The following is a 115,343-nucleotide window of genomic DNA, read 5'->3' as shown; positions in this document are numbered from 1 at the left end:
GCCGCTTTATCAAGAATTTCTTGCTGTTTTTGCAGCAATTCTTGAAACCCCGTTGCATCCATGCGCCATCGCAATTCGGGGTTACGGCGCCAAGTCCCCGATCCGGAGCAGGGCGCATCGACTAGCACGCAATCAAATTTTCCGGCTTGACGTTTAACCCATTTACCTGCCTGCTCATCCAACACGCGTGTCTCAACATTATGGACGCCGGCGCGGCGTAACCGTTGAGGAGCATTTTTGAGGCGCCACGCTACAGTATCTGTCGCCAGAATCCGCCCTTTGTTTTGCATCATCGCTGCTAAGGCTAAGGTTTTGCCGCCGGCCCCTGCACAATAATCCCAGACCGCCATCCCAGGCTCAACCGCGCACACCATCGCTATTAATTGCGATCCTTCATCTTGGATTTCCAAGACGCCTTCTTGCAATAGCGGATGATGCTTTAAGGGTTGGCGTTCTTGGAGCCGAATTCCCCAGGGTGATAACAAAGTCGGCTCACAGCTATACCCTTCACGGCGCAACTTCGCTAGAGCTTTCTCGCGCCCGCTTTTCAGGATATTGACCCGGAGATCTAAGGGGGCTGTTACTTGTAAGCTTAACAATATCGCCCGATAATTATGGGGATTGTTGGCCTTCAAGAGGTTATATACCCAATCGGGGCAGGACAGTTGTGCTGCCTCTGATAAATCTTCACAATTAAATTCTTTGACCTGGCCTAACAGATCCTGTTCCGTGGGGGTCAAGCGCTTAGGAGCGTATTCTTCCCCTGAAAAAAGGTCTACCACTGAAAACTCAGGCTTAAATTTATGCAAATAAATAAGGATATGACGGCGTGCCTTTTGAATTGCATCATCACTTGGCGAGGCCCAGAAATGATGTAGAATGCCTTCAAGCAGCCAATAGGTGCGCATCACGCCATACACTAGTTCTGAAATCTCGCGCCGGTCGCCTGCCCCAATATAACGACGCTGACGCATATAACCATGCACAATAGCGTCTGCTGGCGCAGTGGAATGATAAATCTCAGCCATCAGTTCAATGGCTGCTTGAATACGGGCAGCGGGTTTCATTTAAGGAAATCCTTTAATATTAAAATTTTGTAATTGCAGCATAATGCGAAACCCAGTTTAGCTCAATGAATTTTAGGCGGAGTTGAGCGTCGACTAGGACGGTATGAATTTATGTGAAGACATTGGAATGGAGATGTTTCAATTATGCTTAGATATAAATAGGGTAACACCTACCCTTTAGATAATGGCTCCCTGTCTGCCGCCCACTTTTTAAGGTAGGAAGCTAAATCTCAAAAAGTCTTTAAGCTGCTATCCGCATCTTTGGGATAGTGCTAGCCTAGAATTCTATGGCCCTGTCATTTTCTTTGAGGAGGCTAATAGAGTCCCTTATAACGTAACATTTTACACTTTTATTGTGACCTGCTGGTAAGTCGGTTTCTTCTTGTAATAAAGTAACTTTATTGAAGAATGCCCTCTATCCCCAGCAGTAATTACTTCTAAAGGGCAGAGCGTCGCTTGCAAATCCCCTAAAGCAGCAGGTCGAGCAAAAGACCCAACTTCCTGGCTTTGGCACATAGCGAACAACAGATAGGTGGCACAAGCCAGTACGCAACTGGAAACACCTAAATTCCCATAAACAGATTTATTTTCTTGAATAATCATGGCAACCTTCCTTAGACTGAGCCTTAATTACAGAGTAACTTTGTCTCATTCGAGAAGCCCCAAAAAGGGGCTTCTTAGCTTCTATTAAAGCCATTGAATGAGGGGAATGGCTTTAATGCGCCTAAATTAACTGTAAAAATTTTGTTTTTCGATCGCATAAATATGCTTAAGAGGGATACATACGTAAACTTTACTTAAGTTAAAAAAGAAAAAAACGGCATGTATTTCCTTTTGAATTTAAGCGCATGCTCCGGTAAAGTTTTTTTGCAAGATATTTAATCTCAATACAATATGTAAATTATTAGACATGATAAATAATAAAGATGGGCCTGTAGACCATAAGTGTACAAAATATCTTGGCACAATAAATAATATCAAATTTAGTCAACGCGAAATAGATATTATTGCCTGCCTTTTAAACGGAAGAACTCCCAAGGGGATTGCTTCCCTTTTTTCAGTTTCACCCCGCACCATTGAAACTCATATCCGTAGCATTATGCTTAAGTCAGAATGCCATTCGCGCGAGGGACTGATAAACTTTATTGAGAAAACTCCCCAGGTTCCGAATTTAAGAAAGCATTATCTTCAGCTTCTAAAGGAAAATACATTTAAGCAATTTTTACAGCAGGCTGCCCGTTTTAATCCCCCAGAAACTTTTGCTCTCAAGCTTATCTTCCAGGATGATATTTCACAAAACCTATCTTTTGCCAAAACATTAGAAAAGCATTTAAGATTGGCAGGGCTAACTTTATCTCTCTTCCCTTACTCTCATGGTGAAAATAGCACGAGTACTGCGCCGAAAGAGGGCCTTTTTAAAAGCGGCTGCTTTTTAGTTATAAATAATGTAAAAAGTGGCCAGAGTGATATTTCTGAGAAACTTCAAAGCTTAGTTGAGAACATTTTACCTGATCACAGTGATGAAAGAGTGGAGGATGTCGTCTTTTTATTTCTAGAGCAAGGCGACAAAGAAGCGACTTTATCCTTTCTGGGGCAAGCTGAAGGCCTAAACTATCTAGATTTTAGTGAACCGGATCACTATCTTGATAACATTTTAGAAATCTTAAGAAGGGCAATAAAGCATCCTAAATTAGAACACTTAATAAGTGACTTTAAGCAACAATATACCTCTAACCAGCTGGATAATGAGGAGCTTTCCTTACCCAGCTTAGCTGTTGAAGAAAAAGTATCGCTATTAGAAAACAGCTTAGCAATTAATCGTTCCCTAAGTCTCTATAAGGTAGTGTTAGGAGGTGGCATATTTATTGCTCTCATTTTAGGAATGATCTGGCTAGAAAAGAAAGGAATGCAGACCATATTCCTCTCAACGCGTCAGTCTATTAGATCAGATTTATTTGTTCCCACCGATACGACTCTGCTTTCACGGCCAGAGCTTCTAGCTAAGATAGATCAATGCCTTAGACGAAAACAGTCGATCCGCGTCGTGGCGCTGGTGGGTATTGGCGGCTCAGGAAAAACGACTCTTGCGCGTCAATATGTTCGCAATTATCCGGCTTCAGTCGCCTGGGAGATTAATGCCGAAACTAAAGAAAATCTAGTTAATTCCTTTGAAAGCTTAGCGCATGCACTGTCCAAGTCGGATATAGAGAAAAAAGATTTAGCAGAGATCCAATCAATTAAAAACCGTGGGGAAAGAGAGCAACGACTATTGACGTTTGTCAAAGAAAAGTTAAGAGCTAAGGCTAATTGGATTCTAATCTATAATGATGCCAGTAATTTTAGCCAAATTCAGAATTATATTCCCCATGACCAGAACGTGTGGGGTGAAGGTAAAGTGATTATTACTACCCGCGATAGTAATATTAGTAATAATGGTTATATAGATAACACTGTTCAAGTCGGTGAACTAACGTCCAGCGAGAAATTAACTCTCTTTACGCAGATTACTCAAAAAGGATCTTTAAATAAGTTTCCGTCTAAACACAAACAAGAAGCCGAAAGCTTTTTAAGCCACTTACCATCTTTTCCCTTAGATATCTCAATTGCGGCATACTATCTAAAAATCTCACATGTCTCTTACAAGCAGTACCTGGATTATTTAAAAAATTATGATGATGACTTCGCTCTTATCCAGGAGAATATTCTCAAAGGGGCCAACAGCTATTCGCGCACCCGCTACAGCGTTATCGCAGTATCTTTAAAGAATATCCTTGCGACTGATAAAGACTTTGAAGAGCTTTTGTTATTTATCTCCCTTTTAAATGCTCAAGATATTCCACGCACCTTATTGGATGCTCATAAAGGCGAGGTTATTGTTGACAATTTTATCTATCACTTGAAAAAGTACTCTCTTTTAACCAACAGTCATTCTGGCGTTCTCTATTCCTTCCCGACCCTTTCCACTCATAAAAGCACTCAAGAAATCAGCTTAATGTACCTTATTAAAACGCTACATTTAGAACAAAAAAACTCTCATATCGAGGCGGTCGCAACCTCTCTTGAAAGATACCTGGAAACAATAACCTCGGAGGAAGATTTTTCAAAGATGAAACTTCTAGCCAGTCATTGTGAAGCCTTTTTGAGTCACCCCATCTTTATAAACCCGGCACAAAGAGCAGTTCTGCAGGGTAAGCTAGGAATTATTTATTTTCACTTAGGCGATTATATTAAATCTCATAAGATTTTAGAGGATAGTCGCCATAACTTAGCCGTCCATGCTTCTGACAATGATCCTCGGCTGCCCTCTATACTGACTCATCTGGGGATGGTTTATAGAAAATTTGGAAATTATGAAAAGGCTAAAAATTTGCTTGAAACAAGCATCCAACTTTATCATAAACATCTTCCTGACAATCACATCCAACTTGCTCAATCTTTAAGATATCTAGGAATGGTGCATAAAAGCTTAGGCAATTATGAGAAAGCTAAAGAACTGTTTGAACAAAGCCTTGTCCTTCATAAAACTCATTCTTCTGAGAACCATCGAGGGTTTGCTTGGTCCCTAGGCTCCTTAGGGGTAGTTTACCGAAAACTTGGTCAGTACGAGAAAGCAAGGGATTTGTTAGAGCAAAGTCTCGCTGTCTATCAGAAGAATTTCCCCAAGAACCATGGCGGTCAAGCTTGGACTTTGGCCCATTTAGGTCGAGTCTATATATGTTTGGGCGATTATGAAAAGGCCAAGACCTTATTTGAGCAAAGCTTGAAGATTTATAGGGCTCATCTATCTGAGAACAATGTGCGGATTTCCTGGGTCTTAGCCCCTTTGGGAATTGTTCACAGAGAACTGGGAAATTATGACAAAGCAAAAGAACTCCTTGAACAAAGTTTAGCAATTTATGGTAATCATCTCTCTGAAGACAATATCGCTCTCGCCTGGGCAACTGCACATTTGGGAGTGGTTTATAAAAGCTTAGGAGATTATGAGAAAGCTAAACTTCTACTTAAACGTAGCCTTAAGAACTATGAAAAGCATTATGGTAAAGATCATGTCGAAAATGCTCGTATTTTAATGGAACTCGGAAAAGTGTATTCCTTGGAAGGCGACATAGAGAAGGCGTTAGAGCTGGTTAACAAATCATTGAAATTATTTGCTCACAGCAACCATCCTGAAACTTATATAGCCTTGGAATGCTTGGCAGATCTATGCATAAAAAAACTAGCCCAAGCTCACGTTAAAAGTGATCCAAGACAAACAGCGGATTTAAAAGCAAAAGCCAATGACTGTCTTGACCAAGCAATCAAAATTGTAGAAGCTCATTTTCCTCCTAATTCATCCCATATCAAACGTATCCGATCTAAAATAGTTAAGAGTGAATAGCTTGCAGGAGCCGACCAAACAGGCGATACCGGTCTAAGAGCAGAAAAATGACTATCTGTTATAAATATTAAATTTTCTGCAGAGAGTCAGTTTATCTTTTTTAAACGCTGAATAGAAGTCTCAGCAATCTCTTGATAAAGCTTTAAAGCCATAACCTCATCTTTAGATACCAAGCCCCCTTCTTCATAATGGGAGGCCAATTCAATCTTAGCTCTTAAATAGCCATTCTGAGCGGCTTTTTTTAGCCATTTTAATGACTCTTGAGGTTTTTGATTGCGATGAAATAAATAACGGCTAACTTGATATTGAGAGGCGGCCACTCCACTTTCAGCCTCCATTAAGTACTGACTAAATGCCTTTGTGGTGCCAACTTCGTCTTCAAACTTAGCGAACTTATATCCTGCAATACCTCCTACACCAAGAAAAAGTGTAGCCTTTATAAGGCCTAATAAAATTTTCATGAGTCCTTTAATCATCCTTCAGATCTCCACAGCTTTATGGGGCTTAATTTAACTTTAACTCATCTTGCCCAGCGACTTAATCTTTCTCTATCAGCTCTAGTATATTTCAAGATATCTCCTTTCTAAGGTAAATCTTAGCCATAGCTCCCTCATTATGATATCCCAGGCGCTTATAAAAGTCATGGGTTCCCTCTGGGGCGCGCCTAACGCCTGACGTCAAATCAATAATTGCTGGTTCCCCTTGAAGTGCCAAAGACTCTAGATATTGCATAAGTTTCTGACCGATGCCTTGCTTGCGGTAATGGGTATCGACCACTAAAGCTTCTATATGGTAGCGTACCTTATCTTTGAGTAATAGATGAGACTTTGACCAGGCAATAAGGCCAACAATGCTTCCCTTCTCGTGGCACGCTATAGCAATTCCCTGTCCTCTTTGAGCCAAAAAGGTGGTTAAGCGCCGCTTGAGGTCCTGCTCCGTTACAGGATATCCGAGTTGGTTTAATAAGGGTAAGAGTTCATAGATGTTATCATTATCCCAAGGGCGTACTATAATTATAGCTGATCTCCAATATTAATAAAGGTTTTAATTATACCCAGTAACTCTGCGGCCGTATGGGCTATATAAGAGGTTTCAACATAAATCTGCTCATGATACCAGGGGAATCGGGTATGTCCGCCTCCCAAGAAAGCTATAGCCGGCATACCGGCAGCCTGAGCAGCTTTTAAACCCACGACACTGTCTTCAATAACTAAGCAATCAGAGGGAGGATATCCCATCTCTGCTGCCGCCAATAAAAATAAATCTGGCGCTGGCTTACCATTAGACACTTGCTCAGCTGTAAAAATGTGATTACTTTGGAAAAAGTGGCTCTGTTTTGTAAGGTCCAGCGATTTAAGCACCCGTGTTTTTGGACTGCTACTTGCTATACATTTTGCTGTTTGTTTAATCAGATCCTCATTCAACACCGAAGTCAACAAAGGGAACAATTCTTGTTCAAATGCTGTCATAATAATGGCTTGGATCTTCATCAGCACCTCATCGGGCACAAGAATTTCCGCCTGCTCCCAAATATGCTGCTGAATAGATTGAAAAGATTTTCCCGTAAAATTTTGAATATTATCTTCTGTTGTTACTGGATATCCATACTCGGTTAAAATTTTTGCTTCAATTCGGCTAGCAATCTCTTCGCTATCCACTAGAACACCATCACAATCAAAAATGATAAGGGAGACCATGACCATTTATCCTATCGATTATTAAATTTTTGAATCCTCCTTTACTAGTGAGGGTATCATAGCTGAGATCATATCAATAAAAAAGCTGAGACTGATCAATTTGCGGCCAGCTAACGCCGTTTTCACATTTTTTGAAAAACGATAAGAGCCTCTCTCTCTTTATCAAAATAAGATCTATCTGATTGTAAGGTAATAAAATTGTTAACTCCTTTACAAAAATTCCTGTAAGTTATTGAAATAAGATCTGTATCATAGTTCTCAGATCTAAATTAAGGATATAATGATTAATGGTGCCCCGCACCCGTAAGAATAATAAAGGTTCCTGAGCATGAATTCTTCTCGTTTTATGGCAAGCAGCATAATTAAGCGAGTTTACGCCGGTTTAAGCCGCATTTTTGGTATAAATGGTAGCATTACAATTAAAAAGGAAGTGCCTATCCAATGAGAACCGTTTTAAAGAAATTCCTTTTTGGGTTGTCAGTATGTTGGGCCACGTTAGCCTTTACTAAAGATCAATTAGTTTTACCCAAGCCAACTGGACACTATGCTGTTGGAACACGAGCCATTGAGTTAATGGATTGTTCTCGCACTTTATTGAGAAGCAAGAATAAGAAACGCTTAATGGTACAGGCGTTTTATCCTGTCCTTGCCCCAGCCCCAGGCAAGGGCCCCTACCCTTATATGCCTGCGACCCTTGAAGAGGGGGTTGTTGAAAACATTCAAGTTTTAGCTTGGGCTCAACCCGAGGCGCCCGCCTTGAGCTCCGCTAAATTTCCCATCATTATCTTTACCCCTGGTCGAGGGGCACAACGTCAACAATACACCATATTGCTTGAAGAATTAGCTTCACATGGCTATGTCGTCCTTGCTATTGATCAGCCTTACGTTGCTAACTTTGTAAAATTTCCTAACGGCGATAAAGTTGTACTTTCTTTAAAAGATGCGTGGTATGTCCTACATGATCGCGATTACCGATATGCCTATGACGATAAAGTCATTGAAGGGGCACTGGGAGATATCGACTATCTTATTAACCATTTAGACAAGTTAGAAGATGTCGGTCAGGCCTGTGATCACACCAATATTATTCTGATGGGCCATAGTCTCGGGGCCAATATTGCTCATATTGCTGGCTTCAAAGATGATCGAATAAATGCAGTCATTGATATTGATTCAAAGATTACCGAGCGAGAGGTTTTTGGTCATATTGGCGTTCCCCCCAATCCAGAGGCTAAGCCTGTTTTATTTATTCGAGGTGCTTTGCAATACCAAGAAGAGGTCGGCGACCAGCTGACAAAGGTTCAAAATGCGACGATCTGGTCACCGGCGGTTGAACATAGTGCTTTTTGCGATAATGCTTACTTTGCTAATAAGCTTCACAAATTTGGCACGAACGGAACAGCCAGTACAATACTTAGTTGGCTATTTAAAGAGGGCCCCTTCTGGCGCAGCATTGATACTCATTTAGGTGATAAAGATGCTGATGCTTGGTTTCATGAATATCGGGCCTACATCATCGACTGGCTCCTTAAGGCGAGACAACACATTATCACGAAGAAGATGCAGCAGATTCCTGTTGGTGATCAGTCCCATACAGAAGTCTATAACTTTATCAAAGATTTCCTTTTAAAACAGAAAAAGTGGTCCGCATCAGAGATTCAAAATCTGATCGACACTGAGCGGCGGCAAATAGCCAGCAGCGAGCCTTTTAAATCTTATACTGACACCACTTCTGAAGGGGAGATGAGTGGGCTTCTGAGAATTCTATGCCGATCAAATAAGTCGTGTCGCTGCTTAACACTCTATCAACGTGACGGCGTAGAAGTCGCCCATGGTGATGCTTCAGTGGCAAATGCGTCACCGTTTTTGCTGCAATTAAAACATACTCTGGACGAATGGATAAAGGATGAAATTAATCTTGGGACGCTTGGCTTAACGCCGACCACAAGACTAGGACGTACCGCCCGCATTGATACAAGTGGCAATGAACTCCAAGAAGTAATCCAGGCCATTTACTATAATAAGGAACGGGATTATGCTTATTTGGCAACCAAAGTAACAACAACACAAGATCAGATTATTGGTTATGTAAGATATATTTTCCAATAAGCAAAGCATTACGGAGCATAAAGATGCCACATGACTTGTCCCCTTCTCCTGATACTGTCTACCCGATTAACGGACTTAAGCGCACCTGCTTTCTGAAAAATATCGTAACCAACCCCCAAATTATTGTCGGGGATTACACTTATTATGATGATCCTGAAGACGTCCACAATTTTCACAAGAATGTTTTATATTTATTTGATTTTATACAAGACAAACTGATTATTGGTAAGTTCTGCCAAATTGCAGCTGGCGTCCGCTTTGTTATGAACGGGGCCAGCCATGCAATGGAGGGAGTGTCAACTTATCCTTTCAAAATTTTTGGCGGAGCTTGGGTAAACGCACCGTTAGATGCGCCCCATAAAGGCAATACAATTATCGGTAACGATGTATGGATTGGCAATTCAGCCACCTTTATGCCCGGTGTGAAAATTGGGGATGGAGCCATTATCGGAACCAATGCATTAGTTACCAAAGATGTCGAACCTTATACTATTGTTGGTGGCAATCCCGCACGTCCTATCCGCCCCAGATTTGATCCAGCGACCATTGAGTTTCTTCTTGAATTAAAATGGTGGGACTGGCCAATTGAAAAAATTTCGCAACATATTAATGCCTTAGCCACAGGGGATTTAGAACTCTTAAGAAAGGTCCATATTTAATGATGCAGCAAATTAGTGTTATGCATGATCAAATTTATTTGGTAGGACAGACCTGCCGAACCAATAACACCCAAGAAATGGAGCAAGCCACAGCTAAGATTGGTCCCCTGTTTAGTTCCTATTTTAGCCAAAACCTTGCCGACCAGATTTGCAACCGTAAGCATCCGGGCACTACTTATTGCGTTTACACCGAGTATGAAAGCGATATGGCAGGCAATTATACCGTGTTTATCGGTGAAGAAGTCACCACTTTAGATCAAATACCTTCGGGCTATGCCTCGTTAATCATTCCCTCTCAGCATTATAAAAAATTTACCACCCAAGCCGGAGAGATGCCCGCTGTATGTATCTCTGCTTGGCAGGAAATATGGCAAATGAGTCCGCAGGAGCTAGGCGGGCAGCGGGCGTATCAGGCGGACTTTGAAGTTTATGATCATCGCGCCCAAGATCCGTTCCATACTGTTCTCGATATCTACATCGGATTAAAGGGATAAAGAGAAAGTCTTATCGAAATAGTCAGCATCAACACCTTACTGGCAGGCGTAGGGATGCTTTATAATCTCTTCTTAGAAAGCTTGGCCTTAAGAATTATAGGATGTGCTCGGTACAAAGGGAGTATGTCAGTCCTTAAAAGGAAAAAAGGAATAATTTTACTGAGATTTAAACTAGTCAGCCCTAAATGTTATGGATTGCCTCTCAATGATGGAATGTAGATCAACTCTTTTCTCCGAAAGTCTGACATTCAGTTTCAGTAACTATCTACAACTTACCTATAAGAACTTTAGTTCATAAACGGGAGCCTAGATTAATGCTAGTATTTAATCCAGACTCCTGTTAGCTTTACCAACGTGTCCGATGGGTGGTCGGTCTGTTAGCCGGTTTATTATCCTGGGCTGCTTCTTCCATCGATTCACCGGCCCCTTTAACATCTTTACCAATTCCTTCGACGGTGTTACAACCGCTCAGAGGTAAACCAGCAAGAAGAACCATCAATAAAACTTTAGACATTTTCTGTCTCCTTATTTTAAATTTCTATTCAGTACTTTCAGTTAGAAAGCTTTTTTCTCAGAGGGTATACTTATATAAACGCTTAAGTGTTTACTCAGGCAAGTTTAATATTTTCAAAATATTATCGTTCCCATTGATATAGAAGCCCTATTGCTAATTGAGAGCCACACAATCGTAAAGCTTTAATTACTCTCATTCCCTGAAGTTTTAATACGCCTTCACAATCTCTACACTGTGGTTAATAAAGGGGGAGATAAGGAGATAAAATAGATTAAACACTCCACAACCCTATGGTTTTAGCAAATAAGATCATCTAACTTAGGTCGTAAATAAAGGAAAGCGAAAGGCCAACATCCCCTCTTACCGTTATCATATAGCTTCTGCTTTTGTAGCAACCATATGTTAAAATTATAAAATTTTAACACTGGGCGCAGCGATTGACACGCGTTATAAAGGGGACAAACACACAATATTAAAGGAGTAAAATAACAATGATATTGTTGGTCGTTTGTGATGGCGCACAAGCAAAATTGTTTAAGAAAGCAGCCCGTTTTGGAAGTTTGGAACATCTCAAATCTTTTAGTCATAGCCACGAATTAACTCATGAACATGGTCGGGATAAGCCAGGTCGAGGCTTTGGGTCAGCTGCGGATCACCATGCTTATGAGCCGGCAACAGACTGGCATGAATCGCAGAAGTTTGTATTTGCTCAAGAGATTTCTAGCTATATTATTGATCTCATCAATAACAAAACCATTTCCAAGATATATTTTATTTCCCCACCGAAGATAGCTCATGTGTTTAAAGAAGCTTTGAAAAATCATATGGACACTTTACATCGCAATAATCTTAATATTACTGAAATCCATAAGGATCTTATCCACGCCACTGTGGATGAGATTGATACAACGGTTATGAAAGAGGATGGCTGGAAATGATCAAAGCAATACCCCTCCAGGGGTATTCCTACTTTCCAATCGTTAAAATATTTTATTACAGAGTTTTGAAGGGCATAGATCCTCTTTTAGAAATCTTTGCCAATAAGATTCTGCTAAAATTTAACTAAAATGTTTCTCGATTCCTCCTAATTTGCTATAAGTTTTTAAGTTAAGCGTCCAACCTACTTACCATAAAAATTTACTTTTCTATATGGAGAAGAATATTTTTTCAATTCAAGGATAAGAGACTTAAACGCTTGAAAGCTTTTAAATTTTTGTTGAAAGATTTCTTATGAATAAGATTTATTTTAGTTTTCTTACATTTTACCACTATATTAAAGATAATATTTTTAAATATATATCTATATATGGGGGACTAAAGTTTTTTATATGCGCAATGCAATTTTATTCTTTACCTTTAATGCTGTACTTTCAGAAGCAATCCCTTGTCCGTTATCCTAAAGCAGAGCTAATGATTGATTTCATTTTAGCACATCAAGACCTTCATGCAACTTTCCATGCTATAGAAAGGTTATCAGTCATATCCGCTAAAACTTTGATGGATACTAATATCTACATGACAGTATGTTTGGCTATCCCCACCTTCTTTACTCTAAAGTTCTTTACAAGTGACTTTTGGGGAAAATATGCTAGATTTAGATTAAAAATTGGAATCATTAATTTATTCAAATTCTCAATTACATGGATTGTAGTATATTCTATGATAAATGCAATAATATACTTAGTTGTTCCAAGTGATTCCTTTTATTACCCATTAACATTGCTGAGTGAGATGATGGTGTTAATCATCATGATTCAAGATAGAGCTTTTGGATGTAGGCTTGTCAGGACGGTGCAGAGCAGTATGGCTGCAGCTTAAAACAAAAAAAGCCCGGTCCAGCCGGGCTTACTAATGGCATCTATATAAGGTTATTCACCTGGAGAAATGGCAGTTTCTGCCTCAATAATTTGTCCCTCTTCAAGTAAGATCTCTTCGCCTTCTAGATCCTCGCCCAGTTTATCACCGGGGATATGGCTGACAGAGACGACTCGCTCGCCATCGGCAATACGGAAAATCGTTACCCCTTGCGTGCGACGACCCGCAATTCTAACATCATGAATTGGACAGCGAATTAGCTTTCCAGCATTGGTAACTAGCATAATTTGATCCTGCTCTCTTACAGGGAAGGACGCAACAACACCACCGTTACGAGCATTGACGATAATGCTATCGATACCAACACCGCCACGCCCTGTGGTACGGTATTCGAAGGCGGAAGAACGCTTACCAAAGCCATTCTCGGTGAGGGTCAAAATAAACTGCTCAGCTTCTGCTAAGTCTTTAAAGCGTTCTGGAGACAAACTCCCCTCTGCGTCCTTGCCATCTGCATCCATTTCCTCTTCATCAAGTTGTCGTAATTTTGAGGCTTGTCGCAAATAGATATCACGTTCTTCGGTGGATACTTCCGCTTGGGCGAGAATTGTCATAGAGATAACGCTGTCACCCTCAGCTAGCTTGATGCCTCTGACGCCGGTTGAATCGCGTCCGACGAATACTCGTACTTCGTCGACATTAAAACGGATACATTTACCGGCCGATGTCGATAACATAACATCATCCTGTTCTGTGCAAAGCTTAACAGCGATTAATTCTTCGGATTCATCCAATTTCATCGCGATTTTACCATTCGAGCGGATATTCATGAAGTCACTGAGTTTATTGCGGCGCACACTGCCATGGGAAGTTGCAAACATAACATGCATATTTTCCCAATCTGCTCCTTCCTCAGGCAAGACCAAAACCGTTGAAATCTTCTCATCTTGGCTTAAAGGTAGTAGGTTAACCATTGGTCGCCCTTTGGAGGTCGGACTTCCTAACGGTAAGCGGTAAACTTTTAAGTTAAAAACTATCCCTTTAGTCGTGAAGAATAATACGGGATTGTGGGTATTCGCAACAAATAGGTCCTGAACGACATCCTCTTCTTTTGTCGTCATTCCAGAGCGTCCTTTACCGCCGCGGCGTTGAGCCCGATAGGTGCTCAAAGGCACCCGCTTAATATAGCCCTCCATACTAACCGTGACCACCATCTCTTCCCGTTGAATGAGATCTTCAACATCAACAGATGAATCTCCCTCCTCAATTTCTGTGCGTCGTGGTGATTTAAACTGCTCTTTAACAGCTAACATTTCGTCCCGCATAATCGATAATACCCGCGGACGATCGCCGAGAATATCCAAAAGATCCTTGATCTGTACCGCTAATTCATTCAGATCATTGGCGATCTTCTCACGCTCTAAGCCTGTTAAGCGATGGAGCCGTAGATCAAGAATTGCTTGTGCTTGAGCATCGGTTAAACGATAAGCATTTTGCCCCTCAACAAAGCTTCCCGGCTCATCGACAATCGCCAACAGCGGTGCCACAGCTTGGGCAGGCCAATCACGGCTCATCAGCTGCTCTTTAGCAATACTGCGATCTGACGCTTGACGAATGAGTTCAATAATAGGCTCAATATTCGCTACCGCAATTGCCAGACCGACAAAGAGATGCGCTTTCTCCCGGGCTTTAGCCAATTCAAACCGCGTCCGCCGTAAAATAACTTCCTCACGGAATTCCAAGAATGCCGTCAGAATTTGCTTGATTGACATCTGTTCGGGACGGCCATGGTTCAACGCCAGCATATTAACGCCAAAAGAAGTCTGAAGGGACGTAAAACGATATAACTGATTAAGAACTACATCTGCCACTGCATCTCGTTTCAATTCAATGACAACTCGTACCCCGTCTCGGTCCGATTCATCCCGCAGATCAGAGATCCCTTCAACAATTTTTTCTTTAACAATTTCAGCAATCCGCTCTACCAAGCGTGCCTTGTTAACCTGATAAGGGATTTCATCAATAATAATGGCTTCCTTTTCGCCCCGTACCGTCTCAGTATGAGTTTTACCCCGCATAACAATGGAGCCACGCCCGGTACGAAAAGCTTCTAAGATTCCGGCCCGTCCGACAATAATGCCCCCTGTCGGAAAGTCAGGCCCAGGCATATACTGCATCAGCTCTTCAACCTCTAGGGCAGGATTTTCAATTAATGCGCAGCAGGCATCAATGACTTCCCCTAAGTTATGAGGCGGAATGTTGGTAGCCATACCCACAGCAATTCCATTACCACCGTTAACCAAGATATTAGGGAACTTAGCGGGCAGGACTTTCGGTTCAACCGTTGAATCATCGTAGTTCGGTTGATAATCTACTGTATCCCGATCAATATCTTCTAATAATTCATGGGCGGCTCGACTGAGTCGGGCTTCTGTATAACGTTCTGCAGCGGCTGGATCGCCATCCATGGAACCAAAGTTTCCTTGACCATCAATTAAAGGAACCCGCAAACTGAAATCCTGGGCCATGCGCACCATGGCATCATAAATAGCCATGTTTCCATGAGGATGGTATTTACCCATCACATCACCAACCGTACGGGCTGACTTACGATAGGGTCGGTTGTACTCGTTGTTGGATTCTTTCATCGCATATAAAATACGACGATGCACAGGTTTTAGCCCATCTCGAACATCGGGTAAGGCGCGCGACACGATAACGCTCATAGCGTAATCGAGATAAGAGCGCTTCATTTCATCTTCAATGGCAACAGGCTTAATATCAGTCGCAAGCAAGGCATTTGTCATGGGTCGATTCCCTAAATGGTAATAGAAGCTTTATAGTCGTGTGATCAGAGCTAATTTAGAATGGGATATCATCATTCAGATCATCAAAGTCTTTCGAGCTGCTCGATGAAGGGAGACTGAAAGGGTCTTGCATTCCCCCGGACGATCCTAAAGGCGACGTATCAAAATCATTACCATAACTGCTTTCACCTCCGGCCTTATTATCCAGCAGGGTAAGCTCACCGCGATAACGTTGGATGACAACCTCAGTGGTATATTTTTCGATACCTTGCTGATCGGCCCACTTACGCGTTTGCAGGGAGCCTTCGACGTAAACTTGGCTGCCTTTCTTCAAATAACGTTCAGCAATTTCCCCGAGTTTTTCGTTAAAGATCACAACACGGTGCCACTCTGTCCGCTCTTTCTTTTCCCCACTCGATCGATCTTTCCACGCTTCACTGGTGGCCACAGACATTGTCACAATTTTAGCACCATCAGGGCTATTGCGGACTTCAGGGTCCTTTCCTAACCGTCCAACAAGAGTTACTTTATTTACGGAACCCGCCATCTTTAAACATCCTCGCTAAAACAAATACAGTTGTTATAGTTATACGAAAATATCACTGAAAAAGCTAGGGCTGTTCTATATAAGGCTTCCTTATCTATAATTTTGCTTTCTTAGTTCTATTTATTGGAACACAACCAAAGCTTCCGCCATTATCATTAAGCAGACCTAAAGAAAAAATCTTTTAAAATCAAAAGGTTAAATTGATTCTTGTTGGCCTTAGTTCTAAACTTACGGCAGGTCATTTTAGGGATTTATTATATGTAGCCGAGCGAGGGACGTCTAAACGATAGAGGCGGCCGTGTGAAAAATTCAATATTTTTAAATAATTGTGGGAGTTTACCTCGCCTCCCATGAGGAGAAGAAAGGTCACTTTTTTGCTGCAGCCCATTCTTATACGGCGCTAGATCTGCTTCTTAAAATATGACACAGTAGAAGAGTTTTAAGATCGCTTAATGGAGGACATGATGCCAACAACGCCCGAAATTCGCGTACTCTCTCATCACCAAACCGGTTTAGAGCTTTATTATAGTTATCCTGAAAACACTCAAGGACGCTTGCCTGCCGTTTTAATCTTCTCACCCTGGACCGGTCGGACTAGTTTTGCTGAGACCAAAGCGCAGTCACTGGCTGAAAAAGGCTATGTTGGAATTGCAGTGGATTTATATGGAGAAGGTAGAACAGGAAGCAGTAAAGAGGAATGCTCACGTCTGATGACACCCTTTATTCAGGATCGTCAATTTTTAAGAGATCGAATGGCTGCCATTCTTGCTCATCTTCAACAAGACGAGCGGATCAACTCTAGCAAGATTGTGGCAATAGGATATTGTTTCGGCGGGTTATGCGTTTTAGACGCAGTTCGTAATAATCTAGGCCTCTGCGCTGGGGTGAGTATTCATGGTTTATATGGACGACCAGACTATCAATTGCCGAAGACTTATACCAGCAAAGTCTTAACCTTACATGGATTTAAAGATCCGATGATCTCCCAAGCAGAGGTGCGGCTGCTTCAAGAAGAACTCCAAAATGCCGCGGTGGATTGGCAAATGATTACTTATGGCCAAGGTTACCATGCGTTCACTACCCCCGGCGCTAATGATCCAGACTTTGGCACCGTTTTTGATGCTTGTCTTGATGAACGCACTACTCTCTATGTGGATGCTTTCCTAAAAGAGGTCCTTGGGTGATCCCGCATTCCTTTCAGAGAGCCTTAGCCGCCAAACAAGAGACCAAAACTTGGCGGCAATTATCCAGCCAGCAGCAAACACTGTTAGATTTTACTAGTAATGATTATCTTAATCTCTCCCAGCATCCTCTTGTCATCCAAGCAGCTATCGAAGCAATCACAGTGCAGGGAACAAGTTCGACAGGGGCGCGACTGTTAAGTGGGAATTCTGCCGCTCATGAAGCGTTGGAAGTCGATCTCGCTCATCTCAAAAACCAGGAAGCTGCCTTAATTTTTAATACAGGCTTTCAGGCTAACTTAACCATCTTAGGGACCATATTAAATGCTCAGCATCACAATGCTTTGCCCATCGTTTTCTCTGATCGCCTCAACCATGCAAGCATGCACCAAGGATGCCAATTAGCGGGAGTAAGACAGTATCGTTATCAGCATCTCGATTATGATCATTTACAGCATCTAATCAAGAAATATGCCAAGCCAGGCCATCCCCATTTCATTTTAACTGAATCCATTTTCAGCATGGACGGCGACGCTGCTGATTTAGCGACTCTCTGTGATCTTGCGGAGAGCATCCAGGCTTATATCTATGTGGATGAAGCCCATGCCACCGGCGTTGTGGGCCAGAATGGCTGTGGCTTAACAAGTGCTTATGCTGAGCGATTGTTTGCAGTCATGGGAACATTTAGTAAAGCTTTGGGGGGCTTTGGTGCTTATGTGACCGGCAGTCAGACCCTAAAGGATTTTCTTATTAATTTTGCTCCAGGGTTTATCTATTCGACAGCCCTGCCGCCAGCCACTATTGCCGCCAATCACCAGGCTTTAAAGCTCCTTCCAATACTTAGCCATGAGCGGCAACACTTAGAGGAGTTAAGCGCTTACGCTCGCTGTAACTTAGCTCGGCTCGGATTTAACACCGGGCACTCCACCACTCATATTATTCCTATTATTCTCGACGACATTGAGCACACGCAGCGGCTTTACCAGCATCTGCTTGATCATAACATTCGGGTCTCTTGCATCCGCCCGCCGACAGTCCCGCCTCATAGCAGTCGGTTACGGCTAGCCCTGCAAGCCCATCATCAAAAGGATAATATTGATAAACTTTGTGAAGTTTTGACAAAGCAATCTATAGCTTAAGCTGTGGCCATACCCGTTCGAGGGCTTGATCTAGGTCATCCATAGAAATTATCTTACCGAGCTTGTGGAAGGAGGTAACGCCAAACTGCGGCAAGCCACAGGGAACAATTCCCGAAAAGTGATCAAGATTAGGGTTCACATTAATTGCTAAACCATGATAGGTAATCCATTTTGAGACACGTACCCCAATGGCAGCAATTTTTTCCTCGCCATTGGGGGTGGCCACCCAGATCCCCACCCGACCTTGCCGTTGCAGCCCTTCAATGCCAAACTCGGCTAATGTTAAGATAATCCAACGCTCCAGCATTGCTACATACCGACGTATATCAGGCAAACGACGGTTAAGATCGAGCATAACATAAGCGATGCGTTGACCGGGACCATGATAAGTAAACTGCCCACCACGGCCGGTTGCGTAAACAGGAAAGCGATTAGGTTGCACCAAATCTTCAGGGCGAGCACTCGTCCCTGAGGTGTAGAGAGGGGGATGTTCTAACAGCCAAATGCATTCCTCCCCACCTTGGTGAATGGCCTTCACTTGACGTTCCATAGCTGTGAGCGCTTCAGGATAAGGTACGAATTGATCTGCTTTAATCCAGGTAACCATGCAATTCTCCTTGATCACGCAGCTCAGCCCCATACGTCGCCGCCATCTGTTTAAGCTGATCCCATGCCGGTGCTTTTAGGTCAAAATAGACCTGCTTTAGTCCTGCCGCCAAAGCTCTTAGGGCTAATCCCACATCCTGATGAGCGGGAACTGCAAACTCTAATGCAAGGGCAGGATAGGTTGCCCGCATATAAGCGAATCCTTCAAGGTAATAAGGTAGGCCATAGTTATGGATCATAATTGGACACGCAATAATCAGGGTATCCTGGTCGAGCTTAGGCACAGGATGAAAGCATGAAATCATCAACTTGTTTTTTATCATTAACTGACCTCGAGTCTATCTCATAACAGGGATGGTGTTTAAGATCTACCATATACTTTTCAGCCACATCTCTCAATAGACGCCGCATTGGGCTCCTCTTATAAGCGAGCTTAACAGTCGCTTTAATTTTTTGATGGCTCCTCATTTTCTTTCTGTTTTTTTTAAGGACATCGGCTACCATAGTCATAGAGTTTAAACAGCCTTGCCTCAGAGGGTGGAATGAAACGCTTGCTAGTCTCAGTTGCTATTGTACTGTTAGCTGCTATCTGGTCAGCAGCTTTTGGTTATTTAAGCTTAACTATACAGGACTGGAATGAAGCCATCAGCTTGCTTTGCATCGGCAGCATAACCGTTATTGGTCTTGTTTATTGGATCCGTGTCTTTTATCAAAATCGTAAGCTGTTATCCCGCTATCGCCATCTCCATGGGGCTGTTAGCGCTTTAGCCCCTAATATTGAATCAGTTACCTTTAATAATGAGGGCAAGGTTATATGGTCGACTCATCCAAATGCTTATCCTAACCAGCTGGAATTCGTTCGTAAACTTTTCAATCGCGCCGCAGATCCGGCAGATGCTGAAAAATTAAAAGAAATGATTGATCAAAAGCAGCGCGGTGAGTTGCTTTTCCATAGCGGTGGTAATGGTTTAGGAATGGACCAACGCTGGTACCTGTTTACCTTATGTCCTTTTGAAAAGAGCAGCTTTGTCACCATATTACGCGATGTGACCCTCCATTTTGACTCTTACTATCAATTACGCCACCAATTCGAGCAATTACAGTTATTTGTTGATCAAGCTCCCTTTGGGATTTTTTACATCAGCAAACAAGGCACGATTTTAGGGGTCAACCAGACGCTGTGCCAATGGTTAGAAATGCCCCGCGAGGAAATCATTGGGCGGCTGGCCAGCGACCTGATTAAAGATGCTGAATCGAGCCGGGGCATGGTCCGCGTTTTCAATAAATTTGGCCCTGCCTTCAAAGCATTACTTTTTAAGCCTGAAGACGACACACAAACCAAAAATCGTCCATCTATTTTATGTCGCTTAGATAATGTTGCTGGTCTGTCTGCCCCTGAAATAATTCAGGACAGCACTTATTTAGATGCGGCTATTGCTGCGGTTATGGTCAACCAATATGGCGATATAACTTCTTGCAATCCTGCTTTTTCGACCATGCTCGGAGAACTTACACCGCGCGGAAGATTTTCTGACCTGGTTGCAACTTCACAACGTTCCGAAGTTGAGCAACATTTAAAGAAGGCTTTTGATCAACGCCTCCTGACGTCTCCTTTTGAAGTACGCTTTGATGGCGACCGTCTGCAAACAACAGCTTATCCTTCTCGCCCCTTTAGTAAGGGTGGAGCAGCAGAAGTTATGCTACAATTTATTGATATCTCTGAACAAAAACGTCTACAAGACCAATTCATCCAATCCCAAAAAATGCAAGCAGTCGGACAGTTAGCAGGGGGAATAGCGCACGACTTTAATAACTTGCTGACAGCAATGATCGGCTATTGTGATTTACTTCTACAGCGTTATTTGCCTAATGATCCTTCTTACAACGATGTTATTCAGATCAAGCAAAATGCTAACCGGGCTGCCAACCTTGTCCGCCAACTTCTTGCTTTTTCTCGCCAACAGACCCTGCAACCAAAGGTTGTCAATATTACCGATAATCTGGGAGAAATTTCTACTTTACTGCGACGCCTTATCGGTGCTGGGATCGAATTAAAGATGATCCATGCCCGTGATCTTTGGTTTGTCAAAGCAGACGTGGGCCAATTAGAACAAGTGATCATTAACTTGGTGGTAAATGCACGCGATGCGATGAAGTCGGGAGGAACGTTAACTTTAAGAACCGCTAACGTAACTTTTCCAAAACAGATGCGTTATGGTCATGATGTCATTCCCAAAGGAGACTATATAGCCATTGAAGTAATTGACACTGGCACAGGCATTGCCCCCGAACATATGGAATATATCTTTGAGCCCTTCTTTTCCACCAAAGAGGTGGGCGAAGGCACAGGGCTGGGACTGTCAACTGTATATGGTATTGTTAAACAAACCGGCGGTTTCGTCCAAGTAGAAAGTATCCTGGGCAAAGGAACAACTTTTAAAATTCTACTCCCCCGTTATACTGGCCCCATAGAAATAGAGTCCACTAAGGCTGAGCATAATATTCAGGATCTAACCGGAAGGGGGCGAGTGTTGTTAGTGGAAGATGAAGATGCTGTACGAATGTTCAGCGCCCGAGCTTTAAGGGAAAAAGGTTATACCGTGCTTGAAGCCAATAACGGTGAAGCAGCACTGGCCATGGTTGTACGAGGTGAAGAATTTGATATCCTTATTACCGATGTGGTCATGCCTAAGATGGATGGTCCGACCTTAAATAAGCGCATTCGTGATATTTATCCAACCGCCAAAACAATTTTTATTTCGGGTTACACGGAAGACACTTTCCGGAAAAACTTGGATGATGACGCGGATATTCATTTCTTACCCAAACCTTACACTTTAAAGGATTTAGCCTCCAAGGTTAAAGAAGTGCTAGCGGTTGAATAAGACTTTTTAAGCTTAACTTCTTTCCTATTGTAAATGCAGCATCGTTTAAACATAGACAACTTGGTCAAATTTTTCTAGAATTGCAAGAAATGCTTTTAGGTACTGAGATTATATGTTCACGAAGATGGGGCGACCTTGGGTCCTTTATACGCTGTTGCTAGCCTTAATAATTCCTCCTTACCTTGTGCTGTTTAAACTTGACGCTGCTTTTACTCCCTTATCTGCGATTACTCAGCCGGATTCCTTCAATGCTCATCGAAATCCGGGGACTCCTATTGTGCTCATTTCTTACGCCGATGGAGACGCAGTTTTTTATAAGAATCAGAATTCTTTGAGCATGAGTGCCGCCGACAAGGGATTCAATCGCATCTATAAATACACCCGAAGCGATATCGATGACGACTTTTATCAGAAGAATAAAGCTATTTTGCATCACAAAAAAGGGGCTGGGTATTGGCTGTGGAAGCCATACTTCATTTTGAAAACCCTGAAAGAGCTCCCCGACGATGCAGTGATTATCTATGCCGATTCAGGTCTTATCTTTAGAAAACCCATTGATACCATCCTCCAGAGGATGGAAAATCATGATATTCTTGTCTTGTCTCAAGGACGCTCTACCCCCTTAAGAAAGCATCTTAAGAAAGAGGCCTATCAAATGTTCGATTTCCCTGTAACGGAATCGATTCTCAATGCTGAAAATGTTTGGGGTTTCTTTATTGTCGTCAAGAATACCCCTAAAACCCGCGCTTTTATCCAACGCTGGCTTGATGTCTGCCAAAAAGCTGAAGCTATAACAGACGAACCTTTAGATCGGGCTCTTCAAGATCCCCTTTTTGAGTATCATCAACATGATCAGTCGCTATTAAGCCCGCTTGTTGCCCAATCCCCTGACGATATTCTGATTGTCCGGCGTGATGAATTACGGAAACAATTTGGCGTTTATAACTTTCATCGTCATGCAGAGGAAGAATTAACATCACCCTTATGGATCCAAGCTGGCAGCCCCAATTTTATTTCCAAAATGTGGTGGAACAATTACCTGTTCCAAGCCATTCGCAAAGCATTTTGTAAACAGTAAAAAATAACAATATTTGTCACATAATCTCCTGTGCATAAGGCGCCAAGTGTGCGATAATTCATTAAAGTTTAAAACTTGACAGTGAAGAAGGAGAATAATATGTCAACAGCTGATAAAGGAAAGGCTCTCGACGCAGCTCTGTCACAAATTGAGCGCGCCTTCGGTAAAGGGTCCGTTATGCGCCTTGGCCAACGTGAAACCGTTGAAATTGAAGCTCTCTCTTCGGGATCATTAGGACTGGATATTGCACTCGGAATTGGCGGGTTTCCACGCGGCCGTATTATTGAAATTTATGGACCGGAATCCTCGGGTAAAACGACTCTAGCTCTGCATGCCGTAGCGGAAGCGCAAAAAGTCGGCGGCACCTGTGCTTTCGTCGATGCTGAACATGCGCTCGATCCGTCTTATGCTCGTAAGTTGGGAGTTAATATTGATAACCTGATTATTTCTCAGCCTGACACCGGTGAGCAAGCATTGGAAATTGCTGACACGTTAGTTCGCAGTGGCGCCATCGATGTTCTCATTGTTGACTCTGTCGCGGCTCTGGTTCCAAAAGCAGAACTGGAAGGGGACATGGGTGACTCCCATATGGGTCTTCAAGCTCGCTTGATGAGCCAAGCTCTGCGTAAATTGGCCGGGTCGATCAACAAAACCAATTGTATGGTGATCTTTATCAACCAGATCCGCCAAAAGATAGGCGTTATGTTTGGTAATCCTGAAACCACCACCGGCGGAAATGCTTTAAAGTTTTACGCCTCTGTCCGGCTTGACATTCGCCGTATTGGTTCGATTAAAGATAAAGATCAGGTAACGGGTAATCAGACCCGCGTCAAAGTGGTCAAGAATAAGATGGCCCCTCCCTTCAAAGTCGTCGATTTTGATATTATGTATGGTGAAGGTGTCTCAAAAACCGGAGAGCTTATTGATCTGGGTGTTTCCGCGGGCGTGGTTGAAAAAGCTGGCTCGTGGTACTCCATGGGATCTCAAAGAATTGGCCAAGGTAAAGAAGCTGCTCGCCAGTTCCTCAGGGATAACCCCGATATTGCCAATCAGATTGAAACGGCAATCCGTAATAATGCGGGCCTATTATCGGATAATATGATGCGCGGCTCTGAGTCGAACTCAGAAGACGAGGCTGACGCTGCGTAAGGAGATAAGGAGGCTAATAAAAGCCTCCTTTTTGATTTTCTTGACTTTTGAGCAATTATTGTTCATTAATATAAAATACGTGGGCCTGTAGTTCAGTTGGTTAGAACCCTCCGCTCATAACGGAGTTGTCGCAGGTTCGAGTCCTGCCGGGCCCACCATCTGTTGATCCCCCTTTTCTAGCTTTTCAAATTTCTCAGCTAATCGTTTAAATACCCGTCTTTTCTCACTATTAAATCCATTACGGTCAATGTCTGAAGGGCCTGTATATGTATGAAATTGCTTAGACCTTTCTTTATGCAGTTCAACCGGTAACATAACGATAGAACTCTTTCGGTTTTTTTGGCCCACATGATGCATTTCATAGGGAATCGGTTGCCCGGTCTTAAGATTGACTAATAGCGGAGCCTTTCCTTTTCTTAGCTTTGTAAGATTTTCCTTACGTCGTGGTGTCCCTTTAGGGCTAATCCCCTTTAAGAGATAATAAGTATTAGTCCCTACTTTTATGGGGGAATGATAAGCCCCTGGCACCAGAGAGTCTAGAAAGACAGCCGTATGCTCGGCATGAGTTTGCGGAGCTGTGGTTTCTAAAGCCTCCACCCACTTTGCATGATGTAGAATGCGTGCTGAAGTTGGTGTAAGTGATACTGGCATCTCACTAACCCCAGTCGCGGCTAGTGCATCTTTTTGAGCTATTATTTCTCCTTCCCAGCTATTTTCTCTAAGAGATTGCCCTATTAAAAAAGACTCGATACTCTCAAAAGATTCATCTGTAAGTAAAGATAGCGGTTGCATCTGTGATACAGAAGATGTAATATTCCTAAAAATTGCTTCATTTTCATTTAAACTTTCCACAGATTTTGCTGCAAAGTTACAGAAAATGAATGCAAAAACACATGGATAAGCGACATGCTTAGCCATAGCTGCCTCCATTATTATTATAGTTCTTCAAGCTTTTGATATGGGGGCAGTCTTAGTCCTTTTCAAGACCCAGTTATAGTTTTTATTAATTAATTGGGAACTTATTACTTTTTACTAGAGAAAAAATACAGTTCTATCTAAGGTTAGCCTTTATTCTATATTTTTTAAGTAAAATTTATAATAAAGGGTTTAAAAAGGTAAAATTAAGTAATTAAGACAGCTGTCATTTAAGATACCGAAAAGCGGGTGCAGAATGCCTACTTTTTAAGTCATTAATAGAAATCCATAATATACCAATCTATTTATAAGCAATCTTAGTAGAGAGAAAAATATCCCTCAAAGATACTTGTATTACTTTAATTTATCTCCATATTAGTGAGGCATAGATGATTCAACCTAATGGGGGAAACGAAGAATGTTTAAAAGTAAGTGTTTAATGGTAGCCTTATTGACAACCGGGATTGGGTGTACGATGGACCAAGAGACAAAAGAATTAATCTCTGGCACCTCCGCCATTGCTGAAGAATACCATCCATGGCCCCATACCTATCCGGGTATGAGCAAAGATTATCCCCCTCATCCCCTGCGTGTTAGCGCTGAATTTGTGGACCATAAATTTCCTGATCATATTAAAGAAATGATTATTGTGGATCTGGCCCGTGGCCAAGAGACAATCGTTGGTACTCTTACCCCTTTTTCTAGGAGAGATGGGGCACGTTGGAGTATTAATGAGGACTATCGCCATGGGTACGAATACGTACAACTCGCCTATAAAGTTCTAACTGCCGGTTATTCTCCTCTATACCCTATCCCAGCAAAAGGAGGCGGTACAAGGGAAATAATGACTCTGACAGGGGAAACACAAGTTATCCAATATAATCCTTTTAAAATCCCTACCGTGTATACAACAGGGCACTATCTTCCAAACATTCGCCTTTCTTTTCAAGGTAACTTAGCTTCCCCTTATAATTTGCGTGCGTCCGCCCTTGTGGGTAAACTGACACCTATGAATATAGCTCCTCGCTCTTTTAGCGGCAGAACTGTCAATAAAGAGGGCCACGTTATAGAAGGGTGCCCTGAAAATGATCCAGAAATTTTTAAGACTTTAGCCGTAAGAGCCACCTTAGTAACCGATGATTATGGTAATCTTAAACAACTTACCCCGTATCAAAGGGATACCATTGAAGAAATAGCAAGGGACATGGCTGATTACTATATCAAAGCAAAAAGCAAATACGGGGTAGAGATAGATCTAGATAAATTAGGACAATCTTTCTCGCAGCGCGGCCATTATCGGAGCAATTTAATTGTGCCCGTTGTAACAAAGTTGAAGCAAGTCTTGGCTAACAGTGGAGACCATGGCGTAAGTTCTCTTCTTACGGGTCTTAATTCCCACTTAAATAGTTCTGAGTAAATCTTTCCTGGCAAAGCTTTATCAGCAGCTTTGTCAGGTTCTCTTTTCATAAATTCGCTAAGGTTAAACTTTATCATTCGAGGGTGATAAAGTAGCTACCCTTTGACCAACCATTCGTGAATATTCCAAATTACTTGCTTGTTAGCTGCGTTTAAGGCGGCGGCAATAGTATCTGCGCTTATATGAGTTAAGTAATAATGAGCACTGAACAGTTTGCTCGCGACTTCATTGCGAGTGCTGAGATCAATTAATTGAACAAAGTATTCAATTTCTGCCCGCGGCGTAGTGGTTTGGTCGACATCAAACTTTCGAATATCAATTTTTAAGGCATGGTCGGGAACAATACCGTCACTATTACGGACCACGGCCCGATAAACATGCAGATTTTGTAAAGAATAAGACACTGCTTCCTGCACAACTAACGGTAAGCGGTCAGACCATTCCATATCAGCATAATAATCAATTTGCTGGAACGCCGGAATAACTGCAACCCGTTGTGAGTCCAGCTTGATAGAGGCTGTCGGTACATCCACAATTAACTGCCGCGCTATTTTAGGCCGGTCTTCTGTCGCCTCCCAATAAGATAATGTATAGCGTTTGGGGGCCTCACCGGGGATAGGGATCAAAGGACCACACGCCGTTAAAAACACACAGGATCCAAGTAAAAGTTTACAAAGCTGTGCTTTCATCGGGCCGGTACTCCTTGTTTAGGATCATTATAAAAAAATCGAGAAGGTGATCGCTCAAGAGATTCAGTAATACGCCGGATAGCCGCCAATGATTCGCGGCCTTCGATCATAAAACGTGAAAATGAATTTAATCCCGAGGTGGTAAATTCTCTTAAGCCACCCCGATTTTCTTTCATAAGTTCGGTAAATTCCTTGCTCATAAATTGAATCTCCGTAAGGGTTGCATTTAGTGTTGCAATAGCTTTGGTAAGCTCAAGTAAGAAAGCATCTTTATCGTGTCCATCGTCAGGCTTAAAATAGGTGGTAATCTCTTCTATGTTCTTCATGGTTTTACTAAAAGCTTCACGATTTTCATCATTAAAAACGCCGCGAATATCTGTGATCAAATAGTCCATTTTTTGTAACATATCAGGCAAGGTCGCAGAGACTTGTTCATACAGAGATGATTTTGAAGGGATAACAGGGATACGCGTGTGACTTATATCAATTAATCGCCGGCTTGTGGTAGTACCTCCATTAATCTGGATATAAGAGATACCTGTTAAGCCATGACTTTCTAAAGTCGCAATCATATCTTCTTTAATGATCGCTGTTTTATCAATATCAACGGTTACAATAATCTGTTCAACATTCTTGGGGTCAATTTTAATTGTGGAAACTTTACCAATTGGAACTCCTCTATATTGGACTGCTCCTCCCACCTTAAGGCCAGAAACAGAACCTTTATAATAAATATGGTAAGGCCGGGTCGACTCCCCAAATCCAAATTGGTGCAGCCACAATATGAATAAAATCATGGCCAAGAATCCTCCCACCACGAACATTCCTACGCGCACATAGTTTACTTGTGTTTCCATTTCATCCTCTAGCGAAAATAACGTTCACCACGCGGCCCATGAAAGTAACTTTTTATCCATGGATGATCAATTCTTATAATCTCAGCAAGGGAACCTATTAAAACTTGACGATCAACCAAGACTGCGATTCGATCACAAATTCGCACTAAACTGTCTAAGTCATGGGTAATCATGATAATGGTCATGCGCAAGTCACGTTGCACCTCACGGATTAATTCATCAAAGCCAGCGGCACTAATGGGGTCGAGTCCTGAAGTCGGTTCATCCAGAAAGACAATAGGGGGATCTAAAGCAAGGGCGCGAGCTAACGCCGCCCGCTTAATCATTCCTCCCGATAGCTCTGCCGGCGACTTAAAGGCGGCATCTAAAGGCAAGCCAACTGTTTCAATTTTTATCATGGCTAGATTTCGGGCCAGCTCAAAGGGGAGTTTTGCCACTTCTCGAAGCGGGGCCATAACATTTTCAACAACACTCATGGAGCTTAATAAGGCTCCATGTTGAAATAAGACTCCCAGATGGCTTTGATTAAAGCCCCCAGGCACATTATAGACAATCTTACCCTTTTGAGGAGGTTGTAGGCCGGTCATAAAGCGCATTAAAACTGACTTGCCTGATCCTGAACCGCCCACAATACCTAAGACTTCACCTTCGTTCACACTCAGATTAAGATTTTGATGAATTATCTGAGAACCGAACTGGGTAGATAAATTCTTAACTTCAATAATCGGTGCCATAATTACCAATCCATTGCCGTAAAGAATAGCGACATAATGGCATCACAAATTATAACCATAAAAATTGATTCAACCACCGCGCGCGTGGTCATAATTCCGACACTTTCAGCACTGGACTTAACTTGCATCCCCCGGTAACACCCAATAATAGCAATAACTATTGCAAATAGAGGCGCTTTACTCATACCCGTCCAAAAAGAGGTGGTGCTGACTGCTGCTTGAAACGAGCTCCAGAACTCAGAATAGGACAGCCCGACATAAGAGCGCACCACGATCATTCCTCCAATTCCTCCCCCCAAGATAGACAGTAAGACCAACAATGGTAATGAGATCACCATTGCCAATACTCGGGGAATTACTAATACATGAAACGGATTAAGTCCCATCATGCGGATAGCATCAATTTCTTGGTTCAAGGCCATTGTTCCAATTTGCGCTGCAAAGGAGCTTCCCGATCGCCCCGCCACCACAATTGATGTCAGTAGCACTGAAATCTCTCGCAACAGTGAGACGGCCAAGAAATCAACCGTAAAACTTGAAGCTCCAAAGCGAGCTAATTGGTTGACCCCTTGAAATGCCAAAACAGCCCCAATAAGTAAGGAAATAAGGCTAATAATTGGAATAGCTTTAATTCCCACCGTATCAACAAAGTGAGCAATTGTCGCCCAGCGCAAGCCGTATTTACGGATAACCGTAACATATATATGAGTTAGGGTTTGCCCTAAAAACTCAATAATTTTTCTCGTAGTCTCCGCAGTCTCTATAGCGGCTTTACCGATTTCTTCAAGAATTGCTTTTGCGCCAGAAGATTTTTCTTCAGCTGGGAAGTCGAAGGATTTATCGAGCCACCGCTTTATTGGGGATGGTAAGTGCTCACTTAAATCCCTATCAATATTGAGGGCCTTTAAGAATTTTGCAATGACCCAAGCGCCAGCACTATCATGACTGAAACCATCTTCAAAGCAGATCTTGACGGCTAGAGGAGCGGAGATACGTTCTTGTAGCTGAGAGAGACTGTCAAGCCCACCTCTCAAGCTTAAGGTTTGCCAAGCCCCTGAAAATACAAGCGTTTGCTGCTCATCTTGTGTAATGAGCTGCACCTGAGGTTGTAAATGAGACTGCTTATTTTTTATCAATTAATCTCCAGATTAATCTATGATTCTTAAGGAAAATTATTGCATAATATATTATAATAAGCTATATAGCATAGTAAGATTATTTATTTTATCAGGTCACGATTATGAAAAAAGACATTCATCCTTCTTATCACACAATCAATGTTGTCATGACAGATGGAACAAAATTTACCACTCGCTCTACTATGGGTAAAGAAGGCGACACCCTTCAGCTTGATATTGATCCCAAGTCCCATCCAGCATGGACCGGTGCTTCAGCTCGTCTTATTGATACCGCTGGACAAATCAGTAAATTTACAAAGCGTTTTGGTAGCTTTAGCGCTAAAAAATAAGCTTTCAATTAGCTTAGTTAAGAGGCTCTCCTATGAGAGCCTTTTTTATTAGCTCGATAAACCCCCGCCCCTAAACATAGGCCCAACAAAATCCACGGCAGTGCCCATAGCGCCAAAGTGGCTCCCCTTAAAGGCGGTGTTATAAGAATCCGTTCGCCATAACGGTTGGTAAACCATTCTATAATCTGCTGATCGGTAAAGCCATGCACAATTTGCTCACGAATGACCTGGCGCAATAATATAGCTTCTTCGATTGGTGAATCATTTAAAGACTGCCCTTCACAAGTCGGACATAGCAATTGTGATCCTAATAATTGCGCTCTCTTTTCTAGAGCCGGCGACGCTAGCTGTTCATGAACTTCCAAGGCATGGGTTCTAACCAACAATACCATTACCATCAGCAGGATCAATCTTGTCATTACTTCTCCTTTGAGCGCCCGAGCGACATTAGCCCCGCGAGGCCAATGGCCACAAACCCTAACCACATTAAATTAATCCACGGTTTGTACGCAAATCGAAACCCCCACGCATCATCTTGATAATGATCTCCCATGGATACATAGTAATGATTAAGACCAGAGGAATAAATGGATGTTTCTTGATGAATAATCCCCTGCGTCCAATAAAACCGTTTCTGAGGCATGAGCACCGTTTTTTGATTCAATGTAAAGAAAGCCGTTTGTCCCATATAATTCTCGGCTTTAATGCCGCTAATACTTGCTAAAGAAAAATTTCTTCCTTGCATTTCTATAGATTGTCCCGGTTTTAGGGCAATCAATTTCTCCTCTTCAAAGGCCAAACATAACACCATTCCTAAGACCGCAACCCCAACCCCTAAATGGGCTAGCAGCATCGGAGCCTTTCGCCAAGACCAGCGTTGCGCTTTTATCCCCAACAGCAGGCTACTGATCAACCAGACACTCGCTCCATAACTTAAAAGCAGCAGTAAACGTGTCTGATTAAATTTGTACCCCAAGATTAGGACGGCCATGGTGGCTATTAACAGAGGAGAAAGAGAGGCTTGTTTATCAATTCCCGAGACGGTCATCCACGGCTGCAAAGCCATCAACGCCAAGGTGGGGAGCATAATTGGAACAACAGTAGCGTTGAAATAAGGGGCTCCCACCGTTAATTGAATATCAAAAACTTGTAAGAGAAGCGGATATAAGGTGCCAAAAGCGATGGTGAAAGCAGAAAAGCACAACAAGAATATTCCTAACTTCAGGGCGGTGATCAGATTAATCCCTTGCTGCTTTAAGCTTGGGCTATTAGTATGTAAGCTCAATAAGCGTCGACCCAAGGGAAACAACACCACTCCACAGACAAGGAGCAAGAATATCCCGCGCTCAGGGCCAACAGCAAAACTGTGGACCGAAGTTACTAGACCTGAACGGATGATAAATAAGCCTAACAGACAAGAAGCAAACACTGCAAAACTTAGCCATTTTACGACGCCCAGTGATAATCGCCCTTGTCGTGCTAAATAATAACTGTGAAAGCTAGCTGTTTGAAGTAACCAAGGTACTAAAGCAGCATTTTCCACTGGATCCCAAAACCACCAACCGCCCCAGCCCAGTTCATAGTAAGCCCAGAAACTTCCCAACATAATACCTATGCCTAAAAACGCCCAAGAGAAGCGCGTCCACAACAGCCAACGCTTATCAGTTTCATGAAGGCTCATCAAGACCACAGGCACCAAAGAACTGACCATTCCTAAATATAAAACCGGAGGATGAATTGCTAATAAGGGATCCTGCAACAGTGGATTTAAATCACGGCCTTCCAAGGGTGGCACCAGAACTGCCGTAAACGGATTACAGGCAAAAATCATAAACAATAATATTGCCAACGCCACATAGGCAATAAACGATAACCCTTGGGGCAAGCGTCGAAAAGCGGTACCTCCTACGCCCAGCATTAACAGCAACCATAACAGCATCGACCCTTCATGATTGCCCCAAACGCCAGAAAGCTTATATAACCAGGGTTTTTGGGTATGAGAATGCAGCACGACATTAACAAAAGAGAAATCGGAGGTCAGATGAGCAAACACAAGCCAAGCAAACGCCCCCAAACTTATTATTGCCGTTGCTCCATAAAGAAGCCGTTTATATTGAGGAGATAACACCGTTATACCAGCCATCAAAGCTGCAATATACAGCAATCCTTGCCCAATATAGGGCGACCATGACACCGGCATTATCTTTGTCCTCTAAGACTACAGTTGAGCTCAGCTTAGCAAAAAATATTAAGGTATGCGATGCAATATGAATATTATAAGTGTCTGCATCGGGAAAAGATGAAATATCAATAAGGCTCTATGTTTTAAGTTTATGACTTTTAAATAAGATAACCGCTAAAGTGGAGGTCAATATGGCTCGTAAATGCCTTCCACTATATACAGGGTAATTTCATGGCTTAGCTTAATTTCAAGCTAAGCCATTGCTTAAGCCTTAAGAGCATAAGGCAAAGTTTGTTAGTTACCTATAATGCTCTTAGAGAAGTTTTATCTGAGAGCTTGTGCTACATCAGGCTGATTCAAAAGTTTTTTGATAAAGTTGGTTACGGCTTCATCAAAGCTTTCTGCAGTATTTCGACAAGCATCAACCGCAATGTATGCTGTACCATACTGGGTAGTGGTATTGACAGTAAACGATTTCTTACTATCGATGATGACGTTTCCATCAATATACCATTCCCCAGCTAAGGTATCAAAATTGACCCTTGTTAAAGCAATTTCAAGCGTATGTCCTACATGGGGAGAATCTGATAATTTATCCATGCTTATCAACGTTTTATGTAAAGCATCATTGATATACTGAGAGTAAGTCATTTTTTGGGGCAAGTAGATCGGCCCTACAGCGCGACACATAATGCTGTGAGCATCATTTTCTGGCATTTTGACTGATTTAATGTATACCTTTTGCATAGTACTGTGCGGGATATCATATTTAATGCTCGAATCAAGACGATAAGCACGAATATTGTTTGAGCTACAGCCACTCAACAGAGAAATAGCGACAATGGCCCAAATAGATTTCACTTTTATACCCATAATATTTCCTTAAATGTTAATAAATTTCTTTACAGATAGAAATCCCTAAGGATCTTATATACCCGTAAAGCTTTTTGCAATATTTCCTATGAAACTGTAGGTTGAAATTCAATAAAATAAGCAAGAAAAATTAAAGTAAAATTTTACCTTGATTTTTTACAAAGTTACTAGCGTTTTCCAAGAAAAGTTGACTAGATAAAGGATAGATCTCTATCGCAGAAGATTTATTTCTTACAGTTTATTTAGGCTATAATAATATAATGCTAGAGAGCAAATAGACGCTGCTCCACAATTATGCTACAGATAAGACATCGACTCTTAAGGAGAAGCATAATGACACGACTGTATATTGCCGCGGATCACGGCGGTTTCCACTTAAAGCAAGCATTGATTTCCTACTTGGTTAACTATGACGTGGTGGACTTAGGTACAGAGTCTGAGGAGTCGGTTGATTATCCACTTTATAGCGACAAAATTGCCGCTTGTTTAAAACAAGATGCTGAGGCCTTAGGTATTTTGATTTGTGGGACAGGCTTGGGCGTCTGCATGGCTGTTAATCGTCACCGTCACATCCGTGCAGCCCGGTGTAGTACAGGGTTGGATGCTGAGTTGGCTCGGCGCCATAACAATGCTAATGTCCTGTGTTTGGGAGGGCGTGTCATCGGCGTAGAACTAGCCAAGCACATTGTGAATCATTTTCTAAATTCAGCCTTTGAGGGGGGACGCCATCAAAGACGCGTTAATACATTTAGTACACCCGCATGTTAGTTTCAGCGTTATGGCGGTTAGGCCGCTTTGATAAGCCGATTGGAATTGTGCTGATTTTGTTTCCCTGTTGGTGGGGCCTGGCCTATATCCAAGGTTTTGCCATTGACCCTAAACTAATGCTGCTCTTTGCGCTGGGAGCTACAGTCATGCGTGCTGCCGGCTGCATCATCAATGACTATTGTGATATTGATATTGATCAGAAGGTTCAACGGACCCAGAACCGCCCCTTAGCCACGGGTGAAGTGACTCTTAAGCAGGCTCTGTTATTTTTTGTTGCCCTGTGTGGCGTGGGTTTAGCGGTATTGCTGCAGTTTCCGCCGCGATGCTGGGGGATCGGCGCGATCGCAACTGTGCTGTTTATGATTTATCCAAAGGCTAAACGCTTTACCCATTACCCGCAAATCTTTCTGGGGCTCGCTTTCAATATCGGCTTTCCTATGGCTGTAGCTCTGTTTACAGCGAATTGGTATCATCCGGGCGTGGTGGCCGCTTATGCGGCGGGGATCTGCTGGACTGTTGCTTATGATACTGTTTATGCCTTTCAAGACATTGAGGATGATCGCCATCTTAATATTGGATCCACAGCGTTGAGGTTTGGCAGCCAGGCCCGTGCCATCCTTGTAGGATTGTATGGGATGATGGTCCTGCTCTTATGCTTAGCCTGTTACTTGGCCCATTCTAGCTTACTTGCGTATGCTTTCTTCAGCGGTGCCGGCAGCTTGGCAATTTATAAACTTAAAGGGGTAAACTTCACAGATCCTCAAGCGTGTCGTGAATTTTTTGTTGCCAATCAGTGGGTCGGCTTATTAATTTTTATCGGATTTCTACTCAGATAGAATAGGAAACTATCATGAAGTGCATTGTCTGGTTTCGCAAAGATTTACGCTTAACTGATAATCCGGCTCTCCAGGAAGCGGTTCGTTTAAAGGCGCAAATTATTCCAATTTTTATTCTTGAAAATTCTGGGCCTTGGCAACCGGGCGGCGCGAGCCGTTGGTGGTTACATCACAGTTTACACCAGCTAAACTCTGCACTTAATAATTCCATGCATTTTTATCAGGGCGACCCTCTCCCTATTCTCTTAGAATTGATAAAACAGACGCAGGCTACCGCTGTCGTGTGGAATCGGCGTTATGGTCCGGAAGAAATAGCTGTAGACACACGGATAAAAACTGAGCTGGAAGCGCGTGGTATTGGCGTTAAGTCTTTTAATAGTCATTTGCTGTTTGAACCGTGGGAAATTCAAAACAACCAAGGTAAATTCTTCCAGGTTTTTACGCCTTTCTGGAAAAAGTGCTTAGCCCGAGCCCGCATTGAGCCTCCCCTGCCAATTCCCGCTAACATGCAACTTATGAGTGGAGCAACATTTGACCTTAAAAAGTTAGGCTTGCTGCCGACTAAACCCGATTGGGCCAGCGGTTTGAGACAGACATGGACTCCCGGGGAAGTAGGAGCGCAACAAAAATTAGCCAACTTTATCAGCCGCATTGCTGGCTACAAACAAAATCGCAATTACCCAGCCCAGCAAGCCACCTCCCTGTTATCCCCTCATTTGGCATGGGGAGAGATTAGTGTACGGCAGTTATGGCACGCTATTCACACTCAAATTCGTTTGTATCCTGTGCTAGAGCAAGATGCTCTCAATTTTTTGTCGGAGATAGGATGGCGCGAATTCTCCTATCATCTTTTGTATCATGTGCCAACCTTACCCACCCATCCCTTGCGCCAACAGTTTGCCAATTTTCCCTGGCAGCAAGATGAAAATGCCCTGAGAAAATGGTCTCAAGGGCAAACCGGCTATCCAATCATTGATGCGGGCATGCGCGAGCTTTGGCATACAGGCTATATGCATAATCGTGTCCGCATGATTGTGGCCTCCTTCTTAGTCAAAGACTTATTGTTGTCGTGGCAACAAGGTGAAGCTTGGTTTTGGGATACGCTCGTCGATGCTGATCTTGCCAACAACAGTGCCAGTTGGCAGTGGGTTGCTGGCTGTGGTGCCGATGCTGCGCCTTACTTTCGTGTTTTTAATCCTGTGCTTCAAGGAGAAAAGTTTGATCCGGAAGGAGAATATGTTAAGCGTTGGGTGCCGGAATTAGACTTATTGTCTGCAGATTATATCCATAAACCTTGGCAAGCCAGTGCCATAAAATTGAAGGGAGCTGGTATTGAGCTGGGGGTAACCTATCCATTTCCTATGGTTGACCATGAGAAAGCACGCCATCGGGCTCTTGAAATTTATCAAGAGCTGCCTCGATCCACTTCCTCATAAGAGCGCTGTTATTGACTAAGACAAAGTAGCTATAAATTCTAAGACGGCCCTAATTGTCCTCTGCCCGCGCTTCAGTGTGCTGATTACTAATAATCCCTTAAGAAATTAACGAAAAATTAACTTTTTTAATGAATACTGGTTTTATACTTCTTACCTATTAGGAGTGAAAAATGAGAAAACTCCTGTATCTGGGTCTTGTCTCTCTCTTTATTCAGTCGAGTTTAAGCGCAGACCCCCAAACAAATGAGCAAATCCTTCAGAAGATGGTCAGCAATGCCATTGATGCGACCTTAGAGCAATATCACAAAGATGACTGGCGGCAAATCCGTGACATCGCTGCCCATTTTTGGCGGGATCCCAGTTCCCCCCTGGAGCAAGAAGTCACCACGCGCATCAGTCATTTTCATCAATTTCTTTTGGCAACATTACTGAACAATAAGAAAGCAGCCTTAGTCATCTTATCTCAGTACTTTGAGTATCAGTTGGATTGCCTGCAAATAGATTATGCCAATGCCCCGAAATCGCGCTTACATGTCTGGAGCAATACTCCCCCGCAGTACCATGCAACCTTAGCTTTCGAAGTGGTTGCTGGAAATTTGGGAATCAAACTGAATAAAGATTATCATCATGATTACGCCCAAGCTTCTGAACGGGCCCGCTTAGTAGAAGATCAACAGCGCCAGATTGAAGCAGAGCTGGCAAAGGCAATCATTCCACCGCCGCCGCCGCCCGTAGCACCCCCGGCTTATCTGATTCCAGTCGCACCTGTTGCACCGAAAGCACCTAGCAATTTAATCAATACCGCTCCATTGAAATCTGAGAAAAAAGGTATTGGGTTGATTCAGCTCCGCGGTCCTATCGGTGAGCAAAAGGTTCCGCCCAAACTGACAAAATCGGGAACTTCCTCATTGTCACCGGATGTGTTAAGCGAGATTAAAAAGGGATCAATTAAATTGAAGCCAGTGGCTGAGCGGATGCTTAAGGACAAGCCACTTTACCAAGACAGTGATCTAAGAGACGTGCTCGCCCGACGCTTACAAGAAATGCGGCGCTCCATTAAAGGAGAGGATTAACCCCCTCTTCTTAGTTAAGCCTTTTTAAGCTATTAGCTAAAGTTACACAATGCCTCAGTGCATACTTGCTGTTAGCGGACTTTGAGAAGGATCTTCCTGAGTATTGTCTCAACTGCTTTTGAGGAGACCTATTTTCTCGCTCGAGTTGACTCCTATAATTAACTGCTGGCGGTTGAGTTCTCTAACCCTCGCGCCTGGCGCCATTCTAATTTAGTGGCGTCATCGATGCTGGCATAGAGATCCGCCGCTCTCATCGTATCAACAGCTATTCCAATCCCATGTTCTAAGCAATAAGCCAGATTTAATATTCCACAAGCACAGTTCTGGTTAGCTGCTTTTTTGTAATAAGAAACAGCCTTGCCCTCATCCTTTTCAACACCACGGCCCAGCTCATACATCCAACCTAGAGCATTGACAGCAGCGGCCTCACCTTGGAAGACTGCCTTTCTAAATAGTTTTATAGCTTTGTTATCATCTGGAGGGCCCCCTTCCCCCAGCATATACATCATCCCTACATTAAACTGAGCAATAGCAACACCCTGAGCGGCTGCTTCCTCAAATAATTCTAAAGCTTTTTTATTATCTTGAGGGACCCCTTGCCCCAGCCTGTACATCACTCCTAAGTTAAACTGAGCAGTAGCAAGCCCTTGTTTTGCTGCCTCTGCAAAAAGTTCTGCAGCTTTCGTATAGTCCTGAGACATTCCTTTTCCCATCATATAGCTCACCCCTAAATTAAACTGAGCATCAGCCTCTCCTTGCGCTGCTGCCTCTTCATAGTATTCTAGAGCTTTATTACTGTCTTGGGGGACTAGTTCACCTTTTTCATACAAGAGACCTAAATAATTCTTAGCTTCCGCAAGGCCCTGAGCTGCCGCCTTTTCTATTAATTCTAAAGCTTTCCTATAATCTTGAGGAACCCAGGTTCCACGCTGATACATGAGGCCTAAATAATATTGACCACCAGGATGCTCTACAGCGGCTGCTTTTTCAAATAGCTCTGCGGCTCTTTTATAGTCCCTAAAAATCCCTATTCCTTCGTGAAGCATTGCTCCCAAACTGACTTGAGAAGGGGGGTGACTTTGAGCAGCTGCCTCCTCCAATAGCTTTGCAGCTTTCACATAGTCTTTAGGGACACCTATACCTGCGTAATGCAGCATACCCAAATTGGAAAGTGCCTCAGAGTTTTTTCTAGCGGCTGCCTTTTCGTAAAGAGCAATGGCTCTTTCATAGTCTTGGGGAACACTTGCGTGCGCCTGATACATCTCACCCAGCAAAAGACATGCAGATGCATATCCCGTACATCCAGCATTTTCATAAAGTTCTGCAATTCTTTGTTTATCTGCGGGGACTATTCCTAGCCCGTCCTCGTACATTATAGCTAACCTTAGAGATGCTGCTCCAAAGGACTGATTGTGCGCTTCCTCATAATAGTAGAGAGCTTCCTCGTACTTAGGCCGCCCCTTACTAATACCGTACAAGTAGATATCTCCTAATAAAAAGTAGGCTGTCGCCGCTTCCTGGGGAGAATTATTCTTTAAATTAAGCTGTATGGTTGCGGTCAGCTCCTCAAATTTTGTAGCATTCTTTGCTGGGGTTTCCCCTTATAATTCTTACAGACCTTGTGGCCATATAAGACTAAGCCATTCCACTCTCGACAAACTTGCCGTACCCCTAAGAGCTCGTCATCAGGGGTGAGCTCTAAGATTCTGACTAACATTTCTGTCGGCATATCCATCAGCGTTAAATTATGCAGCGATTCTTGAGCCGGATATTCTATTGCTAAACAAGACCAAAGGTTTGAAGCCACAAGAGTGGCTATATTCTTGATAACTTTCATAATTACTTCATAGATAATTGAGATGCCTTTACATTTAAGTATATTTAAATATTAATAGTCCACCAGGATTTTATAAAAGTTTACAATTTCCTAATAAAAATTTTATAACCCATAACCTTTACGGGTTTAAGAATTTGATATAATAGATGACTCCGCCTGTTGGGAAAACCAGACTATTAAAATGAAGAGGATGGTGAGGGCTGCCTTATCAGCAGGAAATTACAGGATAATTCGGTTTTAAGAGCACCCTTAAAAGCGAACTCAGGAAGCTTCTGAAAATTGGGATCAATAAAAAACAGGCTTAAATCTTCTCGATTTGAGCCTGCTCTAAAGCTAGATAATACTTTTAGGAGTTCATAGATTGGAAGAAATCAGCATTATTCTTGCTGAATTTAAGCTTATCAACCAAGAATTCCATGGCTTCCACCGTTCCCATAGGATTGAGAATCCGGCGCAATACCCACATCTTCGTGAGCTCTGCTTTATCAGCCACCAATAACTCTTCTTTACGGGTTCCGGACTTGTTGATATCAATAGCCGGGAAGACACGCTTGTCGGATAATTTGCGATCCATAACAATTTCCGCGTTACCCGTTCCTTTAAATTCTTCAAAGATGACTTCATCCATCCGCGAGCCGGTTTCAATAAGGGCGGTGGCAATAATTGTTAAGGATCCCCCTTCCTCGATATTACGAGCAGCACCAAAAAAGCGTTTAGGGCGCTGTAGAGCGTTCGCATCGACGCCGCCGGTCAACACCTTACCCGAAGAGGGGACAACGGTGTTGTAGGCCCGCGCTAGGCGTGTTATGGAGTCTAAAAGAATTACCACATCCCGTTTTTGCTCAACTAAGCGCTTGGCTTTTTCAATAACCATCTCTGCCACTTGCACGTGGCGAGCCGCCGGCTCATCAAAAGTCGACGACACCACTTCGCCTTTAACTGAGCGGGCCATATCCGTTACTTCTTCAGGCCGTTCATCAATCAGTAAAACGATTAAATATACTTCAGGATGATTGGTGGTAATGGCATGGGCAATATTTTGCAACATAACCGTTTTACCGGTGCGCGGCGGCGCGACCACAAGCGCACGCTGCCCCTTGCCTAAGGGGGCGACCAAATCAATGACGCGCTGCGACAGATCATTGTTACCACCCGATTTAGGCGGTAATTCCATTTCCAGCTTTATACGTTCATCAGGATAAAGCGGCGTTAAGTTATCAAAATTGATGCGATATTTAATGTTTTCAGGCTCTTCAAAGTTAATTTTATTGACTTTGAGCAGAGCAAAGTAGCGCTCACCTTCTTTAGGAGCACGAATTTGTCCTTCGACCGTATCACCGGTCCTTAAACCAAAACGACGGACTTGGCTGGGGGAAACGTAAATATCATCGGGGCCGGGCAGATAATTTGCTTCAGGAGAACGAAGAAATCCAAACCCATCCTGTAAAATTTCTACAACGCCATCACCGAAAATCGCAACATCCTTGTCTGCGAGCTTTTTTAAGATTGCAAAAACTAAGTCTTGCTTACGCATCGCGCTTGCATTTTCGATTTCCAACTCTTCGGCTTTTGCTAATAATTCAGCGGGTGACTGACGTTTAAGTTCTTGAAGATGCATAAAGAATTCCTGAATAGGTTAAAAAGGTTTGATCACTACGCAAATTATGATTATCGCCAGCAATAACGTTGGTAGCTCATTGATAAGTCTATAGAAGCGCTCACTTCGGCAGAATTTTCCACACTTGAAGTCATTATGCCAGCTTCGAAGTAAAAAATGAAAGACCAACAGAAAAGTGATTGATAATAATTTGACATGTAGCCACGGCATGTGCCATGTATCACCAATCGTGGCAAGAATTCCCCCCGATGTCAAGGAAAAAAACATGGCTGGCTGCATGATGAAGCGATAAAGCTTATCTTCCATCACTAGAAAGGTTTCATGAAGCTCAGTTCCCCGCTTAGTTTTACTGTGGTAAACAAATAATCGCGGTAAATAAAATAGCCCAGCCATCCACGCTATAATGGCAAAAATATGGAAACTTTTAATCCATAACCAGTATTCAATAAGAAATTCAGTCATCCTCGGCACCCACAGTATTTAAATTCAGGCGGACACAGGCTTGCTTGATAAGACAGTTGCGTCTCCACGCGAGCCTTAACTAAGCGTGCCAGCCCAGCAATAAACTCGGGATGAGTGCCAACAGTCGCAACACGCCCATAAAAAGGAATCCCTAACTCTGAAGATTTTTCCTTAAAATCCATATCCAATTCTACGAGAGTTTCGGAATGTTCAGAAACAAAGGTAATGGGGACAATGATAATGCCAACTTTTTCCTGAGCTGCCTGTTCTATTTCTGCCTCTAAGCTCGGGTTCAACCACTTTAACGGCCCAACTCGGCTCTGATAGCAGATACGATGATCAATCTCAAAGTTAGCCATTATTGCAGCAACACTCTGCTCCACTTGCCACTGATAAGGATCCCCATTGTCGACCAATTTCTGAGGTATGCCATGGGCCGAAAATAGAAGCCGTAGCTTGACCTGAGAGGGTGCTGCTTTGATTTCCTGATCAATTAGGTCTTGATAAGCCGTGATAAAACCAGGATCTTGAAAATAACATCCCTGCTGCAGGGTGAGGGTGTCAGGAGCGAGCTGACGCCATAATTTTAAGCTTGAGGCGGTGGTTGTTGTCGAAAATTGAGGGTATAATGGCAAGGCCACAATCTGATCTGCCCCCCAAGTTTGCACATTTTCCCATGTCTGAGCGGATAATGGATGCCAATACCGCATGGCAATAAAGACACGACACTCCCAGTCAGGCAGCAAATTGTGCAACAAGCCCTCAAGAGCTTGCTGCTGAGCTTGGGTGTTTTCCAGTAAGGGTGACTGTCCCCCTAGTTTTCTATAAATTTCTTGCGCCTTTTTTTCCCGTCGCCGTGAGATCAACTTGGCAACCAGGTAACGGAAGGGGTTAGGAAGCCCAATAATTGCTGGATCGGAAAACAAATTGGAAAGAAAAGGACGGACATTTTGCAGACTATCTGGTCCCCCCAGATTCATCAACACCACTGCTAACTTTTTTCGTCTCATGATCCTCGTCTTACAAGCTTACATACCTTTTCCACATGCGAAATCGGTGTTTGCGGTAAAATACCATGCCCTAAATTGAACACAAAGGGTCGGTTGTTGGCAATATTTAAAATCTTTTGGACTGCAATTTCTAACTCTTCCCCGCCGTGGATCAGGATTTCTGGGTCCAGATTACCCTGGAGAGGAATTTTGGGCGGTAAGATTCTATCTAATTCTTCTAAGTTAGCGTGTTGATCAACCCCTAAGGCAATATTCAAATCCTGGGGCGCTAGTTCTAAATAGGATTCTGCGATGCCCCGGCCAAAATATATTATCGGAACGTCCCCCATTTGCTGCCGTACTTGTGTCACAATTTCCCGCAGCGGCGCAAATAACACTTGTTCGCGTAATTCGGCAGGCACAAGTGCAGCCCAAGAATCAAACACTTGTACAGCAGTGGCACCGGCCCGAACTTGATTAACAAGATGACGCGTAATGGCGCATGTAAGACTTTGTAAAAGCGGTGCTAAGACCTCTACAGATCTTAATACCTGCCGGCTTTGGGAAAACTCATGGCCTTTACCCCCATCAATCATATAGGTAGCAATCGTCCAAGGCGAACCGGCGAATCCAATAAGATCTTTTGAAGGATCTAAAGCATTTCGCGTCAACTTGATTGCTTCATAGACAGGCATAAGCTGAGCATCAAAATCAGACCAGTTACAAAAGCTATGGATTTGCTCGTGATTAAGCTCCCCTAAAAGCGGGCCATGATTAGGCGCAAAATCAACCGTTTGGCCCATGGCTTTGGGAATTACCAGAATATCGCTAAATATAATAGCCGCATCGTAATCAAACCGGCGTATGGGTTGTAAAGTAACTTCGCAAGCCAATTCTGGATTAAAACATAAATTCCAAAAGCTTCCGGCTTGTTCTCTTACAGCGCGGTATTCAGGTAAATAACGCCCTGCTTGACGCATCATCCAAAGGGGGGGAATGGTGAAAATGTGACCCTTAAGGGTTTTTAAAAGACGGTTCTGCATTAATAACTATAATATGTATTTAAATAAGATGTAGTAGTAGTGGATTCCTGTGAATTATGTGGATTATTAATTATCCCTAACTTATCCACATCTTCAAGTTATCCACAATGCTATCTTTGATAAACCTAACTGAAATTCTTGGAAAATCAAAGCTTGACGTGACACTTTATCACACACATTCTGTGGATAACTATGTGAATAATGGGGATAGTTTTCATTCTTCTCCACAAATGTGAATTGTTTTAGAGTTTGGATGAAAATTACTTGGGAAACATCTCTATAACTGGCATAGTTATACACAGCTTTTAGATAAGTATGCCCCATTTAAACAGTTATCCACTATGTTTGCAGGAAGGTTAATGCAGTTATGAACAGAATTATCCACAGCCCAAATTTAATCTTGGCTTCCCAGAGTATCTCACGTGCACAAATTCTCTCGCAGGTGGGTATTGAGTTTATTGCTGTACCGTCAGATGTTAATGAGGATACAATAAAGGCGGTGGCAAAAGAAAAGAATTGGTCCATCGAACAAACGGCCTTAGAACTGGCCATTGCCAAGGCTATGGCGGTTACCTCTCGCTATCAAACTGACTACATTATTGCTGCTGATCAAATGCTTATCTGTGAAGGGCAATGGTTTGATAAAGCCAAAACCCGTGAAGAAGCTAAAGAACAGCTCAGTTTCTTACGTGGCAAACCGCACCAGTTAGTTTCGGGATGTGTTCTCTACCGCGAGGGGAAGGAAATCTGGTCAACAGTTGTCATCACCACGCTCCGATGCCGTAATTTTTCCGACGAATTTATCAAATTTTATATGGAACGCTTAGGGGATAATTTACTTCGCTCGGTGGGCTGTTATCAAGTGGAAGGTCTGGGAGCACAGCTTTTTGAATCTATTGAAGGCGATATGTTTACCATTATGGGGCTGCCCCTTTTACCCTTAATGGAAGAACTGAGGCGGCAAGGAATTCTTATAAAATGAAGTTGGCAGTTATTGGCCATAATATCTCCTATTCCCTTTCTCCTAAAATCCATCACTATTGGATAAGCCATTATGGATTACCCGGCAGCTATGAGATAATCGATCAGCATCCAGTGGATTTTGCAGCCCTTCTTGCTCATTATGAGGGGGGAAATGTTACCACCCCCTATAAAGAAAAAATTATTCCTTATTTGCATCAGTTGACCCCAGTAGCTCAAGCCATTGGGGCTGTAAATACATTTTTTGAGTCTAAGGGCCAGCTGATTGGCGACAATACAGATTACTTAGCGATCAAAGAGGTCATACAAGACTTCCCCAACCGCCAAAAAGCAATGATTTTTGGGGGAGGTGGCGCTGCTAAGGCAGCATTATTTGCTTTAAAAGAACTCAATGTGACAGCATTTATGTGTAGTCGTTTACCGCGTCAGGAGCTTGAAGTGTCGTGGCAGGATCGCCATCACCACCTGCAAGAGGTGAATATTCTTATCAATGCGACACCTCTGGGTTTAAATAATCAGGGTTGCCCTGTAGAATTTCTACCGTCGCATCCCTGTCTGGTCATCGACATGGTTTACCAACCGGTGCGAACCCCCCTCATTAATCTTGCCAAGCAGGGAGGACATTTTATTTGTGATGGATTGGAGATTTTGATTCGTCAAGCTCGGCACAGTTTCAAACGTTGGTGGAATATTATGCCAAACCTTGACGAAATAAGGGAACATCTTAAATGATTATTTTAGGGATTACTGGCTCCATGGCCAGTGGCAAATCAAGCTTAACCCATCGTATCCGTCGTCTCCTTAAGTGGCCGGTGTGGGATGCGGATGCAGAAGTGCAAAAGCTTTACCAGGATCCAAAGACAATGGAAATTATTGCATTCCTGTTTCCTCAGGCACGAACAGTGACAGGATTAGATCGCCGCGTATTGAGGCAAGCAGTTATTGAGGATCCTACAGGACTTGTAAAACTTGAATCTGTGCTTTATCCGCGGCTAGCAGAAAGCCGGCAGAAATTTTTTAAAAAAATACGCCATATGGGTAAGCCTGTTGGCGTTTTAGATATTCCGTTACTCTTTGAGAAGAATTTACAGCACTTATGTGATATAACTATTACCGTTGCCTGTCCTGATTGGTTACAACGGCAACGAATTTTAAAGCGACCAGGGATGACCCAGCCGCTGATGGATCATTTACTCTCTAAGCAGTGGCGCCAAAAAGACAAGCAACAGCGTGCTGATATTGTTATCCAGTCAGGCCTAAATCATTATCAAACCTGGACACAGTTTATGGAAATAGTTGTAAGGAAATTCCAATGAGAGAAATTGTTCTCGATACCGAAACCACCGGTTTTAATCCCAAAACAGGAGATCGGATTATTGAAATAGGATGTGTGGAGCTTCACAATTTATTGCCAACAGGACGGACGTATCATACTTATGTTAATCCGCAGCGCGATGTACCGCCTGGGGCTTCACAGGTAAGTGGTATTACAACCGAATTTTTATATGATAAGCCTTTATTTGTTCATGTGGTGGATGATTTTCTAGAGTTCATCCAAGATTCGCCTTTAGTTATCCACAATGCGGCTTTTGACATGGGATTTATTAATGCGGAATTAGAACGGTTGTGTCGTCATCCTTTGCCTCTCATTCGGACCATTGATACGGTGCAACTCGCCAGACAGAAATATCCTGGCTCCCCCGCTTCGCTTGACGCTTTATGTCGACGCTTTGGCATTGATTTATCAGCCCGCGTCAAACATGGCGCCTTATTGGATGCTGAGTTGTTAGCCTCTGTGTATCTTGAATTACGTGGGGGACGTCAAGTCGCTTTCTCATTTAAGCAAGAAGAGGCCTCCATGCGGGATCAGATCTCCATGTCCAGTACCATAGAGCATTACCGTAACCGTCCGCCACGACCGTCACGACGCTTCTCCTTAAGTGAAACAGAACTTGAACTTCACAAGCAATTTGTCGCTACCTTAAAAAATCCCTTGTGGACGACGGCAAGAACAGAAGAATAACTGGGCTTGTCAGAAAAACTCTATCCAAAGATTTTAAACAGGGACCAGCGCGAGTGATGTCATTTCTTCCAAATTTTATCTAAGAACAGTTTATTTCGCTTACCGGCGGTTTCATACATTAACTTGATCAACCGATTATCAAAATTCTCAGCAAAACTTAAATAAGAGTCAATTTCGTGGTGGCGAATTATCAGCGAATATCTTCGCTTTAAAAACTGTTCTGCTAAAGCATTTGTGTGCAAGTCGGGGAATAATATATGCGAACAGGTTCAACACAATTTTTGCCAGCGGCTAAGCTGCCATAATAACTATTATCAGAAAAAGAGTAAATTATAAAAAATACAGATGGCAAAAGAATGGTAGACTGTTTAATCAGAGCTACGAAGCAGATTGGGGGAAAAGTTATAGCTTCTGATTTATACTACAGCTAAAAGTAAAAGGATTAGCCTTTACCTTATTAATTATTAGGTATATCCAGCTTGTGGAATAATATAGACCTACTCGAGGTTAGCAGAGCGTCAGATCTAAGCAGCTCTTAAAAGTTCTTCAACTTTTTCTAATGCTGTCTCTTGATCAATACTCTCAATGGCAGCCAGTTCTCGAGCAAAGCGTTCTACCGCGGCTTGATAGATTTGACGTTCACTATAAGATTGATCTGACTTCACATCAGATTTATATAGATCTCGGATAACTTCGGCAAGAAAAATCGGATTTCCTGAATTAATCTTGTTTTCATACTCTTGGGCGCGGCGGCTCCATAGCACTTTTTTAGGACGGATCTTAGAGCGAAGAGTTTCTAAAGCTTTATGCATTTCGGCATGGGTCGATAAGGCTCTTAATCCGGACGCTTTGGCGCGGGCGAGCGGAATACGCATCAACATTTTATCTTTTTCAAAAGAGATAACAATTAACTCGATTTTAAAGCCAGCGACTTCTTGATCTTCATAAGCGACAATTTGTCCTAGGCCGTGACTTGGATAGATCACATATTGACCCACATTAAAGTTTTCATTTTCCATGGATTATCTCCTAAATTTTTATATATAGCAGAATAAACAGGCATTTGGCTGCTTGTTTGTTACTCAGCTCCCTTTACCGGGGCTTTTGGAAAAATGCTGCTCAAATTTATTCTTTACGCCTAGCCATTCGCGGGCGTCTGTTGGTTCTTCGCCTTTACGATTGATGTTTGGCCATAGGGCAGCATATTGTCGATTGATTTCAACCCATCTTTCGATATTATCGGCGCTATCAGGTTGAATCGCTTCTGCAGGGCATTCAGGCTCACAAACCCCGCAATCAATACATTCATCAGGATTGATAACGAGCATATTCTCGCCTTCGTAGAAACAGTCTACTGGGCAAACTTCTACACAATCCATAAATTTGCAACGCACGCAAGAGTCGGTGACAACATAAGTCATTGACTGACCTTTCTTTTTCAAAGATGCTTTTTATGCACCCAGTATTTGCATTTTCCAAATATTATCATAGTTTTGGATGGGGAACAACATTTTGAATTAAACCTAGAATTTATCAATAATTGAATCTATATCGCTAGTTGATAGAGGGAATTTATCATATATTTTATTTATTAAATCTAACGGGCGGTTTTGTTCCTTTTTAAGGATCACCATTATCGAGCGGGCGATCTTTCCAATTTCTTGGACACCCAGATTTTCAGAAATACCCGCTAAGGTATGGGCGAGTTTATAAGATTCTTCTATATTTTCTTCTGTTCTCAATTGATTTATTAGCTCTTGCGCTTCTGTTTTATAAGTGATCAGCATCTTCGTTAAGGGTTCCTTGCCAATCTCATTTAAGAGACTATAAATAAATCCGTCATTTAATGCTTTATTATCAGCAGCTATGGACTCGTGCGCTATTTGGATTGGTTCGTTCTCGGGCGATTGGGCAGGCAGTATAGACGAATACTTAGTAATCAGTTGAATGAGCTGAGCCTTATTAATGGGCTTACTAGCAATATCATCAAATCCCAGGCTTTTAAATTCTTCTGGTGAAGTGGTAATTGTATCTGCAGTGAAGGCAATAATAGGTAGATTTCTTCCTATCTCTTTATTTCTTAAGCGTTTATTTGTTTGTAACCCATCCATTTCAGGCATGTTAATATCAAGAAACACCATATCAAAGCTATCTTTATCAAATAACTGAAGTGCTTCTTGGCCGTTATTAGCTATGGTTACTTTTTGGCCTAAATTTGTCAGAATGCCTTTGATAGCTTGCTGGTTAATAGGATGGTCCTCTGCAACCAGAATATTTAAGGTGGGAAGATTTTCACTCTCCTGGGCAGATAAAACAGATAAAGGTGTGTCAGTTACCAAAGGAAAAATAACTGTGAACCAGAAGGTGCTCCCCTTACCTAAGCTACTTTGAACACCAATATCGCCTCCCATTAGGGTTACCAGTTTCTTGCAAATTGACAACCCTAAACCGGTGCCCCCATGCGTTCTTACTGTAGAAGGGCTTGCTTGAGTAAAGTCCTGGAAAAGATTAAGAATAACGTCAGCTGGTATGCCGATGCCGGTGTCAACGACTCTAAAAAGTAAGGAGGCTTTGTCTTTTGCTGCCTCAAAGAGTTTAACATAAACACTAATTTTTCCTTGGCTGGTAAACTTGATGGCATTGCTGATTAGGTTAACTAATACCTGCTGAAGCCGCACTTGATCGCCAATTAAATATTGCGGTACATCTTGATCAATTTCACAGTCAAAAGCCAGCTGCTTTGCAGCCGCTAACGGATGCAAGATATTGTAAATATCATCTATAACATTGTGAAGCCTAAATTCAACCTTCTCGAGTTCCAGCTTGCCAGAAGCGATCTTGGAAACATCCAAGATGTCATTCACTAAGGTGAGGAGCATCTGGGTCGACGATAATATTGTGTTGATATATTTTTGCTGCGTTTCATCGAGGGGCGTTTCGCGTAATAGTGTGGCCACACCCATTATCCCACTTAAGGGTGTGCGTAATTCATGGTTAAGAGAAGCGATAAACTTTGTTTTAGTTTGGGACGCTTTTTCTGCATCCTGAATGGTTCTTTCCAGTTGATCTTGCAACACCCGGTAAGAGTTTATATTGACAACCGTGCCCATAAGTGGATAAGGGCTCTTCGGTGTGGGAGAGATATAGGACGTAATTAAAACGCTAATAAAATGGCCAGCACGATGTTTTAAGCGGCATTCTATTTGATTCTTAAGATTATTAGTGCTTTTCCGCCTCATGTCTATATATTGGATAACGCGGGCGCGATCTTCGGGATAAATGATTTCCCTCCACCCCTCTTCTGAAGTTAAGAAATCGCTCTCAGCTTCATATCCCAGCATGGAAATTAGCCGGTTAGAGATAAAAAAGTCATTATTCTGGATAACAAAAAAACCATCGAGGCATTCTTTAAATCCCTCAATAATCCAGTTCTGTTTAAGGTTATCAGGGGTTTTCCTTCTCTTTGACCACCAGCCAAGCATTTTATTGCCCCTTAATCATTCTTCTTAACAAATTATTTTTACGCCCCCATTGATGGTAGCAAGCTGCCCCCATATGCAAGCCAATCAATGCAACAAAACTTGTGCCGCACAGATTATGTATTAAAGCGGCCCCCTTGCTCGTCACAAAGTTTTTTTCAATAAACGCAGGTATAGTAAGCCAATTAAATAAAGGGATAGGATAGCCCGCCGAAAGAGTCATGATTATTCCCGAGAGAGGCATAATCAGCATCATTAAGTACAATACAGGTGCGCTTAACCGAGTAAGGATATCCTGACTGGGCAAAGCTGGGGTCGGGAATAGGCTGCGCCAGAGAAGTCTGAGACCAACCAAACTTAGGACAATTAACCCAAAAGATTTGTGAAGCTTGTAGAGATCGTATTTAGCTGGCGAGGCAGCCAAAGCTGTCATCGTAAATCCTATATAAAGCTGCCCGATAACTAAGAGCGCCATGAACCAATGAAAAATTCTCGAAATAACACCCCACTGATTGACATCATTCTTAAGTAATGGTTTCATCTATGTATCCTGAGAATTGTTGCTTTTTTACTAAAACTAAATCTATGCTAGACTTAATTAAAGTTTGCACTAAGACTCAATAAGAAATGGTTAAGACCTTCCTAAAATTATTTTTTTGTTTAGTTCTCATTCACTGTAATGGTGTGAAAGCTGAGCCTATTTATGGTTATCTGAAAACCCATGATAATCTCAATATACGGGTGGCCAGGTGGGAAGCTACGGGCAAAAAACGTGGCACTCTCTTCTTTTTACAAGGGATGGGAGGATTTATCGAAGGATATACTGACTTTGCTCAACGGATGAATAACTTGGGCTTTGATGTCTTTACCCTTGATTGGCGCGGGCAAGGCGGTTCAAGCCGTGCGACCAAAAAACAAACTTTGCTTCATATTACCAGCTTTGATGACTACGTTAAGGATTTAGAAGTTTACTTTGCACAGCAAAAAGAGTTTGCGCGGCCCGTCATTATTGTTGGAAACTCTATGGGCGGCCATATTGCTTTACGCTATATTTATAGTCACCCTAATGCGGTTGATGGTTTAATAGCTTTATCGCCGATGGTTGATATCAATACTCAGAATTACCCCTATTTTATCGCGCGTTCCATGGCAACACTGTTGAGCAATGTGGGCGGCGCAGAAAGTTATGTGTTTGGATTCGAACAATTTAATCTGGATCGTTGTATTGCTAGCTTTGATCCAGAAAAATATGGGGATCGGGAGAAATACTTGGCCGATTGCGTGTATTTAAATTCGCATCAAAATTTGGCAACGGGGGGCCCAAGTTTTTCTTGGCTTGCTGCAGCTTTTGAATCTTGTGATTTAATAAGAGATTATGATTTCACGTCACGTATTTTAATCCCTGTGCTGATGGTAACTGTTCCGAAAGATCATCTAGTTGATCCGGATGCTCAACGGGAACTATGTGCAATTATGCCTAAATGCCGACAGATTCTTTATCAGGAAGGGCACCATAACCTTTTAAAAGATAATGAGAAACTCATTGAGAGATTGATTAATGATATTGATCGCTTTGTCAAAGATTTGCCGACGCTGCAAAAAGGAATACCTCAATCAATTTTAGTGATGAACAATGTGGAGCGATAAAAATATTTGACATTTATTATTTCAGCTCCTATATCCTAATTATGAATGACTAAAGGTCAACCCAAAAAGAAAGTATTTTAATGATAGGTTTATCCTACTTACATGCATGGCGATGGTGGCATCATCACAGTTGTTGATGAGTTGTTGTCTATTGTCCAATGTTATGTTTGTAGGTCCTCAATGTTTAAACTTATTATCGCGTTATTTACCCTTACCTTAAATATTTTTTGTGCTGCTGAAGCAAAATATCTGATTGCAATAACTAAAATTGCCCCTCATCCGTCTCTTGATTTGATTGCAAAAGGCATAAAAGATGAGTTAGAAAATTCTGGTCTTGAGATCGAATTTCAGGCAGATACTGCCCAGGGGAATATTTCCACTGCCGTGCAAATTGCTAAAAAATATGCTGCTTTAAAGCCAGCCCTAATTATTCCGATTACGACCCCCTCGGCCCAAACGGTTTACAAGGCCGCCTTGTCTCAAAATATTCCGGTGGTTTATGCCGGGGTTTCCGATCCTGTGGCTGCCCATCTTATTGATGCTGCAACGCGGCGCGGCCAAAATATAACGGGGGTGAGTGATTTACCGCCGATTGCTGAACAAATTAAACTTATCCGTACTTTACAGCCATCGGCACAAAGAATCGGCGTTCTGTATAATCCTGGTGAACCTAACTCCGTTGTCTTGGTCGAGTTATTTAAGAAGCAAGCCGCTGCTCAAGGGGTCAAGATTTTTCTGTTTCCTTGTCCTTCGGTGATGGAGTTGGTGGCTATTACTAAGCGTATCCACGGCACCGTAGACGCTTTATACATTCCCAATGACAATACTATTATTTCTGGTCTTAATATTGTTCTAAATAATTTACCTAACATGCCTGTGTATGCTTCAGATCCTGAATCTGTTGCGCGCGGCTGTCTGGCCAGTGCAGCAATTTCGCAATATCAAATTGGCCAAGAGGCCGGAAAGTTAGCTGTACGCGTTCTCAAAGGCGAGGATCCTTCGTCCATCGCTGCTGTTGAAGCCAGCGCAACGCAAGTTACTATTAACCAACAAGCAGCAGCGCGATTGAAGATCAACATTCCCGCTGATCTGCTTCAGAATGCTCAAGTTATTACAGGAGAATAATATGCATTGCCATCATCGCCCCTATCAAAAAATGAGACGTAATATTATTTACACTACTTTGTTGAGAGAATCATTATGCTATCCGCGTTTATTAAATACATCACCGCTATCATAATTTTTAGTTTTACCAGTGGGTATGCCAAAACGATTGGCATTATTCAAGTTATTGAACACCCCGCCCTGGATGCCACCCGGCAGGGGCTTATAGAGACTCTTCAGAAACTTGCCCCCGATTATAAAGTCTCTTGGTATTCTGCCCAGGGAGATATGGCGACAGCAGTCCAATTAACGCAAAAATTTGTCGGCCGAAAAGTAGCAGCCATCGTCACTTTAGGCACCATGCCGACTCAAGTTGCCGTAAGAATTTGCCAACAAGCTACCATTCCTGTCATTTTTGCTTCAGTTACTGATCCTCGTTCAGCCGGGCTCCTAGGAAAAGCTTGTGGTGTTTCTAACTTTGTTGACGTAGAACGCCAAATTGCGGCTATAAAGGAAATTCTTCCTCGCCTTAAAAGATTAGGCATTATCTATAATCCAAGTGAGGCTAACTCGGAGAAGCTGTTATCCTTAACCCGTCAAGCCTGCCAAGAAAAGGGGATTGATTTACAGTGTGCAATAGCGGTCAAGACGGCTGACGTGGCCATGGCGACCCAAAAACTGGTCGGGGCGGTCGATGCCCTTTTTATTAACAACGATAATACAGCTTTAGCGGCTTTTCCTTGCGTGATAAGAGTAGCTGATAAGGCTAAGATTCCTGTTTTTGCCAGCGACGTTGATCTCATTAAAAGTGGTGCTCTTGCCGTTTTAGGACCTGATCAATATAGGATTGGTATTCAAGCAGCGCATATGGTTAACAAAATATTAGTTGCCGGCCCGATCTTTGATGCGACCTCGGTCACTTATCCTGATTCGGTCTCTCTTACTATTAATCCTGAGAAAATGAAATCTCTTGGTGTCCCTACTGACCCCATGCCCAATGGAAAGGAAATTCAATGAATATTATACAGTTCACCGGAGCCATTGAGCTTGGCCTTATTTACAGCTTAGTAGCGATCGGCATATTTTTGTCTTTTCGAGTTTTAAAATTTTCTGATTTAACTGTTGGGGGCAGTTTTCCTTTGGGAGCTGCGGTCACGGTTTCTCTAATCTCTCTTGAGATTGATCCATTTCTTGCCACTTTAGCGGCCCTGGCGGCTGGCGCTTTGGCTGGCTGGGTTACAGCGACGTTGTCGATCCGTTTCAAAATTATAGATTTAATCGCGAGCATTATAACCATGACTGCTTTGTACTCAGTCAATATTAGGGTTATGCATGGCCAATCCAATCTTAGCATTTTAGGCCAAGAAACCTTAATTAGTAAGTTAAAGCCTACCTTTGCTTTTCTAGGTGGATCTTATGCTCTGATTGCGCTTTTAGTCTTATTGGTGAGCGGTATTAGTATACTTCTCTACCTTTTTCTGTCGAGTCATTATGGTTTAGCATTACGCGCGACCGGTAATAATGCCCGTATGGCACGAGCAAATGGCATCGCAGATGGGCGTATGATTCAAGTGGGTTTGGCCCTTTCTAATGCTTTGATAGCTTTAGCCGGTTCTATTTTTGCTCAAGAGAATAGTTTTGCAGATGTTAACATCAACGTTGGTATTATTGTTGTGGGGTTGACTGGCTTAATTTTAGGCGAGACTTTGTTGAGTTCGCACCGTCTATTTTTGCAATTATTTGCCTGTCTGGTCGGAGCTATCGTTAATCAGTTGTTATTTGCTGTGGCTTTGAATGTGGGAGATATCGGCTTAGAACCAACGGATCTGAACTTAATTACAGCGGTCATTCTGGCCGGCGCCATGATTTTACCTACTCTCAGAAAGGGGACCCAAAAATGATTGTCATGAACGATATTAATTTAACTTTTGCACCCCAAACGGTACGAGAGAAAAAGGCGTTGGTTGATTTAGGGTTACAGATTAATGAGGGAGATTTTATTACGGTTATCGGTAGCAATGGCGCTGGTAAATCTACGCTGTTAAATACAATTTCTGGAGAATACATTCCTGATTCGGGCTCAATATTTATTGATGACCAGGATGTCACTTTGCTGCCTGCCCAAAGCCGTGCTGCTGTGGTTGCCCGCGTTTTTCAGGATCCTTTAGCAGGTTCCTGTGGTGAGTTAACCATTGCAGAAAACTTAGCCCTGGCTGCCTATAGAGGATCATCCCGAGGATTGCGACGAGCGCTTAACGTGCAGGACAAATTAACTTATAGAGCAATGTTACAAGGTTTAAATTTAGGCCTTGAAGAGCGTTTAGATACCTCGATGTCTGCCCTATCGGGAGGGCAACGTCAGGCAATAAGTTTGCTTATGGCAACCCTAAGTCCCCTCAAAATTTTACTTCTGGATGAACATACTTCTGCGCTTGATCCTAAAACAGCAGCTTTTATTATGGATTTAACGCAGCAATTAATCACCGAGAAGAAATTAACGGCACTTATGGTTACCCATAGTCTGCAGCAAGCCTTAAACTTTGGGAATAGAACGATCATGATGCATGCTGGAGGCATAATTTATGATATTAAAGGCGAAGCGCGCAAAGAATTAACGCTGGAAAAGATTATGCAACTATTTTCCGATAATATTGATAGCGATAGAATGGTGCTGTGCTAACTTGGTTCTCAGGCAAGCGAGTCAGTTTACAAGAGGGCTTTAACGCAGAGAGGTAAAGAATAGTGTGGGGGAGAGTTTATGGCTTGCCATTAAATTCTCGCTCCAAATAATTCTTTGCAACTTCAAACAATCGATCGGTCAATGCCCTCTTGGTAGAAAAGCGCCGATGAATAAAACTGGTCTTGATCTCATAACTGGTAAAATTCTCGATAATATTGATCATCCGACCCTTTTCTAAATCCTCTATTGGCAAGCGACTGCGCGGTAGGATACAGATCCCCACACCCTTTAAAGCTAAAGCATAAAGATTGCGAACGCTGTTTGAGCTTACAAAAGGTTCAATCGTATCAAAGACTTCTTTCGGGTGAAATTTTAAGCCTTTATACATTAACAGACGATGATTTCTTAACTCGTAAATGGTTTTGGGAGCCCCATACCGTTCAATGTACTCGGGTGAGCTAAAAAATTGCATAGGATCTGTATAAAGAAGAGTCTGGCTTAAATCGCTGCGGTTGGTCAGATGAGGGCCGATAACCACGTCCACGCTTGGATCCGTAAAGTCTATATACTCATTGCCTGACATCACTTCCACCCGTATATCCGGAAACTCTTTATAGAAATCCATCAGTATGCCAGGCAGCTCAATGTCGGCTACGCCTTGGGTTGTCGCAATCGTTAATTCTTCGGGTAATTGCTGTGAAGGTTCTACCAGGCTTAAGTTTTCCACCACAATCCGGCAGAACTCTGCAAAATTTTGTCCAATCTCTGTTAAAGACAGTCGATTTTGATTGCGATAGATTAAAGGTTCGCCAATAGACTTTTCTACCGAGTTTAAATCGTTATGCACTTTAAAAGATGGAAGTTTTAACTTTCTTGCGACGACTGCAGGTGAGCCTTCTTTTACCAGATGATGAAAGAGGATACACTTCTGAATCGATATTTTATCAAATTTATTTGTCACCACAGGGACCTTAATTTTTGTAAGGATATTTTTATTATATCATTTTTTTAGTAAATATTCCCCTAAGTCTGCAAGAAATTCTTGCACATCTTAAAAGTTTTGTTTATTCTCTACAATAAGCCTGCTTGGTGGAATCGGTAGACACAACAGACTTAAAATCTGTCGCCTTCTGGGCGTGCCAGTTCGAGTCTGGCAGCAGGCACCACCAAAATTATATAACCTATGTCTAAAAAAGCTGTACAATCCTTTGAGCAAATCGAACTCTTTTCACAGCCTAAAGCGGCCCTGACTCCTCCATTACCCTCAACAGAGACTAAGAAACCGTTTGTCCCTGTGCAGATTATGGCACTAGAGGGGGCAGAGGTTAAGAATAACTTTATGTATATGCTGCGAATTCTCATTAATAATCATAACCGATCCCTGCATCAAACAGAGAGCCAAGATCAATTTGTGAGTACTCTAACTAATGAGATAAAAATTAAAAAGGGACTGTTGGATCCCGATATTGCTGTCCGCAATTGTGTCCTAAATTCTTCTAAGAAATAGATATTTAGCCTATATTTTACTTTATCTTTAAGCAAAATTTAGTAAAACTTCAGTGTGATTTTAAAACAACATTAGTGAGAATACGTTGGAAAATGTGTTCTTATTGTTTGCTTTTAAGGTTTTTTTGCGGTGTTATTATACTAGTTGAGCCCTGGAGAGGGTTCTAAATTGTTAATTCGGAGGGTATTTTATGAAGAAGCTAGTTCTTAGCGCCATTGCCGCTTCTGCACTTAGCACCTCAGCTATGGCTGAAGCTGTTGCACCAACACTGCAGATTAGCGGTAACACAATTATGAACGCATATGCTGTTAGCCAAAAGGTAAAAAATAACGGTAAAGCACGTGCGCATCATTTTTCAAATGACATTTCTGATCTTTTCTTTCTAGTTGCTGGTCGGACCGCATCTGGAATTGAATATAAATACAAAATCAACTTCCAAGCATTCTCAAATGCAAATCCGACAGTTGCTCAAAACTACGTCGAATTCAATACAAAAGCTGGTACATTCCAGTTTGGTAACGTTGTTGGTCCAGAAGACACAATGATTGAAGATGCCGGCGCGATCGTTGGCGGTACAGGCACATTTGATGGTGCATATAAAAACGTCTTCAATATCTCAGCTTTCTCCCTACGCGGAAACGACGTCATCGGTGATACCGGTTATGCAACCAAGTTGGTTTACTATACACCTGAGCTTTGGGACTTCCGTTTTGGTGTAGCTTACACACCTCAGACATCTCATCTTGGTGATGCCAAATTAGATAACAACTCCATCCAAGGTAATGGCAACGTTCCTGGTGTACGCAACTTCTTACCAGCTCTACCTTCCAATATGGATGTGTATGGTGTTAATAGCTGGGCCTTTGGTCTTTCCTTCAAGAAAGAAATTGGTAACTGGGGTATTAACTTGAATGGTGCTTATATCACTGATCAGTCCTATATTTCTGCTACAAACAGCAGCACAGTGAAGTATAACGCAGCTCTGTCTGGTAACTATAAGCTAAGACTTCGCAATACATCCGCTTATCAGTTGGGTGCAATCGTTGGCTACCGTATGGCTAATGGTCACTTGGTACAAGTCGGTGGTGGTTGGTTAGATAACGGACATTCTCGTTTGTTCCGTCGCCAAGCAACAATTTCCAGTGGAGCTAACACAGCGACAACAGGTAATCTCCATACAGGTGATTCCGGTGAAGCTTGGAACGTTGGTGCAGGTTACACCATGGGTGCTTACAAGTTTGCTGCTTCTTATCAACACATGGAAAGAAAAACAGAAGCTACCCGTAAAGCTAAAACAGATGTTTGGAGCTTGACAGGTGATGTTGTTCCAGTTGCTGGTCTGAAGTTCTTTGGTGAAGTTGACTATGTTCAAACCAAATCAAATGCTGCAGCACAAAACTTGGCTCAAGACTTTACCAATAAGTTTGATGGCAAAGCCAACATGAACACAGTAGCCAATGCCAAGAACAAGGGTGCTGTATTTATTATGGGTACAAAAATCAGCTTCTAATTTAGAACCTGATTATGATATGAAGGCTCGGGTTTTACCCGAGCTTTTTTTATTTATTCTCGCTGCACTTTAAGATCTATCCTTTTAAAGATATCCGATACCTATCCTTAAAATTATCAATTTTGACATGCAAAAAGCTTAGTTTTTGTAGATAAATTGTTAAAAATATCCTATAAACAATCTATAGTTTAACTTAATGGTGCTTCTAATGAATAATAAGATTATTGTAATGGCAACTTCTATGCTTTGTTGCCAACTTGCCCACGCTGGGAATTGGAATGTTGCAGCAAGAATCAGTACACTGGGACTCGCTGGCGAAATCGGTTACCAATTTAATGAAACCTTTGCCTTAAGACTGCAAGGCACCTGGTGGGACCACTTTAAAAAGACACTCAGTTATGACAATGTAAAATACCATAATGTCCGTTTCCGTCCCCTGACGGTTAATGCTTATGCTGACTGGTATTTTTACACCAAGTGGTGGCGTCTGAGCCTCGGTGCTGGCTATAATGCAACTAAAATTAATCTTAGCCAAGATTTTAGTAATCACCCTGATCAGATAAAAAGATTACTGGGCGTTGTCACATCAAAGTATCGCTATAAGAATCCATTAAAATATTATATTGGGACAGGCGTGGATATTCGCAATTTGGGCGGTAGCAAGTGGACCTTTACCATGGATGCCGGGATCTATTTTATGGGAAAAGTGAGTGCTAAGGTAAGGATGACAGGTCTTTTAAAAGATGATCCCGGTGCTGTTAGCGCTACTAAACGTGCGTCTGAAGAGCTGCTTAACGATAAAAAATGGTTCTCAACTTATCCCGCCATCAGCCTAGGCTTTAAATACGAATTTTAAGAAGGGGTTTAGCGACACTTCTTAATCTTGAGAATAAAGGAAAGGGCTTACTGAGATCCTGCTTAGAGAGAAATCCTTGTAAAGAGGCTTTACAAGGATTTCTATTATTATCGGCGCTATAGCCACAAAATCAATTTCTTACTCCCCTGCCCCTTAAAACAGACTAAGGAAGGGACGTTTTCACATCTGAGCTAACTTTAATTATACGGACCCCAGTAAGCTTTTATAAATTAGAGAATCTTATCGCCCCAAGTGCTCTTTCTTAAGAGAGCATATTTCTCGGATTTAGATTTGCTATAGGATTCGTTAACCACTGTTCCTTGAGGGGTGCACAGATCAATGATACCGTGGCTTGAACGATGCTGTGGCTGTTTAAGCACGCGCTGATAGATTTGAGAATTAGGATGCTTGCTCGCTAACAGATAACTGAACTTTTCATCCTCATAATTTAATTCTGCACCTTTCACGCTTCGGTGTAAGGAAGACCGAGGCAAGCGGGTCCTGAAATGGCACCAATCTTGGCCCTGGAGCGGACAGCTTAAGCTATGAGGACAAGGGGCAATAATGCTTGCCCCTTGGTCAATAAGAGACGACCGTACTTCGCGTAATTGCTCAAAACCTTGAGGGGTCCCTGCCGTAATAATGAGCAGATAATCGTTTGTTACATTCCATATCTTATCTATTATTTTTAAGCGTTTAGAAGAAGGGAGCTCATTCAAGACATACGACAATAAAACCAAGTCAGCTGACGGGAACTTAGAAGCGGATGAAATATCTTCTTGATGCCATAGTCCCTGAGGGATTAATTGTTGCCCAATATTAGTCATATGGGCATCTTCTTCTAACAGGTAATATTGGGAGCCTTTAAAGCGCTCCAGGCATGCTAAAGTAGCTGTCCCGGGTCCACTTCCTAAATCTAGAATGATCTGAGGTGCATACTCTTCTGGAAGCTCTTTTAAGCAAGACTGAACGCAAGCATAGGTGGCTGGCAGACGTGCTGCGACATAAGCAACCGCTTCTGCTTGACTCTTAAAGCCGCGCTTGTCAGCGGATAAGCGATAGCGATTGCTAAGGTTGGTATAGGCTTGGGCAAGCTGTGTGGAGGAATAGGCAGCTGTCATCTGGGTGATATGGGTTTGTAACCAGAGGGGGAGCATCAGGACAGCTGCAAAGGGCTAGACAGACATATTACGAGTGCCGGCTGGCAAACGCACGATCAACCCATCCAGTTCCTCGCTCATAATAATCTGGCAGCCTAAGCGGGATGTATGCGTTAATCCAAAGGCCAAATCAAGCATATCTTCTTCATCTTCGCTGGCTTCTTGCAGCACATCATACCATTCAGGGTCGACAATAACATGGCAGGTTGAACAGGCCAAGGATCCCTCACAAGCCCCTTCTAAGTCGATGTTATTGCGATGGGCAATCTCTAAAACAGATAGGCCAACAGGGGCGTCCACTTCTTTGCGGGTATCATTTTGGTCAATAAAAATTATTTTTGGCATTCGTCTCTCTCTTATAGTGCATCGACCCGTTGCCCTGATAAGGCTCGCCTTAAATTGCGATTAACACGTCGTTCAGCAAAATCCTGGGTTAAGTTTTCAACGGTTTTCAATTGAGCTTTTATATCATCTTTGCTTCTAGATTTCAAAGATTTCTGCAAATGAGTAACCGCTTCATCAATAACCATCCGTTCCTCATTCTCTAAAAGGTCACCATCATTATTGAGAGCGGTATTTAACATATTTAAAAATTGTTCCGCTTCTAAGATGGCTTCCACCTGCAATCGCTCCTCAATATCTTGCGTCCCATGCTCATAGTTATCCCTTAAGATGGTGATCAGGTCTTCATCCTTTAAGCCATAAGAAGGATTGATTTCTACTTTTTGCAGCAGACCTGTGGTCATTTCTTGGGCGCTAACAGTCAATAGACCATCCACGTCCAAATTAAATGTAATGCGAATACGAGCAATGCCAGCAGGCAGCGGTGGAATATTTTTCAGCGTAAAGGTTGCGAGAGAACGGCAATCCTTAACAAATTCTCTCTCTCCTTGCACCACATGAATAACCATGGCATCTTGACCATCTTCATACGTGGTAAATTCTTGAGCAATCGCTACTGGAATGGGAGTATTGCGATGAATAATTTTCTCAACAATTTCCCCCATGGTTTCAATACCTAAAGACAGCGGTGTCACATCGAGCAGTAATGTATCTGATCCTACAGTCAAAGCTTCGGCTTGCAAAGCCGCCCCTAAGGCCACCACTTCATCAGGATTCAGATTCGTTAGCGGCGGCTGCTCAAAGAACTGTTCCACCGCCTGCCTTATTGCTGGCATACGCGTCGAGCCGCCAACCAAAATTACCCCTTCCAGATCGGAAATGGATACTTGAGCATCAGCCAAAGCCATCGCACAGATGTTTAAAGTCCTTGAAATAAGGGGGGCAATTAGCTCTGCTAAATCATCCTGGCTAAAATGGGGATCAGGCCAAGCTATGTTCGCGGATAAAAATTCCTTTATATCGCGGGCTGCCAGAGATGAGACTTCTAACTTTTCAGCGAGCAGCTGATCAATATCATCGCCCCCGAGGCTGATATCGCCCGCAGTAGCCACCACTTGGAACACCCCTTTCGTAAAACGAATGATCGAGATATCAAAGGTGCCTCCTCCTAAATCATAGACAGCATAAGTACCCTCGACTTGCTGATCTAAGCCATAGGCCAGTGCCGCAGCAGTAGGCTCATTGATCAACCGCAGTACTTTCAAGCCTGCCAACTGGGCTGCTTCTTTGGTCTGTTGACGTGCCGCTTCATCAAAGTAGGCAGGTACGGTGATAACGGCCTCAGAGATCGGCTCGCCTAAGGTCTCTTCTGCTGTTATCTTGACAAATTTTAAGATATCAGCGGAGATGTCGACGGGCGTTTTAACCACCTTCCCCACCTCTAACACTATTCCTTTCTCATTGGGCACAATAGGATAATTAGCAGCCAAAGAGCTGGAGATTTCTGCGGCTCCCATCAAACGCTTGATCGAAGTAATGGCCTGGGCGTGAGGTTGAGCTTCGGCCCCCACCAGGATCGTTTGATCGGTATAAGCCACAACTGAAGGAATCAATCTTGCGCCAGTAGAGGTGGTTAAGACTTGCGCTTGCTGATTTCTGCTGCAAGCAACCACCGTATGGGTGGTTCCCAGATCTATACCAATGGCGAGGCTTTTCTTTTGAGGTTTTTCTGAAGACCTGGAAGGGTCAAGGAGCTCAACGAACATAGTTTTTCCTTAAGGGATGGTAACTGATATCTTCAAGAATCTTACTAACATATACTAACTCTAAGTATAAGTAAGCAAGCTGGTCAGCATCACGGTTATCAAAGCTTAGTTTAATCAAATCTAATCGCTTCAGGAATTCATTTTCGAGCGCTTTCAGATCACTTGCCTGCGAACAATCTTCTAATTGTTCTCGCCACTGCATAACATCAGCTAGTAAGGTAGAGTGGCTGACGGTTTGGCCATTTTCTCCGGGAATACTGCTACCTTTGGCTCGCAGATATTCAGCTGCCCGTTTTAAAGGATCCCTTAAAATATTGTATGCTTCCGTTAGTTTAAGGGCTTGGGCTGCTGCAGCGGCACGCTCTTGAGCCGGTTTAGCTACAAAACGGTCAGGATGGACAAGCTGCTGGCCCTGTCGAAAGCGCTTTTCAAGGTCTAGAAGATCAATATTAAATTTAGGTGTTAATCCGAATATTTCATAAGCATTAGACATGGAAGGATTTCCCACAACCACACCGACCTTTTTCATTTGGATTCCTAAATACAAATCCTGAATGGAGAGGCTCGACCACATAATCCATCTCAGTTCCGAGTAAGAACATGATCGCTTTAGGATCAATCATTAAAGTTAGGTCATCAACCTTGATAACTTCATCAAAAGGTGAAATCTCATCCGCAAATTCCATAGTATAAGACATCCCTGAACAACCTTTAGTCTTGATGCCGATGCGAATGCCGGCAGCGGGCGTCGGCCTTTGTGCTAATAACTCTCGGACCCGGCTTTTCGCATTTTCAGTTATGGACATCGCTACTGGACGCATGACGGTTCACCTCGTAATTTATGCTGCGCTATTCTGCTCAGATTTCTGATTTTTACTTTTATAATCGGCAATTGCCGCTTTAATGGCATCCTCAGCTAAAATTGAGCAATGTATTTTTACTGGCGGCAACGCTAAATGGCGCGCAATTTCCGTGTTTTTGATGGCCTGGGCTTCATCAATAGATTTACCTTTCACCCATTCAGTAATCAAGGACGAGGAAGCAATCGCTGAGCCACACCCAAAAGTTTTAAACTTGGCGTCCTCAATAATCCCTTCTTCCGTAACTTTAATCTGCAGTTTCATTACGTCACCACAAGCGGGGGCGCCCACCAGACCAGTGCCAACCGAGGTGTCATCTTTATCTAAAGATCCCACATTGCGCGGATTTTCATAATGATCCAAAACTTCTTTTGTATATGCCATTGCTCATTCTCCTTATATTATTAATAAAAATAGGTCTCTTCTTTCAATTTTCTAAGTCTGACTTAATTTTTTTCATCCTGATGAAAGAAGCTTAACCTTTTATCTCCTGCAATTGAGATCTAATATTAATGGGCTGCCCATTGAATTTTAGTGATATCTATTCCTTCTTGGGCCATCTCCCACAACGGGCTCATGGCACGTAATCTCTCCACCGATTCAATAAGCAGAGCGATGGCCGCATCGACTTCCGCCTCAGTGGTAAAACGGCCAATGCCAAAACGGATGGACGTATGAGCTAATTCTTCCCCTACCCCAATAGCACGCAGTACATAAGAAGGCTCCAAAGAAGCAGACGTACAGGCAGAGCCAGAAGAAACAGATAATCGTTTAATTCCCATAATTAAGCTTTCCCCTTCAACATAGGCAAAGCTCAGATTTAAATTACCCGGTACGCGCTGGGTCGGATGACCATTGAGGAAAACTTCAGGTAGGCGCTCCATGACTGTGCGATAAAACTTATCTGCTAATTGCTTGATCCGGGCTTGTTCTGTTGCCATTTCTGCTTGGGCAATCGCACAGGCTTCTCCTAGTCCGACACATAAAGCCGGCGATAAGGTTCCTGATCTCATGCCGCGCTCTTGTCCGCCACCATTGATCAGAGCCTGCAACCGCACCCGCGGCCGGCGACGGACATAAAGGGCTCCAATTCCTTTGGGTCCATAAATCTTATGGCCGGAAATACTCAGCAAATCAATATTCATGGCCTCCACATCTAGGTCAATCTTGCCTACCGCTTGCGCCGCATCAGTATGGAAAAGTACGCCATGCTCCCGGCAAATCTTACCAATCTCCGCCAGTGATTGAATAACGCCTATTTCATTATTCACGGCCATGACTGAAACCAGTACCGTGGACCCTTTAATCGACGCCCGCAGTTGATCCAAATCAATTAATCCATCGGGTTTGACGGGAAGATAAGTTACCTCAAAGCCTTGCTGTTCTAAATGGCGACAGGTATCGAGCACACATTTATGTTCGGTCACCACAGTAATAATATGATTCTTTTTTTCTTTATTGAACTCAGCGACACCTTTAATAGCTAAATTATTGGATTCAGTGGCCCCACTGGTAAAGATAATTTCCCGAGGATCAGCTTTAATAATCTGTGCCACTTGCTCCCGCGCTTTTTCCACTGCGTTTTCTGCTAACCAACCATGGGGATGGCTGCGCGAATGGGGATTACCAAAAATATCGCAGAAATAAGGTAGCATCTTTTCCAACACACGTGGGTCGCAGGGCGTGGTGGCTTGATAATCCAGATAGATTTGGCCTTCTAAAGTGGTGAGCTGATGGGCAGCGGGATGACAGGTAGTGTTCATGCCCCAATCCTTTCTTTTAAATTGCTGTGTGTTCGGTCATAAAGATCTTGCCAAACCTTTATGAAGTGATCTATTTCGCGCTCAGTAGTGGAGTGCCCTAAACTGACACGCAGTGATTGCTGTAAACTGGGGGCAGGAACGTTCATCGCTTTCAGGACATGCGAGACCTTAACTTTGCCAGAAGAGCAAGCAGAGCCTGCCGATACTGAAATTCCCATCAGATCAAAATGCATAACCTGGGTATTGCTAGCCATACCGGGGGTAGCAAAGCAGCTGGTATTAGGTAACCTTTCAGCAGGACTGCCAAAAATCTTAAGCTCAGGACACAGTGTTGTTAAGCGCTGCTCTAAAGTATCGCGAAGCTTTTGAATTGCCACCCAGTGCTGCGTTTTACAGTTCTCTATAACCGCCCCTAAACTTATAATTCCCAGACTATTTTCTGTGCCGGAGCGAAAATAGCGTTCTTGGCCCCCGCCTCTGATGAGAGGAGTTAAAGGGATGTGCTCATTGATAATTAGAGCACCAATTCCTTGTAAGGCACCAATCTTATGGCCTGAGATAGAAATAAAGTCAGGCTTTAATTCTTTCCAATCTAAAGGCAGTTTACCTATGGCTTGAACAGCATCACAATGAACTTGGGCTCCATATTGACGTGCCAGAGTGATAATATCAGCAAGCGGTTGCACCACCCCAGTCTCATTATTAGCAGCCATAATACTCACTAACGTGGAACCACCGGATTGCTTTAATAACTCTTCTAACTGAAGCAAGTCCACCCGCCCGTGGCCATCGACCGCACATCTGAAGGCTGCTTTGTCCGCTTCTAGAATTGAGTCATGTTCAATGGCACTGGTTATGACCTGGCCTGAAAAACCTTTAATAATGAGATTGTTGGCCTCGGTGGCCCCACTGGTGAATATGACCTGTGCCGGTTTGACAGTAAAGAATTCTGCGACTTTAAACCGTGCTTCTTCTAATAAAGAGCGGACCGCACGTCCATGCGTATGGATGGAAGAAGCATTACCCACCGTCCTTAACGCTTCGACCACAGCGGCTTGAGCGATAGGATGTATAGGGGCAGATGCATTATAATCTAGGTAAACTCGCTGCATTATACTTCTCTGACCAATGGTGTTCCAAATTCCGCTGCTTTACTTGGGATTTGCTGCGAACAGACATCTTCTAGGGTTACTTGCTGCAAAAACTGTTCAACGACGTGACTTAATTCTCTCCATAAATTATGAGTCATGCACCGACTGGACTTGCCTTGGCAACTGGTAGCCTCCTTATCGGCACATCGCGTAGCCTTTAAAGGGGTGTCCACCGCAGCAATGACATCATAAATTCTTAACTCTTTTCGGGGACGGCTTAATCGATAACCGCCATTTGAACCGCGACAACTAATAACCAGATTAGCTTTTTTTAAACGGTTAAAAAGTTGCTCTAAATAAGCTAAAGGGAGCCCTTGACGCACAGAAATAGCGGATAATGAAACGGGTTCAGCTTCGCCATAAAAAGCGATATCTGCCATGGCCATAACCGCATATCTTGCTTTTGAGCTTAATTTCATAAATTCCCCATAGCTCTTCTAAAAAAGGCATGTTACACTTAATTATAGATTGGAATTCTGGCTTTAAAATCCAATACTTATAGGGATAGAAATACCTATTCTGACTAAATTGGTCAAGTATGTTTTCTCCAGAATTCATTTTTTATAACATCGCGATTGAAAGGGGAAACCCATGGCCGAAGTTATTTTTAATGGTGCAGCTGGACGAATTGAAGGCCGTTATCACCAGAACTCGCATGAAGATGCGCCTATTGCTCTTGTTCTTCATCCGAATCCGCAATTTGGCGGTACCATGAATAATAAAGTGGTATACGCACTCTATCGTACTTTTGTGGATTTAGGATTTTCAACTCTACGTATTAATTTCCGGGGAGTTGGCCGTTCAGAAGGAACCTTTGATAACGGTGAAGGAGAGCTCAACGATGCGGCAACAGCTCTTGACTGGTTACAGACCGTTAATCCCACCGCTTCCAAATGCTTTATTGCTGGATTCTCCTTTGGGGCTTGGATTGCTATGCAGTTACTGATGCGTCGTCCTGAACTGGATGGATTTATCTCCGTTGCTCCTCCTGCTGATCGGTATGATTTTTCATTTTTAGCTCCTTGTCCGGTACCTGGCCTCATTCTTCAGGGTGCAAAAGATGATATTGTTCCGTTTGGGTATGTTGCAAAAATGGCAGATAAATTGCAACAGCAGCGCGGTATTCGCATTGATTATACTCAGATCCCTGATGCGGATCATTTCTTTACCGGTAAATTACCTGAACTATGCCAGCTGATTGAAGGATATGTAAAGCAGCGTCTATCTGTAAGATCGTTGGCACAAGCATAACTTAATTTTCTTAAGAGATATAATCTCTTGGGGTGCCTTAACTGGTACCCCTTTTTTTATTTTTGGAGATTTGTGTTCTTGGAAGAAATAGGCAGGTTCTTTTGCTGTTTTTAGAGTAACTCCGCAGTCCTCATTGTTACCTAAGCTGTCTTGCAACTTATAAGGAAATCAACCTAGAATTTAAGTATTGAAATATTAAGCTTGATTGCTTATTTAAAAATTAATACTTCCTTGGAGAGATAACATGAGAATTATCCTAGCCGTTCGATAGATTTGCCCCCAGAGCCGGAATGGTTTTTTTAAGCAGCATGTAAAAAATGCAGCACATCATTTTATTTCTTACGTATAGGATTTTTATCATGTCGAAAATATCTTCACCAGCCTTATGGTTGCTGGTATTCATTGTGGGGTTACCGCAACTTTCTGAAACTGTTTACAGCCCTGCGTTGCCTCAAATTGCCCAAGCCTTAAGGGTCGAAGAAAACTGGGTTGAGTTTACCTTGACCATTTATCTGATTAGCTTTGCTGTTGGGACTTTGCTTTGGGGATATATCTCTGATCAGTATGGCCGTAAACCCTGTCTGATTTTGGGATTAGCGATTTATTGTTTAGGATGCTATGGATGCTATGCCGCTTCTTCTATTGAGTGGCTAATGATTGCTCGCTTTATTCAAGCGCTGGGCGGGAGCACAGGCAGTGTCCTCGGGCAAACCATTTGCCGCGAGGCTTTTTCTGGGGCTGAGCGTGGACGGGTGTTTGCCACGATTGGCAGTGCCCTTTCTTTATCACCAGCAATTGGGCCGGTCGTGGGCGGATTTATTAGTCAGTCCTTTGGATGGTCAACAATTTTCTTATTTCTTCTAGGCGTCGGATTTTTAGTGCTCTTGGCCTGCGCCAAAAAGCTACCTGAAACTAACCTTCACTTAGGAAAGAAGAATGTATCCATTATATCTGTGTGGAAAGAATTGCTCTGTGATAAAATGGTGATGGGATTTTGTTGCCTTGTCGGCTTAGGAAATGGGATTACTTTCAGCTATTACGCAGAAGGGTCCTTCTTTATGATCGATATGTTGGGCTTAAGCCCTTCGCAATATGGTCTAACATTTATCCTCTTGGCCTGTGCTGGGGGCATCGGCGGGCTGTTAGGGCGCCATCTGTTTAAGACGCTGTCGGCGGTTCAGATCTTACAATATGGCTTATTATTGATTCTATTAGGCTGTATAGTCTTGGCAAGTTCTGTGTTCGGATTAAGCGTTTCCCCTTCTAATATGGTGATGATTACTTTAGCTTGTATGACAGTTATGATGCTGGGGATGAGTTTAGCCACGATCAGCAGCCTTAGTGTTGCCCTGGCTAAATATCAAGCGGTGATCGGGACGGCCTCAGCTCTGTTCGGCTTCATGTACTACGCCATCATTTCAGGAGTGACTTTTGTTATGGGGATCCTACATGATGATACGTTAGCACCGATGCCTTTGCTATTTTTAACTTTGGCTGTGTTGATGCTAATCATTTATTTTATAGCTATCCGTCAGAGTGAATCGGTAAAAGCTTAACTTCTCAGATTAATTCTGCGGTGTTCCCAGCGACTATAAATATAGACGGGAATGCCGCAGGCATACGCCATAAAACAAACCGATATATTTTCAAGCCCCGCTCCTAAGATAGCCCATACACAATAACAAGCGCCCAACACTATTGCCCCGTAAAGTGCTGGCTTTAGCTTCACGACAAAAGAATGCTTGAGCAATTTTAGTGAGGCTATTGTCGACGATAAATACGTCCCCAACGTCATAATTGTTCCAATGAGAATCATATTATTGAATTGGTTAACAAGAGACTTACTGTAATTCATCGACATTAACGCTGTCATTAAAATACTGGTAAAGACTAATCCGAACACTGGAGTGCCATTGTCAGATAGTTTGCTAAAAGCTTTAGGGAAAAGTCCTTCCTTCGCTAAAGCATAAGGGATTTGGCCTTGTAAGATAATCCAGCCATTCAGGCCACCAAATATTGAAATCAATACACAAAATCCAATTAGAGGGGCAACCCAGCTGCCAAAGATTTGTGTGGCAGCGTCAACAAAGGGGGCATTCGACTTTGCTAATTCATGTGCAGGAATTAATCCAAAAATTACGACTGTAATAACAATATAAATAAGTGCGCCTAACAACGTGCCAAATAAGGTAGCCCGCGAAATCGTCTTGCCTGGATTGGTGACATTTTCTGCCGGTACGGTTGCTGATTCTAAGCCAATAAAAGCCCACATGGTAATGGCAGCGGCCGCATTGATGGCCTGTAAGGGAGTATCAAAATTAGGATTGAATGGTACATAATTTTGGAAATCAATATAGAACCATCCTAGGCAAGCAACCGCTATTAAAGGCGAGATTTTGATAATTACGGTGAGAACTTGAACAAAGCCGCCGTATTTCAAATTGTAACAATTAAGAAAAGTGGTGAACCATATTAAGCAGGTTGCCACGAGGAAACTGGCCATTTTAGATTCTGCTAGCAAGGGGACGAAGTGGGAAAGATAACTGACAAAAGCCAAAGAGACAGCGGCGTTACTGGACCAAGCCATAATCCAATATCCCCAAGCCATAAAGAAGCCCATCTGATTACCAAAAGCTTGACGGGTGTGGCTAAAAGGGCCGCCAGCTTGGGGATTGTTAAGCGATAACTTTGAGAAAACATAAGCTAAACTGACTGCACCAACTGCTGTTATCAGCCAGCCAAAAATACTGATGGGTCCCACGTGGGCCAATGAGGCCGGCAAAAAGAAAATGCCAGAACCAATCATATTGCCTAAAACCAGGGAGGTTGCCGTCCAGAATCCGAAAATACGGGGAGTTGAAGATGCTGCCATTATTTATTTTATCTTATGAAGGGTTATGAGTATATTTTATACTGTGTTGAATCCAAATGTATAGCAGAATACATGCCGCCGCGCTCACGCCCATCATGATCGTGGCGGGGCGAATCGTCCCATCATTAAGCCAGCTGGCGACATAAGCATAAGCAGCTGCAGAGACCATTTCTACAAGGCCCAGAACTGCCGATGCTGCCCCTCTTTGATGATCCGGTACATCTAGGCAGCGGGTCGCAGAGTTTGAAAATACCGGAGCTAAGCCAATGCAAAACAAGATAAGTCCACTGATTAATCCCCACTGATCAGATAAATTGTTAAAGCTTGAAAAGTTTAAATACAAACTTCCAGCAGTTATGATGGCAAGGCCACTTCTTAAGAGTCGGTCAACCCCATGCTTGACGACGAGGGCTTGATTAATAAACGCTCCTCCCATATAAGAAATCGGGCCTATCATGGCATAATAGCCATATTCTTGTGCAGTTATCCCTAAACTTTTTATAAAGAAGAATGGAGCTAAAGCAATCCAAGCCCACAGGGAACCATAAGTCATTCCTGAAATCAAAGCGTAGCCACAGACTCTAAGATTGCTAAACAGAGCTAGATAAGCATTTACGGTGGCCTTAAAACTAATGGGTTGGCGTTTATCAGGTTTTAAGGTTTCAAATAGGCCAATCTGGCAAGCGCATAATGTCACCACAGCCGCCCAGAGAATAATTGTAAAGTTAAACCGCCAGCCCCAAACAGCGCTAATCTGACCTCCGATAATGGGAGCGATTGTGGGCGACAAGGCAATCGCTGTCCCCATAAGGGAGAAGATTCGGGAACATAAATGATCGGGAAAGATATCCTTGACCATAGCGGTGGAAATAACGTAACTGGTGCCGGCTCCCATTCCTTGAATAAGTCTGAAAAGCGACAACACCTCAATCGAATCCGCAAAATATGTACCAATGCTGCCAACAGTAAAGATTACAAGGCCGAGCATAAAAATAGATTTCCGGCCTAGACCATCTGATAAAGCGCCTCCAATTAACCCCATAAAAGAAAACCCAATCATATAAAGGCTAATCGTCATGACAATGGTATGGTCCTGAACCCCATAAAACGATGACATTTCTGGTAGGCAGGGTATATAAAGATCGGAAGACATTTCAAAAACAATAATTGCCAATACCAGGATCAAAGGTAAGACAAGGAGCTGCTTGTGTGATAAGGGCGGCATACTCATGGTTTCAAAAAATGTCAAAAATTACGGTATTAATTTTCTAAATTCCGTCCAGTTTTGAAGAGGGACTTATAGCCCCCCCCTTAAACATTTAATTTAGGCCAGCAGCTGGTTGCTGATTTTGTTGTTGGTAAAGGTTATTAAAATCAATGGGAGCGAGCATTAATGGTGGATAGCCGCCGTCACGGGTCATGTCAGCAATAATATTGCGCGCAAAGGGGAATAGTAAATGTGCTGCATCCACCATTACTGACCGTTGGACGTCTGATTCGGCCACATCTTCGCTTACGGTCACAACTGCTCCGTAACTCAGTTCCACGATAAACATCGTATCTTGAGCACGTTTAGCGTCAATATTGAAATCCAAAATGAGTTCAAAGTTACGATCCCCGAGATTTTGAGCTTTAGCTTGAATGCCAACTGAAATTTCTGGTTGGTCTTGGCTCTCGCTTGTGAAAATTGCCAATGGATTGGGATTTTCAAAGGATAGATCGCGAATATACTGGGCACGAACTATAGTTGTGGCATTATTAGCCGCAGAATTTGCTTGTTCCATATTATATCTCCTAAGATAATTTAAGTTTCTGAACTTGAGTCTATCAATTGCATGTCTAATTCGTCTACTATAATATATATTTAGATCAAGAGATTTTGAGGCGTAAAACGTGGGACCCTTATTAGAATTAATATTTTTCGCTTTATTGTCAGGTTACATTTTTTACCGGCTGTGGTCAGTCCTTGGACAAGAATCAGAGGAAGACAAAGAACGTCGTGAAAGAAAAAGGCGTCATTTTGAAGCCTCGATGGAAGAACGGGTGGTAACTCCCTCCCCTCGCCCGACCGCAGGATCCCGAGTGGATATTGAAGAAGACAATCTTAAATCGGGCGTGCGAGAAAAACTCCGTTTATTGCAACAGCAGGATCCCACCTTTAATTTCTCTAACTTTATTAAAGGAGCCAAAGGGGCCTATGAGATGGTACTGGATGCTTTTGCTACAAATGATCGGGCCACCCTGCAGCTCCTTTTAGCTCCCAAAGTTTACGATGCATTTGTGGCTGAAATTGAGGAACGTGAACAGCGGGGAGAAACTTATAGCGCTACCATTAATAGCTTTGATAAAATAGACGTCGATGCAATTGAGATCCATGGCGCAGAAGTATTTATCTCTGTGCGTTACCGAACCCACCAGATTATGGTTACTCAAAATGCTGCGGGGGAAATTATTGAAAATAAAGCCCGCATCAGCATTCCCGTGACAGAAATCTGGACCTTTACCCGCACCATTGGATCTGATGAGCCCAATTGGTATCTGTCCCGTACCCAAACGGCCTAAAGAGGCCCCTAATCCGAGTATAATAATAATGAATAAGAATAAAATTCTCTTGGTTCTGGGTCTTCTATTAAGTGGATGTGCCCCCACAGTTAAAAGAGATCTCATTCCCGTCACTTTTGAGGCTTTGCCCGGCTGGGAACAAGATAAGCAATTACTCGCTTTACCGGTGCTGCAACAATCCTGTCAAGTTATCCTCAAAAAAGATGGAAACACAGAAATGGTGACGCGCCAAGATGGTGGAGGGCGTGCCAAAGATTGGTTTAAGTTCTGTCGAAAGCTGCAAGCCGAGAATTTTGATTCCCATCAAGAGGTCCGAGAGTTCCTAGAAACTAATCTGCGTCCTTATCAGATAGCGGCTTCAGGGAATCCGGAAGGCGTTTTTACAGGGTACTATGAGCCTATCTTAAGGGGGTCGTTAAGACGCCATGGCCGCTATCAGACGCCTCTTTACAAATTGCCAGGCCGGAATATAAATTATAAAATTCCGCGGGCTCGGATTGTGCGGGGGGCACTCAAGGGGAAAGGACTTGAGCTTGTTTGGGTTGATGACCCGGTCGAGGCTTTCTTCTTACAAATCCAAGGGTCTGGAAGAATCAGACTAGATAATGGACGAGAGCTACGCTTAGGATATGCGGGCCAAAATGGTTACCCTTATCTGCCGATTGGTAAAGTCCTCCTTGATAAGGGGGAACTACAGCACGGGCATGTTACTATGCAGAGTATCAAAAAGTGGCTGCACGCACATCCCCGCCAAGCTGAATCAATTATGTCGAAGAATGAGTCTTATGTGTTCTTTAAGGTCATGAATAAACATCAAGGTGGGCCTATTGGTAGCCATGGCGTTCCTCTTACGCCCCATCGGAGTCTTGCCGTCGATCGTACTTTTATTACGTTAGGAACGCCTCTGTGGTTGGATGCCACCCATCCAGATCATCATCAGCCGCATCTGCGTAAATTAATGGTTGCTCAGGATACGGGCGGAGCCATTAAAGGGGCGGTTCGCGGCGACTATTTTTGGGGCAGTGGTGAGAAAGCCGGCTATTATGCAGGAGCGATGAATGCCAAAGGGCAACTGTTTGTCCTATTGCCGCAATGAAAAACCCACCCAAAGATAGCCATTTATGGCAGGAATTAATTAAAGGGATAAAACCACTAAAACACAGGCCTGCCTACGTTGAAAAGACTCCGTCTCCCGTCAAGCCTTCAAAGATTAATGCGGTAAGGGTAAAGGAATATCTTGAGCTCCATTGTACCGCTCTCCCCATAGAAGGTTCTTATTATACAGAAACAAAAAAGCTGCAAAAGGTCACAAAAATTGTTATTGAAGCGCGTCTTGATTTGCATGGCCTTACTCGTCAAGAAGCTCAGCGACGATTACAAAACTTTATCGCGATGGCGCACCATGATGGCTTGAAATGGGTTCTGATTATCACCGGCAAAGGCCATCCTGACAACCCGCATACCTTGAAAAAGCTTCTGCCTTTATGGCTCGAACAAGTCTCTTTAGTTACCGGTTATACTTCTGCTAAAGATCAGCATGGTGGCCAAGGCGCCTACTACGTCCGCGTCAAATCTGCATCCGTTTGGGGGTAATATTTGAGTCATCGCTGGCTTTGAAAACAGGGGGAGATTGATGGCTTATCGTCGGGGTGTGAAGAAATAAGATTCACCTTAAATCTTTACAGATAGTAGCAAGAACAAAATTATATAATTTTTCTAGATAAGCATATTTTTTGAAAGGAGAGAGGCAATGGTTAAGAATATTCTTCTTATAAAATTTTATTAGGGTGCAATTTAATTCACGCTGTAGAATTCAATTTTGAGATGCTGCGCGATGAAGCAATTGCATTTTCAGAAAGAATAAATGAAAAAAAATTATACCTCCCCCCACTATAGAGAAAGTTTTAAATTTTTGTCTTTTAAAAGGAGCGCCCTATCAAGATAGGGATAGGTATCTCACAGAAAAGTCAGTGCCAAAAATTTGCGAAGAAAAAGGGTATCTAATTAATACCTTCATGAAAGTGGATGATTTTTTTAGCATTTGCTTAAATATTTATACTAATAACTTAGTAATGGAGCGAAAGAAAATTGCTCTCGCAATTCTTCTGTAAATAATCATAGAGAAATTGGATCACCGCCTATGGCATAGAGAGATTAGGAAAAAAGCGGGCTTTGTAAGAGACGAAGAGAAAAAGAAGACCCGAGATATACTTGTGAATAAATTTAATCACCCTACTACCGATAATACGGACAAGATTAACACTGAGGACCACATTTAAGGCACCAACAATAACAAGAGTTGATGAGTTAGACTAAAGGAAAAGTGGCCTCTTGCCAGCAGTGATTAAAATTTCAACTTTTAATCTATGAGCAGAGGACCACTTTAAGCTTACCATTTCGGAGAGTCTCGAGGTTTTTTTATGTCACAAACCTAGCCTGTTCCTATAGGTCTTAGACGATCTCGTCTTTTAAGCGCACATAAGAGGTAACCTTTTTAACGCCATCAATGTTACGAGCATAATTGATCACCGTACTTAACTCAGCGTGATCTTGCGCTATTCCCATCAAATAGACATTACCGCTAACAGTTTTAATGCTGTAATTAATTGATTGAACATTTTTGTCAAACAGAAGCTTAGATTTAAGCTGTGTTGTGATCCAAGTGTCTTTAGCATAGACACCAACGGAAGCCCCTTCAGAGATAGCGATGTTGTCGATAACGCGTCTAACACCGGGCGTTTCCCAAGCAATCCGAACCGCATCTAAATGCATCTCATTCGTTAAAACAGCACCCGTTAACATTACTTCACCGTTTTGCACATTCACATTAACTCGGGCGTGAAGTTCGGGGTCTTTCTGGTAAAGAGCAATTGATATCTTGGTAGAAATTTGAGTATCGGATAAAGATCCTGAGATCCCTTTCTCTTTTACCATTGCGCCGCCAACAACGGCAGCACCACCCCCAATAATGGCAGGAGCACAGCCAGCAAGCATAATACTGACTAAGGACAGTGTTATATTTATTTTTTCATTCTTCTCCTCTTTTCTCGTTGGTTAAGTTTGGCGCCAAGCATCCTTTAGATGATATAATCTCCAAGGGGTTACAATCATGACATCAAATCTGATAATATCGAAATTAATTTTAACTGATGCCATATAAGCTTGACCAGATCTTTCTATACGGTTGCGTTGAGTGAGGGAAATGGAGTCTAATCCTTGCCGGTAAAACTGGCGACGCTTAACTTCAACAAAGGTGAGTGTTTTACCTCTTTTGGCAATCAGATCAATTTCCCCCCAAGGAGTGCGATAGCGACGCGCTTGGATGCTATAGCCTTTTACCATCAGGCATAATGATGCTAGGTATTCTGCCCAGATCCCCTTGCTATAGGATGTCCATTTCATTTGAGTTGTAAAGCACGTTTATAGATATCTTTACGTGCTACCCCTAAAGCACCGGCCACCAGAGTACAGGCATCTTTTAACGAGTGCGTTGTTAAAGCTTCTCGCAACGCTATCTCAATGTCTTGCTCTGACAGGGATTGATCTTGGGATGAGGGCGGTGAGAGAACAATCACAATTTCGCCCAGAACTTTGTCACGGTCTTGAAAGGTTTGCAGGACTTGGGGGATTGGCCCTCTAACTACTTCTTCATAAACTTTCGTTAGCTCTCTTATAACAGCGATCTGTCGGTTCACGAAGACAGATTGCATGGCTTCTAAGGTCTTGATGAGGCGATGCGGGGACTCATAAAACAGTAAAGTTGCATCAATTTCTTTAAACTCTACAAGTTTCTTAGGGTCGACAAAGCCGGCAAACATAAACCGGTCTGTTGGCCAGCCTGACAGAACTAACGCCGTAATCCCTGCCGATGGGCCAGGAATGACTGTAATCGGCAAATCATTATCTTGAAGCGCTTTGACAAGCTTGTAGCCAGGATCACTAATAAGAGGCATGCCTGCGTCACTGATTAATGCAAGTTTTTCACCCTGCTGAAGACGGGTAATAATCTCTGGGATTAAGCCTTTTTCATTATAATCATGGAGGGCTTTCAAGGGAGTTTTTATGGTATATGTTTCTAACAAAGGTCGGCTGGTGCGCGTATCTTCGCAGTAAATAAGATCGACCTTTTGCAGAATATCGAGAGCCCTTAAGGTGATATCGGCCCGATTGCCAATCGGTGTAGCGACAATATAGAGCCCCGATTTCACTGCGGGAAGAAAATCAGGAAGATTTATCACCGCATTAACCGCACTTATACTGCTTTGATAAATCTTGGGTCGTTTTCATTATGGCCTTCTCATTGGGGAAGTCTGCTTTCAGTTTCTTTAAAACCACGCAGGCTTTCTTAGTTTCTCCTTGCAGCTTCATTGACTTGGCCATTCCTAATAACGCCTGCGCTCCCAGGGAGCCTTTGGGATTTGCTTTGTAAGCGGTTGCAAAATCCGCTGCAGCCGTTTTTGCTAAATCTTTTTGTTTAGATTGGGAGGCAGCGGCCAGTTGGCATTCAGCGATATGGATTCGTGCCTGGGATACTTGTTTGCCTTTTGGAAAGGTTTTTACATAATAACGGAAGGCTTCTTCGGCTTCAGCGTATTCTTGCTGCTTGTATAATGCCATCGCTTGGTTATACTGAGCACTTTCATCGTTTCTCTCAAGACTTCCCGTGGGCGCTTCCTTCTCTGCTTTCTCAGTGGCTTTATCTTTGAGAGTATCTTTGGCAGCTTTGGAAGTGCCACCTAAATCCTTTAAAATAGCCTCAACATCATCTTCAGCCTGCTCCTCATCTTCTACAACGGCCGTGGGTCCGACTTCCCCTGGAAGATGAGATGGTGGTGTTGAGGATAGAATGGCATCAGCACTACGTGCAGGCAGGCTGGCGCCCTTATGTTCTAATACTTCGATACGACCCCGCAACTCTCTGATCTGTTTTATAATTGATTCCAGCTCATCTCGGGTCACAAAGTCTTCACCGCCCGGTCCTTTGCCGCCCATCCTCTTTTCAAGGTCATCAATCCGCGCACTTAAATCCCCGTAAGATTCATCTGCCATAAGCAAGGAGCTAGAGGTTAAGCACAATAATAAGCACAAAGATTGGATTTGCTTCATAAGGGTACGCTGTCCTGATTATTTGCCTGTTTATTCATGAGTATTAATCTAACAAATAATTTAGGAAATTCCCACAGTTGATTATGCTAATTTGCGGGCCATAAAGTCTTGGCCTGAAGGGAGTAATTTCTAGAGTAAATAACCCTATCCATGAATGAGATACTCTAAATTCTATAACATGCCTCCGTCCCCTCAGTGTCTGAAAGATATCAAGAAATTTCATTTTTTTAAGAAATATAAGCAAGGATGATCTCTCAACCCCGCTGAAAAGCTAAGCTTAATACGGACAGTAGTGCTCTCGCCCGGATTATTACAGCCTCCTTGGTAGACAGAGAGGGTCGCTCAACGTATTTTTGCTTTGCATAAAGCTTCTAACTTTTGCAGGTCGTCTGGCAGGTCACTGCTGAAATGCATTATCTCTTTTGTTCTAGGATGAATGAATGATATTTCTTTCGCATGCAAGGCTTGGCGAGAAAATTGGGTGACCTCTTCGGGCCATAGGGATTGAGCCCCTTTAGGAACGCGTCCGTACAAGGGGTCGCCCACCAAAGGATGTCCTAGAGATGCCAAATGTACACGAATTTGATGGGTACGTCCGGTGGCCAATTTGCATTCAACCAGGCTAATTTTGAGCGCTTCCCCCTCAGGTTGTCCATAAATGGATAAGGTATGATAATAAGTTAGGGCTTCCTTCCCCTTACGGTTCACAACAGCCATTTTCTGACGATGGCGCGGATGCCGTCCAATTAAAGAATTAACGGATCCAGATAGCGGCGTGGCGACGCCCCAAATAAAAGCTAGATAAGTTCGTGATAGACTACGGTCGCTAAATTGAGAGCATAAAACATGATGCGCATTATCATTCTTTGCAACGACCATTAATCCAGAAGTGTCTTTATCTAAGCGATGCACTATTCCGGGTCGCTTGACACCGCCAATGCCCGATAAACTATTGCCGCAATGGGCAAGTAAGGCGTTAACCAGGGTTTCTTGCGGGTGGCCAGGTGCAGGATGGACAACCATACCAGCTTGCTTGTTAATAACTAATAAATCTTCATCTTCATAGACAATATTCAGTAATATATGCTGAGGTGTTGGCTCTGCTTCAACCGCTTCAGGCACTTGAAGGGTAATCACATCCGCCAACATTACTTTCATGGAAGCTGAGGGTTTACGATGAGGCTCAATTTTTACGCAGTCAGCACTAATCAGTTCTTGGATACGGGTGCGGCTTAAATGATCGAAGGCAGTACTTAAGACGCGATCAAGACGCTGGCCAACTTGTGGCTCGTTTATAGTTAACGCATAAGTATCAGATTTGTCTTGCATTTTGTTGAAACTTAAAAATTGCTCTTGCTTGGCGTATAAAAGTCATTAGATTAGATATTATCAGAAAACCTCATGATAGGAATAGTCTCATGAATAAATTATTGATTACTGCTGTCGTTATCTTTGGTTTTTCAAGTGCTGCTCAGGCTGAACCTTCTAAGGAAGCGGAGAAGTCACAAAAAGTTGATCCGACTCTCTCCAAGCAAGAAAAAAAATAGCTAAAGCTTCGGACTATGCCCGTAAGATTTTAGATGCTTGTGAAACTGCTCTCAGTTCAGTTGAGGAGAAAGGAAAAACTTTAACCGGCGTCGATAAAAAGATGTTCGATTTATTTGTGGCACATGCAAAGCTTGAACGAGACGCTGCTAAAGATCCAGAAATGGCAGAACATATGAAAAAGCATGCTCGTCATTGTAAACGTTATATGGGAAATGCAAACAAGTATATTAAGCAATCGGTCGAAACGCCTGTAGAAAAGAAATAATAATAAGCTTAAAATAATAACTATAATAAAGGGGGAAAAACCTACCCCTTTTTTAAATTAACTTAATAATTTCTGTTGTTTAATGAAATATGAAGCTCTTTTTTGTTAAATTTTATATAAATATCTTTCAAATTTTGTGTTATAAACTGTCATAGGGATTTTTGATGGTAAATAAAACCTCAAATTCTCTTAATTTTGACAGTTAAACGCCTAATCTCGCTATAAATTAAAATGCTTTATACTCTCTCAATCACTAAACTTTCGGCTTTAATGATTTTTATAATCTCTGCCCTGTATACCCACCGACGGGGAAAGGTGAAATATAAACCATTTCGCCAATTAACGGACCATTCTACCTATATGGCACCTATTAACTGTTTTATGTATCTATTCTCGCGCGTGCCGAACGCCCCTTATTTAGATCGTCAATTATTTCCCGAATTAGATATCTTTCAACAAAATTGGCAAATTATCCGAGATGAGGCAGTACAACTCCTCCAGCAGGGGGACATTAAAGCATCACAGAAAAGGGATGACATTGGCTTTAACTCTTTTTTCAAAAGAGGATGGAAAAGATTTTATTTAAAGTGGTATAATGACCCTCTTCCCTCAGCTCAACTTGCTTGTCCTAAAACTCTTGAATTAATCAAAAAAGTACCTTGTGTTAAAGCAGCCATGTTCACATTTTTGCCTGCGGGCAGTAAATTGGGTCTTCATCGTGATCCTTATGCTGGATCATTACGCTATCATTTAGGCCTGGTTACGCCGAACAGTGATAAATGCTTTATAGAAGTCGATGGCCAGAAGTATTCGTGGCGCGATGGCGAAGATGTTATTTTTGATGAAACTTATCTTCATCAAGCAGAAAATCAGACGAGTGTCGATCGTTTAATCTTTTTTTGTGACATCGAACGTCCAATGGTAAACAGAGTCACCTCTTTTATCCGTTGGTTTTTTGGGCGATTTTTTATAACGGCAGCTTCAGCTCAAAATACCCCTCAAGATCCCCTTGGTATTCTAAACAGATTATTTAGGTATATCTTTGTACTTCATACATCCACGCGTGGATTAAAGCGTGATTTTCCTGTGCTCCATAAGACATTAAAGCTTACTTTGTTTGCAGGAATAATTTATATAGTATTTTTATGGTAATAAGTTTATGCATACGATTCTGTTAAAAACTCTTAACTTTGCGAAATCTTATCCAAGGGCAGCCGCCTTCTTGTTGGGGGGGCTCTCTATTTTGTATTTTGCCCCTTTCCATTTTTCTCCCGTCGGCATAATTAGCTTCTCAGGGTTACTTTACTTAGTTAACCTGCCCATCTGGTCAGATCGGCCCTATTTATATGGTTGGTGGTTTGGCTTTGGTTACTTTGTGGGTGGCCTATATTGGATTGCCAATGCCTTAAAAACCGTAGGGCTATGGTATTTTATGCCGCTTGGATGGTTTGGATTGCCAGCCTTTTTAGCACTTTTTATTGCCCCTATATTAGGGTTAACCATAAAATATTCTCATCCCGGCGTAAAACGTTGCCTATTATTTGCGTTATTGTGGTCGGTAGCTGAATATGCAAGGGGCCATGTGCTTTCTGGTTTTCCATGGAATCTGAATGGATACACCTGGTCATTAGAAGTTTTGCAGTTAACCTCTGCGTTAGGTATTTATGGACTAAGTCTTTTGACAACCTTGCTGTTTGTCAGCTTTGCCAGCCAAACTAAAAAATTCCCGATTACTTGTGTCGTTTTTTTATAGGGATTTATATCTGGGGATACCAGCGGTTGCATCAGTTCCCAACGGAGCGAACAGGTATCAATATCCGTCTGGTTCAGGCGGCTATTCCTCAAAATTTAAAATGGCTCTCAAATCACTTTGAGGAAAATCTTGATAAACATTTAGCATTAAGCAGCCTGCCGAGTGAGCGCCCCTTAAAGGCAATTATTTGGTCTGAAGCCAGCGTCCCTGCTTTCATCAATGATTATCCCATATTAAGAGATACTTTGGCCGCTGTCGCTCCAGAAAATGGCTATATTATTGTCGGTGGACCGCGTCGAGGGACCGATAATCAGATTTATACCAGTACGCTGGCCATTAATAGTCAAGGGCAAATGGCGGCAGCCTACGATAAAACCCATCTCGTTCCTTTTGGGGAGTATTTTCCATTTAGATCGATTTTGCCTTTTATCAGTAAATTGACTCCTGGTGAGCAAGATTATACGCCTGGGACAGGAATTCGCACTCTAACAGTTGAAGGATTGCCTTCCTTTTCTGCGTTAATTTGTTATGAAGCCATATTTCCTCGAGCTGTTGTCACGGCCCCTCGTCCCGAATGGATGCTCAATCAAACCAATGATGCGTGGTATGGCTATTCGACAGGACCTTTTCAACATTTGCAAATTGTGCGCACGCGAGCAATTGAGGAAGGAATTCCCTTAGTCCGAGCCGCTAATAATGGCATTTCAGCAGCTATTGATGCTGCGGGAAGGATTACCGAACAATTAGGATTGGATGAGTTTGGATATATTGATTTTGACTTACCTAAGCCTTTAATAAAACCAACTCTATATTCACAATATGGGGATCTTATTTTTCTTGTCCTAGCAGTAAGCTTAGGGGTTTTAATGGTTAGCCTGCGTAGGAGAGAAGATGTCTGAAGATAGTTACATCAATATTGGTCATAATCTAAGGATGATTCGTAAATTTAGAGGGCTTAGCCAAGCTGCTCTTGGTAAAAGCATTGGTGTTTCCGGTCAAATGATTCAGAAGTATGAAACCGGCCAAAGCCAAGTTTCCTCGAAAACCTTACATCTTCTTGCCGATAAGCTAAATGTCGATATCCGTCAATTCTTTGATAGCAGTGAAGCTTATGTAGACTTATCAGAGGAAGATGGCTCAGCTTATGAGTTAGAATTAAATTCAGGCATTAAAGAATTAATTCGGGTGTACGTTCAGCTTTCTAATGATGATCAAGAACGTCTTATTGCCCTGGCAACAGCTTTAATCAATCGAAAAAATGATCGCTAAGTAGGCTGGCTTATTAGTCCTAACTAAGATAGCTGTTGTCACTCTTTTAGCAAAACTGAGACTTAATATCTAATATATAAAATTTTATGTTTTATAGGGAGATAGAATCTACGTACCATAAGATTATAGCGCTTGACTAAATACTGTGGTTTAAATGTTTCTTCTTAGATGGATGCCAATTATAGGTGCTGAGTTAAGAATTTGGGATATTGGAATGCTCAAAAGTTATCTTTCTTATATGATGCTGATCTTTTTAAGTATTATCCCTGCTTATGGGCAACAGGAGGAATTTGAGAAGACTATCTCTCAGCACCTGCGCATTGATCTTGAAGAGTTAAAGGAACTAGCACATATCGAAGAAATTGATGAAGTGCTTCTAATATATCGGAAAAAGCTCTTTGATCATGCAGATGATTATGAGAAGGCGGTAAGTACTCGGCAACCCTACCTTGTCTTTTCGCAAGGCTTTAAAGATGTTCGATCAGATTTTCTCCTAAAAGAAGTCACTGGTTTTTATCTGCAGAAATATTATGATGATCAATTGGCAAAGCTGCTTATTAGGCTTGACCGCCAGCGCTCGTCGGTTAGCAAGATGTTGGCTAGCCATGGATTTAGAGTTAGTATAACCCAGGAAGCTATTCAAGCTTTGCATATCTTGGCGGGAATTCATAATTTAAAGATAGAAACTGAGACCGGTTATGTGGAAAAAATGGTGACATTTTTTTCTCAGAAAGCCCCTGCTAAAGATTACTTTTATAAGGTTTTTGCTGAGATCAAATCTAAAGATCAGCAACAACAGTTGCTTGACGTCGGGCTCGAATATTTAATGCTGCGCTATCAAGTTGATCGCAATCTTCTCAGTAAATTTCTAGGCTATTTTGGCCTCAAGGCCAGCCAAACTAAGGAAGCTGTGCAAGCCTTAATTATGATAGCCCAAGATCTGAATATTAAGCTGAAAGAGGATTACCTTATCAGGTTAAACCATCTAGATCAGGAATTGATAATAAACGTAGCTCAAACCATGCTAGCGTTGTAATTTTATTTCAGATATCCCTGGGTTGACAAAATTATTTTTCATCTCTATAAATATTAGAGTTATGGCAGAAAATATCGGTTATACTTTTAAGACAATCATCATAAGGCTCAGCTATAGAGGGAGTATACCCATTATTGTCGTCCCTTAAGGGGACGTGTTGTTGATTGCTTTTCAAAATTTACATCCTCTCACTTATTTGAATTCTTATCAACTTATACCCCTTATCCACATCAGGAATGTCTGAGGGTAGGTGTGTAAGTAATGGAAATAATTTATGGCTTATAAACGGATCATTTTAACTTCAGGCTTTGCTATGTTTTCGATGTTTTTCGGATCAGGCAACTTAGTTTTTCCTTTATTAATCGGCAAAGAGACATTAGATACCTCTCTTTATGGAACCTTAGGCTTGATTATTACGGCCGTTGTGGTGCCTTTCTTGGGGTTGTTTGGAATGATTCTTTATAATGGTGACACCCGTCTCTACTTTAACAAGTTAGGAAAGCTACCGGCCCTTATATTAATATCGATGATGTTATCATTAATGGGGCCTTTTGGGGTGGTTCCCCGTTGTATAACGGTTGCTTATGGTGGCTTGAGTGTCCTCTATCCTACTCTGAATTATCCCCTCTTTTCTTTAGCCTTCTGCGTTCTAATTACTGTTCTGATTTGGCGATCCAACCGTGTTGTCGACGTTATTGGCTTAATTTTGACTCCCTTTAAGCTGGGAGGTCTATTATTACTGTTGCTCATAGGTCTGTACCATGCCCCAGAGGTCTCTCCTACTACCCTTTTACCGCAAATAGGATTTTCAACGGGGCTCTATCTTGGTTATCAAACTATGGACTTAATGGCAGCTTTCTTCTTCTCTGCTACTACAGTGGCCTATCTCAGACAGAATTTAAAGCCTGGCGCTGATGGACGTACACTGTTTCAAATTAGCTTAAAAGCACTGCTTATTGGCGCGGCTCTACTGGCATTAGCTTATATAGGCTTTGTTTCCCTTGGTGCTCATTATGCTTCAAGCTTGATAGAAGTTAGACCCGAATCGTTACTGGTGGTTATTGCCGAGAAGGCCCTTGGGAGTCTGGCCCTGCCTATCGTGGGATATACGATGGCTGTAGCCTGTTTAGCAACGGCAGTCATTCTTACAATTTTATTTGTAGACTTCCTCTATATGGAAATCTTAAAAGGTAAAATTAGTGAAAAAATGTCAATTTTTATCACGATTAGTAGTACTTTTATCATTTCTCTTCTAGGATTTTCCAAGCTCTGCACTATCTTAGGGGAAATCTTGGCGGTAACTTACCCAGCCCTTATTGGCTTGGCAATCGGTAATATTCTTGCTGCCTTGACACGAATAGACCTTACGCGTTATGCCTTTTGGGGTATACTCTCCCTAAATATACTTTATAAATATGGGGTCATAACTTAATGCTTTATCGCTTAATTATTTGTTTGTCTCTGATAAGCTCAGCTTTTTGTAATGCGCCTAAACTAAAAGTGGTAGCTACTTTTTCTATTTTAGGGGATCTCATTCGTCAAGTCGGTGGTGTGGATGTGGAGGTCAACTTTATCGTACCTGAAAGTGCAGACCCGCATGTTTACCAACCAACCCCCCAAGATGCCGCTATGCTCGCTAAAGCGGAGTTGGTGTTTATTAATGGGCTTGATTTTGAAGGGTGGTTAGAACGCTTGATTGCTAATTCAGGCTACACAGGAGAAGTCATCACTGCTTCTGCCAAAGTCAAGCCTCGAATCCTTGTAAATTCTAAAGGAGAAACAGTAGATGATCCTCATGCTTGGCATTGTGTTAAAAACGCTATGCTATATGTGGAATGTATTGCTGATGCTCTAATTGCAGCTCGGCCCTCTTTAAAAGATAAAATTTTAAAAAATAAAGAGACCTATTTAAATGAGCTGATTAAATTAGAGGAATGGGTTCAGGCTCAATATCAAAGATTTCCCGCTGCACGGCGTCTGGTGGTGACCACTCATGATGCTTTCTGGTATTATGGGGATGCGTATAATATTACTTTTCTCTCGCCGGTGGGAATTTCTACAGACGCCGAGCCATCAGCCGCAGCAGTGGCTAACCTGATTAAAGATATCAGGACAAAAAATATCCGCGCTGTTTTTATCGAAAGCCTGTCCAGCCGTAAACTCATTGTGGAAATCGCAGCTGAGGCGGGCGTAAACGTCGATGGAACCTTGTATGCGGATTCCTTGTCTGCCTCCCATCAAACAGCTTCACCTGCTCAAAGTTATGTGGCTATGATTCGCCATAATACTCAAGAGATTGTTAAAGGTTTGGATTCCTAAAGCAACATTTTTAATGGCAATAAATTTGCAGAGGTTGTAGCATAGGGGAGATATTTGACCCACAATCAATAAATGAGTATAACCCATGGCCCTGAATGCTTTACAAGAACAAGAAATTCTTCATCAGCAACAAGAAACCTATCAGACGCGGCGGATGACTGTACCGGCTCTGGAAGAGATCCTGTATGAAGCCATACCCGTTCTCGATCATGGGTTTATTCGCGTGATTGACTATATGGGGGATGATTCTGCAATCGTACAAGCAGCCCGGGTTTCTTACGGTAAAGGCACAAAAAAAATTAGTGAAGATCAAGGGTTGATTAATTACCTTATGCGCCATCGCCATTCGACGCCCTTTGAGATGTGTGAAATTAAATTTCACATTAAGTTACCTATTTTTGTGGCCCGTCAATGGATTCGTCATCGTACCGCTAATGTGAATGAATATTCAGCTCGATATTCGATTATGGATAAAGAATTTTACTTGCCTCTGCCAGAACATTTAGCAGCTCAATCTAAGGTAAACAATCAAGGCCGGGGCGACGTTTTGGACGGAATGAGAGCCCAAAGAGTTATGCAGCTCTTAAAAGAAGATGCTGTGCGAGCCTATGATCATTATCAATATATGCTTAACGAGACTGAAACAGGTGAGAAAATTGACGAGGATCAAGATGGGTTAGCTCGTGAATTAGCCCGCATGAATCTGCCGGTCAATTTTTACACTCAGTGGTATTGGAAAATTGATTTGCACAATCTTATGCATTTCCTTTCCTTGCGCGCAGATTCCCATGCTCAGTACGAAATTCGTGTTTATGCTGAAGCAATGTTAGACGTTCTCAAAAAGTGGGTGCCAGCCACTTATCAAGCTTTTGTGGATTACCGCGTTGGGGCTGCTAATTTATCTGCTAAGGGCCTGGCGGTGGTTCGCACTCTTCTTGCGGGTCAAAGTATGACGCGCGAACAAGCGGGGATGAGTTTGAGAGAATGGCGTGAATTAGAAAGTGTTTTACAGATAAAATTGCCGTAATGCTCAGTTTTTATCGTTTCATTACCCCGCTATTAGCGCCGCTTCTCAAGCTGCATTTACGCCGGCGTTTGAAAAGAGGAAAAGAAAGTCCCACTCGGCTTTATGAACGCTTTGGCGGGGCCTCTCTTCCTCGCCCCTCAGGGAAACTGCTTTGGATTCATGCGGCCAGTGTGGGGGAATCTGTTTCAGTTCTCCCGCTCATATTTCGCCTAAATCAGAAATATCCTGAAGTTAATATAATGTTGACCACGGGCACTGTTACTTCAGCCGAGCTGATGGCTCAACGGTTACCAAGAAATGTCATCCATCAATTTGTGCCGCTGGATGTGCCAAAATGGGTGAAAAGATTTCTTGAGCATTGGCAACCCGATGGGGGTGTGATTATAGAGTCAGAATTATGGCCCAATATGCTTTACCAAGCAAAACACCAAGAAATTCCTTTAATCCTTCTCAATGCCAGCCTGTCCGAAAAGAGTTATCATCGCTGGCAGGGCGCCAAATCGGTTATTCAAGAGTTATTATCATATTTCAGCTGCATTATGACTCCTAGCTTAGAAACAGCTGTCCGCCTGAAAAACTTAGGCGCTACGCACGTGGATTTGAGTATTAATTTAAAGTTTCTCGCTGATCCCTTGCCCGTCAATAGGGATGAATTAGACTCTCTAAGCTCTTCTCTAAAAAGGCCTTTATACACCGCCGTCAGTACCCATCCTGGGGAAGAAGAGGTGGTTATTGAAGCCTATCTCAAACTTAAACCATCTTACCCGACTCTTCTTTTAATCTTAGCGCCGCGGCATCCGCATCGGGCCTCTTCTTTAATTGAAATGATGCGGGCCAAAGGGCTATCAATCGCGCAGCGTTCTTTAGGGGAGCTTCCAACACAGGCCCATGATGTTTGGCTTATCGACACCATCGGTGAGCTTGGCCTTATTTACTCTTTAGCACCTTTTTGTTTTCTGGGGGGGTCGCTCATGCCGATTGGTGGACATAATGCCATTGAACCGTTTTTACTGGACTGCGCCGTTATTCAAGGGGAGCAAACCTTTAAATCCCACCACATTAATCAGCTCCTCAGGCCTGTCTTAGCAACGGTACAGAATGCTGAAGACCTCAGCAAAATAGTCAAGCTTTACTTAGACCAACCTGACCATGTAATGGAGCTCCTACGACAAGCAGCAGCCATTCTCCAAGATCAACGGCAAGGCTTAGAAGAAATAGTGGATAAGATTGTAGAGGAACTACGGTGAGGTTAAGAGCTCCTCAATTCTGGCGGTCCCCAGGGCTGCTAAGTTGGTTGTTAGCACCAGTAGGATGGATTTATGGAAAAGTAGTTGCTTGGCGGCTACGCTGTTCTAAGCCTAAAGTTACAGTCCCTGTGCTGTGTGTGGGCAATTTAATTATGGGTGGCGCCGGGAAGACCCCCACCGTTATTGCTCTGGCTAAAGAATTTCAGGAGCAGGGACAAATGCCGCATATTTTAACGCGAGGGTATGGTGGACAATCTCATACTGCCTTACGGGTAGACCCTGAGCTCCACACGGCTGAGCAGGTAGGGGATGAGGCTCTGCTTTTGGCAGACATAGCCCCCACTTGGGTCGGCGCAGATCGTTATCAATCAGCTGTAGCCGCCATTGCTGCCGGCGCCAACCTGTTGATTATGGATGATGGATTACAAAATCCTAGTCTCTTCCAGGACCTTAAAATTGCTGTCTTTGATGGACAAATTCCCTTGGATAACACTCAAGTTTTCCCAGCTGGCCCGTTCAGAGAGGATTTTCAGCACGGGCTGAAGCGTGTCGATTACTTGCTGCTGATTAATTTTTCTCAACTGCCAAGGTGGGCTGCCAATAAGCCTCATATTCTTGCTCGCATTACCACCGCTGCCGTGCCTACTTCAGACCGTTATGTCGCTTTTGCCGGCATAGGGTATCCGGAAAAGTTTTATGCCTTGCTTAAGCAACAAGGATTTATACTAAGTGCGCATAAATCTTTTGCCGATCATCACGTTTATAATACTTATGATCTTGATGTATTATTACACTTAGCTGAAGCTCAGCAGGCGCAATTGATTACAACAGAAAAGGACTTGGTTAAAATTCCAAAAAATGTTAGAAAAAATATTCAGTCTATAAAAATTTGCTTGAAGGCTGATCTTACAGAAATCGTTAATAAAGTGTTAAAATTTTTTTAACTATTTGTTAACCAAGATTGATAAATAATTAATAATAACCATCTAACAGTTCTGGTTGACCGATGAATACACTCGAAAAAGAAATGTTATCCTTGTTAAAAAATGGTAAAAATGATCTCGGATTTACCCATGTCCGTGCTGAATTTGAGTCTGAAGGGATACGCGAAGATGAAATTCTTAGGTTAATAGAGCTAACCTTTCGGGCTGATCTCGATCTAATTATTAAGATTGGGGGTTGTGAAGCGGTTACTGACTTAATGAAAGCCAAACAATTGGGCGCTGGTGTAATTATTGCTCCTATGATTGAATCCTCGTATGCTGTGTGTAAATTTGTGCAATCAGTAAACCGAGTTTACGCAGAGCAAGAACGGATGGATATTGAATTTTTGATCAATATTGAGACTATTATGGGATATGAGCAACGCGAGGCTATCATTGATAAGGTCGCGGCTTGCAGTTTGACCGGTGCTGTTTTTGGCCGCGTTGATTTTTGTGGATCGTTAGGTATCCATCGCCGTGACGCCAATAAACCTGAGATTACCCGCCGTATTAAGGAGGTTGGATTGCTGTGCCAGCAGCATAATCTCCAGTTTGCTGTGGGCGGTGGCATTGATGCTGAAAGCGTACCCACTTTAAGAGAAATTCATACTACCCATCTGAAACGATACGAAACCCGGAAAATTGCATTTGATGCTTCTGTGGTAAGTCATAACATTGCTCATCGAGGGTTGATTGAAGCCTCAAGGTTTGAACTGCTATGGTTGAAAAATAAGTGCAACTACTATAAAAATTTGAGTGCTGAAGATCAGGAGCGTTTAAAGATGCTTGAGCGTCGGGTGATTTCTCTAGCGGCATAAAAAGCAAAATCTAAAAATATATTCTTTTAAACAAGGCACAATTAACGTAAGTTGTTTTTTAACAACAACCCCCCCTTCTATAAGACTGGTAAATTGTGTTAACTCTTATCAATGAATCACAAATTCCTTATAACACTATTGTAGGGCAGTACGATACTTTCTATATCTTAATCTCTTACTTTGTGTCAGTTATTGCTGCCTGGACAGCACTTTTAATTCTTCAGAATACTAATATTTCACATACTTATACTCGTCTTAAGGGCTGCTTATTGGGTGCTCTTGTCATGGGTGCCGGCATATGGTCTATGCATTTTACGGGGATGTTGGCTTATAAGATAGAAATGGAGCATACCTATAATTTAGGTTTAACCATTCTCTCAATGATATTTGCTGCCGGTTTTTCCTTTGCAGTTTTCCTTAATATAACACGTCAAAAATTAACGCCTCAGGTTGTTGTGATCAATGCCCCTGTTATGGGAATCGGTATATGCGTCATGCATTATATTGGGATGACAGCTATGGAGATGAAATGCGATATCCTTTATTTGAGATCCTATTTCTGGACTTCGGTTTTGATTGCCATTATGACTTCTGGCTTGGCCATGTGGATTATGTCTTCTGTCAATAAGGCCACTATCCATAAAATAGGCCTCATGTTCGTTGCAGCCTTAATTCTTGGGGGAGCGGTGACAGGAATGCATTATACGGCCATGGCGGCAACAGTATTTTCTCCTTATGCCGATTGTCGTTTCACCGAGAATTCTGATCAATCAACGTTGGCGACTGCCGTTGTGATTGTCTCGCTTTCAATTTCCTTATTTGGTTTTTTCTTAGTCAGCCGTGGTTTTTTAAAAGAGAATAAATCTAAGGAAACAGTTTTTTCTTTTCAAGGCTCTGTTGTTTTAAACCTTATTATTATTATGACGGGGGCAACCACAGCCTTTCTTATCTATTATCATAGCCGCGAAAATTACGATGATGCTTTAATACATTTCCGCCAGGCTGAAACAACGAAGGCTCATCATATCGTGCGATCAGTAAGGCAAGCCTTCGAATCTCTTTATATTGAAATGTTGACGATATCGAAGTTACCCTTTTTAAATAATTTAGCAGATACCTCAGCTTCCTTAGATCAGCGTTCTATTGATGTTATGAAGAACATTCATGACAATTTTAAGGTTATCCCTCAAACAAACTTAATAATTCTAACGCGAGATCACACGGCAGATGACATTAACTCAACTACTAAGCAGATTCCCGGCTTACTTTTAAATTATAAAAGTTATGCGCCACGCTTATCCGAAGAGATTATTCTGAAGGTCGCCCGACATCACTTAGCCTGGTTCAAAGAGGACTGTCCTTTAAAGCCAATGGATAAGGATTCAATTATTCCTGCTAAAATGGAATGGATAAATATAAAGGCTTTAGGACCTTCCTTTCCTTCCGCGCCTGATCGAAGGGTATCGACCCCAAGTCCTACAATTATTTATTCTTTACCTTATTATGGCCCTGAAAGGGTCTTTAAGGGAATCATTGTTACGGTATTTCCTTTGAATATTTTATCGTCACATTTACAAGGTGATAGCGATATTCTGATCCGCAATCAGGACAATAAGGTATATATTTTCCCTTCTTCCCTTCCCGGAAATTTAAGAAGTTCCTTTCCATGGATTAGAAAGGCTGAACTTGACCCCCATTTTCTTTTCTCAACAGTCCAAACTATTGACATTAATGATAAAGGGGGAACCCTAAAATTGTGGGTAGGGGCTAATGAGTCAGAGTTTTTTCAAAGCACAGCTGTCCACAATATAAAAAACTTTCGCAATATTGGCTACTCCTTCTCAATTATTTTAACGTTGCTTGCTTTAAGTCTTTTCAATATTATGCGGCGGAGCTTTAAATTTGAACTTGAAAAAGAAGCTGAAGCAAATAAGGCAAAAACAGAATTTTTATCAAATATGTCGCATGAGCTTCGCACCCCGATGCATGCCATTTTGAGCTATTCTAATATGGGGCTGAAAAAGCTGCGAGATCGACAAGAAGTTACCTCAGAGCCCTTATACAAATATCTCAATAATATTCAAATTGCGGGAAACAGGCTCTTAAATCTTCTCAATAATCTCTTAGATCTCGCTAAGCTAGAAGCCGGAAAAATGGATTTCAATTTTCAATTAAATGATTTTCAGTCTGTCATAGATCATAGTTTTAATGAATTAGAGTCACTTTTTACTCAAAAAGGTATCACTCTAGCTGTTGATAATAAGGCTCATCTTACTGAAGCTGTATTCGATAAGGAGAAGCTCGTTCAGGTGGTCATTAACCTGCTTTCAAACGCTATAAAATTTTCTTCTCCTAATTCTCGAATTCATATAACGGTTGCAAATGTTAGCCTTGCTAAAGGTAAAGGCTTATCTTGCCGAATAGAGGACGAAGGTATCGGTGTTCCCAAAGACGAGGTCACAAAAATCTTTGATAAGTTCTTCCAGAGCAGTATTACCCGTACCCAAGCCGGTGGAACTGGCTTAGGTCTTCCTATCTGTAAGCAGATCATGGAGGGACATGGCGGCACAATTTGGGCAGAAAATGGCAGTAAAGGTGCTGTTTTTATGTTTCAGTTTCCTCTTAATAGGTAAGAGATAGTAAGGACGCATGTATTAGCTAGACCAGAAGAGGGAATGAACAGCATCTCAATTAGCTTACTTAATCATAAAAGAGCCTTTAAGGGACTTCAGAACAAACGGTACAGGCGGCTTTAAAAGCCTTTCTTCTTTTTACAAATTCTCCTCTATTATAACTGTTTCTCTCTTCCCCCTACTCAATGGACGCTTGCCCTCCCATTAATATAATTCTTTGCAAATAAGTACCAGCTTAGCAATTTATTGAAGTATTTCTCTTATACCTACTCATAAAGTGACGCGGGTAATGGGAGCCATAAATGAAGCTAAGGTTTCTTGGTAAATTGTCTTTAATGCTTAGTATCCTGGGATCAGCTTTGCCTAGCAAGGTCCAAGCCCAGGAGCACTTTAATCCTGGTTACGAAAGTAATGGCTCAGACAGTGACCATGAGGGATGGGGAAGACACTCTCCCACACTTTCAGATATTGACACCGATCTAGACCCCAGGCCGGATTCAGATCCGGAAGCCATAAGTTCTGATTCGGATCATTTTTCTGAGGCTGAAATGAGGGAAGAGGCCGCCCCTGCACATTCCTCAGAAGCTGAGATGGGGGAAGATGGCACCACCGACCACCACTCAGAACTTGAAGATAGCGACGGCTCAGCAAAGGAGTGTGACGGCTTGGAAGCTGCTACGGATGTAGATCTTCCCCTTCCTGATCCCCAGCCTTCTCAAGGACACAAACGACGCTATGAAGAGACAACTATCGATCCTCGGCGACCATTTATTGATGAGAAGGGCTTTCTGACACCTCCGCGGAAAACTCTAAAGAGTCGCACGGGAAGCTCTCCTCCTCCCTCTTCTCCTATAAAGCAAAACTCCTCTCTAGCGTCTGAAATGATGTCACCAGATATTAGGGGAGTTGATACGGAATTTGATGGGTGGGCAGGCGCCACGGATGGGGATGAGCCTCTTCAAGAACCTCAGGAGCGAGACCCTCTAAAAATAGTTCCCAACGAGCCACCATCATTCGCTGAGGAGGAAGCGTTTTTCCGTGAGGAGTTAGAAAAATCTCTTACCTCTTCTCAGAGCAAGAATAGAAGAAAGAACCGGAGCAAAAGAGCCATGGAAATAGGTGACAAGATTCAGGAGGAAGATACAGTGCATAAAGCGGGAAGCACCTCCATTTCTCAGTCTTATGAGGGACCGAGAGTAAACGAGTCCGAAGAAGAACGTGAAGCAGAGCATTAGGTTAAACAATGTCCTCTTAAGAAGTACCTTTAACAATCGAAGAGAGTTTATGGAGGGCGGCGCACGTCAAAGCACACGCACCTTAACAATTGGAAAACTTGAGGAGGAGATATCCATAAGTCCCCCTCCTCCTTTAAGATAAATAGAAAAGTTCCTCGCTGCGCTCGGGGTACATTTTCTCCCTTTTTATAAGTGGGTTCTGAGGCTTGAAGTGGTTCTACGCCTTAGAAACAAATAAGAAAGGAGTTGAAGGCAGCTTTTTGCAAGATTCACCTTATTTAACCCTAAAACCTTGCAAAGTTATAGTGGATATAAATTGCATAGCCGCTTCTTGCTGAGACAATTCTACAGAAAAATATTTTATTCATAGCTCTACACAACAACAGCGCGCCTCCAGAGAGAAATGTGTTTCTTTAATTTGCGATCTTCTCTTTAAAAAGCAGCTCAGTCGTAAGGGGGCTTTTGTTCTTGCCAGCCTGCAGGCATGAGATTAAAGACTTGAGTGGTTTTCTGTCTCCCTGCGACGTAGATTGATAAGGCAGAGATGATCTAGACCCTATTGAAGTCATGAAGAGATCTTAGAGGATCTTTGGATGAATTAATTGATTATCTTTAGGCGATGAAGAGGCCGTCTGTTACTTACATTTATCCTAAAAGAGAGAAAAGTTTTTATGGTTTATAGTTAAGATATTAGCTAAGGTGGATCTAATTTTCGAGCGGAGGTAAATTGGAATGGATGAGAAGAAACCTACAGTACTAGCTGTCGACGATGAAGAATTCAACTTAGATATCTTACAAGACCATTTAATTGATGCAGGTTTCAATGTTTTGGCGGCCACCGATGGCGACGAAGCTATACAAAAGATTATGGATCACCCTGAAATTGATGTGATAGTCCTTGATCGTATGATGCCAAGAATGGGCGGTATAGAGGTCATTAAATCTTTAAAAGTAAGTGAGTATTATAAACATATTCCAATAATCATGCAGACTGCCGCTGCCCAAACGGTTCAAGTGGTTGAAGGAATTGAGGCGGGCGTCTATTATTATCTAACAAAGCCCTATGAAGCCGATTTACTAATCAGCATTGTCCATGCTGCTATCAATAAGGCCGCTCGCTTGAAGGAAATTAGTGAAGAACTGAAGAAGACTCAAATTGTTCCGAACCTGATGAAGAATGGCATTTTTGAGTTCCAAAGCCTGGATGAAGCTAAGAGTATTGCCTACTTTGTTTCTTGCTTATGCCCTAATTCTTTACACGTGGCATTCGGTCTAACAGAGCTGATGATTAATGCCATTGAGCACGGGAATCTTGGCTTAACTTATACTGATAAGACAAAATACTTAGTTAAAGGGGAATGGGAAAAGGAAATTGATCGGCGCTTGGCACTTGATGAGAATAAAAGAAAGAAAGCCATGTTAAGCTTTGTTTTAGACAAGGATGTCCTTGAAATTCGCATCAAAGATGAAGGGGATGGCTTTGAATGGCACAAATTTATGGAGCTTTCACCAGATCGCCTAACTGATCCCCATGGTCGTGGTATTGTCTTATCAAAAGATTGCTTTTCTTCCATGGAATACCAAGGAAAAGGTAATGAAGTTCTTTGTATTGTAAGGGTTAGCTAGGGTGTGAGTAATTACTCTATCTTTATGGAGTGCTTTTTAAAAAAGTCATAAGAACAAAGTGAAAAAAGGATATTACCTTAAGCTAGCTCGCAAGGTTAATCTTAAGTAATGTCCTTTTTGGTTTTACAAAGAAATTGAGAAGGATTAAATGTATTAACTTCTTTACAAAAAGCTATTGCAACTTTTGCTGCAACACCATAAATAATTGATATAATAGATTAAGTATCTCCTCTTAAATAGTTAAATTTTATCGTGAACCTTGGGCAAATCCTTCTCCTTTTAGACCAATTAAGACTTGTCATTCTCTTTGGGCTAGGGTGTCTATCCTTATTATTTCTTATCTTGCGTGCTAAATGGCCTTACTGGCTGATGCTGTTTCTTACGGGGTTGCCGCTTTGCTATCCTTTAGTCTCGCACTGGCATTCGGCACAGGACCATCCAAACCCTGTAACTTTACCTTTAAAAGTCATGCATCAGAATTGTTGGGGAGAAAACCCTGATACTGATGCAATTTTTGATCATATCCAAGAGAGCCAAGCAGATGTGGTGATGTTACAGGAATGCCCTCCTAAACTTTATTGGCGCATTCGCAAGGAACTCTGTCCGCAAGGATACGCATTATCCTCAGATTTTGAAAATTATGATCCTCGCCATCATCATCGCTATAATCGTTTAGTTATATTAACTAAGGGATTTAAGGTTCTTAAGCGATATAAACTAAAAGATCATCCTGTGCTTGTGATTTATGGGCGCTCATTTAAAACCGGTGAACGATACCGCTTTGTAAATGTGCATTTGGAGAGATGTTATAACGTTACCGAGGAATATTATCAAGGGATTGCCAATCAGTTGGGCAATTTTGACGGTAAAACGATTTTATCAGGTGACTTTAATCTGGTTCCCTGGTCCCATTACTATCTTAAATTCTGCCAAATGCTCGGTCTTAAAGATGGATTAAAGGGATGCGGTTTAATTGCAAGTTTTCCGGCACCGCGAAATGCAAAAGCAGGCTATAAGGCTCCCGCATTTCTTCCCATCGATCGTTTGCTTTTAACGCCCGGTATTCGAACTCAACGTGTTGATCGGCTTCCTTGCTTGGGCTCTGATCACTACGGCTTTATTGCTCAGATTGCCTCTTAAAGTCGAATTATTTTATATCCCTTACGAGCCATTACATCGCGGTCTAAGCAGCTCTTGACATCAATGATTATTGCATGCGGAGCTAGTAGCTTTTCTGGAGCGGTGGTGAGCTGCTCGATTAAAGAAGTATGAGCTACCGCTAAAATGGTTAAAGCGGCAGGCTTAAGGTGAGCAGCGTCCACAAGCTCTAGATCATACTCATGTTTAGCCTCTTGGGAATCCGCTTCTGGATCACATATTTGAAAGGGTACGCCATAAGCTTTTAATTCGCTGATAATATCGATAACCTTGGTATTACGAATATCAGGACAGTTTTCTTTAAATGTTAAGCCTAAAACTGAAATAGTTGCCTCTTGCGGGTTTGTCCCTGACTGGATCAGTGCTTTAATGGCCTGGTGAGCAATATGTTGACCTATACTATTATTCAAGTGACGGCCAGATAAAATCATTTTTGGATAATAGCCAACCTCTTGAGCTTTGTGGGCTAGGTAGTAAGGATCGACACCAATACAATGACCTCCGACAAGGCCGGGGCGGAAGGGTAGAAAATTCCACTTTGTCCCTGCGGCTTCCAAAACATCAACCGTATCAATCCCTAAGCGATTAAAGATAAGAGCTAACTCATTCATTAAGGCAATATTGATATCGCGCTGCGTGTTTTCGATGACCTTGGCGGCTTCAGCGACCTTAATAGAGGCTGCTTTATAAACCCCAGCTGTTACCACAGAAGAATACACGTCGGCTACGATGTCTAATGTTGCTTGGTCGGAGCCTGAAACAACTTTGGTAATCTTGGTAAAGGTTCGGTCTTTATCCCCTGGATTAATCCGTTCGGGACTGTAGCCCACAGTAAAATCTTTACCAAAGTTTAAGCCGGAAACTTTTTCGAGTATAGGGATACAGATTTCTTCCGTTGCCCCTGGGTAAACTGTTGATTCATAAACGACAATGTCACCTTTTTTCAAGGCTTGGCCCACTGTGTGAGATGCTTTTTCTAAAGGGGTAAAGTCGGGTTGATTAATGTGATTAACAGGGGTGGGAACTGTAATAATATGGAAATCAGCTTGCTTGAGATCATTAATGTCACTGGTATAAAGGATCTGTGTATTCTTTAGACCATCCGCACTAACTTCACGAGTTCGATCATAATTCTGACGCAATTCATCGAGGCGTGTTTGGTTGATATCAAAACCAATGGTGGTGTTGTGCTTACCAAAAGCTACAGCTACAGGTAAGCCCACATAGCCTAACCCGATAACAGAAATCCGACGAAGCGTCATAGTTAATCCTTATTTGTTACAAATATTTTTTCTGGCGTTAGGATATAATCCATAGGGTAATCCTTATCACAAACCATAATATTGTCAAGATATTGACAACCATAACCAATCCCTATGGTTATTATTTCTTTGTTTGCCTTTATTTCATATAATACTTTATCATAAAACCCTTTGCCTTGTCCTAATCTATTTCCTTGGGCATCAAACCCTAGAAGTGGAACAAGGATAATATCCGGCACTACGTCTGGAGCTGCTGGGATAGGTTCGGGGATTTTAAGTATCCCTGGGATTAGAACCTCCGCTGGCGTCCAAGCTTTAAATGCCATGTGGTGAGAGGCGGTAAGGACGGGTAAACAAAGACAAAACCCTTGTCGGTCGAGATATCTTAATAGACTCAGAATATTAAGCTCTGTGCCGACCGCATAATAGCCGGCAATAATTGAATTGGCGTCAAGAAAGAGGTGCTCAGTGAGTTTTTGCCAACGCGTTATCAATTGCTGGTCGATGATAAGCTGATCTACAGTTGCATGATATTGACGTCGCAGCTGCCTTAAGTAATTCCTTAAGTTTTGCTTTTCTTCATCCATAGCCATTAAAGGCAGTCCCCCAACTTATTCTTGTCTTCAGGAGAGGGCACTACTGGCTCTTTCTGACAGGGAGTCTTAGCATAGAAAGCCATTAAATTATCACGTGTTTCCCAAAAGAGCTGATGATCAAAATTAGGAGCGATCCCTTCGACAAAGTCAAGGTTAGCGTCACTGTTTATTTTTTCAGAGTCGACAGCGGCAATGCGTTCGCCGCTATCTGTTAAGGCGCCCCTGCCCGCTTTGCCATGACTGATAAGGACAAAGGCAATAGGATCGACTTGGCTATGAGTAACTTCTTGGGCGTTATTGACGTTGCGGATCGTAATCCTGCTAAAATTCACTGCACAAAAGCGGCTAAGTCTCTGGCTGGCGATAGGCATGTCTGTCGTTGTAATGTTTGCTAGCTTAGGATGCGCTGCAAAAGTAAACCAGCGCCCATAACCATCTTTAGCCACTTTTTGGGAAAGCCCCAGTGTCTTATAGGGGACAAAGCCAATACATTTGTCGGGCTGCTGCTGACAGGAGACATTAGCAAGGCCATCAGAACGCTGAGCTGGCGCCGGCAATTGGCGGTGTTCTAACACATAGACGGCGATAGCCGTCATTATCTGCTTTTGATGGTTGTCGGTTGTTCGCTGTTGGTGTAAGCGATAGCTGGCAGTTGTTAAGGGGATACTGATGCTTGCAATAAGACCAATAATAATTAAAGAGATCGCAATCTCAATTAAACTGAAAGCTGATAAGCGTCGCGTCATCTTGATCCAAAAAGGGCGGTTCCTAGCCTGATTCTAGTGCTACCATATCTGACAGCGCAGGTATAGTCTTGTGACATGCCCATGCTTAAAATTTTTAAGTTAACTTGGTCGGCGAGCTGTTGCATATGTTGAAAATATGGAGTAGGATCTTGCTTGGCTGGCGGAACACACATAAGTCCTTGAATTGGCAAGCCTTTTTCCTGGCAATAATGATAGAGAGTTATAAATTCTGCAGGGGCTACCCCCGCTTTTTGGGGTTCTTCGCCGATATTGATCTGAATTAGAAATTCACGCGTGCGGGTGGTGGGACGTTTTAAATATTTGACTAAGGCATCCACAAGGGTCAGACGGTCAATCACTTCGATGCCGTGGAAAAGTTGTAAGGCGGCCTTAACTTTATTGGTTTGCAAAGGGCCGATAAGATGGAGCCGACAATCACTAAATTCCTGCAGTAATGCTGGCCATTTTGCGAGTGCTTCTTGGACGCGATTCTCGCCGAAAAAGCGATGGCCATAATCTAATAATTGGCGAATGCTAGCAACTGGCTGCATCTTACTGGCAGCCATAACTTCCACATCGGGTCTATCCTCAAGGTTTAAGACCGGAAAGGGCATTATTTGCGACGGAACGCATCGAGAGTAATAATATTTGAACCATCCCCTGCTTCTGATTTAAGCATAGGGTCGACAGAGTTTTTAGAAGGCTTTTTCTGATAATCAAGCTCGACCAGCTCTGCTTGGGCTTCATATTCTGCCGGCGTAAACTGTAAGCCAAACTTAACTGACGGGTCGACAAAACTGACAACGGCTCCAAAAGGTATATTTAAGCGTTCATGGACATCATTAAAGCATAAAGTCACATTAAAGGCTTTATCATTGACTTCAAGATCCCAGAATTCATACTGCAGAACAATGGTAATGTCTTCAGGGTACTCGTCCCGCAGATAATCGGGAAGGTCAACCCCCGGATAGTCGGTTTTGAATGAGATATAAAAGTGATGCTTACCGGGAAGACCATTTTTAGATACCTCGATTAAGGTCTCTTTGATAACATTACGCAGTGATTCTTGAACTAAATTCTCATAATCAAACGCTGGTGTTTTAGTCACGGTCTCATCGCCTTTCTGATAAAATTTCTAGTGGGGGCTTCTGTTGCCCGGTGCCCCCGAACCGCGCTAACTTAAGTGCTTAATATCCGCAATAGCTAAGATATTAGGCAGCAACAGCTACTTGGCTGTTTGAGTTAGCGAATGCAAAATTACGGTTTGCATTTATTGTTTTTGCCCGATAACGGCGGTGCTCACCGAACGAAGAGTTTATCTTTACTACGCGCGTCGATCCTATTTCGTCCCCATATTTTTCTGGTGGAGACGCCGGGTACCGCCCCCGGGTCCGCAACGCTTATTCCATAAACCGTTTATCGTCATAGTCAGTATTACCTGACATCTATAAAATAGGTGTTTTTCGTAAAAAATAAAAGGGGAAAAGAACAAAATTATAGGATCTCAATTAAAAAATCTTTTAGTAACGTTTAAATTTAAATAAGAAATCTTTAAAATACTGTGTATTTTAAGTATTGTTAGAGACAAAATATCAGTAATCTTAATGTTTTATGTGAAGAATACTCGGAACAAGGAGAGGGAATAAATTGATATAGCTCTTGTTAGTAGAGGCGCTACCTTCGCTCACGGCTTACAAAATGACCCCTACCCTGACAGTTTGCTTATTTGATGGCAATGAGATCTATTCTGATATAAATGCCTAAAAGGTTCTGACTCTTCCTGTTTCATCAGCTGTGTTGCTTTTTGTAAGAGAAAGCCTTCACGCAATAACAAAACAGCGGTGTACTTAACAGCATTGATAAGAATTTCCAGGAATAGCTATTACCGACAATTGACCATAGTTGTTTAGTAGGCAGGAGGCCAAAGAGTGACATGATACCAATGACAGTCAAGGTATCAACAAATAAACAAATCGCAGAACAGCTACTGTTACGAAGCCATAAGTATTTTCCCTTAGTCAGTTTACGCAGCCAAAGATAAAGGGAGATATCAATGGACTGTGAGGTATAGCAAGCGATCATGGACCCCATAAAGGCAACACCATAAAAACCAAACACTTTATGGAATGTAGCATCGTCAATTTTTGACCATGAAGTAGCTGGCAGTAAGTCCATACCCGTAATAATGAGTACAGTTATAACATTAATGACAACGGCAAATCGTACACAAAAATTAGCTCTTTCCTTGCCATAAAATTCGGCTATTAAATCGGTTAATAAAAAGGTCAAAGGGTAAAGAATAGCCCCGACCGATAATTCCAGCACCGGTAATAAGGGGACAGAGAGAACGACAAACTTTTGATAGGTCAGGTTTCCGAGGAGAATAAATACGCAGAAAAGAGTGCACAGACCTGTATAAATTTTTTCTGATGTAATCATGTTAACTCTAGAATTATAGTTCTTGATAGGCAGTATGTAGTAGCACGTTAAATATTATTAATCCTCTTTTATTCTTCCCAGCTTTCGGGGGGCTTAGATATAGGACCTCCGATGCGTGACTAGTACTTTTGGCTCTTTGCTGTGCCATTAAGCTGTTCTTCCTTAGAATATAAAAATACCAAAGTTTCTTTAAAGATCAACCTACACTTATAGAAAATGTAACATTTATTTATCGAATATTCTCGTTAAATGGGTACTAAATTATTGGCCAGGCATAATCTGATGGTAAGGTTAGGATTTCCTGAAAATCTTCGAAGAGAGATAGCATTTTAACTATTCATTATTTGTTAACCTTTATCACTCTAAAGTTAAAATAATCACAGGTATATTAGCCGGAGGGAGAATGTTAGAAAAGGTAACTATGTATCAGGGCAAATTAAGAGACTTATTTGCCACTCAGATTATGCAAACCTGTATTGCCATCTTATTAATGATTAGTGCTATTACAATTAGTTGGGAAATCACTGTCCGCTATCACGAAACGGCTGCAGCGCAAACTATCAATGCCTATCTAGGAATAATCAATACGCTAATTCTATATATCTTTGCCGCTGAGATTCTTCTCAGGATTTTTGCCTATGGGGCTGATTATTTCAAAGCCCCATGGAATGTTTTCGACTTTATTGTCGTCGGTCTTTCTCTTATAACTATTGGGGGCTTTTTCCAAATTATCCGCACCTTCAGGTTGTTTTTATTCTTGCGAACATTTTCTATCTTTCCCAACCTGCAGTTTCTTATTCTCTCACTGGGTCAGGCGATTCCTAAAATCATTTCAACTGCGTTATTATTAGTGTTATCGATTTATATTTTTGCCGTATGGGGCGTAATTGAGTATGCTCTAGCATTTCCAGAATGGTTTGGCGATTTGCCGACAGCATTCTCCACAATCTTCCATGCCGTTATTCTGGAACATACTTGGTCACATATTTACGCTAGGATGGTCGAGGTGGATCCATTTGTAGGATTCTTTATTTATCCGACCATAATTATTTTGAACTTCTTAATTCTGCATATGGTTGTTGGAGTGATCATTAATGCTTTACATCTGCAGAACGTGGCAGACCAGGAACATAAAAAGCACTCATTCATTTTGGGGTGGTTAACTGGTAAACATAAAAACCCTCATGATTCGCCGTTGTCGGCTGATACTAAAATTATCCTCCATGAAATTCATAAGCTGGAAGCAGATTTACGCTCTTTGCGGGCCAGGTCGCAGAAATCACCTAAGCTGCAAAACAAGCAAGAGGAAGTTATCATTTCTGACTGAGCGGAAGTGAAGTGTAAAAAACTCTTGCATTCGATAGGATATCTAGATAATTATGAAGTGGTAATCTTATGTGGGGTCATAGCTCAGCTGGGAGAGCGCTACAATGGCATTGTAGAGGTCAGGAGTTCGATCCTCCTTGGCTCCACCACTTCAAATAAGTAACCTATCATGATAAATATTCGTGCCCTTGCTCGTCAAACTCTTCAGCATATTGCTGAATTTGTTGAAGATCACATGCCGGAAGTGGAAGTTGAGCCAGGTGAAGAGGATGTGCTAATCATTGATAATTATAATCGTCATTTTTTATTAAATTATCATGGTGTAACTCAGCAGGTTTGGTACTCATCAGCTATATCAGGGGCACATCATTTTGCCTTAACAGAAGCAGGGGTGTGGCATTGTACCCGTAGCGAAGATACTTTATCTCAGTTACTATCAAGGGAATTAAGCCATATTTGTCAGCGGGATATAAATATACCTTATGCGTGAAAAAAGTTCAGTTGAAAGATCTCAGCTTCCAGAGCGTCAGATTAGCAGCAACCTAACAGTTCTAAAACTATTCCTTCCTTATCTTTCGCCTTATAAAGGGCAAATTACCTTGGGGCTAATCTCTTTATTATTAGCCACATTATCCACTTTAGGCATTGGGCTTGTTTTCACTTCATTGATCGACCATGCATTCAGCCAAGAAAGTCTGACCGCCCTCAACCAAAGTATTTTATTAATGATTGGATGTGTAGCCATTATGGCTGTGGCCAGTTTTGGACGCACTTACTTTGTCTCCTGGTTAGGTGAGCGCGTCGTCGCAGATCTGCGCCAACGATTCTTTAGTCACCTTTTAAGGCTGGAGGTCGGTTTTTTTGAAATGACGCGTCCGGGAGAACTCATTTCACGTTTGACGACCGATACAACCCTAATCCAGATTGTCATCGGTAATTCAGCAGCACTGGCGCTACGGAATTTACTACTTTTTATTGGTGGGGCGTCAATGATGTTGGCCATGTCGGTCAAGCTAACCCTTATTTCCGTTTTAATTGTGCCCCTAATCCTTATCCCTTTAGTGATTTTTGGCAAGCGCGTTAAAGTTGGCTCTCGCCACGCTCAAGACTCTGTCGGTGATCTTTCAGGTTTTCTTGAAGAAGCTTTAAGCAGTATCCGCTCATGTTTTGCTTTTAATAGAGAATCTGTTGAACAAGCTGTTTTTAAGAAACTGGTGGATACAACTTTCGCCTGCGCCACCCAGCATCTGTTAATGCGTTCTTGGTTAACATTTTCAGTGATGATGCTCGTATTTTTAGGTGTAAGCGGCTTATTATGGCTTGGAGGACAAGATGTGGTCTTAGGCACCCTCAGTGCTGGGCAGCTTGCTTCGTTTCTTTTCTATGCCTTAATGGTTGCAGGTGCGGCTGCTTCCTTTAGTGAAATTTATGCTGATTTGCAACGGGCAGCGGGGGCTTCTGAGCGCATCTTCGAGATTTTGTCTATCCAACCAAAACCTCAACCGTCTTCTAAACTGCGGTCCTTACCTCGAGAAGCCCGCGGTACTCTTGCGCTTCATAACATAAATTTTGCTTATCCAAATAATCCGCAGCGGCCGATTCTGCACAATTTTACCTTATCCGTAGCACCTGGAGAAAAAGTTGCCTTAGTCGGGCCCTCGGGTTCTGGTAAAAGCACGGTTTTATCCTTACTTTTGCGTTTCTTTGAACCCCAATCCGGGGCCATTTATGTGGATGGTGTAGATGTTAAAGAAGCCCCTCTCTCGCAAGTTAGGGAACGCTTCGGCATTGTACCTCAAGAGCCTATGATCTTCTCAGGCAGCCTTTATGAGAATATTCTGTATGCTCGTCCGAGTGCCTCTGAAACAGAGATTTGGAATGCGATTGAAGGGGCTCATTTACTGGATGTGGTTAAGGCTTTATCCCAGGGCATCCACACGCAGTTAGGTACTCGAGGGGTACGACTGTCCGGGGGGCAAAGACAGCGGGTAGCAATTGCGCGGGTGATTTTACGTAATGCGCCGATCTTGTTGCTCGATGAAGCTACCAGCGCTTTGGATGCGGAAAGTGAAGCCGCTATCCAAGAAAGCTTAAAGCGGCTTATGGTTACAAAAACTACCTTAGTGGTAGCCCATAGATTAGCGACAGTTTTAAAATCAGACCGTATTGTCGTCCTCAACAAAGGTTATGTGGAAGCTGTTGGTACACATGCTGAGTTGATTACTGAGGACGGATTGTACCGGCGCTTAGCAACGCTGCAATTTACAGATTCGCTCAACTTGTCTGAGCGTCAGAAGGAGAATAGAGCTCTATGGGCCTAGCAAATAAAAGAGTTTTATGGAGCTGTGAAGAGCAGCAAGTTCGTCAGGAGCTCAGCGACTGCTATCATTTGGCCGTTAAATTAGGGTGGACAGATTCAATTTTTACCCATTTTACTGTACGCGTTCCCGGCGAAGAAGCTTTTCTAATTAATGCCTTTGGCCTTAACTTTGAAGAAATAACTCCAGAAAATTTAGTTAAGGTCAACCTTGAAGGGAAGGTGCTGTCTCCAGAAGGAGGACTAATTAACCAAGCCGGTTACACCCTTCATAGTGCTATCCATGAAGCACGACCAGAGATTATGTGTGTGCTGCATACCCACACCCCTTATGGGATGGCCGTCTCCATGTTGGCGGAAGGATTGCTGCCCCTATCGCAACATTCATGCCGCTATTATGGGCGGGTGGCTTACCATGAATACGGCGGAATTCTTTTTGACAGAGAAGAAAAAGCTAATTTAATTAGATCCATGGATCAGCACAAAACGATGATACTGCGCAATCATGGGCTAGTTACCATGGGCACTAGCATAGGAGAAGCTTTCTTTTTGATGTATAATTTAGAGATCTCCGCTAAAACACAAATCTTAGCCCTTTCTACAGGAAGAGAATTAATACAGCCTAGCCCAGACGTGGTGCAATTTACTGCTAATCAGATGAATCATCCCAACCATCACATGATTGACGATCTCGCTTGGCAAGCTTTTAGGCGTTGGCTATATCTCGATAATAAAGTAGCTACGGCGAAGTGCTAAGGTTTAGCTTTACTTAGCTTCTTTTCATATTGTTTAGAACCGATAATTTAACTCTAAGAGCAATCGATTTAAGCGTTCAGAAGAAGACCATTCATTATTATAGTTCAGGCTTAAGGACAGATCCTCAGTTAAGGCGGCAGCAATGCCGATACCGGTCTGTAAGATGCGTTGCTGCTTATCGTTAACTTTGACGGTAAACGTATCTTCATACTCATTCATGGATGCTATTACCCGTTGCGGATTGTCCAAGTGACGGCGATAAATATAGGCTACTCTTCCTTGCAGGTACACTGGTAGCTCGTCTCTCAGCAGGCTATGGGTAACTTGAACTCCGATCCGGCTCTGGGTAAAGCGGGTGCTGCGACCCACCACTTTCAAGGAAGGGTTGAGACCTTGACTGTTTTCGCGGTAACCGCGCTCTTTGAAAAACAGACCACTTAGTCCGCCATAACCGGTTACTGTCAGTGTGGAGGTCAGCTCCATATCATGGCCTACTTCCACGGCGCCGCTCACATGTTCGCCTTCATGGCGCTGCGTATTGGCATACACGGCTGAGCGAAGTTTGAGATGACGGGCGCCTTTAAAAGCGTGATGACCGTAAAACCCTGCGGCTTTTACATACCAGCTCGCTTGGGGACGCCACTGACCATACAGACCGCCGCTGTAGCTATTGATCCGGCCTTTGCCATAATTGCGTTGTAATCGGTATAAGCGTTTAGTATAGCTTAGAGAGCCGCCCACTAATAAATCCTCGGAAACTTTAGTGGTACTGCCCACAGTCGTTGTTGATAGCTTGCTTCTTACCCCGGGGGTTCCGATGGTGGGGCTGCCATCTTGGACGGCCCGGCGCTTGCTGTAAACGCCCGTCTGTTGTAGCCACAGCGTCGTGTTTCCATAAGATACACTCATATTTTGCGGTGCCTCTTGGCCTTGGGGCAGGAGATTATACTGACTGGCATAATTAGGCGAGCCTTTGCTGGCATATAAACTATTCAAGCTTTGACTCATGGGCATTGCTAAGCGCGAGACCATCTGAGAGATCTGCTTAACTGCGGTATTTTTCTTCTTGGTGTTGTGTAGACGCTTTAAGGTTTCTTCCATGGTAAAGGAAGAGAAAAGTTCATCAGCTTGCCCCATTTCTGACTTGCCAATCGTCGCCCCAACCAAGACATTGGCAGAGGGCTGCAGCTGATTTAAGGCTTCGTATAATTCATTGAGGGGTAAGGTGGCCAAAACATCCAGAAGTTGACCCAGCTGGGAGCCGGGAGGTGGATTATGGCTGATAATATAATCAGCGACGCCTCCAGGATTGCCCTCAGACACCACGTCGTTGAGCGTAAAGGTTTGAACAGCCGTTAATTGCACACTATTGGCTAGATAATTAAGGGTGTAGCCTAATAAGGCAGACGTCGAAGTGACGGTCGTGAACTGAGTAACGATAGGGTTGCCCGCCGTCAAAATGGTATAGGTCTTAGGAGTTCTGTAATCGCCGGGTTGGGGCAGAACGTTGAGCGTCCCGCCTAGGGTAGCGGTGCCGGTGACTTGGATCAAGTCGGATTGACTGGCATCATTAATCTCACAGTTATAAGTTCCGTTGGTATTATCAAAGTTTGCTAAAACCTGAACAGTACCAATGGAGTTACCCGGTTTGACAATTCCTGAATTGACAAGATTATTAACTGTGGCGTTGCCGGTGAAGCGGGCGACATTGGCCACAGTAACATTTGAGTTAGGCAGAGACCCGTTAACCTTCAGCTCGCCGGCGTTGGCCACCACGTCCCCAGAATATCCTGGATTGGCAGTAGTGATCTGCAAGGTGCCAGTACCATCTTTTGTTAAATCTCCGGTGCCGGTCAGAGTTCCAGTCAGCGTCGCAGTGTTACCATTCGTATCAATAATGCCATTAGCGGTCAGGGCCATGGGATTGGCGACATTGTTTAAATTACCGGCAATAATTAATTTGGTGCCGGCATTATTAAAGGTAAATGTTCCTGATCCCAGCGCCTGGTTGTTACCGATGGCCACCGTATCGAGATCAAGGATAACGCCATTGAAAGCGTTGGCACTGGCCAGGGTTAAGATACCGGTGCCGAGTTTTCTTAAAGTAGAAGTTCCAGTGATAGTTCCGCTTAAGGTTATATTATAGCCCTGAGTATCAAGATTGCTGTTGGCATTAACAGTAATAGCATTGGCAATAGCTCCACTCAAAGCTGAACCGATTTCTAAGGTCGTGCCCGTGCCAGTAAAGGTGACGGCGCCTGTCCCTAAACTCTGGTGATGATTAATAATGACGGTTCCGTTAGCAATGGTCGTCCCCCCACTGTAAGTGTTGGCTGCTGAAAGCGTTAATGAGCTTGCGCCCTGCTTGGTTAGGGACCCCGTCCCCGAGATGGTGCTCGTATAAGTTACCGCATCGGAACGATTAAAGATCAACGCCGCATTGTTATTAATGTTACCAGTAATACTGCCGACAGTGCTGCCATTACCAATCTGCAAGGCCCCGGCAGTAATGGTGGTGCCGCCACTATAAGTTTGAGTGGTATTGACAGTGAATTTTCCTGCCCCTTGTTTTTCCAGAGATCCACTACCAGAAATCACATTACTATAAACAAGGTCGTCAGAGCGATTAAAGATCAGCGCTGCATTGTTAGTAATGTTGCCAACCACACCCCCCGTCGTGCCTCCATTACCGATTTGTAGGGTCCCCGCTGTAACCGTGGTGCCGCCGGTATAAGTATTGGTGCCTGATAATATTGCCTTGCCGCTGCCTACCTTTGTCACCGAGCCTCCGACTCCTTGAATTACCCCTCCAAAATCGGCTGTGCTGGCAGCTGTGCCAATGCTCAGGCTTTTAGAGCCTATAATGACTTGACCTTGTGTACCATTCAAATCCCCTAGTGTTAGCGAAGCTGAAGGTATGGCACTCATATCAATACTAGAAGTGGCTGCAGCAAGATTAATACTGGAGGTTCCTGTGGTTCCCGAGCCACTTAAAGAGAGGGTCACAAATGCTCCAATCGACGTGGTACCGGAGTAAGTGTTAGCCCCTGTTACAGACAAAACACGTGTCGCCCCACCGCTATTGGTTAAAGCTAAAGTCGCTCCGCCGCCGGAAATAACACCGCTTAAAGTTGGTGTGTAGCTATTAATGTCAACAGTGCTGGTCTGGGTACTGGACAATACTATCGGGTTAGCAATCGTATAAGCGCCACCTAACAGCAGCGTACCGCCGGTGGTCGCTGTCCCCATTGTTATGGTGCTTGTGCTGCTCCCCAAGGCACTGGCATTATTCATCACTAATATGCCTTGCTGAATGTCTGGACCGCCGATATAAGTGTTAGCCGTATTAAGAATAACCCTATTGGTACCAGAGATAGATAACTTGGCTCCTAAAGACGAATTGTTGCCATTGTCATCGGCAATTGTTCCATTAAAAGTAATATTGCCTGCCGTGGTATCTAGGTTGACAGTTGTCGCACTCGAGGACGTTCCCATAACAAATAAATCTTGTCCGGCGCCCGTGCCATTACCACCACCGTTGCCAGCTCCCCCGACGGCAGTATTACCTGTGCTGCCGCCAAAGGACGCCGGACCTTTAATTGTTAAGGAGCTTCCATTGCGAGCGAACAAAGCGCCGCCAAAACCAGCGCCACCCCCTACACCTGAGGCGAATCCACCGCCAGCGCCGCCCCCATATCCACCTGCATAAGCACCTGCAAAAAGGTCGCCGCCCGCACTGCCTCCTCCAAAGCCTCCGATCCCATCTGAGCTACCGCCGCCAAAGCCGCCAGAACCTCCATAGCTACCGCCACCAAAGCCCCCGCTTGAGCCACCGTAACCACTCCCACTACCGCCGCCAAAGCCACCATTACCCGCTGGACCATAAAAACCACTCGCAGCGCCGCCACCGCCGCCGCCGCCTATGCCGCCATTACCTCCATTAATTCCGCTAGCATTGACTCCGCTAACACCACCACCACCGCCGGCGGCACTATTATTAACCGTAGCATTACCGCCGGCGCCTGTACTAGATGAAGCTGTACCCGCATTAGCCACCCCCCCAGCTCCGCCGCCGCCGCCTCTGGCACCTCCAGCGCCGCCACTGGTGCCACTTCCGCCACTACTAAAAGCAACCGTACTTAGGACTTGCCCCACACCTGTACCACCAAAGCCGCCACCGCCGCCGCCTGAGGCGTTGGCACCGGCGCCACAAGTACCCCCATTACCGCCAATACCGCCGCCGCCACCGTAAAGACTTCCCCCGGCACCATCGCCTCCTAATCCTCCTCCAGCACCACTGGCGCCGCCATTTCCACCCATACCCCCGCCACCAATATTATATGTTCCGGTACCTCCTTGAGCTCTGCAGTTATTAAAGGTCACATTGCTATAGGTCACGTTAGTATAACTATTCTGAAAGCCCGCACCACCCGCACCCATACCGCCGCCACCGCCATTTCCTCCCTTGGCCAATGCGTTCTGGATCGCCATATCATTAAAAGTCGCATTAAGCTGCTGAGTGTAGCCACTCGAGGGGAGATCGCTTTGGGAAGGTGAAGCCGGGACTGGGCTTAAGAAAAAGCCACGGTAAAGATTGTTACCATTGATAGTGACTCTACTGTTACCATTAAATGTCCAGGTCTTATTGATGGGAGTGGCTGTAGCGCTTGCCCCATCGTAATTTGAGATCATGGGCAAGTGGTTACCCAAGGTAATAGTCTGCGGGCTACCAAAGTTAAAATTGATGACTATATTAGTATTGCTGGAAGCGTTAGCCGTAAGAATGGCGCCTCGAAGATCAAAACCACTTCCAGCCGGACCAGCTGTGCCGATGGTGGGACTGGCCGGTGTATCAGTAGCTATCGTAACATTATATGTTTGGGTGGCCTGGCTTATCGAAAGACAGGTGGCCAAGCCAGTTGCAATCATCAGCCATATTTGTAGCTTAAGCTTTTTCATTTGCTAGACAGTATAATGCTTACATATAAGTCTAGGATAAATAAATATTTATTAAAAATTGACTAATTAGCAAAAATTAACATCTTTGCTTGCTAGGGAGACTCATTTGGGTGAGCAAAGATATTTAGAAGTTTAACAGCAACTGTTTTAATCTCCGAACTGATAATGCTGTTTAGAACCGATAATTGAACTCGAGAAGCAATCGATTTAAGCGCTCAGAAGAGGACCACTCATTATTATAGTTGAGGCTTAAGGACAGGTCCTCAGTTAAGGCGGCCGCAATACCAAGGCCGGTCTGTGATGCGGTGTTTTTCTTTTTAAGATTACGCAGGCGCTTTAAGGTCTCTTCCATGGTAAAGGAAGAAAAGAGTTCATCAGCTTGACCTAGTTCGTATTTACCAATTGTTGCTCCAATCAAGACATTGGCAGAGGGCTGCATCTGATTTAAGGCTTCATATAATTCATTGAGGGGTAAGGTGGCCAAAACTGCCAAGAGCTGCCCCAGCTGGGAGCCGGGCGGCGGATTATGGCGGATAATATAATCGGCCACCTCTCCGGCATTGCCTATTCCTATGACGTCGCTGAGCAGAGTAGCCTGGAAGGCTGTTAACTGGACACTATTGGCTAGATAGTTGAGGGTATAGCTTAATAAAGCTGAAGATGAGGTTACGGTCGTGAACTGAGTGACGATAGGATTGCCGGCCGTCAAGATGGTATAAGTCTTAGGCGTTCTGTAGTCACCCGGTTGGGAGAGAATATTCAACGTCCCGCCTAGGGTAGCGGTGCCGGTGACTTGGATCAGGTCGGACTGACTGGCATCATTAATCTCACAGTTATAAGTTCCATTGGTATTATCAAAGTTTGCTAAAACTTGAACAGTACCAATAGAGTTACCCGGTTTGACAATTCCTGAATTGACAAGGCTATTAATGGTGGCGTTGCCGGTGAAGCGTGCCACATTGGCCACAGTAATATTTGAGTTAGGCAGGGATCCGTTAACCTTCAACTCGCCAGCGTTGGCCACTACGTCTCCGGAATACCCCGGGTTGGCGGTGGTAATCTGTAACGTCCCGGGCCCATCCTTTGTCAGATCTCCGGTACCGGTCAGAGCTCCGGTCAACGTCGCAGTGTTACCATTCGTATCAATAATGCCATTGGCGGTCAGAGCTAAAGGATTGGCGACATTGTTTAAGTTGGAGGCAATAATTAATTTGGTACCGGCATTGTTAAAGGTAAATGTTCCGGATCCCAGTGCTTGATTGTCACCGATAGCCACTGTATCGAGATCAAGGATAACGCCATTAAAAGCGTTGGCACTGGCCAGGGTTAAGATACCGGTGCCAAGCTTTCTTAAGGTTGAGGTTCCGGTAAGGGTGCCGCTTAAAGTTACATCATATCCTTGGGTATCTAAGTTACTGTTGGCATTAACCGTAATAGCATTGGCAATTGGCCCACTCAAAGCCGTGCCAATTTCTAAAGTCGTGCCCGTGCCGGCAAAAGTAATCGCGCCAGTGCCTAAGCTTTGGTGATGCCTAATGCTGACGGTGCCATTGGTAATGGTGGTGCCCCCACTATAAGTGTTAGCTGCTGAAAGCGTTAGGGAGCTTGCGCCCTGCTTGGTCAGTGAACCTGTCCCTGTGAGGGTGCCCGCATAAGTTACCGCATCGGATCGATTAAAGATCAGCGCGCCATTGTTGGTAATATTGCCTGTAATACTCCCAATCGTACCGCCATTTCCAAGCTGTAAGGTTCCCGCTGTAATGGTTGTCCCACCTGTATAAGTATTGTTTCCCGTCAGAGTCAGGGTAGCTGTGCCCTGCTTATTCACCGTTCCTGTTCCTGAGATGATGGTGCTATAAGTTATCGCGTCAGAACGATTAAAGATCAACGAGCCATTGTTGGTAATATTTCCAGAAATGCTGCCAGTCGTGCCACCATTACCAATTTGCAGGACTCCTGCTGTAATGGTTGTACCACCACTATAAGTATGGGCGCCTGTAACAGTTAGAGTACCGGCGCCTTGCTTATCTAACGTCCCTGTTCCGGCAATGGTACCGGCATAGGTTACGGCATCGGAACGATTAAAGATCAGCGCGCCATTGTTGGTAATATTGCCTGTCATACTCCCAATTGTACCACCGTTTCCAACTTGTAAAGTTCCCGCTGTAATGGTCGTCCCACCGCTATGAGTATTAGTCCCCGTCAATGTTAATATGCCGGTACCTTGCTTGCTCAAAGCACCACTTCCTGAGAGATTGCCAGTATAGGTGGAGGCATTGGAGCGATTAAAGATTAGCGTTCCATTGTTGGTAATATCGCTGACCAGACTTCCAGTGGTACCATTGTTGCCAATTTGTAAGACTCCGGCTGTAATGGTGGTATTACCGGTATAAGTACTGTCACCCGTCAGAGTTAGAGTACCGGCGCCTTGCTTATCTAACGTCCCCGTTCCGGCAATGGTACCGGCATAGGTTACGGCATCGGAACGATTAAAGATCAGCGCGCCATTGTTGGTAATATTGCTTGTAATACTCCCAATTGTACCGCCGTTTCCAACTTGTAAAGTTCCCGCTGTAATGGTGGTTCCACCGATATAAGTGTTGGCCCCTGTGAGGGTCAGCGTGCTTGCCCCTTGCTTATCCAATGAACCACTTCCTGAGATAATGCCAGCAAAGGTTATCGCATCAGAGCGATTAAAGATTAAAGCAGCATTATTCGTAATGTTTCCAGAGAGACTTCCAGTTGTGCCACCGTTACCAATTTGCAGGGCTCCTGCTGTAATGGTTGTACCACCACTATAAGTATGGGCGCCTGTAACAATTAAAGTTCCAGCGCCTTGCTTAGTCACAGATCCCGTTCCTGATATAACTCCCCCATAGGTCGAATTGCTGCTGCCTAAGTTAAATAGCAGGGAGCTGTTATTAGTAACGTTGCTGGTAATGCTCCCTGTGGTTGTTCCATCGCCTATTTGTAAAGTTCCACTGCTAATGGTGGTCGTCCCCGAATAAGTATTTGTCCCCGTGAGTGTGAAGGTACCAGTGCCCGATACTATCAGAGGTCCTGTGCCAGTGATGTTTCCATTAAATGTAGATGGTGCACTAGAACTAATATTCGCAGTTAATTGATAACTGCCAATACTGATTTGGCTGTTAGCTACCCCATCAATTTGGGTATAAGTGGAATTATTGCTAAGTGTTACGGTGCCTCCACTTGTGGTTGGCTGAGTGATATTGAGTCTGTTAATATCTATTCTAGTAACATTGTTGCTTTGCCGAGCGACATAAAGACTGCCCGAGCTATCCATTGCTAGTCCCCAAGGGTTACTTATTCCCGCAAACGTCGATTGTGTATAGGTTCCGCCTCCGGCAGGAGTTAAGGCAAGTATGCTTGCAGTATTGCCTTGACTGAAGTAAACAATGCCGGCGCTATCAACGACAGCGCCGTATGGCGCATTGAGCCCCCCGCTATCAATCTGTGACTGGGAATAGCTGCCGGCATTATAGGTTTCTTTGAAAATTTTATTGCCATAAAAATCAGCTACATAAACATTATTCGAACTGTCGGCAGTAACCTCCATAGGGTTATTTAATCCGGCACTGGCAATAGTGGTGGTTCCATAGACCCCTCCACTTAAAACGCCTCTGATTACCCCTGCTCCGCTTCCATTTTTAGTAACATACACGGTACTACCTGTGCTATTACAAGCAACTCCATTAAGGCCGCCGATACCAGTAATAATATTTGACCGAGAATAAGTCCCGCCGCTGAGCGTTGCTTTAACAACATTCCCATTGCCGGAGTCAGTGATATAAAGATTCCCAGAGTTATCAACGGCAATGGATTTAGGATCATTAAAGCCGGTTAAAAGCGTTGACTGTGTATAAGTTGCGCCGCTGGGCGTTAACTTATACACATTATTATTAGCACGATCGGTAACATAGACGTTGCCCGATGTATCAACGGCAATCCCAGCAGCAAATGTCATACCACTCCCTAAGGAAGCCTGGGTATTCCATCTATTTAAAGTATTGGCGCTTGCTAATGATATTAGAGAACAGGAAAAACCCAAGCTCATTAGAAACATTC

109 protein-coding genes, 3 tRNA genes and 1 other RNA gene (1 of these 113 cut by a window edge) are annotated in these 115,343 nt (G+C 43.0%); 58 read left to right on the top strand and 55 right to left on the bottom strand.

Annotated elements, in window-relative coordinates; genetic code table 11:
- Window positions 1-1,067 carry the 5' portion of an RsmB/NOP family class I SAM-dependent RNA methyltransferase gene (locus HMO_RS0106505; RefSeq protein ID WP_010300205.1) on the bottom strand. 220 nt of this gene lie to the left of the window's left edge, so 1,067 of the gene's 1,287 nt are visible here — the first part of the coding sequence; its start codon is at window positions 1,065-1,067; the stop codon falls past the left edge of the window.
- A 342-nt stretch (window positions 1,068-1,409) separates the two neighbouring features.
- Window positions 1,410-1,670 (bottom strand): hypothetical protein, encoded by a 261-nt coding sequence (locus HMO_RS0106500; protein WP_010300203.1) that lies wholly within the window; start codon window positions 1,668-1,670, stop codon window positions 1,410-1,412.
- 307 nt (window positions 1,671-1,977) lie between these two features.
- On the opposite strand from HMO_RS0106500, the gene HMO_RS0106495 reads away from it, so the two are divergent.
- Window positions 1,978-5,445, top strand: a complete 3,468-nt coding sequence (locus HMO_RS0106495; protein WP_010300199.1) for a tetratricopeptide repeat protein — start codon at window positions 1,978-1,980, stop codon at window positions 5,443-5,445.
- Between the two features lie 86 nt (window positions 5,446-5,531).
- On the opposite strand, the gene HMO_RS0106490 is transcribed toward HMO_RS0106495, so the two are convergent.
- The 3 genes from HMO_RS0106490 to HMO_RS14090 all read right to left on the bottom strand — a co-directional run bounded on the left by HMO_RS0106490 (window position 5,532) and on the right by HMO_RS14090 (window position 7,142).
- Window positions 5,532-5,906: an SEL1-like repeat protein gene (locus HMO_RS0106490; protein ID WP_175282099.1), complete on the bottom strand. Its 375-nt coding sequence runs from the start codon at window positions 5,904-5,906 to the stop codon at window positions 5,532-5,534.
- Between the two features lie 106 nt (window positions 5,907-6,012).
- Window positions 6,013-6,462, bottom strand: a complete 450-nt coding sequence (locus HMO_RS0106485; RefSeq protein WP_029448553.1) for a GNAT family N-acetyltransferase — start codon at window positions 6,460-6,462, stop codon at window positions 6,013-6,015.
- Window positions 6,459-7,142, bottom strand: a complete 684-nt coding sequence (locus HMO_RS14090) for an HAD family hydrolase (RefSeq protein ID WP_010300187.1) — start codon at window positions 7,140-7,142, stop codon at window positions 6,459-6,461. The genes HMO_RS0106485 and HMO_RS14090 overlap by 4 nt, the downstream gene beginning before the upstream one ends.
- A gap of 441 nt (window positions 7,143-7,583) precedes the next feature.
- Between HMO_RS14090 and HMO_RS0106470 the strand changes: the two genes are divergently transcribed.
- The 3 genes from HMO_RS0106470 to HMO_RS0106460 are packed head-to-tail and all read left to right on the top strand — an operon-like array spanning window position 7,584 to window position 10,404.
- On the top strand, window positions 7,584-9,251 hold the full coding sequence (locus HMO_RS0106470) for an alpha/beta hydrolase (RefSeq protein ID WP_010300180.1): 1,668 nt from the start codon (window positions 7,584-7,586) through the stop codon (window positions 9,249-9,251).
- A gap of 23 nt (window positions 9,252-9,274) precedes the next feature.
- Window positions 9,275-9,910 (top strand): CatB-related O-acetyltransferase, encoded by a 636-nt coding sequence (locus HMO_RS0106465; protein WP_010300176.1) that lies wholly within the window; start codon window positions 9,275-9,277, stop codon window positions 9,908-9,910.
- Window positions 9,910-10,404 carry a GyrI-like domain-containing protein gene (locus HMO_RS0106460; protein WP_010300172.1) on the top strand — a complete coding sequence of 165 codons (495 nt, stop codon included), beginning with the start codon at window positions 9,910-9,912 and terminating at the stop codon, window positions 10,402-10,404. Before HMO_RS0106465 ends, HMO_RS0106460 begins: the two co-directional genes overlap by 1 nt.
- Before the next feature lie 346 nt (window positions 10,405-10,750).
- Here HMO_RS0106460 and HMO_RS14085 read toward each other — a convergent pair whose 3' ends face one another.
- Window positions 10,751-10,918, bottom strand: coding sequence for an entericidin A/B family lipoprotein (locus HMO_RS14085; protein ID WP_010300170.1), 168 nt, complete (start codon window positions 10,916-10,918; stop codon window positions 10,751-10,753).
- Between the two features lie 491 nt (window positions 10,919-11,409).
- On the opposite strand from HMO_RS14085, the gene HMO_RS0106450 reads away from it, so the two are divergent.
- Window positions 11,410-11,856, top strand: a complete 447-nt coding sequence (locus tag HMO_RS0106450; RefSeq protein WP_010300168.1) for a host attachment protein — start codon at window positions 11,410-11,412, stop codon at window positions 11,854-11,856.
- A 292-nt stretch (window positions 11,857-12,148) separates the two neighbouring features.
- On the top strand, window positions 12,149-12,736 hold the full coding sequence (locus tag HMO_RS0106440) for a hypothetical protein (protein WP_010300164.1): 588 nt from the start codon (window positions 12,149-12,151) through the stop codon (window positions 12,734-12,736).
- 50 nt (window positions 12,737-12,786) lie between these two features.
- Here the strand turns inward: HMO_RS0106440 and gyrA are convergent, their stop codons facing one another.
- Window positions 12,787-15,537, bottom strand: coding sequence for a DNA gyrase subunit A (gyrA, locus tag HMO_RS14080; RefSeq protein WP_010300162.1), 2,751 nt, complete (start codon window positions 15,535-15,537; stop codon window positions 12,787-12,789).
- A 55-nt stretch (window positions 15,538-15,592) separates the two neighbouring features.
- Window positions 15,593-16,084 (bottom strand): single-stranded DNA-binding protein, encoded by a 492-nt coding sequence (gene ssb / locus HMO_RS0106430; RefSeq protein ID WP_010300158.1) that lies wholly within the window; start codon window positions 16,082-16,084, stop codon window positions 15,593-15,595.
- A 461-nt stretch (window positions 16,085-16,545) separates the two neighbouring features.
- On the opposite strand from ssb, the gene HMO_RS0106425 reads away from it, so the two are divergent.
- Both HMO_RS0106425 and HMO_RS14075 read left to right on the top strand, forming a co-directional pair.
- On the top strand, window positions 16,546-17,268 hold the full coding sequence (locus HMO_RS0106425) for a dienelactone hydrolase family protein (protein ID WP_175282098.1): 723 nt from the start codon (window positions 16,546-16,548) through the stop codon (window positions 17,266-17,268).
- Window positions 17,265-18,404 (top strand): aminotransferase class I/II-fold pyridoxal phosphate-dependent enzyme, encoded by a 1,140-nt coding sequence (locus tag HMO_RS14075; RefSeq protein WP_010300154.1) that lies wholly within the window; start codon window positions 17,265-17,267, stop codon window positions 18,402-18,404. The genes HMO_RS0106425 and HMO_RS14075 overlap by 4 nt, the downstream gene beginning before the upstream one ends.
- Here the strand turns inward: HMO_RS14075 and lipB are convergent.
- Both lipB and HMO_RS0106410 read right to left on the bottom strand, forming a co-directional pair.
- Complete coding sequence (lipB, locus tag HMO_RS0106415) at window positions 18,394-19,011, bottom strand: lipoyl(octanoyl) transferase LipB (protein ID WP_010300153.1); 618 nt, start codon at window positions 19,009-19,011, stop codon at window positions 18,394-18,396. The genes HMO_RS14075 and lipB overlap by 11 nt on opposite strands.
- Entirely contained in the window at window positions 18,995-19,333 is a 339-nt protein-coding gene (locus tag HMO_RS0106410) for a hypothetical protein (protein WP_139016843.1), read from the bottom strand. Before HMO_RS0106410 ends, lipB begins: the two co-directional genes overlap by 17 nt.
- Before the next feature lie 219 nt (window positions 19,334-19,552).
- Here HMO_RS0106410 and HMO_RS15540 point away from each other — a divergent pair, with 219 nt between their 5' ends.
- The 4 genes from HMO_RS15540 to HMO_RS0106385 all read left to right on the top strand — a co-directional run bounded on the left by HMO_RS15540 (window position 19,553) and on the right by HMO_RS0106385 (window position 24,280).
- Window positions 19,553-21,895 (top strand): ATP-binding protein, encoded by a 2,343-nt coding sequence (locus HMO_RS15540; RefSeq protein WP_010300148.1) that lies wholly within the window; start codon window positions 19,553-19,555, stop codon window positions 21,893-21,895.
- A 112-nt stretch (window positions 21,896-22,007) separates the two neighbouring features.
- On the top strand, window positions 22,008-22,973 hold the full coding sequence (locus tag HMO_RS0106395; protein ID WP_010300145.1) for a hypothetical protein: 966 nt from the start codon (window positions 22,008-22,010) through the stop codon (window positions 22,971-22,973).
- A gap of 99 nt (window positions 22,974-23,072) precedes the next feature.
- On the top strand, window positions 23,073-24,122 hold the full coding sequence (gene recA, locus HMO_RS0106390; protein ID WP_010300143.1) for a recombinase RecA: 1,050 nt from the start codon (window positions 23,073-23,075) through the stop codon (window positions 24,120-24,122).
- Between the two features lie 81 nt (window positions 24,123-24,203).
- Window positions 24,204-24,280 (top strand) — tRNA-Ile (locus tag HMO_RS0106385).
- Here HMO_RS0106385 and HMO_RS17650 read toward each other — a convergent pair.
- Window positions 24,237-24,773 (bottom strand): HNH/ENDO VII family nuclease, encoded by a 537-nt coding sequence (locus tag HMO_RS17650; RefSeq protein ID WP_425358518.1) that lies wholly within the window; start codon window positions 24,771-24,773, stop codon window positions 24,237-24,239. The genes HMO_RS0106385 and HMO_RS17650 overlap by 44 nt on opposite strands.
- 682 nt (window positions 24,774-25,455) lie before the next feature.
- On the opposite strand from HMO_RS17650, the gene HMO_RS0106380 reads away from it, so the two are divergent.
- Window positions 25,456-26,454 carry a hypothetical protein gene (locus tag HMO_RS0106380; RefSeq protein WP_010300140.1) on the top strand — a complete coding sequence of 333 codons (999 nt, stop codon included), beginning with the start codon at window positions 25,456-25,458 and terminating at the stop codon, window positions 26,452-26,454.
- 95 nt (window positions 26,455-26,549) lie between these two features.
- On the opposite strand, the gene HMO_RS0106375 is transcribed toward HMO_RS0106380, so the two are convergent.
- From HMO_RS0106375 to HMO_RS14065, 4 genes are read right to left on the bottom strand one after another with little or no spacing between them, the layout of a single operon-like run.
- Window positions 26,550-27,143, bottom strand: a complete 594-nt coding sequence (locus tag HMO_RS0106375; protein ID WP_010300138.1) for an ABC-type transport auxiliary lipoprotein family protein — start codon at window positions 27,141-27,143, stop codon at window positions 26,550-26,552.
- A complete protein-coding gene (locus HMO_RS0106370; protein ID WP_029448538.1) occupies window positions 27,140-28,000 on the bottom strand; it encodes an MlaD family protein in 861 nt (286 codons plus the stop codon). Before HMO_RS0106370 ends, HMO_RS0106375 begins: the two co-directional genes overlap by 4 nt.
- Before the next feature lie 8 nt (window positions 28,001-28,008).
- Window positions 28,009-28,734, bottom strand: coding sequence for an ABC transporter ATP-binding protein (locus tag HMO_RS0106365; protein ID WP_010300135.1), 726 nt, complete (start codon window positions 28,732-28,734; stop codon window positions 28,009-28,011).
- A gap of 2 nt (window positions 28,735-28,736) precedes the next feature.
- Window positions 28,737-29,870, bottom strand: coding sequence for an MlaE family ABC transporter permease (locus HMO_RS14065; RefSeq protein ID WP_010300134.1), 1,134 nt, complete (start codon window positions 29,868-29,870; stop codon window positions 28,737-28,739).
- A 104-nt stretch (window positions 29,871-29,974) separates the two neighbouring features.
- Here HMO_RS14065 and rpmE point away from each other — a divergent pair, with 104 nt between their 5' ends.
- A complete protein-coding gene (gene rpmE / locus HMO_RS0106355; protein ID WP_010300133.1) occupies window positions 29,975-30,202 on the top strand; it encodes a 50S ribosomal protein L31 in 228 nt (75 codons plus the stop codon).
- Window positions 30,203-30,219: 17 nt separating this feature from the next.
- Here rpmE and HMO_RS14060 read toward each other — a convergent pair whose 3' ends face one another.
- The 3 genes from HMO_RS14060 to HMO_RS0106340 form a co-directional block, all read right to left on the bottom strand.
- A complete protein-coding gene (locus tag HMO_RS14060; protein WP_010300132.1) occupies window positions 30,220-30,621 on the bottom strand; it encodes a cytochrome c-type biogenesis protein in 402 nt (133 codons plus the stop codon).
- Window positions 30,621-32,402: a heme lyase CcmF/NrfE family subunit gene (locus HMO_RS0106345; protein WP_010300131.1), complete on the bottom strand. Its 1,782-nt coding sequence runs from the start codon at window positions 32,400-32,402 to the stop codon at window positions 30,621-30,623. The genes HMO_RS14060 and HMO_RS0106345 overlap by 1 nt, the downstream gene beginning before the upstream one ends.
- Before the next feature lie 306 nt (window positions 32,403-32,708).
- Window positions 32,709-33,257 (bottom strand): hypothetical protein, encoded by a 549-nt coding sequence (locus tag HMO_RS0106340; protein ID WP_010300130.1) that lies wholly within the window; start codon window positions 33,255-33,257, stop codon window positions 32,709-32,711.
- A 333-nt stretch (window positions 33,258-33,590) separates the two neighbouring features.
- Here HMO_RS0106340 and rpiB point away from each other — a divergent pair, with 333 nt between their 5' ends.
- The 4 genes from rpiB (at window position 33,591) to HMO_RS0106320 (ending at window position 37,370) form a co-directional block, all read left to right on the top strand.
- Window positions 33,591-34,025, top strand: coding sequence for a ribose 5-phosphate isomerase B (gene rpiB, locus HMO_RS0106335; protein ID WP_010300128.1), 435 nt, complete (start codon window positions 33,591-33,593; stop codon window positions 34,023-34,025).
- Window positions 34,019-34,861: a 4-hydroxybenzoate octaprenyltransferase gene (ubiA, locus tag HMO_RS14055; protein WP_010300126.1), complete on the top strand. Its 843-nt coding sequence runs from the start codon at window positions 34,019-34,021 to the stop codon at window positions 34,859-34,861. The genes rpiB and ubiA overlap by 7 nt, the downstream gene beginning before the upstream one ends.
- Window positions 34,862-34,875: 14 nt before the next feature.
- The gene (locus HMO_RS0106325; protein WP_010300125.1) at window positions 34,876-36,297 is read left to right on the top strand and encodes a cryptochrome/photolyase family protein; all 1,422 of its coding nucleotides are present in this window, start codon (window positions 34,876-34,878) and stop codon (window positions 36,295-36,297) included.
- 170 nt (window positions 36,298-36,467) lie between these two features.
- The gene (locus tag HMO_RS0106320) at window positions 36,468-37,370 is read left to right on the top strand and encodes a hypothetical protein (RefSeq protein ID WP_010300123.1); all 903 of its coding nucleotides are present in this window, start codon (window positions 36,468-36,470) and stop codon (window positions 37,368-37,370) included.
- Window positions 37,371-37,528: 158 nt separating this feature from the next.
- Here the strand turns inward: HMO_RS0106320 and HMO_RS17235 are convergent, their stop codons facing one another.
- The 6 genes from HMO_RS17235 to hemE all read right to left on the bottom strand — a co-directional run bounded on the left by HMO_RS17235 (window position 37,529) and on the right by hemE (window position 43,319).
- Window positions 37,529-38,920, bottom strand: a complete 1,392-nt coding sequence (locus tag HMO_RS17235; protein ID WP_280956249.1) for an SEL1-like repeat protein — start codon at window positions 38,918-38,920, stop codon at window positions 37,529-37,531.
- Window positions 38,921-38,928: 8 nt separating this feature from the next.
- A complete protein-coding gene (locus tag HMO_RS0106310; RefSeq protein ID WP_010300117.1) occupies window positions 38,929-39,207 on the bottom strand; it encodes an F-box protein in 279 nt (92 codons plus the stop codon).
- Between the two features lie 346 nt (window positions 39,208-39,553).
- Window positions 39,554-40,825 carry a transcription termination factor Rho gene (gene rho, locus HMO_RS0106305; protein ID WP_010300114.1) on the bottom strand — a complete coding sequence of 424 codons (1,272 nt, stop codon included), beginning with the start codon at window positions 40,823-40,825 and terminating at the stop codon, window positions 39,554-39,556.
- An 18-nt stretch (window positions 40,826-40,843) separates the two neighbouring features.
- A complete protein-coding gene (gene hemJ / locus HMO_RS0106300; protein WP_010300112.1) occupies window positions 40,844-41,287 on the bottom strand; it encodes a protoporphyrinogen oxidase HemJ in 444 nt (147 codons plus the stop codon).
- Window positions 41,284-42,297, bottom strand: coding sequence for a ferrochelatase (gene hemH, locus HMO_RS0106295; RefSeq protein WP_010300111.1), 1,014 nt, complete (start codon window positions 42,295-42,297; stop codon window positions 41,284-41,286). Before hemH ends, hemJ begins: the two co-directional genes overlap by 4 nt.
- A complete protein-coding gene (gene hemE / locus HMO_RS0106290; protein WP_010300109.1) occupies window positions 42,294-43,319 on the bottom strand; it encodes a uroporphyrinogen decarboxylase in 1,026 nt (341 codons plus the stop codon). Before hemE ends, hemH begins: the two co-directional genes overlap by 4 nt.
- A gap of 367 nt (window positions 43,320-43,686) precedes the next feature.
- Here hemE and HMO_RS0106280 point away from each other — a divergent pair, with 367 nt between their 5' ends.
- The 4 genes from HMO_RS0106280 to dnaQ are packed head-to-tail and all read left to right on the top strand — an operon-like array spanning window position 43,687 to window position 46,323.
- A complete protein-coding gene (locus HMO_RS0106280) occupies window positions 43,687-44,301 on the top strand; it encodes a Maf family protein (protein ID WP_010300104.1) in 615 nt (204 codons plus the stop codon).
- Window positions 44,298-45,032 carry a shikimate dehydrogenase family protein gene (locus tag HMO_RS0106275; RefSeq protein ID WP_010300102.1) on the top strand — a complete coding sequence of 245 codons (735 nt, stop codon included), beginning with the start codon at window positions 44,298-44,300 and terminating at the stop codon, window positions 45,030-45,032. The genes HMO_RS0106280 and HMO_RS0106275 overlap by 4 nt, the downstream gene beginning before the upstream one ends.
- The gene (gene coaE / locus HMO_RS0106270; RefSeq protein WP_010300100.1) at window positions 45,029-45,616 is read left to right on the top strand and encodes a dephospho-CoA kinase; all 588 of its coding nucleotides are present in this window, start codon (window positions 45,029-45,031) and stop codon (window positions 45,614-45,616) included. Before HMO_RS0106275 ends, coaE begins: the two co-directional genes overlap by 4 nt.
- Window positions 45,613-46,323: a DNA polymerase III subunit epsilon gene (gene dnaQ, locus HMO_RS0106265; protein ID WP_010300099.1), complete on the top strand. Its 711-nt coding sequence runs from the start codon at window positions 45,613-45,615 to the stop codon at window positions 46,321-46,323. Before coaE ends, dnaQ begins: the two co-directional genes overlap by 4 nt.
- A 524-nt stretch (window positions 46,324-46,847) precedes the next feature.
- Here the strand turns inward: dnaQ and HMO_RS0106260 are convergent.
- From HMO_RS0106260 to HMO_RS0106245, 4 genes are all read right to left on the bottom strand, one after another.
- Window positions 46,848-47,342, bottom strand: coding sequence for a CarD family transcriptional regulator (locus HMO_RS0106260; protein ID WP_010300097.1), 495 nt, complete (start codon window positions 47,340-47,342; stop codon window positions 46,848-46,850).
- 63 nt (window positions 47,343-47,405) lie between these two features.
- Window positions 47,406-47,744 (bottom strand): ferredoxin FdxA, encoded by a 339-nt coding sequence (fdxA, locus tag HMO_RS0106255; RefSeq protein ID WP_010300095.1) that lies wholly within the window; start codon window positions 47,742-47,744, stop codon window positions 47,406-47,408.
- A gap of 102 nt (window positions 47,745-47,846) precedes the next feature.
- On the bottom strand, window positions 47,847-49,805 hold the full coding sequence (locus tag HMO_RS15535) for a PAS domain-containing hybrid sensor histidine kinase/response regulator (RefSeq protein WP_010300093.1): 1,959 nt from the start codon (window positions 49,803-49,805) through the stop codon (window positions 47,847-47,849).
- A 1-nt stretch (window position 49,806) separates the two neighbouring features.
- Complete coding sequence (locus HMO_RS0106245) at window positions 49,807-50,343, bottom strand: cytochrome b (protein WP_010300091.1); 537 nt, start codon at window positions 50,341-50,343, stop codon at window positions 49,807-49,809.
- A gap of 86 nt (window positions 50,344-50,429) precedes the next feature.
- Here HMO_RS0106245 and HMO_RS0106240 point away from each other — a divergent pair, with 86 nt between their 5' ends.
- The 5 genes from HMO_RS0106240 (at window position 50,430) to HMO_RS0106220 (ending at window position 55,233) form a co-directional block, all read left to right on the top strand.
- Entirely contained in the window at window positions 50,430-51,449 is a 1,020-nt protein-coding gene (locus tag HMO_RS0106240) for an alpha/beta hydrolase (protein ID WP_010300090.1), read from the top strand.
- Between the two features lie 102 nt (window positions 51,450-51,551).
- Window positions 51,552-52,574 carry an ABC transporter substrate-binding protein gene (locus HMO_RS0106235; RefSeq protein WP_010300089.1) on the top strand — a complete coding sequence of 341 codons (1,023 nt, stop codon included), beginning with the start codon at window positions 51,552-51,554 and terminating at the stop codon, window positions 52,572-52,574.
- A gap of 75 nt (window positions 52,575-52,649) precedes the next feature.
- Window positions 52,650-53,570, top strand: coding sequence for an ABC transporter substrate-binding protein (locus HMO_RS14040; protein WP_010300088.1), 921 nt, complete (start codon window positions 52,650-52,652; stop codon window positions 53,568-53,570).
- Window positions 53,567-54,454, top strand: coding sequence for an ABC transporter permease (locus HMO_RS0106225; RefSeq protein WP_010300086.1), 888 nt, complete (start codon window positions 53,567-53,569; stop codon window positions 54,452-54,454). Before HMO_RS14040 ends, HMO_RS0106225 begins: the two co-directional genes overlap by 4 nt.
- Entirely contained in the window at window positions 54,451-55,233 is a 783-nt protein-coding gene (locus HMO_RS0106220; RefSeq protein WP_010300084.1) for an ABC transporter ATP-binding protein, read from the top strand. The genes HMO_RS0106225 and HMO_RS0106220 overlap by 4 nt, the downstream gene beginning before the upstream one ends.
- Window positions 55,234-55,309: 76 nt before the next feature.
- Here HMO_RS0106220 and HMO_RS0106215 read toward each other — a convergent pair whose 3' ends face one another.
- Window positions 55,310-56,194, bottom strand: a complete 885-nt coding sequence (locus HMO_RS0106215) for a LysR family transcriptional regulator (protein ID WP_010300082.1) — start codon at window positions 56,192-56,194, stop codon at window positions 55,310-55,312.
- 119 nt (window positions 56,195-56,313) lie between these two features.
- Here HMO_RS0106215 and HMO_RS0106210 point away from each other — a divergent pair.
- From HMO_RS0106210 to HMO_RS0106195, 4 genes are all read left to right on the top strand, one after another.
- A tRNA-Leu gene (locus tag HMO_RS0106210) sits at window positions 56,314-56,399 on the top strand.
- Window positions 56,400-56,416: 17 nt separating this feature from the next.
- Window positions 56,417-56,740, top strand: a complete 324-nt coding sequence (locus HMO_RS0106205; RefSeq protein ID WP_010300081.1) for a hypothetical protein — start codon at window positions 56,417-56,419, stop codon at window positions 56,738-56,740.
- 190 nt (window positions 56,741-56,930) lie between these two features.
- Window positions 56,931-58,250 (top strand): porin, encoded by a 1,320-nt coding sequence (locus HMO_RS0106200; RefSeq protein WP_010300080.1) that lies wholly within the window; start codon window positions 56,931-56,933, stop codon window positions 58,248-58,250.
- Between the two features lie 208 nt (window positions 58,251-58,458).
- The gene (locus HMO_RS0106195; RefSeq protein ID WP_010300078.1) at window positions 58,459-59,106 is read left to right on the top strand and encodes a hypothetical protein; all 648 of its coding nucleotides are present in this window, start codon (window positions 58,459-58,461) and stop codon (window positions 59,104-59,106) included.
- A 230-nt stretch (window positions 59,107-59,336) separates the two neighbouring features.
- Here the strand turns inward: HMO_RS0106195 and HMO_RS14035 are convergent, their stop codons facing one another.
- The 9 genes from HMO_RS14035 to HMO_RS0106150 form a co-directional block, all read right to left on the bottom strand.
- Window positions 59,337-60,263: a small ribosomal subunit Rsm22 family protein gene (locus tag HMO_RS14035; RefSeq protein WP_010300076.1), complete on the bottom strand. Its 927-nt coding sequence runs from the start codon at window positions 60,261-60,263 to the stop codon at window positions 59,337-59,339.
- An 18-nt stretch (window positions 60,264-60,281) separates the two neighbouring features.
- On the bottom strand, window positions 60,282-60,611 hold the full coding sequence (locus HMO_RS0106185; protein ID WP_010300075.1) for a ferredoxin family 2Fe-2S iron-sulfur cluster binding protein: 330 nt from the start codon (window positions 60,609-60,611) through the stop codon (window positions 60,282-60,284).
- A gap of 11 nt (window positions 60,612-60,622) precedes the next feature.
- Entirely contained in the window at window positions 60,623-62,374 is a 1,752-nt protein-coding gene (locus HMO_RS0106180) for an Hsp70 family protein (protein ID WP_010300073.1), read from the bottom strand.
- The gene (gene hscB / locus HMO_RS14030) at window positions 62,364-62,903 is read right to left on the bottom strand and encodes a Fe-S protein assembly co-chaperone HscB (RefSeq protein WP_175282097.1); all 540 of its coding nucleotides are present in this window, start codon (window positions 62,901-62,903) and stop codon (window positions 62,364-62,366) included. Before hscB ends, HMO_RS0106180 begins: the two co-directional genes overlap by 11 nt.
- A complete protein-coding gene (locus HMO_RS0106170; RefSeq protein ID WP_010300067.1) occupies window positions 62,860-63,195 on the bottom strand; it encodes a HesB/IscA family protein in 336 nt (111 codons plus the stop codon). The genes hscB and HMO_RS0106170 overlap by 44 nt, the downstream gene beginning before the upstream one ends.
- Before the next feature lie 18 nt (window positions 63,196-63,213).
- The gene (gene iscU, locus HMO_RS0106165) at window positions 63,214-63,618 is read right to left on the bottom strand and encodes a Fe-S cluster assembly scaffold IscU (protein WP_010300065.1); all 405 of its coding nucleotides are present in this window, start codon (window positions 63,616-63,618) and stop codon (window positions 63,214-63,216) included.
- Between the two features lie 125 nt (window positions 63,619-63,743).
- Window positions 63,744-64,997, bottom strand: a complete 1,254-nt coding sequence (locus HMO_RS0106160; protein ID WP_010300063.1) for an IscS subfamily cysteine desulfurase — start codon at window positions 64,995-64,997, stop codon at window positions 63,744-63,746.
- The gene (locus tag HMO_RS0106155; protein ID WP_010300061.1) at window positions 64,994-66,109 is read right to left on the bottom strand and encodes a cysteine desulfurase family protein; all 1,116 of its coding nucleotides are present in this window, start codon (window positions 66,107-66,109) and stop codon (window positions 64,994-64,996) included. Before HMO_RS0106155 ends, HMO_RS0106160 begins: the two co-directional genes overlap by 4 nt.
- The gene (locus HMO_RS0106150; protein ID WP_010300059.1) at window positions 66,109-66,567 is read right to left on the bottom strand and encodes an Rrf2 family transcriptional regulator; all 459 of its coding nucleotides are present in this window, start codon (window positions 66,565-66,567) and stop codon (window positions 66,109-66,111) included. Before HMO_RS0106150 ends, HMO_RS0106155 begins: the two co-directional genes overlap by 1 nt.
- 172 nt (window positions 66,568-66,739) lie before the next feature.
- Between HMO_RS0106150 and HMO_RS0106145 the strand changes: the two genes are divergently transcribed.
- Window positions 66,740-67,399, top strand: a complete 660-nt coding sequence (locus HMO_RS0106145; protein ID WP_010300058.1) for an alpha/beta hydrolase — start codon at window positions 66,740-66,742, stop codon at window positions 67,397-67,399.
- A gap of 359 nt (window positions 67,400-67,758) precedes the next feature.
- A complete protein-coding gene (locus HMO_RS0106140) occupies window positions 67,759-68,955 on the top strand; it encodes a multidrug effflux MFS transporter (RefSeq protein ID WP_010300057.1) in 1,197 nt (398 codons plus the stop codon).
- Here HMO_RS0106140 and HMO_RS0106135 read toward each other — a convergent pair.
- From HMO_RS0106135 to secB, 3 genes are all read right to left on the bottom strand, one after another.
- Complete coding sequence (locus tag HMO_RS0106135; RefSeq protein ID WP_010300056.1) at window positions 68,952-70,271, bottom strand: amino acid permease; 1,320 nt, start codon at window positions 70,269-70,271, stop codon at window positions 68,952-68,954. The two genes, HMO_RS0106140 and HMO_RS0106135, sit on opposite strands and share 4 nt — an antisense overlap.
- A 13-nt stretch (window positions 70,272-70,284) precedes the next feature.
- On the bottom strand, window positions 70,285-71,496 hold the full coding sequence (locus tag HMO_RS0106130; RefSeq protein ID WP_010300055.1) for a multidrug effflux MFS transporter: 1,212 nt from the start codon (window positions 71,494-71,496) through the stop codon (window positions 70,285-70,287).
- A 94-nt stretch (window positions 71,497-71,590) separates the two neighbouring features.
- Window positions 71,591-72,055 (bottom strand): protein-export chaperone SecB, encoded by a 465-nt coding sequence (gene secB / locus HMO_RS14025; RefSeq protein WP_010300054.1) that lies wholly within the window; start codon window positions 72,053-72,055, stop codon window positions 71,591-71,593.
- 109 nt (window positions 72,056-72,164) lie between these two features.
- Between secB and HMO_RS0106120 the strand changes: the two genes are divergently transcribed.
- From HMO_RS0106120 to HMO_RS15530, 3 genes are read left to right on the top strand one after another with little or no spacing between them, the layout of a single operon-like run.
- Complete coding sequence (locus HMO_RS0106120; protein ID WP_010300052.1) at window positions 72,165-72,833, top strand: Tim44/TimA family putative adaptor protein; 669 nt, start codon at window positions 72,165-72,167, stop codon at window positions 72,831-72,833.
- 28 nt (window positions 72,834-72,861) lie between these two features.
- Window positions 72,862-73,929, top strand: a complete 1,068-nt coding sequence (gene mltA, locus HMO_RS14020) for a murein transglycosylase A (RefSeq protein WP_010300051.1) — start codon at window positions 72,862-72,864, stop codon at window positions 73,927-73,929.
- Window positions 73,926-74,426 (top strand): Smr/MutS family protein, encoded by a 501-nt coding sequence (locus HMO_RS15530; protein WP_010300050.1) that lies wholly within the window; start codon window positions 73,926-73,928, stop codon window positions 74,424-74,426. Before mltA ends, HMO_RS15530 begins: the two co-directional genes overlap by 4 nt.
- Before the next feature lie 858 nt (window positions 74,427-75,284).
- On the opposite strand, the gene HMO_RS0106100 is transcribed toward HMO_RS15530, so the two are convergent.
- The 5 genes from HMO_RS0106100 to HMO_RS0106080 all read right to left on the bottom strand — a co-directional run bounded on the left by HMO_RS0106100 (window position 75,285) and on the right by HMO_RS0106080 (window position 79,268).
- Window positions 75,285-75,827, bottom strand: a complete 543-nt coding sequence (locus HMO_RS0106100) for a BON domain-containing protein (protein WP_010300046.1) — start codon at window positions 75,825-75,827, stop codon at window positions 75,285-75,287.
- 60 nt (window positions 75,828-75,887) lie between these two features.
- On the bottom strand, window positions 75,888-76,235 hold the full coding sequence (locus HMO_RS0106095) for a YraN family protein (protein ID WP_010300043.1): 348 nt from the start codon (window positions 76,233-76,235) through the stop codon (window positions 75,888-75,890).
- Complete coding sequence (rsmI, locus tag HMO_RS0106090; protein ID WP_010300042.1) at window positions 76,232-77,071, bottom strand: 16S rRNA (cytidine(1402)-2'-O)-methyltransferase; 840 nt, start codon at window positions 77,069-77,071, stop codon at window positions 76,232-76,234. The genes HMO_RS0106095 and rsmI overlap by 4 nt, the downstream gene beginning before the upstream one ends.
- 4 nt (window positions 77,072-77,075) lie before the next feature.
- Window positions 77,076-77,939, bottom strand: a complete 864-nt coding sequence (locus HMO_RS0106085; protein ID WP_010300040.1) for a tetratricopeptide repeat protein — start codon at window positions 77,937-77,939, stop codon at window positions 77,076-77,078.
- Window positions 77,940-78,281: 342 nt separating this feature from the next.
- Window positions 78,282-79,268 (bottom strand): RluA family pseudouridine synthase, encoded by a 987-nt coding sequence (locus tag HMO_RS0106080; protein WP_010300037.1) that lies wholly within the window; start codon window positions 79,266-79,268, stop codon window positions 78,282-78,284.
- A gap of 89 nt (window positions 79,269-79,357) precedes the next feature.
- Between HMO_RS0106080 and HMO_RS17525 the strand changes: the two genes are divergently transcribed.
- The 17 genes from HMO_RS17525 (at window position 79,358) to HMO_RS0106000 (ending at window position 96,838) form a co-directional block, all read left to right on the top strand.
- A complete protein-coding gene (locus tag HMO_RS17525; protein ID WP_010300034.1) occupies window positions 79,358-79,486 on the top strand; it encodes a hypothetical protein in 129 nt (42 codons plus the stop codon).
- A gap of 101 nt (window positions 79,487-79,587) precedes the next feature.
- Window positions 79,588-79,752 (top strand): hypothetical protein, encoded by a 165-nt coding sequence (locus tag HMO_RS17010; RefSeq protein ID WP_010300029.1) that lies wholly within the window; start codon window positions 79,588-79,590, stop codon window positions 79,750-79,752.
- 231 nt (window positions 79,753-79,983) lie between these two features.
- Window positions 79,984-80,904, top strand: coding sequence for an aspartyl/asparaginyl beta-hydroxylase domain-containing protein (locus HMO_RS0106065; protein WP_010300028.1), 921 nt, complete (start codon window positions 79,984-79,986; stop codon window positions 80,902-80,904).
- A gap of 7 nt (window positions 80,905-80,911) precedes the next feature.
- Window positions 80,912-81,505 (top strand): hypothetical protein, encoded by a 594-nt coding sequence (locus tag HMO_RS14010; RefSeq protein WP_033444553.1) that lies wholly within the window; start codon window positions 80,912-80,914, stop codon window positions 81,503-81,505.
- 26 nt (window positions 81,506-81,531) lie between these two features.
- On the top strand, window positions 81,532-82,404 hold the full coding sequence (lnt, locus tag HMO_RS14005) for an apolipoprotein N-acyltransferase (RefSeq protein WP_052571994.1): 873 nt from the start codon (window positions 81,532-81,534) through the stop codon (window positions 82,402-82,404).
- Window positions 82,397-82,774: a helix-turn-helix domain-containing protein gene (locus HMO_RS0106055; RefSeq protein ID WP_010300026.1), complete on the top strand. Its 378-nt coding sequence runs from the start codon at window positions 82,397-82,399 to the stop codon at window positions 82,772-82,774. The genes lnt and HMO_RS0106055 overlap by 8 nt, the downstream gene beginning before the upstream one ends.
- Before the next feature lie 214 nt (window positions 82,775-82,988).
- Window positions 82,989-83,810, top strand: a complete 822-nt coding sequence (locus HMO_RS0106050) for a hypothetical protein (RefSeq protein ID WP_010300024.1) — start codon at window positions 82,989-82,991, stop codon at window positions 83,808-83,810.
- A gap of 274 nt (window positions 83,811-84,084) precedes the next feature.
- Window positions 84,085-85,242, top strand: coding sequence for a branched-chain amino acid transport system II carrier protein (locus tag HMO_RS14000; RefSeq protein ID WP_010300021.1), 1,158 nt, complete (start codon window positions 84,085-84,087; stop codon window positions 85,240-85,242).
- A complete protein-coding gene (locus HMO_RS0106040) occupies window positions 85,242-86,129 on the top strand; it encodes a metal ABC transporter solute-binding protein, Zn/Mn family (RefSeq protein ID WP_010300019.1) in 888 nt (295 codons plus the stop codon). The genes HMO_RS14000 and HMO_RS0106040 overlap by 1 nt, the downstream gene beginning before the upstream one ends.
- Before the next feature lie 85 nt (window positions 86,130-86,214).
- Window positions 86,215-87,156 (top strand): FAD-dependent thymidylate synthase, encoded by a 942-nt coding sequence (thyX, locus tag HMO_RS0106035; protein WP_010300017.1) that lies wholly within the window; start codon window positions 86,215-86,217, stop codon window positions 87,154-87,156.
- Window positions 87,156-88,403, top strand: a complete 1,248-nt coding sequence (locus tag HMO_RS0106030; RefSeq protein ID WP_010300015.1) for a 3-deoxy-D-manno-octulosonic acid transferase — start codon at window positions 87,156-87,158, stop codon at window positions 88,401-88,403. The genes thyX and HMO_RS0106030 overlap by 1 nt, the downstream gene beginning before the upstream one ends.
- Window positions 88,400-89,347 carry a tetraacyldisaccharide 4'-kinase gene (gene lpxK, locus HMO_RS0106025; RefSeq protein ID WP_010300013.1) on the top strand — a complete coding sequence of 316 codons (948 nt, stop codon included), beginning with the start codon at window positions 88,400-88,402 and terminating at the stop codon, window positions 89,345-89,347. Before HMO_RS0106030 ends, lpxK begins: the two co-directional genes overlap by 4 nt.
- Before the next feature lie 62 nt (window positions 89,348-89,409).
- Window positions 89,410-90,204 carry an aldolase/citrate lyase family protein gene (locus HMO_RS0106020; protein ID WP_029448517.1) on the top strand — a complete coding sequence of 265 codons (795 nt, stop codon included), beginning with the start codon at window positions 89,410-89,412 and terminating at the stop codon, window positions 90,202-90,204.
- Between the two features lie 95 nt (window positions 90,205-90,299).
- Window positions 90,300-92,837 (top strand): MHYT domain-containing protein, encoded by a 2,538-nt coding sequence (locus HMO_RS15525; protein WP_010300009.1) that lies wholly within the window; start codon window positions 90,300-90,302, stop codon window positions 92,835-92,837.
- 302 nt (window positions 92,838-93,139) lie between these two features.
- Window positions 93,140-94,072, top strand: coding sequence for a hypothetical protein (locus HMO_RS0106010; protein WP_010300007.1), 933 nt, complete (start codon window positions 93,140-93,142; stop codon window positions 94,070-94,072).
- Between the two features lie 732 nt (window positions 94,073-94,804).
- Window positions 94,805-95,698: a response regulator gene (locus HMO_RS0106005; protein WP_010300004.1), complete on the top strand. Its 894-nt coding sequence runs from the start codon at window positions 94,805-94,807 to the stop codon at window positions 95,696-95,698.
- Between the two features lie 369 nt (window positions 95,699-96,067).
- Entirely contained in the window at window positions 96,068-96,838 is a 771-nt protein-coding gene (locus HMO_RS0106000; RefSeq protein ID WP_139016841.1) for an endonuclease/exonuclease/phosphatase family protein, read from the top strand.
- On the opposite strand, the gene HMO_RS0105995 is transcribed toward HMO_RS0106000, so the two are convergent.
- The 7 genes from HMO_RS0105995 to HMO_RS0105970 all read right to left on the bottom strand — a co-directional run bounded on the left by HMO_RS0105995 (window position 96,835) and on the right by HMO_RS0105970 (window position 101,899).
- Window positions 96,835-98,118 (bottom strand): nucleotide sugar dehydrogenase, encoded by a 1,284-nt coding sequence (locus HMO_RS0105995; RefSeq protein WP_010299999.1) that lies wholly within the window; start codon window positions 98,116-98,118, stop codon window positions 96,835-96,837. The genes HMO_RS0106000 and HMO_RS0105995 overlap by 4 nt on opposite strands.
- Window positions 98,119-98,120: 2 nt before the next feature.
- Window positions 98,121-98,711: a 5-formyltetrahydrofolate cyclo-ligase gene (locus HMO_RS13990; RefSeq protein WP_010299996.1), complete on the bottom strand. Its 591-nt coding sequence runs from the start codon at window positions 98,709-98,711 to the stop codon at window positions 98,121-98,123.
- Entirely contained in the window at window positions 98,711-99,460 is a 750-nt protein-coding gene (locus tag HMO_RS13985) for a hypothetical protein (protein ID WP_010299994.1), read from the bottom strand. The genes HMO_RS13990 and HMO_RS13985 overlap by 1 nt, the downstream gene beginning before the upstream one ends.
- Window positions 99,457-100,074, bottom strand: a complete 618-nt coding sequence (locus HMO_RS13980) for a YggS family pyridoxal phosphate-dependent enzyme (protein ID WP_010299992.1) — start codon at window positions 100,072-100,074, stop codon at window positions 99,457-99,459. The genes HMO_RS13985 and HMO_RS13980 overlap by 4 nt, the downstream gene beginning before the upstream one ends.
- Entirely contained in the window at window positions 100,074-100,568 is a 495-nt protein-coding gene (locus HMO_RS0105975) for an SspB family protein (protein WP_010299989.1), read from the bottom strand. Before HMO_RS0105975 ends, HMO_RS13980 begins: the two co-directional genes overlap by 1 nt.
- Window positions 100,569-100,597: 29 nt before the next feature.
- Window positions 100,598-100,942: a transfer-messenger RNA gene (gene ssrA, locus HMO_RS16105) on the bottom strand.
- A gap of 306 nt (window positions 100,943-101,248) precedes the next feature.
- Window positions 101,249-101,899, bottom strand: coding sequence for a queuosine precursor transporter (locus HMO_RS0105970; protein ID WP_010299986.1), 651 nt, complete (start codon window positions 101,897-101,899; stop codon window positions 101,249-101,251).
- A 403-nt stretch (window positions 101,900-102,302) separates the two neighbouring features.
- On the opposite strand from HMO_RS0105970, the gene HMO_RS0105960 reads away from it, so the two are divergent.
- From HMO_RS0105960 to HMO_RS0105940, 5 genes are all read left to right on the top strand, one after another.
- Window positions 102,303-103,226, top strand: a complete 924-nt coding sequence (locus HMO_RS0105960) for an ion transporter (protein ID WP_010299984.1) — start codon at window positions 102,303-102,305, stop codon at window positions 103,224-103,226.
- Between the two features lie 72 nt (window positions 103,227-103,298).
- A tRNA-Ala gene (locus tag HMO_RS0105955) sits at window positions 103,299-103,374 on the top strand.
- Window positions 103,375-103,394: 20 nt separating this feature from the next.
- Window positions 103,395-103,715: a frataxin domain-containing protein gene (locus HMO_RS0105950; RefSeq protein WP_010299981.1), complete on the top strand. Its 321-nt coding sequence runs from the start codon at window positions 103,395-103,397 to the stop codon at window positions 103,713-103,715.
- Complete coding sequence (locus HMO_RS0105945; RefSeq protein ID WP_010299980.1) at window positions 103,708-105,546, top strand: ABC transporter transmembrane domain-containing protein; 1,839 nt, start codon at window positions 103,708-103,710, stop codon at window positions 105,544-105,546. The genes HMO_RS0105950 and HMO_RS0105945 overlap by 8 nt, the downstream gene beginning before the upstream one ends.
- A complete protein-coding gene (locus tag HMO_RS0105940; RefSeq protein ID WP_010299979.1) occupies window positions 105,537-106,298 on the top strand; it encodes a class II aldolase/adducin family protein in 762 nt (253 codons plus the stop codon). Before HMO_RS0105945 ends, HMO_RS0105940 begins: the two co-directional genes overlap by 10 nt.
- A gap of 33 nt (window positions 106,299-106,331) precedes the next feature.
- On the opposite strand, the gene HMO_RS17520 is transcribed toward HMO_RS0105940, so the two are convergent.
- Both HMO_RS17520 and HMO_RS15520 read right to left on the bottom strand, forming a co-directional pair.
- A complete protein-coding gene (locus tag HMO_RS17520; RefSeq protein ID WP_010299978.1) occupies window positions 106,332-111,257 on the bottom strand; it encodes an autotransporter domain-containing protein in 4,926 nt (1,641 codons plus the stop codon).
- 172 nt (window positions 111,258-111,429) lie between these two features.
- Complete coding sequence (locus HMO_RS15520) at window positions 111,430-115,242, bottom strand: autotransporter-associated beta strand repeat-containing protein (protein ID WP_175282095.1); 3,813 nt, start codon at window positions 115,240-115,242, stop codon at window positions 111,430-111,432.
- Between the last annotated feature and the right edge of the window lie 101 nt (window positions 115,243-115,343).

It is taken from the genome of Candidatus Odyssella thessalonicensis L13 (assembly GCF_000190415.1).
In the GTDB taxonomy this organism is placed as follows: domain Bacteria; phylum Pseudomonadota; class Alphaproteobacteria; order Paracaedibacterales; family Paracaedibacteraceae; genus Paracaedibacter; species Paracaedibacter thessalonicensis.
This window is presented reverse-complemented; position numbering and strand designations above follow the sequence as displayed.

Coding starts and splice junctions, on each gene's coding strand:
- HMO_RS0106500 (WP_010300203.1), bottom strand. CDS start 1,670: ATGATTATTCAAGAAAATAAATCTGTTTATGGGAATTTAGGTGTTTCC.
- HMO_RS0106495 (WP_010300199.1), top strand. CDS start 1,978: ATGATAAATAATAAAGATGGGCCTGTAGACCATAAGTGTACAAAATAT.
- HMO_RS0106490 (WP_175282099.1), bottom strand. CDS start 5,906: ATGAAAATTTTATTAGGCCTTATAAAGGCTACACTTTTTCTTGGTGTA.
- HMO_RS14090 (WP_010300187.1), bottom strand. CDS start 7,142: ATGGTCTCCCTTATCATTTTTGATTGTGATGGTGTTCTAGTGGATAGC.
- HMO_RS0106470 (WP_010300180.1), top strand. CDS start 7,584: ATGAGAACCGTTTTAAAGAAATTCCTTTTTGGGTTGTCAGTATGTTGG.
- HMO_RS0106465 (WP_010300176.1), top strand. CDS start 9,275: ATGCCACATGACTTGTCCCCTTCTCCTGATACTGTCTACCCGATTAAC.
- HMO_RS0106460 (WP_010300172.1), top strand. CDS start 9,910: ATGATGCAGCAAATTAGTGTTATGCATGATCAAATTTATTTGGTAGGA.
- HMO_RS14085 (WP_010300170.1), bottom strand. CDS start 10,918: ATGTCTAAAGTTTTATTGATGGTTCTTCTTGCTGGTTTACCTCTGAGC.
- HMO_RS0106450 (WP_010300168.1), top strand. CDS start 11,410: ATGATATTGTTGGTCGTTTGTGATGGCGCACAAGCAAAATTGTTTAAG.
- HMO_RS0106440 (WP_010300164.1), top strand. CDS start 12,149: ATGAATAAGATTTATTTTAGTTTTCTTACATTTTACCACTATATTAAA.
- gyrA (WP_010300162.1), bottom strand. CDS start 15,537: ATGACAAATGCCTTGCTTGCGACTGATATTAAGCCTGTTGCCATTGAA.
- ssb (WP_010300158.1), bottom strand. CDS start 16,084: ATGGCGGGTTCCGTAAATAAAGTAACTCTTGTTGGACGGTTAGGAAAG.
- HMO_RS0106425 (WP_175282098.1), top strand. CDS start 16,546: ATGATGCCAACAACGCCCGAAATTCGCGTACTCTCTCATCACCAAACC.
- lipB (WP_010300153.1), bottom strand. CDS start 19,011: ATGGTTACCTGGATTAAAGCAGATCAATTCGTACCTTATCCTGAAGCG.
- HMO_RS0106410 (WP_139016843.1), bottom strand. CDS start 19,333: ATGATAAAAAACAAGTTGATGATTTCATGCTTTCATCCTGTGCCTAAG.
- HMO_RS15540 (WP_010300148.1), top strand. CDS start 19,553: ATGAAACGCTTGCTAGTCTCAGTTGCTATTGTACTGTTAGCTGCTATC.
- HMO_RS0106395 (WP_010300145.1), top strand. CDS start 22,008: ATGTTCACGAAGATGGGGCGACCTTGGGTCCTTTATACGCTGTTGCTA.
- recA (WP_010300143.1), top strand. CDS start 23,073: ATGTCAACAGCTGATAAAGGAAAGGCTCTCGACGCAGCTCTGTCACAA.
- HMO_RS17650 (WP_425358518.1), bottom strand. CDS start 24,773: ATGCCAGTATCACTTACACCAACTTCAGCACGCATTCTACATCATGCA.
- HMO_RS0106380 (WP_010300140.1), top strand. CDS start 25,456: ATGTTTAAAAGTAAGTGTTTAATGGTAGCCTTATTGACAACCGGGATT.
- HMO_RS0106375 (WP_010300138.1), bottom strand. CDS start 27,143: ATGAAAGCACAGCTTTGTAAACTTTTACTTGGATCCTGTGTGTTTTTA.
- HMO_RS0106370 (WP_029448538.1), bottom strand. CDS start 28,000: ATGGAAACACAAGTAAACTATGTGCGCGTAGGAATGTTCGTGGTGGGA.
- HMO_RS0106365 (WP_010300135.1), bottom strand. CDS start 28,734: ATGGCACCGATTATTGAAGTTAAGAATTTATCTACCCAGTTCGGTTCT.
- rpmE (WP_010300133.1), top strand. CDS start 29,975: ATGAAAAAAGACATTCATCCTTCTTATCACACAATCAATGTTGTCATG.
- HMO_RS14060 (WP_010300132.1), bottom strand. CDS start 30,621: ATGACAAGATTGATCCTGCTGATGGTAATGGTATTGTTGGTTAGAACC.
- HMO_RS0106345 (WP_010300131.1), bottom strand. CDS start 32,402: ATGCCGGTGTCATGGTCGCCCTATATTGGGCAAGGATTGCTGTATATT.
- HMO_RS0106340 (WP_010300130.1), bottom strand. CDS start 33,257: ATGGGTATAAAAGTGAAATCTATTTGGGCCATTGTCGCTATTTCTCTG.
- rpiB (WP_010300128.1), top strand. CDS start 33,591: ATGACACGACTGTATATTGCCGCGGATCACGGCGGTTTCCACTTAAAG.
- ubiA (WP_010300126.1), top strand. CDS start 34,019: ATGTTAGTTTCAGCGTTATGGCGGTTAGGCCGCTTTGATAAGCCGATT.
- HMO_RS0106325 (WP_010300125.1), top strand. CDS start 34,876: ATGAAGTGCATTGTCTGGTTTCGCAAAGATTTACGCTTAACTGATAAT.
- HMO_RS0106320 (WP_010300123.1), top strand. CDS start 36,468: ATGAGAAAACTCCTGTATCTGGGTCTTGTCTCTCTCTTTATTCAGTCG.
- HMO_RS0106310 (WP_010300117.1), bottom strand. CDS start 39,207: ATGAAAGTTATCAAGAATATAGCCACTCTTGTGGCTTCAAACCTTTGG.
- rho (WP_010300114.1), bottom strand. CDS start 40,825: ATGCATCTTCAAGAACTTAAACGTCAGTCACCCGCTGAATTATTAGCA.
- hemJ (WP_010300112.1), bottom strand. CDS start 41,287: ATGACTGAATTTCTTATTGAATACTGGTTATGGATTAAAAGTTTCCAT.
- hemH (WP_010300111.1), bottom strand. CDS start 42,297: ATGAGACGAAAAAAGTTAGCAGTGGTGTTGATGAATCTGGGGGGACCA.
- hemE (WP_010300109.1), bottom strand. CDS start 43,319: ATGCAGAACCGTCTTTTAAAAACCCTTAAGGGTCACATTTTCACCATT.
- HMO_RS0106280 (WP_010300104.1), top strand. CDS start 43,687: ATGAACAGAATTATCCACAGCCCAAATTTAATCTTGGCTTCCCAGAGT.
- HMO_RS0106275 (WP_010300102.1), top strand. CDS start 44,298: ATGAAGTTGGCAGTTATTGGCCATAATATCTCCTATTCCCTTTCTCCT.
- coaE (WP_010300100.1), top strand. CDS start 45,029: ATGATTATTTTAGGGATTACTGGCTCCATGGCCAGTGGCAAATCAAGC.
- dnaQ (WP_010300099.1), top strand. CDS start 45,613: ATGAGAGAAATTGTTCTCGATACCGAAACCACCGGTTTTAATCCCAAA.
- HMO_RS0106260 (WP_010300097.1), bottom strand. CDS start 47,342: ATGGAAAATGAAAACTTTAATGTGGGTCAATATGTGATCTATCCAAGT.
- fdxA (WP_010300095.1), bottom strand. CDS start 47,744: ATGACTTATGTTGTCACCGACTCTTGCGTGCGTTGCAAATTTATGGAT.
- HMO_RS15535 (WP_010300093.1), bottom strand. CDS start 49,805: ATGCTTGGCTGGTGGTCAAAGAGAAGGAAAACCCCTGATAACCTTAAA.
- HMO_RS0106245 (WP_010300091.1), bottom strand. CDS start 50,343: ATGAAACCATTACTTAAGAATGATGTCAATCAGTGGGGTGTTATTTCG.
- HMO_RS0106240 (WP_010300090.1), top strand. CDS start 50,430: ATGGTTAAGACCTTCCTAAAATTATTTTTTTGTTTAGTTCTCATTCAC.
- HMO_RS0106235 (WP_010300089.1), top strand. CDS start 51,552: ATGCATGGCGATGGTGGCATCATCACAGTTGTTGATGAGTTGTTGTCT.
- HMO_RS14040 (WP_010300088.1), top strand. CDS start 52,650: ATGCTATCCGCGTTTATTAAATACATCACCGCTATCATAATTTTTAGT.
- HMO_RS0106225 (WP_010300086.1), top strand. CDS start 53,567: ATGAATATTATACAGTTCACCGGAGCCATTGAGCTTGGCCTTATTTAC.
- HMO_RS0106220 (WP_010300084.1), top strand. CDS start 54,451: ATGATTGTCATGAACGATATTAATTTAACTTTTGCACCCCAAACGGTA.
- HMO_RS0106205 (WP_010300081.1), top strand. CDS start 56,417: ATGTCTAAAAAAGCTGTACAATCCTTTGAGCAAATCGAACTCTTTTCA.
- HMO_RS0106200 (WP_010300080.1), top strand. CDS start 56,931: ATGAAGAAGCTAGTTCTTAGCGCCATTGCCGCTTCTGCACTTAGCACC.
- HMO_RS0106195 (WP_010300078.1), top strand. CDS start 58,459: ATGAATAATAAGATTATTGTAATGGCAACTTCTATGCTTTGTTGCCAA.
- HMO_RS14035 (WP_010300076.1), bottom strand. CDS start 60,263: ATGCTCCCCCTCTGGTTACAAACCCATATCACCCAGATGACAGCTGCC.
- HMO_RS0106185 (WP_010300075.1), bottom strand. CDS start 60,611: ATGCCAAAAATAATTTTTATTGACCAAAATGATACCCGCAAAGAAGTG.
- HMO_RS0106180 (WP_010300073.1), bottom strand. CDS start 62,374: ATGTTCGTTGAGCTCCTTGACCCTTCCAGGTCTTCAGAAAAACCTCAA.
- hscB (WP_175282097.1), bottom strand. CDS start 62,903: ATGAAAAAGGTCGGTGTGGTTGTGGGAAATCCTTCCATGTCTAATGCT.
- HMO_RS0106170 (WP_010300067.1), bottom strand. CDS start 63,195: ATGCGTCCAGTAGCGATGTCCATAACTGAAAATGCGAAAAGCCGGGTC.
- iscU (WP_010300065.1), bottom strand. CDS start 63,618: ATGGCATATACAAAAGAAGTTTTGGATCATTATGAAAATCCGCGCAAT.
- HMO_RS0106160 (WP_010300063.1), bottom strand. CDS start 64,997: ATGAACACTACCTGTCATCCCGCTGCCCATCAGCTCACCACTTTAGAA.
- HMO_RS0106155 (WP_010300061.1), bottom strand. CDS start 66,109: ATGCAGCGAGTTTACCTAGATTATAATGCATCTGCCCCTATACATCCT.
- HMO_RS0106150 (WP_010300059.1), bottom strand. CDS start 66,567: ATGAAATTAAGCTCAAAAGCAAGATATGCGGTTATGGCCATGGCAGAT.
- HMO_RS0106145 (WP_010300058.1), top strand. CDS start 66,740: ATGGCCGAAGTTATTTTTAATGGTGCAGCTGGACGAATTGAAGGCCGT.
- HMO_RS0106140 (WP_010300057.1), top strand. CDS start 67,759: ATGTCGAAAATATCTTCACCAGCCTTATGGTTGCTGGTATTCATTGTG.
- HMO_RS0106135 (WP_010300056.1), bottom strand. CDS start 70,271: ATGGCAGCATCTTCAACTCCCCGTATTTTCGGATTCTGGACGGCAACC.
- HMO_RS0106130 (WP_010300055.1), bottom strand. CDS start 71,496: ATGCCGCCCTTATCACACAAGCAGCTCCTTGTCTTACCTTTGATCCTG.
- secB (WP_010300054.1), bottom strand. CDS start 72,055: ATGGAACAAGCAAATTCTGCGGCTAATAATGCCACAACTATAGTTCGT.
- mltA (WP_010300051.1), top strand. CDS start 72,862: ATGAATAAGAATAAAATTCTCTTGGTTCTGGGTCTTCTATTAAGTGGA.
- HMO_RS15530 (WP_010300050.1), top strand. CDS start 73,926: ATGAAAAACCCACCCAAAGATAGCCATTTATGGCAGGAATTAATTAAA.
- HMO_RS0106100 (WP_010300046.1), bottom strand. CDS start 75,827: ATGCTTGCTGGCTGTGCTCCTGCCATTATTGGGGGTGGTGCTGCCGTT.
- HMO_RS0106095 (WP_010300043.1), bottom strand. CDS start 76,235: ATGAAATGGACATCCTATAGCAAGGGGATCTGGGCAGAATACCTAGCA.
- HMO_RS0106085 (WP_010300040.1), bottom strand. CDS start 77,939: ATGAAGCAAATCCAATCTTTGTGCTTATTATTGTGCTTAACCTCTAGC.
- HMO_RS0106080 (WP_010300037.1), bottom strand. CDS start 79,268: ATGCAAGACAAATCTGATACTTATGCGTTAACTATAAACGAGCCACAA.
- HMO_RS17525 (WP_010300034.1), top strand. CDS start 79,358: ATGAATAAATTATTGATTACTGCTGTCGTTATCTTTGGTTTTTCAAGT.
- HMO_RS17010 (WP_010300029.1), top strand. CDS start 79,588: ATGTTCGATTTATTTGTGGCACATGCAAAGCTTGAACGAGACGCTGCT.
- HMO_RS0106065 (WP_010300028.1), top strand. CDS start 79,984: ATGCTTTATACTCTCTCAATCACTAAACTTTCGGCTTTAATGATTTTT.
- HMO_RS14010 (WP_033444553.1), top strand. CDS start 80,912: ATGCATACGATTCTGTTAAAAACTCTTAACTTTGCGAAATCTTATCCA.
- HMO_RS0106055 (WP_010300026.1), top strand. CDS start 82,397: ATGTCTGAAGATAGTTACATCAATATTGGTCATAATCTAAGGATGATT.
- HMO_RS0106050 (WP_010300024.1), top strand. CDS start 82,989: ATGCTCAAAAGTTATCTTTCTTATATGATGCTGATCTTTTTAAGTATT.
- HMO_RS14000 (WP_010300021.1), top strand. CDS start 84,085: ATGGCTTATAAACGGATCATTTTAACTTCAGGCTTTGCTATGTTTTCG.
- HMO_RS0106040 (WP_010300019.1), top strand. CDS start 85,242: ATGCTTTATCGCTTAATTATTTGTTTGTCTCTGATAAGCTCAGCTTTT.
- thyX (WP_010300017.1), top strand. CDS start 86,215: ATGGCCCTGAATGCTTTACAAGAACAAGAAATTCTTCATCAGCAACAA.
- HMO_RS0106030 (WP_010300015.1), top strand. CDS start 87,156: ATGCTCAGTTTTTATCGTTTCATTACCCCGCTATTAGCGCCGCTTCTC.
- HMO_RS0106020 (WP_029448517.1), top strand. CDS start 89,410: ATGAATACACTCGAAAAAGAAATGTTATCCTTGTTAAAAAATGGTAAA.
- HMO_RS0106010 (WP_010300007.1), top strand. CDS start 93,140: ATGAAGCTAAGGTTTCTTGGTAAATTGTCTTTAATGCTTAGTATCCTG.
- HMO_RS0106005 (WP_010300004.1), top strand. CDS start 94,805: ATGGATGAGAAGAAACCTACAGTACTAGCTGTCGACGATGAAGAATTC.
- HMO_RS0106000 (WP_139016841.1), top strand. CDS start 96,068: ATGCTGTTTCTTACGGGGTTGCCGCTTTGCTATCCTTTAGTCTCGCAC.
- HMO_RS0105995 (WP_010299999.1), bottom strand. CDS start 98,118: ATGACGCTTCGTCGGATTTCTGTTATCGGGTTAGGCTATGTGGGCTTA.
- HMO_RS13990 (WP_010299996.1), bottom strand. CDS start 98,711: ATGGCTATGGATGAAGAAAAGCAAAACTTAAGGAATTACTTAAGGCAG.
- HMO_RS13985 (WP_010299994.1), bottom strand. CDS start 99,460: ATGACGCGACGCTTATCAGCTTTCAGTTTAATTGAGATTGCGATCTCT.
- HMO_RS13980 (WP_010299992.1), bottom strand. CDS start 100,074: ATGCCCTTTCCGGTCTTAAACCTTGAGGATAGACCCGATGTGGAAGTT.
- HMO_RS0105970 (WP_010299986.1), bottom strand. CDS start 101,899: ATGATTACATCAGAAAAAATTTATACAGGTCTGTGCACTCTTTTCTGC.
- HMO_RS0105960 (WP_010299984.1), top strand. CDS start 102,303: ATGTTAGAAAAGGTAACTATGTATCAGGGCAAATTAAGAGACTTATTT.
- HMO_RS0105950 (WP_010299981.1), top strand. CDS start 103,395: ATGATAAATATTCGTGCCCTTGCTCGTCAAACTCTTCAGCATATTGCT.
- HMO_RS0105945 (WP_010299980.1), top strand. CDS start 103,708: ATGCGTGAAAAAAGTTCAGTTGAAAGATCTCAGCTTCCAGAGCGTCAG.
- HMO_RS0105940 (WP_010299979.1), top strand. CDS start 105,537: ATGGGCCTAGCAAATAAAAGAGTTTTATGGAGCTGTGAAGAGCAGCAA.
- HMO_RS17520 (WP_010299978.1), bottom strand. CDS start 111,257: ATGAAAAAGCTTAAGCTACAAATATGGCTGATGATTGCAACTGGCTTG.
- HMO_RS15520 (WP_175282095.1), bottom strand. CDS start 115,242: ATGACATTTGCTGCTGGGATTGCCGTTGATACATCGGGCAACGTCTAT.